Origin of the sequence: Brevibacillus laterosporus, assembly GCA_007833815.1 — a bacterium.
Taxonomy (GTDB): Bacteria; Bacillota; Bacilli; order Brevibacillales; family Brevibacillaceae; genus Brevibacillus_B; species Brevibacillus_B laterosporus_D.
This window is the reverse complement of the sequence record CP033464.1, coordinates 1,222,501-1,337,843: the sequence shown is the minus strand read 5'-3', so window position 1 is coordinate 1,337,843 and position 115,343 is coordinate 1,222,501. Positions and strand designations below refer to the sequence as shown.

At 39.6% G+C, this 115,343-nt stretch carries 74 protein-coding genes, 10 tRNA genes, 1 rRNA gene, 7 pseudogenes and 2 riboswitches (2 of these 94 only partly in view); of the genes and pseudogenes, 15 read left to right on the top strand and 77 right to left on the bottom strand.

Features of this window, described 5'->3' with window-relative positions; translation table 11 throughout:
* On the top strand, positions 1 to 210 hold the 3' portion of the coding sequence (gene tnpA / locus EEL30_07760) for an IS200/IS605 family transposase (GenBank protein QDX92259.1). 147 nt of this gene lie to the left of the window's left edge; the window shows 210 of its 357 coding nt (coding positions 148-357); the start codon falls outside the window, past its left edge; it ends in the stop codon at positions 208 to 210.
* A 4-nt stretch (positions 211 to 214) separates the two neighbouring features.
* Positions 215 to 1,270 (top strand): transposase, encoded by a 1,056-nt coding sequence (locus tag EEL30_07755; protein ID QDX92258.1) that lies wholly within the window; start codon positions 215 to 217, stop codon positions 1,268 to 1,270.
* Positions 1,271 to 1,424: 154 nt separating this feature from the next.
* Here the strand turns inward: EEL30_07755 and EEL30_07750 are convergent, their stop codons facing one another.
* Complete coding sequence (locus tag EEL30_07750; GenBank protein ID QDX92257.1) at positions 1,425 to 3,449, bottom strand: molybdopterin oxidoreductase family protein; 2,025 nt, start codon at positions 3,447 to 3,449, stop codon at positions 1,425 to 1,427.
* An 8-nt stretch (positions 3,450 to 3,457) separates the two neighbouring features.
* Between EEL30_07750 and EEL30_07745 the strand changes: the two are divergent.
* The 4 genes and pseudogenes from EEL30_07745 to EEL30_07730 all read left to right on the top strand — a co-directional run bounded on the left by EEL30_07745 (position 3,458) and on the right by EEL30_07730 (position 7,786).
* Positions 3,458 to 3,701: pseudogene (locus EEL30_07745) on the top strand (cytoplasmic protein).
* Between the two features lie 292 nt (positions 3,702 to 3,993).
* Positions 3,994 to 6,252, top strand: a complete 2,259-nt coding sequence (locus EEL30_07740; protein ID QDX92256.1) for an anaerobic ribonucleoside triphosphate reductase — start codon at positions 3,994 to 3,996, stop codon at positions 6,250 to 6,252.
* An 8-nt stretch (positions 6,253 to 6,260) separates the two neighbouring features.
* Complete coding sequence (nrdG, locus tag EEL30_07735) at positions 6,261 to 6,758, top strand: anaerobic ribonucleoside-triphosphate reductase activating protein (protein QDX95700.1); 498 nt, start codon at positions 6,261 to 6,263, stop codon at positions 6,756 to 6,758.
* 89 nt (positions 6,759 to 6,847) lie between these two features.
* Positions 6,848 to 7,786 (top strand): acetamidase, encoded by a 939-nt coding sequence (locus tag EEL30_07730; protein ID QDX92255.1) that lies wholly within the window; start codon positions 6,848 to 6,850, stop codon positions 7,784 to 7,786.
* A 104-nt stretch (positions 7,787 to 7,890) separates the two neighbouring features.
* Here EEL30_07730 and EEL30_07725 read toward each other — a convergent pair whose 3' ends face one another.
* From EEL30_07725 to loaP, 14 genes are all read right to left on the bottom strand, one after another.
* The gene (locus EEL30_07725; protein QDX92254.1) at positions 7,891 to 8,100 is read right to left on the bottom strand and encodes a hypothetical protein; all 210 of its coding nucleotides are present in this window, start codon (positions 8,098 to 8,100) and stop codon (positions 7,891 to 7,893) included.
* Positions 8,101 to 8,182: 82 nt separating this feature from the next.
* Positions 8,183 to 9,811 (bottom strand): HEAT repeat domain-containing protein, encoded by a 1,629-nt coding sequence (locus EEL30_07720; GenBank protein ID QDX92253.1) that lies wholly within the window; start codon positions 9,809 to 9,811, stop codon positions 8,183 to 8,185.
* A gap of 202 nt (positions 9,812 to 10,013) precedes the next feature.
* Positions 10,014 to 11,162, bottom strand: coding sequence for a cation:proton antiporter (locus EEL30_07715; GenBank protein ID QDX92252.1), 1,149 nt, complete (start codon positions 11,160 to 11,162; stop codon positions 10,014 to 10,016).
* A 446-nt stretch (positions 11,163 to 11,608) separates the two neighbouring features.
* On the bottom strand, positions 11,609 to 12,259 hold the full coding sequence (locus EEL30_07710) for a DsbA family oxidoreductase (GenBank protein QDX92251.1): 651 nt from the start codon (positions 12,257 to 12,259) through the stop codon (positions 11,609 to 11,611).
* A gap of 206 nt (positions 12,260 to 12,465) precedes the next feature.
* The gene (gene sbnA / locus EEL30_07705; GenBank protein QDX92250.1) at positions 12,466 to 13,440 is read right to left on the bottom strand and encodes a 2,3-diaminopropionate biosynthesis protein SbnA; all 975 of its coding nucleotides are present in this window, start codon (positions 13,438 to 13,440) and stop codon (positions 12,466 to 12,468) included.
* 59 nt (positions 13,441 to 13,499) lie between these two features.
* Positions 13,500 to 14,273: a transcriptional regulator gene (locus EEL30_07700; protein QDX92249.1), complete on the bottom strand. Its 774-nt coding sequence runs from the start codon at positions 14,271 to 14,273 to the stop codon at positions 13,500 to 13,502.
* A gap of 91 nt (positions 14,274 to 14,364) precedes the next feature.
* Positions 14,365 to 15,378: a fatty acid desaturase gene (locus tag EEL30_07695; protein QDX92248.1), complete on the bottom strand. Its 1,014-nt coding sequence runs from the start codon at positions 15,376 to 15,378 to the stop codon at positions 14,365 to 14,367.
* A gap of 105 nt (positions 15,379 to 15,483) precedes the next feature.
* A complete protein-coding gene (locus EEL30_07690) occupies positions 15,484 to 16,917 on the bottom strand; it encodes a hypothetical protein (protein ID QDX92247.1) in 1,434 nt (477 codons plus the stop codon).
* Positions 16,918 to 16,964: 47 nt separating this feature from the next.
* A complete protein-coding gene (locus EEL30_07685) occupies positions 16,965 to 22,886 on the bottom strand; it encodes an amino acid adenylation domain-containing protein (GenBank protein QDX92246.1) in 5,922 nt (1,973 codons plus the stop codon).
* A gap of 176 nt (positions 22,887 to 23,062) precedes the next feature.
* A complete protein-coding gene (locus tag EEL30_07680) occupies positions 23,063 to 33,784 on the bottom strand; it encodes an amino acid adenylation domain-containing protein (protein QDX92245.1) in 10,722 nt (3,573 codons plus the stop codon).
* A gap of 32 nt (positions 33,785 to 33,816) precedes the next feature.
* Positions 33,817 to 34,782 (bottom strand): 2,3-diaminopropionate biosynthesis protein SbnB, encoded by a 966-nt coding sequence (sbnB, locus tag EEL30_07675; protein ID QDX92244.1) that lies wholly within the window; start codon positions 34,780 to 34,782, stop codon positions 33,817 to 33,819.
* Between the two features lie 79 nt (positions 34,783 to 34,861).
* Positions 34,862 to 37,945, bottom strand: coding sequence for a cyclic peptide export ABC transporter (locus EEL30_07670; protein ID QDX92243.1), 3,084 nt, complete (start codon positions 37,943 to 37,945; stop codon positions 34,862 to 34,864).
* 52 nt (positions 37,946 to 37,997) lie between these two features.
* Positions 37,998 to 42,467, bottom strand: coding sequence for an amino acid adenylation domain-containing protein (locus EEL30_07665; protein ID QDX92242.1), 4,470 nt, complete (start codon positions 42,465 to 42,467; stop codon positions 37,998 to 38,000).
* Positions 42,468 to 42,711: 244 nt separating this feature from the next.
* Positions 42,712 to 43,269: an antiterminator LoaP gene (loaP, locus tag EEL30_07660; protein QDX92241.1), complete on the bottom strand. Its 558-nt coding sequence runs from the start codon at positions 43,267 to 43,269 to the stop codon at positions 42,712 to 42,714.
* A gap of 633 nt (positions 43,270 to 43,902) precedes the next feature.
* On the opposite strand from loaP, the gene EEL30_07655 reads away from it, so the two are divergent.
* Positions 43,903 to 45,621 (top strand): methyl-accepting chemotaxis protein, encoded by a 1,719-nt coding sequence (locus EEL30_07655; protein QDX92240.1) that lies wholly within the window; start codon positions 43,903 to 43,905, stop codon positions 45,619 to 45,621.
* Positions 45,622 to 45,919: 298 nt separating this feature from the next.
* On the opposite strand, the pseudogene EEL30_07650 reads toward EEL30_07655, so the two are convergent.
* From EEL30_07650 to nikA, 16 genes and pseudogenes are all read right to left on the bottom strand, one after another.
* A pseudogene (locus EEL30_07650) lies at positions 45,920 to 46,150 on the bottom strand (CBS domain-containing protein).
* Between the two features lie 146 nt (positions 46,151 to 46,296).
* Positions 46,297 to 47,205: a methylisocitrate lyase gene (prpB, locus tag EEL30_07645; GenBank protein ID QDX92239.1), complete on the bottom strand. Its 909-nt coding sequence runs from the start codon at positions 47,203 to 47,205 to the stop codon at positions 46,297 to 46,299.
* Between the two features lie 13 nt (positions 47,206 to 47,218).
* Positions 47,219 to 48,655: a 2-methylcitrate dehydratase gene (gene prpD, locus EEL30_07640; GenBank protein ID QDX92238.1), complete on the bottom strand. Its 1,437-nt coding sequence runs from the start codon at positions 48,653 to 48,655 to the stop codon at positions 47,219 to 47,221.
* A 102-nt stretch (positions 48,656 to 48,757) separates the two neighbouring features.
* On the bottom strand, positions 48,758 to 49,870 hold the full coding sequence (gene mmgD, locus EEL30_07635; GenBank protein QDX92237.1) for a citrate synthase: 1,113 nt from the start codon (positions 49,868 to 49,870) through the stop codon (positions 48,758 to 48,760).
* Entirely contained in the window at positions 49,870 to 50,091 is a 222-nt protein-coding gene (locus tag EEL30_07630) for a hypothetical protein (protein QDX92236.1), read from the bottom strand. Before EEL30_07630 ends, mmgD begins: the two co-directional genes overlap by 1 nt.
* A 156-nt stretch (positions 50,092 to 50,247) precedes the next feature.
* Positions 50,248 to 50,444: riboswitch (cobalamin riboswitch) on the bottom strand.
* Between the two features lie 366 nt (positions 50,445 to 50,810).
* Entirely contained in the window at positions 50,811 to 50,960 is a 150-nt protein-coding gene (gene rpmG / locus EEL30_07625) for a 50S ribosomal protein L33 (protein ID QDX92235.1), read from the bottom strand.
* 43 nt (positions 50,961 to 51,003) lie between these two features.
* Positions 51,004 to 52,215, bottom strand: coding sequence for a GTP-binding protein (locus tag EEL30_07620; GenBank protein ID QDX92234.1), 1,212 nt, complete (start codon positions 52,213 to 52,215; stop codon positions 51,004 to 51,006).
* 410 nt (positions 52,216 to 52,625) lie between these two features.
* Positions 52,626 to 53,099, bottom strand: a complete 474-nt coding sequence (ybaK, locus tag EEL30_07615) for a Cys-tRNA(Pro) deacylase (GenBank protein QDX92233.1) — start codon at positions 53,097 to 53,099, stop codon at positions 52,626 to 52,628.
* Between the two features lie 124 nt (positions 53,100 to 53,223).
* Positions 53,224 to 54,058, bottom strand: a pseudogene (locus EEL30_07610) (MFS transporter).
* A gap of 157 nt (positions 54,059 to 54,215) precedes the next feature.
* A pseudogene (locus EEL30_07605) lies at positions 54,216 to 57,661 on the bottom strand (scaffolding protein).
* 157 nt (positions 57,662 to 57,818) lie between these two features.
* Entirely contained in the window at positions 57,819 to 58,352 is a 534-nt protein-coding gene (locus EEL30_07600; GenBank protein QDX92232.1) for a DoxX family membrane protein, read from the bottom strand.
* 560 nt (positions 58,353 to 58,912) lie between these two features.
* Positions 58,913 to 59,713 (bottom strand): nickel import ATP-binding protein NikE, encoded by an 801-nt coding sequence (nikE, locus tag EEL30_07595; GenBank protein ID QDX92231.1) that lies wholly within the window; start codon positions 59,711 to 59,713, stop codon positions 58,913 to 58,915.
* 25 nt (positions 59,714 to 59,738) lie between these two features.
* Positions 59,739 to 60,704, bottom strand: coding sequence for an ABC transporter ATP-binding protein (locus EEL30_07590; protein ID QDX92230.1), 966 nt, complete (start codon positions 60,702 to 60,704; stop codon positions 59,739 to 59,741).
* Positions 60,705 to 60,726: 22 nt separating this feature from the next.
* Positions 60,727 to 61,557: an ABC transporter permease subunit gene (locus EEL30_07585; protein QDX92229.1), complete on the bottom strand. Its 831-nt coding sequence runs from the start codon at positions 61,555 to 61,557 to the stop codon at positions 60,727 to 60,729.
* Positions 61,558 to 61,559: 2 nt separating this feature from the next.
* On the bottom strand, positions 61,560 to 62,498 hold the full coding sequence (locus tag EEL30_07580) for an ABC transporter permease subunit (GenBank protein ID QDX92228.1): 939 nt from the start codon (positions 62,496 to 62,498) through the stop codon (positions 61,560 to 61,562).
* Between the two features lie 36 nt (positions 62,499 to 62,534).
* The gene (nikA, locus tag EEL30_07575) at positions 62,535 to 64,163 is read right to left on the bottom strand and encodes a nickel ABC transporter, nickel/metallophore periplasmic binding protein (protein QDX92227.1); all 1,629 of its coding nucleotides are present in this window, start codon (positions 64,161 to 64,163) and stop codon (positions 62,535 to 62,537) included.
* A gap of 156 nt (positions 64,164 to 64,319) precedes the next feature.
* Positions 64,320 to 64,510: riboswitch (cobalamin riboswitch) on the bottom strand.
* Positions 64,511 to 64,890: 380 nt separating this feature from the next.
* Between nikA and EEL30_07570 the strand changes: the two genes are divergently transcribed.
* From EEL30_07570 to EEL30_07560, 3 genes are all read left to right on the top strand, one after another.
* Entirely contained in the window at positions 64,891 to 65,721 is an 831-nt protein-coding gene (locus EEL30_07570; protein ID QDX92226.1) for a polysaccharide deacetylase family protein, read from the top strand.
* Positions 65,722 to 65,971: 250 nt separating this feature from the next.
* Positions 65,972 to 66,565 (top strand): hypothetical protein, encoded by a 594-nt coding sequence (locus tag EEL30_07565; protein ID QDX92225.1) that lies wholly within the window; start codon positions 65,972 to 65,974, stop codon positions 66,563 to 66,565.
* A gap of 579 nt (positions 66,566 to 67,144) precedes the next feature.
* Complete coding sequence (locus tag EEL30_07560) at positions 67,145 to 68,167, top strand: FUSC family protein (protein QDX92224.1); 1,023 nt, start codon at positions 67,145 to 67,147, stop codon at positions 68,165 to 68,167.
* Here the strand turns inward: EEL30_07560 and EEL30_07555 are convergent.
* From EEL30_07555 to EEL30_07510, 10 genes and pseudogenes are all read right to left on the bottom strand, one after another.
* On the bottom strand, positions 68,134 to 68,754 hold the full coding sequence (locus tag EEL30_07555; protein QDX92223.1) for a nucleotidyltransferase family protein: 621 nt from the start codon (positions 68,752 to 68,754) through the stop codon (positions 68,134 to 68,136). The genes EEL30_07560 and EEL30_07555 overlap by 34 nt on opposite strands.
* Entirely contained in the window at positions 68,741 to 69,796 is a 1,056-nt protein-coding gene (locus EEL30_07550) for an XdhC/CoxI family protein (GenBank protein ID QDX92222.1), read from the bottom strand. Before EEL30_07550 ends, EEL30_07555 begins: the two co-directional genes overlap by 14 nt.
* 44 nt (positions 69,797 to 69,840) lie before the next feature.
* On the bottom strand, positions 69,841 to 70,314 hold the full coding sequence (locus EEL30_07545; protein QDX92221.1) for a (2Fe-2S)-binding protein: 474 nt from the start codon (positions 70,312 to 70,314) through the stop codon (positions 69,841 to 69,843).
* Between the two features lie 3 nt (positions 70,315 to 70,317).
* The gene (locus EEL30_07540) at positions 70,318 to 71,151 is read right to left on the bottom strand and encodes a xanthine dehydrogenase (protein QDX92220.1); all 834 of its coding nucleotides are present in this window, start codon (positions 71,149 to 71,151) and stop codon (positions 70,318 to 70,320) included.
* Positions 71,138 to 73,462 (bottom strand): xanthine dehydrogenase family protein molybdopterin-binding subunit, encoded by a 2,325-nt coding sequence (locus tag EEL30_07535; GenBank protein ID QDX92219.1) that lies wholly within the window; start codon positions 73,460 to 73,462, stop codon positions 71,138 to 71,140. Before EEL30_07535 ends, EEL30_07540 begins: the two co-directional genes overlap by 14 nt.
* A gap of 329 nt (positions 73,463 to 73,791) precedes the next feature.
* Positions 73,792 to 74,052, bottom strand: coding sequence for an XRE family transcriptional regulator (locus EEL30_07530; GenBank protein QDX95699.1), 261 nt, complete (start codon positions 74,050 to 74,052; stop codon positions 73,792 to 73,794).
* Between the two features lie 177 nt (positions 74,053 to 74,229).
* Positions 74,230 to 74,316: pseudogene (locus tag EEL30_07525) on the bottom strand (VOC family protein).
* Between the two features lie 417 nt (positions 74,317 to 74,733).
* Positions 74,734 to 75,141 (bottom strand): hypothetical protein, encoded by a 408-nt coding sequence (locus tag EEL30_07520; protein ID QDX92218.1) that lies wholly within the window; start codon positions 75,139 to 75,141, stop codon positions 74,734 to 74,736.
* Between the two features lie 14 nt (positions 75,142 to 75,155).
* Positions 75,156 to 76,256, bottom strand: a complete 1,101-nt coding sequence (locus tag EEL30_07515; GenBank protein ID QDX92217.1) for a hypothetical protein — start codon at positions 76,254 to 76,256, stop codon at positions 75,156 to 75,158.
* Positions 76,257 to 76,697: 441 nt separating this feature from the next.
* A complete protein-coding gene (locus EEL30_07510; protein ID QDX92216.1) occupies positions 76,698 to 78,041 on the bottom strand; it encodes a transposase in 1,344 nt (447 codons plus the stop codon).
* 166 nt (positions 78,042 to 78,207) lie between these two features.
* Here EEL30_07510 and EEL30_07505 point away from each other — a divergent pair.
* Positions 78,208 to 78,582: pseudogene (locus EEL30_07505) on the top strand (hypothetical protein).
* Between the two features lie 94 nt (positions 78,583 to 78,676).
* Here the strand turns inward: EEL30_07505 and EEL30_07500 are convergent.
* Positions 78,677 to 80,098, bottom strand: coding sequence for an XRE family transcriptional regulator (locus tag EEL30_07500; protein QDX92215.1), 1,422 nt, complete (start codon positions 80,096 to 80,098; stop codon positions 78,677 to 78,679).
* A 177-nt stretch (positions 80,099 to 80,275) separates the two neighbouring features.
* Positions 80,276 to 81,040, bottom strand: coding sequence for a M23 family metallopeptidase (locus tag EEL30_07495; GenBank protein ID QDX92214.1), 765 nt, complete (start codon positions 81,038 to 81,040; stop codon positions 80,276 to 80,278).
* Positions 81,041 to 81,109: 69 nt separating this feature from the next.
* Between EEL30_07495 and EEL30_07490 the strand changes: the two genes are divergently transcribed.
* On the top strand, positions 81,110 to 81,772 hold the full coding sequence (locus EEL30_07490; protein ID QDX92213.1) for a hypothetical protein: 663 nt from the start codon (positions 81,110 to 81,112) through the stop codon (positions 81,770 to 81,772).
* Between the two features lie 96 nt (positions 81,773 to 81,868).
* Here EEL30_07490 and EEL30_07485 read toward each other — a convergent pair whose 3' ends face one another.
* Positions 81,869 to 82,063, bottom strand: a complete 195-nt coding sequence (locus EEL30_07485) for a hypothetical protein (protein ID QDX92212.1) — start codon at positions 82,061 to 82,063, stop codon at positions 81,869 to 81,871.
* A gap of 112 nt (positions 82,064 to 82,175) precedes the next feature.
* The gene (locus EEL30_07480; protein ID QDX95698.1) at positions 82,176 to 82,439 is read right to left on the bottom strand and encodes an aspartyl-phosphate phosphatase Spo0E family protein; all 264 of its coding nucleotides are present in this window, start codon (positions 82,437 to 82,439) and stop codon (positions 82,176 to 82,178) included.
* A 464-nt stretch (positions 82,440 to 82,903) separates the two neighbouring features.
* On the opposite strand from EEL30_07480, the pseudogene EEL30_07475 reads away from it, so the two are divergent.
* Positions 82,904 to 83,236: pseudogene (locus tag EEL30_07475) on the top strand (IS1182 family transposase).
* Between the two features lie 192 nt (positions 83,237 to 83,428).
* Here EEL30_07475 and EEL30_07470 read toward each other — a convergent pair.
* The gene (locus tag EEL30_07470; GenBank protein ID QDX92211.1) at positions 83,429 to 84,823 is read right to left on the bottom strand and encodes a DNA-binding protein; all 1,395 of its coding nucleotides are present in this window, start codon (positions 84,821 to 84,823) and stop codon (positions 83,429 to 83,431) included.
* 150 nt (positions 84,824 to 84,973) lie between these two features.
* Here EEL30_07470 and EEL30_07465 point away from each other — a divergent pair, with 150 nt between their 5' ends.
* Positions 84,974 to 86,272 carry an MFS transporter gene (locus EEL30_07465; protein QDX92210.1) on the top strand — a complete coding sequence of 433 codons (1,299 nt, stop codon included), beginning with the start codon at positions 84,974 to 84,976 and terminating at the stop codon, positions 86,270 to 86,272.
* Positions 86,273 to 86,607: 335 nt separating this feature from the next.
* Here EEL30_07465 and EEL30_07460 read toward each other — a convergent pair whose 3' ends face one another.
* The 19 genes from EEL30_07460 to sigW all read right to left on the bottom strand — a co-directional run bounded on the left by EEL30_07460 (position 86,608) and on the right by sigW (position 110,105).
* Positions 86,608 to 87,519 carry a restriction endonuclease gene (locus tag EEL30_07460; protein ID QDX92209.1) on the bottom strand — a complete coding sequence of 304 codons (912 nt, stop codon included), beginning with the start codon at positions 87,517 to 87,519 and terminating at the stop codon, positions 86,608 to 86,610.
* Between the two features lie 324 nt (positions 87,520 to 87,843).
* Positions 87,844 to 91,005 (bottom strand): type I restriction endonuclease subunit R, encoded by a 3,162-nt coding sequence (locus tag EEL30_07455; GenBank protein QDX92208.1) that lies wholly within the window; start codon positions 91,003 to 91,005, stop codon positions 87,844 to 87,846.
* A gap of 22 nt (positions 91,006 to 91,027) precedes the next feature.
* Positions 91,028 to 92,260: a restriction endonuclease subunit S gene (locus EEL30_07450; GenBank protein QDX92207.1), complete on the bottom strand. Its 1,233-nt coding sequence runs from the start codon at positions 92,258 to 92,260 to the stop codon at positions 91,028 to 91,030.
* Positions 92,250 to 93,842, bottom strand: coding sequence for a type I restriction-modification system subunit M (locus EEL30_07445; protein ID QDX92206.1), 1,593 nt, complete (start codon positions 93,840 to 93,842; stop codon positions 92,250 to 92,252). The genes EEL30_07450 and EEL30_07445 overlap by 11 nt, the downstream gene beginning before the upstream one ends.
* A gap of 19 nt (positions 93,843 to 93,861) precedes the next feature.
* Complete coding sequence (locus tag EEL30_07440) at positions 93,862 to 94,431, bottom strand: restriction endonuclease subunit S (protein QDX92205.1); 570 nt, start codon at positions 94,429 to 94,431, stop codon at positions 93,862 to 93,864.
* A gap of 493 nt (positions 94,432 to 94,924) precedes the next feature.
* Positions 94,925 to 95,179, bottom strand: a complete 255-nt coding sequence (locus tag EEL30_07435; GenBank protein QDX92204.1) for a hypothetical protein — start codon at positions 95,177 to 95,179, stop codon at positions 94,925 to 94,927.
* Positions 95,180 to 95,460: 281 nt separating this feature from the next.
* Entirely contained in the window at positions 95,461 to 95,967 is a 507-nt protein-coding gene (locus EEL30_07430) for a DUF4358 domain-containing protein (protein ID QDX92203.1), read from the bottom strand.
* Between the two features lies 1 nt (position 95,968).
* Positions 95,969 to 97,063, bottom strand: coding sequence for a hypothetical protein (locus EEL30_07425; protein ID QDX95697.1), 1,095 nt, complete (start codon positions 97,061 to 97,063; stop codon positions 95,969 to 95,971).
* Between the two features lie 80 nt (positions 97,064 to 97,143).
* A complete protein-coding gene (locus EEL30_07420) occupies positions 97,144 to 98,550 on the bottom strand; it encodes an MBOAT family protein (GenBank protein QDX92202.1) in 1,407 nt (468 codons plus the stop codon).
* A 45-nt stretch (positions 98,551 to 98,595) separates the two neighbouring features.
* A complete protein-coding gene (locus tag EEL30_07415; protein QDX92201.1) occupies positions 98,596 to 99,261 on the bottom strand; it encodes a lysophospholipase in 666 nt (221 codons plus the stop codon).
* Between the two features lies 1 nt (position 99,262).
* A complete protein-coding gene (locus EEL30_07410) occupies positions 99,263 to 99,952 on the bottom strand; it encodes an N-acetylmuramoyl-L-alanine amidase (GenBank protein ID QDX92200.1) in 690 nt (229 codons plus the stop codon).
* A gap of 187 nt (positions 99,953 to 100,139) precedes the next feature.
* Positions 100,140 to 101,936 (bottom strand): HAMP domain-containing protein, encoded by a 1,797-nt coding sequence (locus EEL30_07405; GenBank protein QDX92199.1) that lies wholly within the window; start codon positions 101,934 to 101,936, stop codon positions 100,140 to 100,142.
* The gene (locus EEL30_07400) at positions 101,933 to 102,610 is read right to left on the bottom strand and encodes a DNA-binding response regulator (GenBank protein QDX92198.1); all 678 of its coding nucleotides are present in this window, start codon (positions 102,608 to 102,610) and stop codon (positions 101,933 to 101,935) included. Before EEL30_07400 ends, EEL30_07405 begins: the two co-directional genes overlap by 4 nt.
* A 329-nt stretch (positions 102,611 to 102,939) precedes the next feature.
* On the bottom strand, positions 102,940 to 104,775 hold the full coding sequence (glmS, locus tag EEL30_07395; protein ID QDX92197.1) for a glutamine--fructose-6-phosphate transaminase (isomerizing): 1,836 nt from the start codon (positions 104,773 to 104,775) through the stop codon (positions 102,940 to 102,942).
* A 573-nt stretch (positions 104,776 to 105,348) separates the two neighbouring features.
* The gene (locus tag EEL30_07390) at positions 105,349 to 106,695 is read right to left on the bottom strand and encodes a phosphoglucosamine mutase (protein ID QDX92196.1); all 1,347 of its coding nucleotides are present in this window, start codon (positions 106,693 to 106,695) and stop codon (positions 105,349 to 105,351) included.
* A gap of 48 nt (positions 106,696 to 106,743) precedes the next feature.
* Positions 106,744 to 107,976 (bottom strand): hypothetical protein, encoded by a 1,233-nt coding sequence (locus EEL30_07385; protein QDX92195.1) that lies wholly within the window; start codon positions 107,974 to 107,976, stop codon positions 106,744 to 106,746.
* Positions 107,969 to 108,787: a TIGR00159 family protein gene (locus EEL30_07380; GenBank protein QDX92194.1), complete on the bottom strand. Its 819-nt coding sequence runs from the start codon at positions 108,785 to 108,787 to the stop codon at positions 107,969 to 107,971. The genes EEL30_07385 and EEL30_07380 overlap by 8 nt, the downstream gene beginning before the upstream one ends.
* A 111-nt stretch (positions 108,788 to 108,898) precedes the next feature.
* Positions 108,899 to 109,522, bottom strand: coding sequence for an anti-sigma factor (locus EEL30_07375; protein ID QDX92193.1), 624 nt, complete (start codon positions 109,520 to 109,522; stop codon positions 108,899 to 108,901).
* Positions 109,523 to 109,541: 19 nt separating this feature from the next.
* Positions 109,542 to 110,105, bottom strand: coding sequence for an RNA polymerase sigma factor SigW (gene sigW / locus EEL30_07370; protein QDX92192.1), 564 nt, complete (start codon positions 110,103 to 110,105; stop codon positions 109,542 to 109,544).
* A 280-nt stretch (positions 110,106 to 110,385) separates the two neighbouring features.
* Between sigW and EEL30_07365 the strand changes: the two genes are divergently transcribed.
* A complete protein-coding gene (locus EEL30_07365) occupies positions 110,386 to 110,586 on the top strand; it encodes an aspartyl-phosphate phosphatase Spo0E family protein (protein QDX92191.1) in 201 nt (66 codons plus the stop codon).
* Positions 110,587 to 110,679: 93 nt separating this feature from the next.
* On the opposite strand, the gene rocF is transcribed toward EEL30_07365, so the two are convergent.
* From rocF to EEL30_07305, 12 genes are all read right to left on the bottom strand, one after another.
* Complete coding sequence (rocF, locus tag EEL30_07360; protein QDX92190.1) at positions 110,680 to 111,576, bottom strand: arginase; 897 nt, start codon at positions 111,574 to 111,576, stop codon at positions 110,680 to 110,682.
* Between the two features lie 177 nt (positions 111,577 to 111,753).
* A tRNA-Gly gene (locus tag EEL30_07355) sits at positions 111,754 to 111,827 on the bottom strand.
* A gap of 8 nt (positions 111,828 to 111,835) precedes the next feature.
* Positions 111,836 to 111,912, bottom strand: a tRNA-Pro gene (locus EEL30_07350).
* Positions 111,913 to 111,918: 6 nt separating this feature from the next.
* Positions 111,919 to 111,995 (bottom strand) — tRNA-Arg (locus EEL30_07345).
* Between the two features lie 5 nt (positions 111,996 to 112,000).
* Positions 112,001 to 112,076 (bottom strand) — tRNA-Gly (locus EEL30_07340).
* A 10-nt stretch (positions 112,077 to 112,086) separates the two neighbouring features.
* Positions 112,087 to 112,162, bottom strand: a tRNA-Lys gene (locus EEL30_07335).
* Positions 112,163 to 112,166: 4 nt separating this feature from the next.
* Positions 112,167 to 112,241, bottom strand: a tRNA-Gln gene (locus EEL30_07330).
* Positions 112,242 to 112,248: 7 nt separating this feature from the next.
* Positions 112,249 to 112,333, bottom strand: a tRNA-Tyr gene (locus EEL30_07325).
* Between the two features lie 34 nt (positions 112,334 to 112,367).
* A tRNA-Val gene (locus EEL30_07320) sits at positions 112,368 to 112,443 on the bottom strand.
* A gap of 7 nt (positions 112,444 to 112,450) precedes the next feature.
* A tRNA-Glu gene (locus EEL30_07315) sits at positions 112,451 to 112,527 on the bottom strand.
* A gap of 7 nt (positions 112,528 to 112,534) precedes the next feature.
* A tRNA-Asn gene (locus EEL30_07310) sits at positions 112,535 to 112,609 on the bottom strand.
* 59 nt (positions 112,610 to 112,668) lie between these two features.
* Positions 112,669 to 115,343, bottom strand: a 23S ribosomal RNA gene (locus EEL30_07305) (it continues 257 nt past the right edge of the window).

Sequence of the window (115,343 nt, the reverse complement as noted above, 5' to 3'; positions counted from 1 at the left end):
CATCTGTTCCTGAACTGTCTTCCCACCGATTCTCCATCAGACGTAATGGCAAAAGTGAAGGGAGTGACCTCTCGAATAGTAAGGCAGGAGTTTAAGCATCTTGCTCATTTGCCTAGTCTGTGGACACGTTCTTTTTTCGTTAGTACAGCAGGAAACGTATCAAGCGAAACAGTAAAGCGTTATGTTGAAGAACAAAAGAAAAGGGGGTGAACACATGCAAGCTTTAACCGTTAAGATACGCATATTTCCTGATCAACCAGCCATTCTACGTCAATTAGGAAATGAGTACATTCGGGTAGTCAATCAACTAACCAAACGGGCTGAACAACGAGGGGCATTTCCGAAAATGACTACAAAAGATGTAGAAACAATTCTTCCGTCTGCCGTTTGTAATCAAGCGATTCGTGATGCCAAAATTGTTTTCAGTAAAATCAAGAAACTTGGTGTTCGTCCAATTCTTAAAAAATCTGTATATTTCGTTAACAATCAAAACTACACGGTATCCGAAAATACAGTTGCTTTCCCTATCGTTGTAGATAAAAAGACGAAGAAAACAGCGTTTCGTGCTACAGCGACTAGCAGAGATATGGAACTGTTAAGAAAAGCCAAACTTGGATTGATGCGCATCGTCGAAAAGTCAGGGAAATGGTACGCTCAAATTTCGGTAGAAGTACCTACAAGCGTAACAAACAACGAAAACATCATGGGTATTGATCTTGGTTTGAAAGTTCCTGCTGTTTCTGTAACTTCTATAGGTAGAACCCGATTCTTTGGAAACGGCAGACAAAACAAGTACATACGAAGAAAGCACCAACAACGTAGACGTACATTAGGTAAACTCAAAAAATTGTCTGCCATTCGTAAGCTAGGTAATAAAGAGCAACGTTGGATGAAAGATCAAAACCATAAGATTAGTCGGCAAATTGTAGATACAGCCATTCAGGAAGGTGTGTCAATAATCAAGCTTGAACGACTAGAGAATATTCGCAAGACGGCAAGAACAAGCCGCAAAAACGCAAAGAATCTGCATAGTTGGACTTTTTATCAGCTTCAACAATTCATCTCCTACAAAGCAAACCTTGTCGGCATAAAGGTTGTGGAGGTAAATCCTGCCTACACTTCTCAATCTTGTCCTGCCTGTGCGGAGAAGAACAAAGTGAAAGATAGAAGGTACGAATGTTCATGCGGATTCAACGCTCATCGTGATCGGGTTGGAGCGATCAATATCATGAATCAACCTGTGGCAGATGGTAACAGTCTGTCAGCCTAAGATGCTATATGCACTGTCTTAGGACGGGCTGATGAGACAGCCCTGAACTTGGGGGAACTACGGTTAGCAGAAATGCACGACCGTCTACCACCCAAGAATCCCAATAATACCGAAGGTGTCAGCTTGCGGCTTTAGCCGTGGGAGTCTCAACCCTCTATCCTAATTTGACTGCTTCTACAAAATTGGTGTAATACGTTGCCCCACCACCTAAATCTGTTAACGCTTCTGAGGTTGTCACATTAACATTCTTTTTCCACAGATTAATAGGAGTAATTAACACACCGACTCCCACTTTTTCGCTGATTTTAGCTGGGAGGACTATCTCTCCACGATCGTTATATACCTTCACCTGATCTCCCTCTTCGATCCCTCGTGAAAGTGCATCTTGGGGATTCATATAGAGGACCGGTTCTTTTTCTCGCTTCTTTAATGTCTCTACATTGCCAAAGCTGGAATTTAAGAAATGCTTTGATTTCACCGTCAAAAAATGTAGCGGATATTGCCCAGGATTTTCTTCTTTTTGCTCAAGCGGTGTGTAGTTAACCAATGGCTCCAAGCCTAGCTCTTTCATTTGTGGGGCAAGCGCCTCGATCTTCTTGCTTGGGGTCAGGAAGCCTTGCTGAAAAGGAAAGAAGTGTTCTCCTTCAAACGATATTTTCTGATATTTCTTCTCTTTCAACGTCTCATACGTAATTCCTTTCAGAAACGGGTGGGGAGAATTCAAAGCCTGCCTAATCAAATCCTCATCACTATCCCTAAAGCAGTCTTCCGTATATCCCATCGCCTTGGCTAACAAACGAAATGTCTCCGTATTTGGTTTAGCTTCCCCCAAAGGCTCAATAGAAGGTTCATTTACCTGTACATACAAATGCCAGTAGGACGTATGAATATCTACATGCTCCAAGGTTGTTGTAGCAGGCAATATAATATCAGCATAGCGACAAGTTTCTGTCATATGCTGCTCATGGACAATGGTAAACAAATCTTCTCGCATTAATCCTTCCGTAACCTTGTTAGCGTCAGGGGTAACTAAAGCTGGATTACTGTTGTAGACATAAAGGGCTTTTACTGGTTTTTCGCGTTGCAACAAGGCAGAGCCTAATTGTGCACAGTTTATTTCTCGAGGATTTCCCTCATAAACATCGGGCCGATACAGATTCTCATAATTAATTCCTACATCCATATTTGCGAGTAAAAAACCGCCGCCTAGCTCTTTCCAAGCTCCTGTTAAGGCTGGAAGTACCGCCAACGTACGAATGATTTCTCCCCCAGTTGTATGGCGTTGTGGACCGAATCCACAGCGAATAAGGGAAGCCTTAGTGGTCGCATATAATTGTGTAAACTCGATTATTTCTTGCTCCGTTAGCCCAGTAATATCGGCAACATGTGCTGGAGTATATGGTTTTACTCGCTCTTTTAGTTCTTCAAAGCCTTGTAGATAGTTGGTAATGTAGGCATGGTCCAGCTGATCATTATTGATTAATAAATGCATCATGCCCAATGCAAGAGCGCTATCTGTACCCGGTCTAATTTGCAGATGAATATCAGCTTTTTCCGCCGTTTCATGCTTATAAGGATCAATGACCACCAATACTGCACCATTCTTTCTTGCCTCTTCCATAATCGGGAACTGATGGACGTTAGTATGAATGGTATTGGTACCCCAGGCGATAATCAAGCGTGAGTGTACCATGTCTTCTGGATCAACACCGAGTCGTGTTCCGTATACAGAGTGTAGAGCTGCTGATGCTGCTGATGCACATAAAGTACGGGCCAGACGAGAAGCACCCATTTTCCCAAAAAAGCGCCGATCCATACTGCCGTAGTTTATCAGCCCCATGGTACCAGCATAGCTATAAGGTAATACAGCTTCAGGTCCATATTGACGTATAGTCTCCTTGAAGGCATCTGTAATTTGTTGAATTGCTTCCTCCCACGAGATTTGTTCAAATGCTCCTTCCCCTTTTTTACCGATTCTCTTCATTGGATACAAGATTCGCTCTGGGTGATAAACCCGCTCCAAATAATTATTTACCTTGATGCACAGAAAGCCCTTGGTTACAGGGTGTTCTTTGTTACCGCGAATTTTCACAGCCTTTCCAGCTTCATCTACGGTCACTGTCATACTACAGGTGTCCCAACAATCATGGGGGCAAACATTGATGTGCTCTTTTGTCATCGTTTCTCATTCCCTTACTTGATCGTAATCAATTAACCGTCATTGATCTTGGAGATGAAGCAGAATTTGAGCAAATCTTCTGGAATCTCCTTCAATCCAAAACCCCTCTCTTTGCAACAGACAAGGATGATCTAAGTTTTCTTTATACAAGAATATCAGGTTTTGGATAAGCTTGTGCAGTTAGATATTCCGTTAAAAGAAATTATTGCGCTGGTAGTAGGTTTACTATTCACATCTAGTAAGCTGTCCCCTGCGCGGTGTGACGCCATATGACACTGAAAAGATCATGTCTGACTATTTGTAGCATATGTATCTAACTGCTATAGTCACAGTACCGTCATTTGACACATACGATATATTGATGTAATTTGTAATTCGTAGACTATATATTGTGCGTAAATCACATTTACGGAAGCATTTTCCCTTTTTAAAAATTGGGGGAAATGCTTCTTACATTTTAATCGGATTATTACCACTTTATTCCATATCGTCGTATTTCTTTACTCAAATATCAGGCTTTTACAATTACAGGAGGCTTTTTTTCATGCTTATAATGAAACGCGATGGTCGTCAGGAAATTTTTCAGGTAGAAAAGATTAACACAGCAATTACCCAAGCATGCTTGGCTGTAACAGGAACTGCAAATTCGGCACTTTGTGAAGAGATTGCCCTTTGGATTCAAGAGCAGCTTGAACAGCAACTACTTACCTCGGAGCAAAAACAAAATAACAAAGTGAAGCCACTTTTCACACAAACAGTCCATGAGTTACTTATCGCACATTTATGTGAAAAATATCACAATGACATCGCTCATTCTTTTACTTCTTACCGTCAACAACGGGATCGCAATCGCCTAAAACAAAGCGAACTATACAACATTAGTGAAGCCGTAATCGGTCTACAGGATATGGATTTACTCCGAGAAAACGCCAATGTGAACGGAGAATCATTCAGCGGAAAAATGAGTAAAATGGGCTCCGAATACGCCAAATGGCATGTGAAACAATATGTTCTACCTACCGAGCTACGTGAAGCCATCGATCAACATTATGTTTATGTCCATGATTTGGATCAGTATGCAATTGGAACAACCAACTGTATTTTCATTCCTTTTGATCGCCTACTAGCAGATGGATTTAATACAGGAAACGGATCAGTTCGCACCCCACAGAGTATTATGACTGCAATGGCTCTGGTTGCAATTATCTTTCAATCTCAGCAAAACAGCCAATTCGGTGGTGTTTCCGCTAACAAAATTGACTGGGACCTCGCTCCATATGTCCGAAAATCCTTCGTCAAACATGTTAAAAAGGGAATTCATTATTTTAACGAAGGTTTCGATCTTACTTTGTCCGACTTAAATGATGACCAGCTTTATATGGATAACGAAAAACTAAAGCAGGATTTTCCACAGAGCTATGCCTATGCCTTAGAAGAAACAGTATCAGAAACCCATCAGGCAGCTGAATCTCTCATCCACAATCTGAATACGATGAGCAGCCGAGCCGGGGGACAAATTCCTTTTACTTCCCTTAATTATGGCATGTGTACCTCTACGGAAGGACGCTTGGTCTCGCATGCGCTATTGAATGCAACAATTAAAGGATTAGGAAATGGCGAAACACCGATCTTCCCACAGCATATCTTTCAATGCAAAACAGGGGTTAATCAGGCAGAGAGCGATCCGAACTATGACCTGTTCCAAAAAGCGATTGAATGCTCCAGCAAGCGTCTCTACCCTAATTTTGTCAATGTAGATGCTACCTTCAATCTCATTTACTATCGTGAGGATGATCCTAATACTATTATCGCTACGATGGGATGCCGGACAAGATCTATCTCAGACCGTTTTGGACGAAATTATAGTAGCGGAAAGGGAAATCTCTCGTTTAACACGATCAATCTTGTAAAATTGGGGATTGAATACGGCATTTGTCGAGAACAACGCGATCAAGCAAACATAGCTGGCTTTTACAAAGCGCTACAAACTTATATGGATACAGCTATCAATGGGTTAATTCACCGCTTTGGTATTCAAGCCAAACAACCAGCGAAAGCATCGGATTTCATGATGCGCGAAGGTGTCTGGGAGGGCGGTAAAGATTTACATCCTGATCAAGAGGTAGCTGAGTTAATTAAACACGGTAGCCTTGCTGTAGGTTTTATTGGATTAGCAGAATGTATGTATGCCCTTTATGGAAAACACCACGGGGAAGATACTGAGGTATACAAACGCGCTCTCTCTGTTATTTCATTCATGCGACAATACTGCGATGATATGAGCGAAAAACACAACTTGAACATTACTTTATTCGCTACTCCTGCTGAAGGCTTGTCAGGTAAATTTACGAAAGCTGATCAAAAAACACATGGTAAGCTCACAGGAATTACGGATCGTGAATACTATACCAATTCCTTTCACATTCCAGTCTACTATTCCCTACCAGCTTTCCAAAAAATTAAGCTAGAAGCACCTTTCCATGAGCTATGCAACGCGGGGGCCATTACCTATATTGAGCTAGATGGAAATGCCAGACAAAATACGGTAGCTTTTCAGCAGATTGTTCAGCACGCATTAAAAAGCAACGTAGGATATTTCTCCATTAATCATCCACTGGATCGCTGTCCACATTGTGGCTTTGAAGGGATTATCGGCATGAGTTGTCCAAGTTGTGGGAGCGATGAGAATTCTGTTCATTTTCAACGACTGCGCCGTGTGACTGGCTACATTACAGGCGATTATACAGAACGTTTTAACTCTGCAAAACAAGCTGAGGTGCTGGATCGGGTGAAACACCAGTGAATCAACTCATGCATATCTGCGACTATCGAAGCGAAAGCATCAATGAAGGCATTGGATTGCGAGCAGTCGTTTTTGTGAGCGGCTGCCGTCATGCTTGCCCAGGTTGCTTTAATCCTGAATCGTGGGACTTCAACTACGGTCAAGCTTTTACGCCTTCACGCCAACAAGAAGTGATTCAGGAGATTTCAACTAATCCATTATTACATGGCATGACCCTCTGTGGAGGAGATCCTTTTTTCTCAGCAGATGCTTGTATCTCCTTTGTCACCAGCTTTCGCAACGCTTGTCCAGATAAGACAGTCTGGGCCTACACTGGATTTACTTTTGAAGCGTTGCTCCATCAAGACAAACACCGTCAGCTATTAGAGCTATGTGATGTCATCATTGATGGAAAATTTAAAAGCGAAGAAAAGGATACCTCCTTGCGCTTTCGTGGTAGTCGTAATCAGCGGATCATTGATGTGAAAAAAAGTCTTTCATTAGGTGCTGCTATAGAATGGGCGTAAATAGAAATAAATAAACCTGTACCTTTTACCTCCTCGGTATTATCCTGATATAAAGTTATTGTAATAATCTACCAAGGAGGCAATTAGTTATGGCTACACATACAATCCGCCCTGAACGATCGACTCTGCATGGTTCTTACAGCAGAGAATCTGCCCCTATTCTGACAATCCATTCTGGTGATACTGTTCGATTTGAGACGCTTGATGCAGATTGGAACGCTGGTCCTGAACAGGTAGACGGTAGAAGAATAGAGTTTTGTACTCGTGAACATCCCCAAGATAGTGGGCATGCCCTCATTGGCCCCTTATACATTTCCGAAGCCAAGGCTGGTCAAAGCTTGGCCATACATATTAATGAATTACGCGTAGGTACATGGGGCTGGAGTGGAGGTGGTGGATTTACTAGTGACGTAAACAATCGTTTAGGGATGCATGAAGGAAGACAGTATGGTTTAGTCTGGAAACTGGATGCGACTAGCATGATAGGAACTAGCGATAGAGGACATAAAATTCGCCTTCACCCATTTATGGGGGTGTTGGGTATGCCCCCAGATGAACCAGGTATTCATTCCACTACTCCTCCTCGCTACTGTGGCGGTAACATAGATTGCAAAGAGCTAGTGCCCGGAAGCACCTTATATTTACCTATTCCTGTTGATGGTGGGCTTTTTTCCGTAGGGGACGGACATGCAGCCCAAGGTGATGGGGAAGTATCTGGCCTTGCAATAGAGTGCCCTATGGAGTTGGTTGACCTGACTCTTACAGTGGTAGATCAAGTACTTTCTTACCCAAGAGCACAAACACCGTCTAGTAAAATCACTTTTGGTTTCCATAAAGATTTACATGAAGCCTCCATGATTGCACTGGAGGGCATGATTGATTGGATGCAGGAGCTATACGGCTATGAGCGAAAAGAAGCCTTAAATCTAGCCAGCCTCGTCGTCGATTTGCGCATCACTCAGTTGGTGAACGATGTTGTAGGTGTACACGCGGTGTTAGAGAACGATAGATTAGTTGATACAAAATAATAAGTCGAAATGATTACAAACTAGATAGAATCACTTCTGCCTATGAAAAAAAGGGTGCCTACTTTAATTGTCTGCGCCCTTTTTACCTAACTCACCGTTAGACTTTAGAAATAATTCTTCATTAACTCATTCATCCACAGTGGTATACGAACATTTTCTCTTGAATCAAACTCACTAATGTATGGTTTGATGTCTAAGACAAACGTCTTATCGTTTGCATCTATGTATGAAATCATCTCCCCCCAGCCTTCATATACTTTGTCAGTCACTGAAGACGTAACTTGTCCAATAGGTATTATGTTGATCTGACTCAAAGTTATCACTCCTTCTATTCCTTGAAATGGAAAGCTTCGATGTAGGTGACCGCCCCTTCACTATTCTTCTTGATCCTACTTCCTAATACTTGTTTCTCTCAATAAGATTTGTCATTTCATCCACTGTATTTTGAGACAAATAGTTATTCACTTGCTGTAAAAGTAGTTGTAGCACATTCCACTTTTCTTTAGATAAGGAGATATAAAATATAGTACCGTATCCTCTAATCCAAGTTATTACATACCGCTCTGCCTGCACTCTAACTTCTTCCTTTGAAACTATACAAGCACGTAATAAATAAAAAATACTGTCTCGCTTTCCCACTAGCTTGAACAAATTTAAAATATTTTTCTGTACATGTATACGATCATCTTCTTGATAAATGTCCCAAAGTCTTTCAGCATGAGAGACTGTAACCAATTGCGAAAGAGCTTGTCTTGCTTCACGGGATACACCACGTTTATCAGCTTGCAGAGACGTAATAAACACTTCCTCATAATTGTCTGCATCAAGGTTGGACAATGCCTTAACAGCAGCACTACTAATTCGGGCTTTTTCATGATTTATAAATGCCAATATCCAAGAAGCATCCGTTTTTGAACCCGTTTCACCTAATCCTGTAATCGCTACCTGTATCACTTGCTGTTCTGAATGGCTCAATTTTTCTCTGTAGTATGCTGCATAATCGATTGGTTTCTCTCTTAGATAATATCTCGCTGTCTCCCGAATCGTTTTATTTCTATCTAGAAGTGCCTTTATCAACTCTTCAGGAGCCTGTTCTGGGAAAATGTCGACAATCATCTTAAGCGCACATTGCCTTACAGGTGGAGAAACATCTGTTCTGGCACATTTTAGCCAGTTCATCAATTCGTTTTTAGACAAATTAGTAGACACTTGCTGAAGCGTATAAAGACGAATAAACATATCCTTTTGAGCAAAAGCCTGGCTACAAATATCATTATGATTCATATCTGGAAGGTTACATGCCATCAGAAAACAAAAACGTCGGACATCAAGATCATAGGAATGAAAACCGCTCACAAGCTCAGTTCGACAATCATCCATTTTCAACAAACGATAAATCTCTTCTACTAAATCGGTAAATTTTTCACGATTATAGTATATTTCTAAATGTTTAACTAACGAAATAGACAACAGAAAGTTTCTAGCAAATTTAGTCTGTATTCTTTGTTTCAAAGCTTTGAATGCTAGGAAACGAATGGTAGGAATAAAATCATTTAAACGTAGGAGAAGAAACGGAATTTCTAGTCCAGAAAACTGGCTACCTAACTTTTTGACAGCAGCTTCTCTAACGTATCCATTTGAATGAAATGTACATACACCAATAAATGTAACACTCTGCTCACTTTCCAATAAGACAGAGGTAACATCGGTTGGCTGTAGTTCATACCATGGTTTGAAAATAGGGCTATAATTATATAAATTTATTCTACGTACATGTTGATCTAGACTAATCATTTTTCTATAGGAGTGCCTTTTCATTATTATATGTATCGTTTCTATTGCACTCTCTTTTCTTGCAACAGCTAGAGGCAATAGATGAAGAAGAGTGACCATGCTACCGGATTTAGCTAGGTAAGAGAAGATTTCTTGCTCCATATCATTCGATTTATCTAATAACGCAAAATTAGAAGTAGGTTTATATAGTTCATGTAATAGACGCTCTTCATCTCTTGATAATCCTTTCATGGCGTACTCCTTTTTTCTCATAATGTGTTTTTAAGGATTGTCATTTTTCTCATATAATAAATTATACCTAATTCCCTTGATGCTTTTTCGAAATTTTCCCCATAAAAAAATTCCCTCCAGCAGTCAATGAAAGTTTCTAATCATCTCAAATATAGATGCTAAGAAACCCTCACTGTCCACACAAAGGAAATTCGTTTACCTACTAAGCATTTTGTTTTTTCCCACTAGGTTTACTCAGAAACATCTTCATCATAGGCGGTGTCACAATCGTCGTAATCAAGACCACAACTACAATAACCGCAAACATATCACCGCTTAGCAAATTAGCTTCTAGACCCATGGCTGCGATTATGAGTGCTACTTCCCCACGAGATACCATGGCTGCACCAACACCTAGAGAGCTTCTCCACTCAAATCCTGCTAATCTAGCCCCTATCGCAGAGCCAATGAGCTTTGTTAGTATCGCTATAACACTTAGTCCAAGAATTAACCAGATGTTCTGAGTAATTCCCATGAATTGAGCCGTTACTCCAATTGACGTAAAGAACACAGGGACAAAAATGGAGTAGCTTATCGTTTCAACCTTCTCAAACACTTCATGCTTATGCTTTGTTAAACTAATGGCAACACCTGCAATATAAGCACCAATGATACCAGCAACACCTGCATACTCAGCTAAATAAGCATACATAAAACAAATGATCAACCCTGCTGAAATCACTGCTTCTGATACACGAAGCGGGGCAAATCTGTTTAAGACCCATGGAACCACTTTCCATGCTAGAAGGATAGCTATTGCGAAGAATGCTACCTTTTTCAAGACCACCATTCCAAGATTAACGTCCCCACCTGCAAAGCTCATGACAAAAGCCAAGGCAACAATGACAAGAATGTCATCAATAACAGCGGCTCCTAGAATTGTAGTTCCTTCACGTGATTTCAATTTCCCCATTTCTTTCAGCGTTTGAACGGAAATACTTACGCTGGTTGCAGAAAGTAACAAACCGAGGAAAACAGATTCGATCATAGGAAGTTGGAGGAAAAATCCAGCTAGATAACCGAATGCAAACGGGAAAATAATTCCTGCAATACCAACATAGGTCGAGGCCTTACCAGTACGTTTGAATTCCTCTGTATCTGTTTCTAGACCTGCAATGAACATCAGTAAGATAACACCGATCTGACTCAATTCCTGAAGAATGTCTGTATTGGTTACTACCCCAAGAACAGTAGGCCCCAAAACGATACCAATAAGGAGCTTTCCTAATACAGAAGGCTGACCTAATTTAACACTGATATCTCCAGCAATTTTTGAAGCTAGCAAAATTATTGCTAATTGAAAAACAAGCATAGTTACTCCACCTCTTTTATGTTTATATTTTGAGCACACGAAGGGAAAAAAATACAAAAAGAGCCCATCAACCGTAGCTAAAAAAAGACATAGCAAAGCTGCGGTGGCAGGCTCCTCCAAAAAAACAGTTATTCTGTTAATAAAACACACTTTTTCATCCCATTGACTTATACGGACTAGAAACAAAAAGGTTTCAAAATTAACTACATTTCTTTTATGTTACATATGTTTTATTTTTGATATCAATATCAGAAATAGAACCATTATATGATATAAAAAAGAACCTAGCGGACACAGGATTCAAACCTGCGTTCTGCTCGGTTCTTGGATACATCGATACTTTGACTTTGACTAGAAAAAATTCTACTGTCAGAAGAAACTTAGATGCTTCATAATTTCCTATTTTTACATGATGTTACTCTCGCTTCGATTGTTCATGTCTGACATTAACAGCTTCCATTACTATCGCATTGCATACCATTAGGAGAAGGCGCACGAACCTTTCCTAATTCCTGAGCTAAAACCTTCTCAAACATTTCTTTACTTACTGCCCCTTGTAATCGCTCTTCACCTATCACAAATGTTGGGACAGCCATGATTTGAGCCTCTTCGTCTGCGTGCTGACGTGCCTTTTCCTGCACCTCTTTATACTTTCTTGTTACCAATGCCTCTTTAAATCCTTCCTCATCCAAACCAATTTCACCTGCAAGCTTAACTAGAACTTCAATTTCACCGATGTTTTGTTCCTCTTGGAAAAATGCTTTAAACACTCTATTGTTGTATTCCGTCCCCATACCTTGCTCCTTAGCAAAATGGTATCCTTCAAACGCTACGTGTGTATAAGGATGAGGTGACATGTGGGGTAATTTCATGTTGACTCCCCATTTTTCAGCTGTTGGAGCAATGAATGAATTCCAACCAGAAAGTTTGGAGGGATCATTCCAAGGATCTAATTGTAAGGATGGACTTGGTCTCAATTCAAAAGGCATCCATTCCACTTCAACATCCTTTCCTTCAATTGCTTCCTCAAATGGAGCTTTCGCTAAAAAACAAAATGGACATACATAATCTGAATACACTTTAATTTTCACTGTCATGTTACGCTCATCACCTTATCTGTAAAATGGTACGTTATAGTTGCAACCATTATAGTTACAAATAAAATGTATTGTCAAACTTTTTTCTACCTATTTATCAAGGCTTTCCATAATCCGCAAGATAGGGACAAAAAAAGCCTCCCTTAAAATGCTATTACAGCATGAAAGAGAGGCCCTTTTTTAACATAATGGATTTGAATATGGTGTTATTTCCTAGTCGTTACTAATTCATTTGTTGATTGGTGAAGTTGATCAGCCCACTGTTTATCATAGACAGTGTTGACGTATGCCATGCCATTATCGGGAACTAGAAACACAACATTAGGTGATTTCTCAAAAAGCTTATCTTTGAAATAGTGGGTAATCGCATAATAGGAAGTTCCAGAAGATCCTCCACCAAAAATCGCGTGGTTTTCAAACAATTGATAGCATCCTTCGATGGTCTTTTCTTCTGGAACATGAATCACTTCATCAATAACCGCTTCTTTTAATAGATCTGGCACCATACTGGAGCCGATCCCCGGAATATAACGCTTCTTCGGCTGGTCTCCAAAAATAACAGAACCCTCGCTATCCACGGCAATGATTTTTATCTGTGGAAACTTTTCTTTTAATCGTCTGGACACGCCTGAAATCGTACCTCCAGAACTCACACCAATAAAAGCATAATCAAGTTCATCGAAATGGGCGGCAATCTCTTCACCAAGTCCATGATAATGCGCCCAGAAACAATCAATGTTTCCATACTGATTCGTCCAAAACGAGTTCTTTGTTGACTGGCAAAGTTCTTTAATCTTTTGGATTCTGGTTAATAAAAAACCGCCCGTTTCATCACGTTCAGTTACCTTGACCACCTGATACGAAAAAGCATGCAGAAGATTCTCGTAAATAGGGCTAATATTGGGATCAACAACCGGAATAAATGTAATTCCAAGTCTTTTGCATAAGGTAGCAAGCGCAACTCCAAAATTGCCAGATGTAGATTCAATCACAGTCGTATTTTCTGTGATATCGCCTCTCTCAATGGCTTGTTTCAAAATATAGTATGCCGCTCTCATTTTAACGCTGCCCATCAAATTATTATATTCTAATTTGGCAAATAAATTGATAGCCTCATGATCCAATGTAACAAGAGGTGTATTTCCTACAAGATGACTGATAGATAGAAGGCGATTGATCATACTAATCCCTCATTTATTTAAATTTCAGTCTTCAACATGCACCTACACGGGAAAATATGTTATACCTCACATAGATAAACGGCTTCTGAATAAAGTCTCAATGACTTTTTCCAACGGCTCAGTAACTCATTCCATTCATCCTGCTGAAAGACTTGGCTCGTTAAAAATTCAAGAGGTATTCTTAAATTCAAAAGTCGTCCCTCAACCATGCAACGTGTAACACCTGCTGGCATAATGTGACCGGCTAACGCAATTTCCTCCAACTGCTGCAAGCTATAACACGGAAAACGGAGTAGCACCTCCCCTAACAGAGGAAGCTGTAAGCCATTATCTTGTGGCAAACGTTTTACAGGAAAAGAGTTATTATAGGAATCTACTATGCTATGCCAGTCTTTCAATCGAGTGAGCTTTTCATCTCCCGCTTTTGAATATACAAAGCTTGTATTTCCATCATGCTCAATAAACTCAGCTAAGGGAGCTCCATATTGATTTTCGCTTTCCTTCGACCAATATAGAGCAGCATGATTCTTCAACTGGCTCATCCACTCTCCCACTGGCAACAGATGATTCCATGCTCCCAAATGACAGTTATCCAGATGTACCATTTGAACAACAGCCCGACTGCATTGTAATTTTTTCAGTGCAAGAGTCCGATGAGCACCGTCCAGAATCAGATAGCGACCATCGCTCAATTGTGAAGCAAGAGGTGTATGTCTAAGTACCCCTTCATCCTGTATTAATTGGCAAGTATGTAGAAGACGCGCTTCTTCATGAGCTTCATGAAAGCAAATCTGGTCGATATCAACTACTCGCAGGGAAGCTAATACATCCATAGCGTAGACCTCCCTTCTTGTTTTTATGGACTACTAACATAGATGAACATTGAACAAGAACTCTCATTACTCTAGAACGCATCCTTTTTTGTTATTTGTGATTTAATTTAGTGACAATATCGTCGATGACAGATCGAAACCCTGGTAAAAAAGTTTTGAAAAATCCAGTACAATGATGTGCCTTTGCATAATCAGAATGGCTCATCAGCACAAGATGAGCTTTTTTCAAGTTATAGTGCGGGATGTAAGGAAAAAGATGGTGCACAATATGGTAAGTATCATGGTGTGGATACAAAATCAATCGCTCCAGCCAATTGCCGTAAGAGTTTCTGCTCGAATACAGCGGGTCTGACGTTTCTAAACCAGAATGGTCGGCTAAATCAGACCAAAAACGAATGACTGGAAAAATCGTGACAAGCGGTACAAACCAGTACAGAATTAACTCCCACCAAAAATGATAGATAATAGATAGAGCAATCACAGAGGACCACATACACAATTTAATGATGTACTCTACAGTCGTTTGATCTTGTTTAGAAAAAAGCCTAATAACCGCATTCAAAACATTCCGAAAAACATGTTTGATGAAAATAGAACCAAAAATGTATCGGAAAATAAAATACTTTTTACTGATTACGGCATGGTTTAAACCCATTGCTTTTAATTCCGATGTATCTGGATCTTTATCTGTCCATAAATATTTATGGTGCTTATAATGCGAATCACAATATGGTTTGTAATTCGTAATAACAGGAAAAGCAATGAAAATAGACCCCACCCACTTATTTAGCCACCGACTCTTAAACAGCATATTGTGACTTGCTTCATGCATGAGATTGTCCAACCCTCTCATTCTACCCCCGATCACAATGATAGCTCCTAGATACGTCCATATATTTTGATAGACATGCGCTAACACAATGACGAGAGCAATCAATGACCAATCAAGTCCTAACGCGAAAAAGTTGTACCAATTATTTTTCTTCTGCAAGCCCTTTAATTGATTCATGATATCTTTCGAAAATAAGATTCCCTTATTCGATGTTGCACTTTGCGGGGTTACATCCTGTTGTGCCCATGGTTGTCCTACAACCGCTTCTTTCATTATAATCCCTCCCATATTTTACTACTTTTTGCTATCTTACACAAAAAAATAAGCACTCAATGAAGTGCTTATTCTCTCGGAACAATACATAATGCAGACATACCCTTATGTTTCATTACTACTCAAATCTTTTATCGTTCGTTTTGTTTTTTCATTTTCCGGGTTCAACTCTAGTGATTTACGATAGCTCTCAATTGCTAGTTGGTCCTCTCCACTTCGTACATACATTTTCCCTAGGCTATCATATAGGACAGATGAATCGGGAAAGGCAATAATCGAGGCTGTAAGCATTTCAATCGCTTCGCCAAATCTTTTTTCCTTAGACCACTCATGAGCAATAGAATTGCATTCTCCCGCGTCCACAAAAAACTCCTCTATAGCGTTTTTATTGCAGGAACAATACTCTGATGCTATATCGACATCCGTATGAATCACTTTTCTTGCCAAGTGATGGGCTAATGATTTTTTTATCAGGATAGCTTCCTGCCCTAAGACGATATCTAAAATAGTTGTGCATAGCGGCTGTGTACTCACATAATCGGAGTTGGTCATAATAACAACAGCAATACCTTCCTCTGGTAAAACCATGAACTCACTACGAAATCCCGTATCTCCACCTACATGAGATTTCACTTTATGCCCTTTGTACTCGCCTAGGAACCAAGATAGGCCCATTTCTGTCATGAAGCCATCCCATCCCGTGTGCACTTGGCTTTTCCAGAGCTCAGCATGACTATCAGGATGTAAGAGGATTTGTCCGTTCAAGCTTCCCTCACTCATATTAGCAATCGCATAATGGCACATTTCGATCGCGCTTGAACATAGCGTAGAGCTTGGAGCATGGGTCCGATTATAGGGGAAAATCTCACTTACCTTTGCCGTGTAATCATTCTTTACATACAAGATATGCGGAGAAGTTAATAAATCAGCTGAAAGAGCTGGCTTATAAAAATGACTTTCTTTCATCCCTAGAACCTCTAACACATTTTCTTTCATATATTGTTCAAAAGAAATCCCTGAAACTTTTGAAATCACATCCCCCAAGATTTCAAAAGCCGTATCACTGTAACCAAACCTTTCTCCTGGCTTCCACATCAAGTCCATGTAGGTAATGCCTTTCACATATCTCTCTAAAGCCTCTTCATCATACTGGGGCTTATCCCATTCATAATTCGAATCATTTGGTATTCCAGAGGTATGGCTTAATAACTGTCTAATGGTAATGCTTCTGTATTGCTCATCCCTTAGTTCGAAATAGGGCAAATATTCGGTTACATAGGAATCTAAATTTACTCTTCCTTCCTCAACCAATTGCATAATGGCAGTTGCTACAAATGTCTTCGAAATGGATGCCATATGAAATAGCGAGTGTTCGTTAACTGGTTCTTTCGTATCGACATTTTTTACTCCATAGCCTTTTGCATAAACGATTTTTTTACCCTTTACAATACCTACAGCCAACCCTGGAATAGACTCTTTGTCCATATATTCCGCTATGATCCTATCTAATCGTTCAATGAAATCATTTTCAATCCTCATAATTACCTCCTACAATATGCAACTTGGTTGAACATTGGTTTGTGTGATTAATTATTTGATCTTTTCTTTAAATATGCCTTTATAATCTCAGCCACTTTATCTACATGCGGATGATACAGCACAGAATCATGATCCCCGGGTACCTCATAGAATTCCAGTGGACCTTTCACCATTTTTCGCCAAAGCTCTTCTTTTAACAAATGATGATGATTATCTTCGCCCTTGATTACCAATGTAGGGCTACTGATAAAGCCTAAACTAACATAATTAGATTTTACTACAAGCTCTCTACCAAAATAATTTCGTAAATCTTCAACGTTCTGTAAAAGCGAAAGCTGTCTTTCCTTTGAAATGGGCTTTGCTTTCCTCATCCATTTTGAGTATTTTTCCAGAGTGTACGCCTTATCTTTTTTACTAATTTTACGCCATGCTTCAATCGCTCCTATGATCATGCTGTTCACGTGTACAAATGACCTGTACATTCCCTTCCGTATATATGCTTCATGATCCAATTCAAGCAATGCTGTAACTTTATCACCCTGTAGCTCCAAGATATTTACCAAGTCATAGGATACAATTCCTCCTGTGCAATAACCAGCGATGATATAGGGTCCCTCACTCTGAATGGTTCTTATTTCGTTGATATAATCATGCATCATTTCATAATAGCTACTTGAGAATGGCTCCTCTCCATTTAAACCCTTTGGCTGTATGCCATACACGTTGTACTCATCTTCCAATAATTTGGCTAAATCTCGATAAAGGAAAATGTCCCCACCAGCACCATGCACAATGAAAATATTCTTATCACTTGTACCCTTATTCATTTTAAATACATTCTTAAACTGGCTTCCGTTGTTTTCCTTTTGGGCTATATACTCAGATAATTCTAGGACGGTTTTATACACCATTAAATCAGCAAACGTGACTTCCGCCCCCAGCTCCTGCTTGATTCGGTTGGCAACCTGTATCATATTGATGGAGCTTCCACCTATTTCAAAGAAATCATCTTGAATATATATTTCCTCTAGTTTTAATACATCCTTCCAAATCTGTACAATTGTATTGTCATAAAAATTTCGTGGTGGAATTTTCTTTGAATCTTCTCTAGTGCCCTCCATATTCAGAAGAGCTTGGCGATCTACTTTGCCATTGGAAGTGAGCGGCATCTTTTCAAGAAGTACATAGGAGGCTGGCATCATATACTCAGGAAGCTTGTCCTTCAAGCTATTTTTAATCACCTGAATATCAACATCCTGTACCACCATATATGCGCAAAGGTACTGTCTTTCAATATCGTCACCATGAACTAAAACGACTGCTTCCTTAACAGCGTCCTGTTGATTAATGATGCTTTCTATCTCACCCAATTCGATCCGATGTCCCCTGATTTTCACCTGATAATCAAGACGTCCCAAATATTCGATAGTCCCATCAGGAAGCCATTTACCGAGATCACCTGTTTTGTACAATCTTTCATTCTCTTCTCTTGAATAAGGATTGATTGTAAATGCTTTTTTGGTTTTTTCCTCATCATTTATATATCCTCTACCTACACCAATACCGGAGACAACAATCTCTCCCTTGACTCCCATTGGACATAGTTTCAAATAGTCATCCACAATATAGATAGCCAAATTTTGCACCGTTTTCCCAATTGGGATTTTACCGATATGAGGAAATTCTGACATCACATAATGAGTGATATCGTCGGAGGCTTCCGTTGGTCCATAAGCATTCACCAATTTGATTCCTTGATACATGTCAAACCATCTTTTAACTAATTTTGGCTTTAGCTCTTCCCCTGTTACAAGCAAAAACTCAAGGTCTGTAAATGCCTTTTCACTTTCTGCTAAATGGTTAAGCATAGCATGTAAGAAGGAAGGGACTACCTCAAGGATTGTTACTTTATCTTGAATCACTCTATTCACGAGTTCTTCAGGGTTCATCACTGTCTCATTAGAGTAGATGATAGTGGTTCCTCCACACATTAACGCTGCAAAAAACTGCCACACTGATATGTCAAAACAGTGGGACGCATTTTGAGCAATGATGCTAGCTGCTGAAAGATTCAAATCATTTATTTTTGCATATAAGTGATTGACCATCCCCTGATGTTCCACCATAGCTCCCTTAGGTTTACCCGAAGAACCTGAGGTGTAAATAATATAACTAAGATTGGTAGGATTACTCCTATTTTCAACATCTTCTGTCGAGCAAGAGGCTACATAATCCACATCACAAACAGATGCACCTACTATATAGTGTTCGTTAAGCTGCGATTCTCCTGTCTTTGATAGATATTCAGCTAATTTGATTGTTCTAAAAATTTCATGATCTGCATTAGCATCCTCAATCGAATCTAAATAGATAATGTGCTCGATTGCCGTGTTAGACGCCAGTTCCGTGTAGAATTCCATCCGATTTACATAGGGTGATTTTGTCATGATAAAGGTAGCCCGAGAATCCGATAGCATGGTCTTCATCCTACTGACTGGAAAATTGACATCAATCGGAATATAAGCTCCTCCAGCTTTCATGATTCCAATGATGGAAGCAAGCATATCAATCGATCTTTCAAAGTAAATCGCGACTAATCCTTCGTTTGTGATACCTTTTTCTCTCAAAGCATGAGCAATTTGGTTCGATTTTTCATCTAATTCCTTATAAGTTACTTGTTGCTCTCCATACATGACGGCAACTTTGTGTGGAGTCTTCTTGACTTGTTCCGTCCATAACTCTTGTAATGTTTTATCTCTTGGATAATCTACATACGTATCATTAAAAGCATATAACAAGTCATTCTTTTCTTCTTGAGAAAGGACTTCTATCTCACATATTTTACATGTTACATTTGTCCCAATGGCTGAAATGATCTGTAAGAACTGGGTAATCATCCGCTCCATAGTTTCTTTTTTGAATAGCTTGCTACTATATTCTACAAGGAAAGCTATCTCTTCATTCCCTTCATTCGCTGAAAAGGCTACATCAAATTTGGCTACCTTACTTTCCTGTTTATATTCTGTAAATGTTAGTTCCTCAAATGAAAAGCTCTCTACATCCGCATTCTGCAACGTGAACATGACATCGAATATAGGGTTTCTGCCCAAATCCCTTTGTACATGTAATTTATCTACTAATTCTTCAAATTGATAATCCTGATGAGCATACGCTGCCAATGCATTTTCTTTTACTTCTTGTAGAAAATCCTCATATACCTTGCTACCCACAGGCTGATTTCGCATGGCTAGTGTATTAACAAACATGCCGATCATGTTATCTAAATCAGCATGTGTTCTTCCAGCGATCGGACTACCTACTGTGATATCCTCTTGTCTGCTGTATTTAGCAAGTAATATAGTGATAGCAGATAATAACACCATATACATCGTACTACGTGTTTGTTGAGCAACTTCCCTTAGATTTCGAGTTATTTCTTTGTCTACAGTAAAACTTATATAATCCCCTTCAAAACTCTTGATGTTTGGTCTTGGGTAGTCTGTCGGCAAGTCTAATACTGGTATCTCATCTGAAAAACGATTCATCCAGTACTCTTCCTGCACTTTCATTTCATCCGATGCAAGCAACTGGTATTGCCATTCTGTATAATCCTTATATTGTATCCGTAATTCATCTACATCCCTTTGCTCATAAAGAGTAGCAAATTCGTACATCATTCTTCCAATCGAAGTTGCATCTGAAATGATATGATGCATATCTGAGAGTAATACGTGTTTATCATCCGCTAGTCTTACTAAGGCAACACGTAGTAATGGAGCTTTTCCTAAATCAAAAGGTCTAATAAATTCTCTAACGATCTCTTCTACTTCTGCCTCTCTTTTCTCCATGTATTCAATACTGAATTCTACTTCCTGGTTTACTCTCTGAAGTATCTTTTCCTCTTTTGATTCAAAGGAAGTTCGTAGGGTCTCGTGTCTTTGAATTAGTTCTCTAAAAGCCTTCTCTAGTCTGTTCCTATCCACTTTACCTTCTATCATCCGTATATTTGGTAAGTGGTAAGCAGTACTCTCACTATCAAATTGTTGTAGCATGTACATTCGTTTCTGTGCGGACGATGCCTCATAATAATCCTTTTCCTCTATTTGCGGTATCTTTTCATACGTACTTTTTTGTGCTTTTACAATATAGTCAGCTTGTGCACGTATCGTGGTTTTTTCAAATAGTTCCGCAAGAGAAATTTCCACATGGCACTCTTTATAGATTTCCGCCATAAGTTTTGCTGCACGTAGGGAATGCCCACCTATGTCAAAAAAATTGCTATCGATACTAATCTTTTCTACCTTAAAAATATCTACCCACATATCCGCCACCTTTTGTTCCATTTCATTTGTTGGCGGTACGTATTCTACTTCGGTCGTCATGATCTCAAGCGATTCTAATTTCTTACGATCGGTCTTTCCATTTTGATTCAAGGGAATGCGATCTATCTGTAAAAAATAAGATGGTACCATATTATCTGGTAATTCATTTGCGAGGTACTGTCTTAATACTGATGTGTCTACCTGTTCATCTGAGATGATAAAGGCACATAAATATTTGGTGTGACTTTCATCTGCCTTAGCAATCACCACAGCTTCCTTGATTTCATGATGCTTTAGTAATTTGTTTTCAATTTCGCTTAGCTCAATTCGCATGCCCCTGATCTTCACTTGATTGTCTGCGCGACCAATTACCTCGATATTGTCATCAATAAGCCTTCTCCCTAAGTCACCAGTACGGTAGATGATATCATTTGGATTATCTGTAAAAGGATTCTTCATAAAAACTTGATGGGTTAGCTCCCTATCATTTATATAGCCTGATGAAATAAATGGTGTTCGAATATAGATATCCCCAACTATGCCCTTCCCGCACTTTTGGGCATCCTCATTTAAAATATATACCTGCGTATTAGAAATGGGCTTGCCAACCGGTATAATAGCTTTGTTTCCATCTTCTTCGCTTACCTTATAGAACACTTTGGCCAATGTTGTCTCTGTAGGGCCATATAAATTGACGATTTGTACTCTGGTTCCAATAACATCCATAAATCTTTTGACATCATTCCCTCTCAAGAGCTCTCCGGCTAAGAGAATGTGGGTAAGATTCGGCAAAGCATCTGAGCTTTCCAAGTGATTAGAGATGACCTTAAATAGAGACGGCACAGTATGAACCAGTGTTACCTGTTTATCCTCCAACCAGTTTATTAATCTTGTAGGATGTAAAATAATATCTTGGTTCATAGGGATACATAAAGTCCCACCTGCACACAGCGGTACAAAAACGTCTCGTAAAAACGGATCAAATGAGATAGGGGTAAGTTGGCTGACCCTTGAGCTCGTGTCCACTCCCATCTCTCTAATTTCCCACTCAATAAAGTGCAAAAGACTCTCATGTCTTCCTAAAATGCACTTAGGTTTACCTGTAGAGCCTGAGGTAAAATAGATATAACAGTGTTTATTGTCGGAATACGAATGGATTTCCCTGGATATAGCTGTATCATTTCCAATGAAAAATAGTGGAAGGTCAAACACATCTTGGATTTCATTAGAATCATTTACGTCCTGAACCATAACATTCTGACAGGTTTGTGCTTTCAACCTGCTACCATTCCATTTATCCAATAAGTCAGACGTCGTAATCACCCAATCTGCTTCTACTTCTCCCAACATAAGAGCGATTCTATCTTCCGAAGCAGAAGGATCAATGGGGACAAAAATTCCTCCTGATTTCATAACTCCAATTAATGTCTCAATTAATGCAATCCCCTTGTTCATAAAGACAAATACATTCTTGCTTTCCTTGTACTGATCCATGAGAAAATGACATATGCGATTAGAGTTTTCTTCAAGCTCCTTATAGGTTCGTTTATTATCAGCACATTCTATCGCAATCTTTTCAGGAGCATGTAGCGCGAATTCTCTTATCCTTTTATCAATGGTATTTCTATCAACTTGTATGAAACTCATAACCTCATCTCCAAATACCTTATTTAATCTGCCTACCTTTTAGCGAAAATCCTGTTTTCCAGATACAACAAAAAGAGAGGCATCATTCTCTTCCTGTGCTAAATGGAGTGAGTACCTTTTTGCACAGGAAAAACAATGTATGCCTCATCTGCATCTTTTACCTAACCAAGTTGTTTCTAATTCCTTACAAAGAAGTCTTCATTGTTAAAGTACATATCCATCTCTTCCTCTTCTTCATCCATAATGCTACTGTAATCAATTTCTTTGATCACAACTGCATGATTCTCCATAACCGCATTTGAGATGTAGAGGAATGATTTACTGATCCGCTCCATCATGTAAGCTTCAAACAAAGAATTTTTATAAACCATATTCATGACGATATCTTCTTTATTTTCATTTACATAGAATGTTACATCGTACTTTGGAGTAATTTTTTCGGTGCTATATTCGTTGAATGTAACCCCTTCAAGAGACTGATTGATTCCCTCATTCTCATTACCTTGATAAGGCATGTAATTTAGAAGAATGGAGAATAAGGAGCCTTGGTTAACACCGTATTTATCTGTTACCAGATCATATAGTTCCTCATACGGATACTCCTGATGATCCATAGCTTCGATCAGAGTTTCATTTACTAGCTGTACATATTCTTTGAATATTTTATTTTTATCAATATGTGAGCGAAGAAGTAAAACATTTAAAAACATACCGATAACATCTTGTAGTTGGTCATGATTTCTGCCCACTACTGGTGTTCCCACTACGATATCCTCCTTGCCTATCTCGTTCATCAAGATAATGTTTAAAATGGCACTGAAGTAAGCAAAAGTAGTGATAGAGTTTTCCTTACAGAATTGATCAATTTTGGCGCGTTCATTGGTATCAAAATATACTTCAAGAGTTGATCCTTGTAGCTCTTCTCTTTTTGCATCATGCTTTTTGGGTAGCTCTGTATAACTGAAATCCTGCGTTTTTTCCATCCAATACTCCTCAAGCTTTTTCATATAGCTTGAATTCAAATACTCATGTTGCCATACACAATAATCCTTGTACTGAATATCAAGTGCTTGTAGCGTATGTCCACCATACAACTCGATCAATTCTTGGATAAATATATCCATGGAAATCCCATCTGAGATGATATGATGCATATCAATCATCAGAATCTGTGTGCCTTGCTCTACTTGTATATAGTTCACTCGCAGCAAAGGAGATTGACTCAAATCAAACGGTTGAATAAGCTCACCTACGATAGCTTCTACATCTCTCTGATCCGTATATACGGTATGTAGTGCAAATTCACCATGTTGCTTTACCTTTTGAACAGGCTCTCCATTTACAATGTCAAACGTGGTCCTAAACACCTCATGGCGCTCCCCCAGCCTTTGTAACGCATTCTCCAACCTATCTGTATCAAGTGCACCCTCAACAGTTACAACGGATGGCATATTATAGCTCACATCTTCTTTATTTAGTTGATGTAAGATAAATAGTCTCTTTTGGGCTCTCGATAACGGATAGTATTCTTGCTCTGCCGCTTTGGGTATAACGCTGTACATTCTTTTTTCTGCTTGAGCAATATACATGCTAAGCTCTTTTATCGTCGGCAATTTAAATATTTCTACGAGTGGGACTACCACTTCAAAAGCCTTATGAATTTTAGAGGTTATAATTGTTGCCTTAAGTGACTGTCCTCCCAGCTCAAAGAAATTCTGGTTAATTCCTACTGTTTCAACGCCCAATACTTCCTGCCAAATGATTGCTAGCTTCTGCTGAGCTTCATCGGTAGGAGCTTCAATTTCTAATTCAGACATAAGTACTTCCACTGGTTCTGGCAGTGCCTTTCTGTCTACTTTTCCATTTGAAGTAAGCGGTAACTTGTCTAGCTGAACAAAAGAAGCTGGAACCATATATTCTGGCAGCTTTTCCAATAGGCGCCCTCTCAACTCTTCTACTGGTATTTCTTGATCTACCTTTACATACGCACATAAATATTTTTCACCATGCTTATTTTTCTTATCAAGAACATAGGCTTCTGTAATAAACGGGTGCTCTATCAGTTGGCGCTCAATTTCTCCTAATTCGATCCTGATTCCGCGGATTTTCACTTGGTTATCTATTCGACCTAAAAACTCCAAATCTCCATCAGAAGACCATCTTCCTAAATCACCTGTTTTATAAATCCTACCGCCAGGAATAAAGGGGTTATCGATGAATTTTTCATCTGTTAGCTCTGGTCTATTAAAATACCCTCTTGCTACTCCATCGCCACCAATATAGATTTCTCCTGGTATACCCATAGGCTGTAAATGACCTGACTGACTCATGATATATACCTGAGAATTTTCAACTGGCTTGCCAATAACATCTTTTAAAGAACATGGGGTAGTAATTGTATCCACGGTTGTCTCTGTAGGCCCATAATGGTTGAACAATTCATATCCCATTGAAATAACTGTATTTTTTAACGTATTTTCCAGGATATCACCGCCGGATACAAGCAGAGTTAAGCTGTCCATCTTTTCATTACCTAAAACCAATTGACTTAATGTTTGCGGTACAAACTGCACGGAATTTATTTGGTGTTTATTTACATATTCTCTGAATTGATCTTGATCAAAAATAATTTCTTTCTTTGGAATGTAGATGGTACCACTATTTAGGATAACAACTATGGTCTCCAGCACCGCAACGTCAAAAGCCAAATTAGTAATCTGCAACGTATTTTTATGAGCTTTTACATCATAGAGGTTATCGTACCAGTTACATACATGCAGGACATTTCGATGTTCAATCATGACACCTTTAGGATTACCTGTTGAGCCTGACGTATAGATCACATATGCCAGATCATGTGCTTGATTTATATGATTTAGATTCGTGGCATCCTGTGCATATGCAGCTTCATTCTCAACATCAATGATTTCACCATCATAAGAAACCTTCCCAATAAATTTGTTCTGTATTAACAGTACGTTCATCTGACTATCGTTACTGATATAATTCATTCTTTCTTCTGGTACATCAGGGTCTATTGGTAGGTAAGCTCCTCCTGATTTTAGAACTGCCATCAGAGCCACCATCATCTCCAGTGATCTTTCTACCAAAATACCCACTAGTGTTTCCTGCTTTACTCCTTTTTCACGCAGCGTCCTTGCTAATCGGTTAGCCTTTTCATTCAATTCCCTGTATGTTAGATAGTTATCCTCGAACACGACAGCAATCTCATCAGGCATCTTTTCCACTTGTTCTTCAAATCGTTCTTGGATAATCTTGTCTCTTGGATAATCGCTATAGGTATTGTTGTATTCGTTCACAAGCGTATGCTTCTCCCTGTCTGTAAGCATGTCTATTTCTTTTAGCGAAATCCTTCTATTTTTACTTACTACTTCAAGAATCCTTTTATAATGCTCCAACATTCTGACTATTGTTTTCTCTTTATAAAGCTTTGTGCAGTATTCAACATGCAATTCAAGTCCTTCGTCTACTTCCTTTGCAGAGAAGGTTAGATCAAATTTTGCTACTTTGGACTCGATTTTGTACTCTTTGATAAGTAAATCATTCATCTTTACCTTTTTGATATCCATGTTATCCATCGTAAACATAACATCAAACAATGGATTCCTGCTGATATCTCTTCTTACATTTATCTTGTTGATAAGAGCCTCAAATGGATAATCTTGATTGTCGTATGCTTGTAGAGCATTTTCTTTTACTTCCTGTAAAAATACCTCATAGGATTTCGCTCCCACTGGATGATTTCTCATGGCTAACGTATTTACGAACATCCCAATGATATTCTGAAGATCCGCGTGTGGACGACCGGCAATCGGACTTCCTATTATAATATCTTCTTGCTCACTATACTTAGAAAGTAAAATGCTTACCCCTGATAACAGCACCATATACAAGGTGCTGCCTACTTCTGTAGCAAGATTTTTTAAGCCTTCTGTCACTTCTTTATCTAATGTAGAACGCAAAACATTTCCTTCAAAACTTTGAATGCTTGGTCGTACAAAATCTATTGGCATATTTAGTACAGGTAATTCATCAGAAAAGGCTTGCGTCCAGTATTCTTCTTGCTTTTTTACTTTTTCCGAGTGCAACAAATTATTTTGCCACTCCGTATAATCCTTATATTGAACTTGTAGGTCTCCTAGCTCTTCTCCTTCATAAAGTTGCATGAATTCTTTCACTACGATCCCCATTGAGACACCATCTGAAATGATATGGTGCATATCAAACAATAGTACATGCTTGTCCTCTTTTATTTTTAGGAGACTAACTCTGAGTAAAGGTGCCTCATGTAAATCAAATGGTCTCACAAACTTGCTAATCATTTCATTCTTATCAATATCTACCTCCATTTCGTTTGTTATCATTTCAATCCTAAAATCCACTTCTTTATTTACTCTTTGTACGATTTGTTCATCGATAGAAGCAAATGATGTTCGTAAGGTTTCATGCCTTCTGATTAATTGTCTACATACATTTTCAACCCTTTCAACATCAAGCTTTCCTTCCATTTCTAAAACCACCGGCATATTATAACCGGTATTATGCAGTTCAAATTGTTGCAACATATACATCCTCTTCTGTGCCGAGGATGCTTCATAGTAGTCGTTTTCCTTTACCAGTTCTATTGCCTCATACCCGCGCTCTTCCGTTTTACCAATGTACTGACTTATACCCTTAATCGTTGGTATTTGGAAGAATTCCTTTAAAGGCATTTCTACTTGGAAGTGTTTATGGATTTTTGAGATCAAATAAGCAGCTTTAAGAGAATGTCCACCCAACTCAAAGAAATTATCATTGATTCCCATGCTTTCAACAGAAAGAAGCTCGCTCCAGATACCTACGAGGATCTCTTCTACTGCATTTCTGGGTGCCTCGTACTCTGCACCTGTCATTAGGTTTCCCTCTGGTTCTGGTAGAGCTTTTCTGTCTATTTTTCCATTTTGGGTTAATGGCATCCTGTCTAGCTGCACGAAGTGGGATGGAATCATGTAGTCTGGTACGTTTGCAGATAAAAACTCTCTTATTTCCTTTATGGTTACCCCTTCACGTAGCACAATGTATGCGCATAGGTAGGTAGCTCCACTGGAATCTTCTTTATCTACTACCATGGTCTCCCGTACTGCTTCATGTGCTAATAACTGGTTTTCTACTTCTCCCAGTTCAATTCTGAAACCCCGTATCTTAACTTGATGATCAATCCTACCTATAAAATCAATGGTCCCGTCTTCCAGCCATCTCGCTGTATCCCCCGTTTTATACATGCTGTCACCTGGGACGAATGGATTCTCTATGAACTTTTGATCTGTTAATTCTGGGTTATTTACATACCCTCTTGCTAAACCGTCACCAGCTATGCACAGTTCACCTGGTACGCCTATTGGCTGTAGATTATTATGCTTATCAACAATATAAACGGTTGTATTATTGATCGGCTTTCCAATAGGTATCGTAACGGAATACTCTTTATCTATTAAAAAGCATGTGGTAAACGTTGTATTTTCAGTTGGGCCATACCCATTGATGATCTTCAAAGCTTTTGAGTCTTGCATCACTCTGTTGATATGTTTCGTAGATAAAGTCGCCCCACCTACTAGTAGGTAGTCTACATTTTTAAACATAGAGGGGATTTCTTGAGCCATTACATTGAACAATGATGAAGTGAGCCAAAGGATATTTATATGATTCTCGTTGATATACATCTCCAATTTCATTGGGTCTAAGATCGTATATTTTCGTACCAAATGCAATTGCAATCCATTCAAGAGAGCTCCCCAAATTTCAAAAGTGGAAGCATCAAAGGAGAGCGTACCTGTTTGTAATAATTTATCTCCCTCTTGGAAAGCCAGATAGTTTGTGTTTTTAACCAATCTGACTACGCTTTTATTTTCAATCATGACTCCTTTGGGATTTCCCGTTGAACCCGATGTATACATGACATAGGCTAAACTGTCAGACGTACCTGTATGACACAGGTTATCTGCATCATTTGTATATATCTGCTCATCTGTTACATCTAGTATCTCTTTAGAAAAGAAGTGTTTTCCTGAATAGGCACGTTGCGTTACTAGCAAATTTACTCTGCTATCTTCCAGCATGTACTCTATTCTTTCTTCGGGATATTCTGGATCAATTGGTAAATATGCTCCGCCTGCTTTTAGTATTCCGAGCAATCCCACAATCATTTCCAATGAGTGTTCTGTCATGATTCCAACAATATCGTCTTCTTTTACTCCCTTTTCCCTTAACGTTCTAGCCAACATGTTGGATCTTTCATTTAATTCTTGATAGGTATAGTGCTTATTTTCAAATACAACGGCTGTGTGGGTAGGTGTCTTTTTCACCTGTTCTTCAAATAATTCACTTATGGTTTGTGTGTGTGGATAATCGACAATTGTATCATTGAAATCAGTCAGAATCGTGTGCCGCTCTTCTGGTGTTAGGATATCTAAATCGGCTAAGGTCACCTGTCTATTCTCGCATATCCCTTTTAGGATCATTTGAAAATGTGCTAACATTTTCTGCATAGAACTGCTTCTAAATAGCTTTGTCCGGTATTGTAACCCAATAGTAATTTCATTTTCATCTGCATTTTCATAGGCATAGAACGTTACATCAAATTTGGATGCACTACGCTCTTGCTTACATTCTTTGCAGGTAAAATCATGCAATTCAATAGTAGGCATATCCATGTTCTGCATAGTAAACATGACATCAAACAAGGGATTTCTACTCATATCTCTGCGTATATGTAATTTTTCGACCAGCTCCTCGAATTGATAATCCTGATTTTCATAGGCAAGTAGTGCATTTTCCTTCACTTCTGTTAAGAAGTCCTCGTATACTTTGTTGCCTAGAGGCTGGTTCCTCATTGCTAAAGTATTTACAAACATCCCCATTATGTTGTCTACATCTGCATGCTGTCTCCCCGCAATTGTACTTCCGATGATAATATCCTCTTGTCCAGAATATTTCGAAAGCAAAATATGTAGGGCGGACAATAAAATCATGTACATGGTACTTCCCGTTTCTCTAGCAATGTCCCCCAGCATTTTCGTTAGTTCTTTATCCAGACTAATGTGCAATGTGTTTCCTTCAAAGCTTTGGACGGACGGTCTTACAAAATCAGTGGGCAAATTCAGAACAGGAATTTCATCATAAAATTTGTTGAGCCAATATGTTTCCTGATTCATCATTTTTTCTGATCGCAGCAAATCATTTTGCCATGCTGAGAAATCCTTATACTGTAATCTGAGAGGCTCCAACGCTTTTCCTGAATATAGATCAGTAAATTCACGGATCAAAATCCCCATAGATACACCATCTGAAATAATATGGTGCATGTCGACCAACAAGACATATTGATCCTCGTTTACCTTTGCGATTTTTACTCGTAGGAGTGGGCCCATGCTTACATCAAATGGTTTCACAAATTCCTCTACCCATTCATTCTCATCTTTACTTATGTGATGTGCTTGTTCTACATAATCCACCTTAAAAGCTACTTCCTGATGTATACGTTGTACGATTTGTCCGTCTATGGAATGGAACGTAGTACGCAGGGATTCATGTCTTTCTATTAACTGATTGAAGCATTGTTCTATCTTGTTTATATCTGGCCTACCTTCTATTTTCATTGCTCCTGATACATTGTAACCTGTGCTTTGAATGTCCATCTGCTGTAACAAAAACAGCCTTTTTTGTGCGGAAGACACTTCATAATAATCTCTTCTTTCTACAGGCACTATCCTTTCAAAATAATGCTCGTTTGCCTTGCTGATATACTCACTCATCCCTTTAATGGTGGGTGATTTAAATACTGCTTGCAGAGGCAGCTCTACCTCAAATTGCTTGTGGATTTTGGATACTAGCCTCGTTGCCTTAAGGGAATGTCCCCCTAATTCAAAAAAGTTATCCGCAATTCCTACTTTATCTACTTCTAAAACTTCTCTCCAAATACGTACAAGTTTTTCTTCTCGTTCATTTCTAGCCGCTTCGTATCCTACTCCTGTATTCATGACTCCTTCTGGCTCCGGTAACGCTTTATTATCAATTTTTCCATTTTGGGTAAGTGGCATTTTTTCAAGCTGTACAAATCGCGAAGGAACCATATATTCCGGTAACTCACGAGATAAATGATCCCTTATCTCAGAAGAAAACAATTCTTTTGTGGATACAAGATAGGCACATAGATATGGATTTTTATCATTATCTTCCTTAACCACTACTAAAGCTTCTTTTATAAGATCATGTAGCAACAGCTTGCTCTCAATCTCTCCTAACTCAATTCGATATCCTCTTACTTTTACTTGTTGATCGATCCTACCTATATACTCGATCTTTCCGTCTTCAAGAAACCGGGCAGAATCCCCTGTTTTGTACATAAATGTTCCGGGGACAAATGGATTTGAAATGAATTTTTCTGACGTGAGCTCCGGTTTTGCAAGATAGCCTTTTGCTACTCCATCACCTGATATATATATTTCACCTACACTGCCTAGAGGAACCGGCTTCAGCTTATTGTTCAACACATAGATTTGGACATTATCTGCTGGAACACCTATTGGAACAGAACCTCTTGTATCCTTGCTACCATTATATTGATGGATCATACATCCTACTGTTGTTTCAGTAGGTCCGTACTCATTATAAATTTCGATATTTCCTCCGAATTTTTCAGTTATGCTCTTTGCCAAATCACTTTTTAGGCTTTCCCCACCTACAATGAGCTTTCGTAATTTTGATTCCTTCAAATCCATTTCTTCCAAGAGCTTCAAATGCGTTGGAGTCAACTTCATTACTGCTGTCTTGTTGTCTTTCACAATTTGCTCCACTAAAAAAACTTTTTCTTCTCCTTTATAAATAACGAGCTTAGCTCCGGTAAGTAAAGGAGTGTAGATTGATGTCACAGTCAAATCAAAAGAGATGGAGGAATACAATGAGAAATCAAGAATCTCCCCTTGAAGATATACCTTTTTTGCCCACCAAATGTAATTAACAAGTCCCTGATGAGTGACCTTCACTCCCTTGGGCTTGCCAGTTGACCCGGATGTATAAATGACATAGGCGATATCATCATGCGTAGTGATTTTATCTAGTTGTTCTTCTGATTGTTCATACACGTTTTTATTTTGCACATTTATGATTTCACCATCAAAGCTAATTTGCTTTTCCCAGTCCTTATCTGTCAACAATAACTGGGTTTTGCTGTCTTGAAGCATATATTCAATTCTTTCATTTGGGTAAGCTGGATCGATTGGGAGATAGGCTCCACCCGCTTTTAAAACGGCTAGCATACTAATCACTACATCTGGGCTATTATCCATCAACAAACCCACGACCTGCCCTATTCCAACACCATATTCTCGCAATGTTCTTGCCAGTCGATTTGCTGTTTCATTTAATTCTCTATACGTTAGCTTCCTATTTTCGAACACGATTGCTACTTGCTCAGGAATGTTTTTCGCTTGATCTTCAAACAACTCATAGATTGATTTATCTTTCGGATAATCGGCATGCGTCTGGTTACCTTCATATAAAGTTTGATAGATTTCCTTTTCCGTTAACATACTCATATCCTGAATACGAATCTCTTGTTTATTTGACATAACATCCAAGATATTTTGAAAATAAAGCGCTAATTTAGCTACCATTTCATCCCTAATCACATGACTGTTGTAAGTAAAATCTAGCTTCAAATCGTCATGATTCAGGATGGACAACGTCAAATTATAATTCGTTTCTTCAATCATTGAGTAATTTTCTACATGCACCACACTGTCATGCTCTGCATGTAGCTTTATCGGATAATTTTCGACAACCACAATGGAATGAAAAATGTTTTCGTTTCCTTTAAAATGCCCGCTCTGTTTTATTTCTGTTAGCGGAGTATTTTCGTATTCCGTTCTCTCCTTTAATGTATGATCTACCTTTTTAATGAAATCTACGATACGTTCCTGCTCATCTATTTGCAATCGTAATGGAATCGTATTGATGAATAGTCCTACCATGCTGTCGATATTTTCAATCTGAACATTTCTACCTGATACAACTGTTCCGAAGATAATATCAGTTGAATTGTTAAGCATTTGCAGGATAAACGACCAAGCTGTATATAAGATAGACGCCTGTGAAACCTTGTTATCTTTTGCAAAAAGCTTCATCCTATCGTTGAGATGACTTGGAACAATATAGCTATATTTGTTAAGCTTTTTATTTTTATTGATGCTACTAAAATAATCGTTGCTTGCTTCATAGCCGGATAGACATTGGTTCCAAAACTGTCTTCGTTCCTGCTGATCTACTTTATTCATTTCTGCTATGAATGTTTTAAATTTTGTTTTTTTACGTTGTGTAGGAGTGTCTCCCTTGTAGTAACAATTGTACGCACTCAACAATTCTTCCAAAATAATAGCGTTACTCCAGCCATCATATAAAATATGATGATTGCTGATCATCATCTCAAATTTTTGATCTGCTACTTTGCATAAAGTAATCCTGATGGTTTCTTTTGTTACATCAATTCTATTTTGCAAATCAGATTCTTTGATTTTGCTCCATTCTTGTTCTTTCTTAGCATCCTCTAGTAATGTAACATCTACATAGTTGATATTCACTTTATGGTTTTTCAAAACGATCTGTACGGGATTCTCAATGTTTTTCCACCTATAAATCGTTCGTAACATCTCATTTGTCTCTATAACAAAATCCCAGGATTTTTGTAATATCTCTACTTGAATATCGCCTACCAATGTTAAGCTTAGCTGTTCATGGTATTCTCTACTATTCAAGTCATTGCGGTAGTGAAATAACATTCCCTCTTGGGTACTAGTCAAACCCATAATTTCTTCAATATTTTTCTTATCTAATTTATTATCCATCAGATTTCACCTCACATTTTTGTGACGAAGGGTTATAGTTTTGTGCCTACTTGCAATGACTTGGCCTTGTCATAGTAGTAACTACCTACAGCAATATCAAAAATTGCCATTCCCATTGGATTAAACATGATTACTTGATCTTTATCGAATTTTTGCATGCCATTCTTGCAGATAACGTCCACAATAGATTGAGTAGCTTCCTTTTTTAAGCCCTTTTCCAAAGCCATCATTTCTATGCCAGTATTTTCTCTACATACCTCTTCCCAGTCATCTACAATGATCCCATTCTGGACATACTCAAAAATATCCGTCTTGTAATCTCTAAGAGAAACATTAAGCTGTAAAGACCCTTTCTTCGGCTCTTGGTCAATATATGCTTCTTTAGATACCGTGCATGTAATGAAGATATCTGCATCCTTGTAGGCTTCCTCCCAGCTTGCACACACGTGTATGTGATCTTTATGTTCATATTCAATTTCATCCTTATTAATGGGGCGTAAATCATATAAAGCAATGCTGTCTATTTTGTCTTTCAACAGCTCTGTTACCATTTTAAAGTGATGCTGACCAATCGGTCCCCAGCCGATGATACCTACTTTAAGCCGATCCAGTTCTCTACCTTTGCTATAAGCCTTTATGATAGAGCCAGTGACACCTGCCGTACGCAGAATACTTAGTAATGCTGTATTGATAATGGCATGGGGCTCACCTGTAGCAGCATCGTTTAAAATAACAACACTATGCGCCCTTGGAATATTTTTCTCGATATTTTTTGGAAAACTAGCAATCCATTTAATTCCGGCTTGATTAATTTCTCCCCCTACATACGCAGGCATTGCAATGATTCTGTTTTGCGGCTCACCATATCGTAAGTACGGTTTGATGGGTTGGGCATAATCATTTTCTGCTAGACAGTGAACTGCATTTTCAATTACTTGAACGATTTCATTCCACTGAAACCCAATAGATTTTATATCACTTTCATTCATATACAACATATACATATCTCCTTTTTTTCAGTAAATGGTTGCTAATGCTATCCTTTATCCCATTCAAACATGTGCTTCTACATAATCATTACACTGGTAAAAATTCATTACTCTTACATTGTCCAAACTCCATACGCAGCGTTTTATCTGCCAGGCCAAAATAATAATCATCGTGAGTAATGGCGATGACACATTTCCCTCTGCCCTTTAAGTCCGGCAAAAGAACGTTGTAAAAGAATTTTCTGAACTCTGGATCCTGATCTGCTGCCCACTCATCAAATAAGTAAATGGGCTTATCCTCCAAATAACTAATAAGCAGTGCCAGCCTCTTTTTCTGACCAGTTGATACATTTATTGTTGTGAATTTTCCGTCTTCTATTTGTACCTTGCTATCCATTTGCAAGATTTTTAAGTACTCTTGTATCTCTGCTTCCTTACATTCACAATCAATTCCATACAGCTTTTCAAACAAATGAAAATCACTGAATATGGCACTGTAGTATTGGCTTAATTCCCTTGCTTCAATCATCCTTCCATTCAATGTGATGTGTCCGTTAGTTGGGGAATACAAGCCGGTAATTAGCTTTGCCAAGGTTGATTTCCCGCTACCATTTCCACCTGTGATAAAAATGACTTCACCTGACTTGAATTGATAGTTGATTGGGCCTACTTTAAAGACACTATCCTGAGAATTGGTATACTCATACTCTACGCCTTTCAGGAAAACTTCCACATTATTGTGCGAGCTTATTTGTGAAGGATCAACCTCTCTAAGCTCCAATGAAGACAACTGGCTTATTAAATGATTAATTCGTTTCCAACTGATTTTGACATCTATCAGGTTGGGCACTGTATCTAGTATTCCATGAACTGGTCCTGTCATATATAGAAGAACAAAAATGTAGCTTGTTAAAGTAGCAGTACCAATCTCTTTAAATACAAGAGGGAACAGGAAAGCAACTGCTCCAATCGCTAACGTAAATAATAGTTCGCCAACGACAAACATATTTGCAAAAGCCATTGTAGCTTTGCCACGCATGATTCTGTAATCATTACAACTATGCTGCATGGCTGATACAAAATGTTCTTTCTTCTTTTCATGTAAAGATAACTCTTTGAATCCTCCTGTTAAATCGTCAATAAATGAAAAGAATGTATTTTGAATATCGCGAGAGCGTTCTCCTATTCGATTGGCATAAATACCGACTAAATAATAAATAGAAGCTATCGCTGTAATGATCGCGATAGATAGCAGTAGCCCATAGAAACTGATAAAACCTAAATAAATAAAACAGCACAGCAGAGTAGCAGAGCTAGTGATAGCTGTAATGACTAAATTGACTAACCTGCTAACCGTTTCTGTATCATTATTTAAGGTTGCTTGAATTCTTCCGCTCTCAATATTCTCAAAATCCTGATAGGAGGTTTTTAGTATTTTCCTAACTATCTCCATTCTTTTGAGATAAACCATATTATTGGTTAGCTCTATTAATTTTTTCCTCACAATCCTCTGACCGCCTACGTACAGAACGATTCCCAGCATAAAGTATAGAAGGATATTTAAATCATTCTGTTTAGCTATAGCCATATTAATGGAAAAAATAATAATAGCATTACCCAATCCACTAATAATGCTTACTAATCCTAGTAATACGAACTGTTTATTATCTTTCTTTTTGAACAAAAAAGTAAAAGAAAAGTAAGCATACACGACCCACAACGTGGCAAGTGTTACTTGATAGGCTAGCTTTATTGAGTTTGGTAGCCATACATAAATAAACTCCCAGGACAGCCCGTCATACAAAATGGTAGGTATCTGCTTGATAGAGTAAGTAACGCCTATCATTAGAACCAGGGAAGCAAGGAGAACAAGCCAGTCTTTTCGTGTTTTCTTTTCAAAAGTTCTCTGTTTCTTACTTACTTCATACACAGCTTTACTACCAAAAAATGCGGTGAGAATGGATAGGAAGCCGAATACGGAAATAAGAAAAATAGCCATCTTATCTGCCTTTTTATTCAAATCACTTCCTGTTACAACTGGCTCATTCCCATGGAGAATCCTCTCTACACCTCGACCTATTGATTCGGTGTACTCGGAGTTCGTATTGGTTAATATAGCAATACCAAGCTTCTCATCGGGTTTGAGCAGGAAGTAGGAAGAGTAATTAGGATTATTTCCCCCGTGGGAAATTTTCCCTCCATCCTTCTTAGATATAAACCAACCATTTGAATAGGCTGATCCGTCTGACAATGGCTCGGCCATACTATGAGCTATATGTGACTCTTGAATCAACTGTTTATCAAATGCACCGGTACTGCTGGTTTCAAGTTGAATCTTGAACCATTTCGCCACATCTTCCGCATTTGTTATGAAATAAGCAGCTGGTGTATTTCCTCTATAGGGAGGAGAATCATATTTTACAGGAGATAAAAAATGGAGCTTGTAGCCATCTGCCATTTGATTGCTGGCATTGGTATTTTTAAATAAGTACGTATTGTTTAGCTCCAGTGGCTGTAAAACATTTTCCTTCATATATGTTTCAAATGACTTTTGAGTTACCTTCTCAATAATTAAGCCCAACACATCATAATTAATGGTAGCGTACTGAAAATGGTCACCTGGTTTTGAATCTAGTGTGATCCCTTTTAAATTTCCAACCGTTTTTTCTAGCGCGTCTTCCCTATCTGAAACTGGAATGGTATCTATGGTGCGAAAGGGAACCCCGCTGGTCTGGTTGAGAAATTGCTGGATAGTAGGAGATACTTCTTCTTCTCTAAAGTTCATTTGTAACCATGGTATATATTTTGATACAGGATCATTTAGCGCAATAAGCCCATCCTGTTGAAGCTTTAGTATGCCAAGAGCGGTGAATGCTTTGCTATTGGAACCAATTTCAAACAAGGTGTTGGAAGTAATCTCTTTTTTCTCCTCAACGTTTGCATAGCCGAAGCCCTTTTGGTACACGGTCTTATCATCTTTTACAATAACAACCGATGCTCCTGGAATTTTGCCCTCTTTCATTTGATTCTCAATATATTGTTCCATCTTCCCTATTTCGTCATTTGAAAGCGACGTTGTCTTGCTATCTGATAAAGCTACGACATTCATCGGTATACTAAATAATGAAACAATGAGAAATGCCAATATTATTGCTCTGTTTACGCTTTTCATCAGTTCCCCCTACTTAAACGGTGATAGTATAAAAAAGCTGTTTCTTTGACGGCTAGATAAATAAACCGTCCAAATCATCTTGAGATATATCAGCAGTTTCAAAATCTGATGGAGTAAATTCTTTATCATTTTTTTGCAAGCAGTAATTACGGATTTCGTTAAGGCTGTCCAAATATTCGTTCAAAAATTGCTGGATCGTTTCTTCTCTGAATCTGTTGGTGCTATACGTAACATTTATTTGTAGCTGTCCATTGGCGATCCATACATTTATATCTAGTAGAGCGGTCAGATGATTATTGCTTCCGATATCTGCTCCACAATCAAGGTCTGCCATAGTAAAATCGCCTTGTAAAACATTATCGAAATGACCCAAGTAATTAAACCTGATTCCTTTTCCTATTTCCTCCTGTAGTTCTTTCGTCAGATATTTTAGAACTCCATAGGTAAAACCTTTGTGCGGGATTGCCCTTATCTGTTCTTTTACGTGTTTTATAATGTGTTCCAATCCCATATCTGTGATCGAGAAATGTGCAGGATACATGCTAGTAAACCAACCCACTGTCCTGGAGATATCTATTTCGTCATGTATGGTTTCCCTTCCGTGCCCCTCTAATTCAATCACAATATCTTGTTCCTTCGCTGATTGATGCACGGTTACTAATAATCCAATCAGCAATCCTTCATACAGCTCTAGTCCATATACATCATTAATTAACACGGAAAAATCCTTGATCCATGCTCCATCTAGATAGGCTTGCATAGTCGATGAGGATTTCACATCATCTATTCCCCTATCAAAATCTGTAAGGAATTGGAAACTTTGTATAGTGGTATCCTTCCAATAACGAAGAGCCTGATCCGTTTGCGTTACATGGAGACTATACGTAGCTAGTTGTCTTGCCCATTCACCAAAAGAATGTGTCTTTAATGGAAGTGAAATTTCTTGATGATGCTGTAGCTGTTCTACTCCAGAAGTGAAATCCTCTATTAGGATCCTCCATGAAACACCATCTACCACTATATGATGTGCTGTAAACAAAAGGTATTGCTCTTCTTCTCCCAACTGGAAAATACACGCTTTGAATAAGGGGGTTTCTTCCAGATGAAAGCTTGATTTTGTTATAGAACCAAGCTCTTTCATTTTTTCAAATTTCATCTCTTCAGGTTCATGGGTTAAATCGTAATAAACGAAATAATTTGTTTCATGTATATGATCGTTTTGATAAAACAATTCTTTGGTATTGCGGTCGCAACGTACTCGTAACATATCATGATGCTCTACAAGCTTTTTGATAGCAGTCGCAATGATTTGCTTATCAATTGATTTTTTACAGGCTAGCAGAACCGATTGATTAAAATGGTTTTCTTGCTCAAATTGTTGTGAGAAAAACCATTGAATGATTGGTGTCTGATTGATTGTCCCTGTACTGACACCTTGGTCAATGATCTTCTGTGTATGATTCTCTTTGATAGTAGCTGCTATTTCTTCTACTAATTCTTTTTCCAAAATATCCTTTATATGAAGCTCCATATTCATATTTTTAAGCTTGGAAGAAATCTGAATGGCTTTAATTGAATCTCCACCTATTTGGTAGAAATTATCATTCATACTTATTTCAGCAATGCCAAGCACTTCTCCCATTACCTTAACAAGCTGTTCTTCACGTTCATTCCTAGGGCTGATCATTTCTAGCTCACTCTCATCATCAAATGGCAATTCATGCATGTTTAATTTCCCATTGATGGTAAGTGGCAATTGTTCCAATTTAATCATTCGATTGGGGATCATAAAGGATGGAACGTAGGTGGAAAGCCATTTTTTAAGTTCAGCGACATCAATCTCCTCATCACTTACAAAATAGGCATAAAGCAGCTTATCACCTTTTGCATTTTCTCTATCTATGACAATCACATTTTTAATCATAGAATGCTCTAGTAAGTATCGCTCAATCTCTCCAAGCTCAATCCTATGACCTCTAATCTTCACCTGATTATCGGATCTACCTACATATTCAATGATTGAGTCCGAAAGGTATTTAGCTACATCGCCTGTTTTGTACATTTTCTTTCCAGATAAAAAGGGATGATCAATAAAGCGCTCATTCGTTAGCTCTTCTCGATTTAGGTAGCCTTTAGCCACTCCATCCCCTGAAATATAAATTTCTCCCTTTATTCCAGTGGGTACTGGTTGTAAATATTTATCTAAGATATAGATCTGAGTATTATCTATGGCTGATCCAATTGGAACTGAGACTCCCGTATCTTTATCACTTGCATATTTATAGATCATACAGCCTACCGTTGCTTCGGTAGGTCCATACTCATTATAAATTTCGATCTGTCCATTAAAGCTCTCCTCCACTTGTTTAGCAATCGCTACTTTTAAATTTTCTCCGCCGACGATAAACTTTTGGATAGACGAATTTTTATTATCTAAATCCTTGATCAACGTTAAATGCGCAGGAGTTACTTTAACAATGGTTGCTTTATTATCGTTAAAAACCTTGTGTAAAATAAAATCCTCGCCGTTATCCTGATATATAGCTATTTGATGCCCTGAGAGTAGAGGGGTAAAAATAGATGTGACGGTAAGATCAAAGGATATGGAGGAATAGAGAGCAAATATCTCATTTTCTTCTACATATGTTTTTCGTGCCCACCAAATATAATTTACAAGACTATTATGTTCAATCATGACCCCCTTAGGCTGCCCTGTGGAACCAGAGGTGTATATCATATAAGCCAGATCATGAGGTGAGCTCTTATCACTAGTATTATTTTGAGGATCGAGGTATATTTCATCATGAACGAAATGATAAATCTCTCCTGAGAAATCTATTTCATCAGCAAGCTCATGGTTCGTAAGCATGATGAAAGCACCAGAATCCTTCAGCATATAATTGATTCGTTCCGATGGGTAATTAGGCTCAATAGGCAGATACGCCGCTCCTGTTTTGAGAACCCCTAAAATACCAACTATAAGCTCAATAGAATGGGTTGCTTGAATGGCAACAATCCTTTGCTGTTGAACTCCCTTCCCACGTAAAAAAGCTGCTAATTGACTTGCTTTTTCATCTAATTGTCGGTAGGTAACTTGTTGTTCTCCAAACACCAACGCTACTTTGTCAGGAGTCAATTCTGCCTGTTCCTCAAATAAGCCATGTATTGTTTTATCTTTTGGATAGTTGGTCCTGGTAGAATTGAAGGTATATACCTTTTCATGTAACTCTTCTGTCGTACACACATGCAAATCCTTAATTCTCATCTCCATGTTCTTAATCATTTGCTCAGCTACATTCGTAGTGTGTTTGAACATGGAAGAGATATCCTCATCGTTATACTCATCTACCTTGAAATCAAAACAAAGCGAAATGGTATCATCTCGCCACTCTTTTACAATCACTTGCATGGAATAACTTTGATTTCCACTGTTGTATTCATCTACTTCTAACATTACTCCCTCTACGTCTTTGAGGTACTCGGTATTGTAATAGTTAATACATAGCTTGAACAAACTATCGTACCCTTTTTTGTTTAACCCCAAATCGGAAACTAGCAGATCATAAGGATATTTTTGATTGATTAAACACCGCTTTAATTCATATACGACTTCTTTTATAAACTCTTTCACAGACAGCTCGGGGTTTATTTTCTTTCGGAAAGGCATCGTGCTCGTATACATTCCCACTGTATTCTTGTCTCTCTTATCTGTTCGATTCAGAACGGGCGTACCTAGAACGATATCATCGTGATCTGTTATTTTATTGATATAAATAAGCATAACCGCCATAAAAAATGTATGTAACGAAATGCTGTACTCCTGTAAGAAACTTCTAATTTGATCCGTCATGTCAGCTGTCATTTCATAAGATTTACGACGGCTTTCCAAATGAGAAAAGCTTTTATAGAGAAATGCTTCAGGTACATCACTAAAGGTTTCGTTCCAAAAAATCTTATTCTTCTGAAAACGTTCCGAATGAAAATACGCTTTTTCCTTCTCAATATAATCGACATAGGAATAGGCCACACCTGCATCCACTTGCTCATTATGCTGGAGCAAGCTGTACATCTCACACAGTTGTTTTTGAATCAGACAAGTTGACCAACCATCAGATATTATGTGGTGAACCTTCAATAGAATTCCATACTCAGCTTCGTGTAATTTATAGACGGCAAAGTAACATAGATCATGATTTTCTATAGTAAAGGATTTTTTGAAAACAGCTTCAACCCATTCTTCAAAAACAAGAGAGGGGTTTTCCTCTCTACTAAAGTCTAGATAATCTATCTTTTTTTCCGTATATTCATTCACATATTGATATGGTTGTCCTTCTCTTTCGCAAAATCTCAACCGGAGCCCTTCATTTCTTTCAATGACCGTTTGTATCGCCTTTTCCAGTAAGTCTACATTGGCGTGACCTTTTATTTTTAAACACCCACCAATATTATGCAACGGAGAATTAGAATGGATTTTTTCGATGTACCATATTCTTTTCTGAGGATGAGTCAAATGTAAAAACATATCGTTCCCCCTTTTAACCTCGGCTTTTTAGCTTTCGTCTAATGTATACTGGACAATCTGTGTAATGCTCTTTATAAAAGGACATGCTATCGCCCTTTCGTCCAAGAGCGGTTGCACTACGCCTTCATATATGATCCTCCATCTTAGATAACGTGCCGAAACAACGATTATCTCCTGAATTAGATTCTTGTCAGAAACTTTTATTACATAATTCACTGATTATTACAAATATTAAAAATAAAGATTATCTACTCAAAATGTTTATTCCAACATCTAGTGTTTTTATTTCGCCTAATAATTCAATTTCAATTTTTGCTCGTTTCTTTCTCTTATCAATTTTCTTAATGAATGCTTCCATCCCTTGTAAGGGGCCAGTGATCACCTGAACCTGCCTATCCTCAATGATGACATCACTATAAGAAAGTAGCCCTTCTTTATCAGTGATTTGTAAAATCCAATTCATATCCTCTTCTGGTATTTCAGAGTAATACGTTTGGCAGTTATCATTCTTATATTTACCACAATTCACCATATAATAAGTCATGGGAATGCTCATTAAATCATAATAAATCGTAGAAATAATGTTTGTCTGAATAAAAATATAGCCGGGGAACAAGGTCTTTATAGAATCATAACTCACTCCGTTTTTCTTTTCAGATACAATTTTTTTAGGAACCAGACATCTGAAAACGTGCTGATCGAAATGATTTGTAAGAATTTTTTCGACTACATTTTCTTTTCCGGTTTCAACAAAAAGAGCGTACCAACTCACAATAAATCCCCTTTTACTCTTTTTTATCACTCCAAGTGAAAGCTATATCATTTATTTATCTCTCAAACTACCTTTCTGGAATGACAGTAACCGTCACTATGTTTTTGTTACTTATATTTAAAAAACTATGTCTATTTGTGTCGATTGATGTGTTATTTTACCATATTTAGTATTTTTTATTTTACTTCACAAATTACAAACCGGTCAAGTCATTAATTATCTCCTCCAAAAATTTGAGAATATAGTAACATGTTTTTAAAAGTAAATATTCTATACAGACTTGGAGTTAGTATCGTTTCATGGACACATCTTAATCAGTTCCATAAGAAAGAAGTCTCCCCTCGTGAAAGTGAAAACAAACGGATTACGAAAAGAATCATTCAAATGTGATTTTGTTACTATTAAATAACTTTTTTGATAATAGACAAACATTTTTTAAATAAACAAAAAAAAAGAAAAAGTATTGATAAAAAATAAAGTCTTATATATTATTCTAAATAAATCTATTTCGTAATAAGCCCGTGTTTTATTCTTCTGGGACCAAACATTAAAATAATGTCAGGAGGCTCCATTTTGTCAGCTAACATAGTAAGGTTTCGTTAATGGTTTCAAAACACATCAGAGCCATAAATGAAATCTAGTCCATCAAAGAGGTGTATCTGAATGATTGAGAAACTGAGAAATGTCTCAGTAGGAAAAAAGTTATCTTTATTGATTGGCTCATTAATCCTTTTTGTTGCTATTGCTAATGCAATGAGCATCAACGTATTAAACACGATCACCAAAAACACGGATCAAATATTAGAGGATCGATTAGTGCCTTCCATTATATTAGGCAGCTACGCGTCTTTGAATCAGTACTTACATGTCAAAATTTTGGAAGACATGCTCGAAAGCGATCTTCAAAAAAGCCGAAATATAGAAAAAGAAGCTCTGGAGACATTGGAAAAAAATAAACAACATCTAGCCGCATACAAAGAAACTCGTTTATCTCCGGAAGAAGAAGTCCTAATTAACTCCATGCTCAGTATATATCCTAAATATACGGATGCTGTTACACATACCCTGGAATTAACAAGTGATAATAAAAACCAAGAAGCCTATGAATTTTTCAAAACAAAAGGTCTAACTATCTTAGAGGAAATGGATAAATTAGTAGATGATCTTTACGAATTGAACATCCAATTAGCCGAGCAAGTAAGCGAAGAAAGTTCGAAAGAGGCTAGCAATACAAGAAGCCTGCTTATTTTTATTACTATCCTGCTTATGGCGATTGGAGCTTTCTTGGGCATTGCATTTGCTAGAATGATTATCAGGCCACTCAAAAAAGTGAGTGAAGTGATGAAAAAGACAGAAGAAGGAGATTTTACACAGAAGGTTGATTATGCTTATGCAGATGAAATCGGTCAAACTGCACAAGCAATCGACCGCATGCTCCACACATTGAATGGATTTACGAAGCAAATTGCAGAAGCAACACAACAGATAACCGTATCTTCTGAACAACTCAATGTAAGCACCTCTCAGACGAGTACGGCAAGTGAACACATTGCAGCAAATGCGCAAGAGGTAGCTGAAGGAACGGAATACCAGGTACAGCTCGTTGAGGAGGCTACTGAAAGCCTAAATAAGATGGCACAAAAAACGAATGTTGTCATCACCTCTCAAGTTGCTTCCGTTGGCGAAGCCGTAGGTTACGCATCTCAAAAATCAATGGAAGGAAATCAGGCTATCGAGGCTGCAGTTTGCCAGATGCAATCGATACATCGCGTTATCTCAAACCTCGAACATGCCATTCAAGGTTTGAATAAACGCTCTTCTGAGATTGAACAAATTGTAGATGTCATATCAGAAATTGGAAAACAAACGAATCTGCTGGCTTTAAACGCAACAATCGAGGCTGCTCGGGCAGGAGAACATGGACGCGGCTTTATTGTCGTTGCAGATGAAGTGCGTAAGCTTGCTGAACAATCCGCTAATTCAGCCAAAAGGATAGGCGAGTTGATTAACGCTATCCAGGATGAAACAGCCCATGCGGTACATTCCATGCAAAGAACGACAAATGAGGTCACAAATGGGGCGACCGCCGTCGGTGAAGTAGGTAAATTGTTTGAGGAAATACAGACATCGGTAGACGAAGTAGCCAATCAAATCAAAAACGTGACATCTTCGGTACATAGCATGACACTTGACGCCGAGAAGATACAGTCTGCTGTTCAATCTATTAATGATGCAGCATTACATTCTTCATCTGGGTCCCAAAATATATCAGCTGCGACACAAGAGCAGCTCGTTTCCATGGAAGAAATATCTGCATCAACCGGAATCTTGTCTCAGATAGTGGCTGATCTTCGAACACAACTTAACAAATTCAAAGTCTAAGAGGAGCTTCATTATGGAGCAGCCGTTCATGTTAATCTGTACAATTGGTGTCTGTTGACATAAATATTCAATCTGGACTGTAAACCTTAATTAGACAGTTTTAAAAAACTTGAAGTATAGGAAAAAATTAGTTATTACTATAGTTACGTAAGCGTCAAATACTGCCCACCTATACTTAACACAATTTCGATGAGATAATCTTCCTCAGAACTGAAGTGAGGAGGATTTTTTTATGAATTAGCCGAGAACACTCGTGATTTTAATCATGAGTGTTCTCGGCTAATTCATAAAAACTGTTCGATAACAAAGGAGTGATCAAGCCATCTAAACCTATTCCTTGTTCCAATCCCTTAACACAATCCTGTAATTTTATGACTCCCAGTAAACACCCTTCTTCAATAACAGGAAGCTCAGTGCTCTCAAATTGGACCATTCTCCTCATCACTTCTCTAATGGAACTCTCTTTCCTTACCATCCACCTATCTTTTTTCATCCAATTTAGGACGGAATAGCGGTCTGCATCATTCATAGCCACCTTACTCCTTCCCCATATTTTCTTATTGCACACTTGTTCGTACTAGCTCATGGTGAAGAAAAAAGCGATTGGTTAGGCAACTGCACGTTATATTATGTGCTAAGATACCCCTCATCGCTTTTTACTTTTTAACTCTTGTTCTATTGTTCTTTTGTTAAAATCGTTTTCGCTATTTCCTTATCTAACTCTTCAAACTCATTATAGGAAATAGCTGTATACAATTCACTTCTGGTCTGCATGTTAGCAATTTCATTTTTTTGTGTACCCTGTTTTTTAATTACTTGAAAAACACGTTCGTATGCTTTTGCTGCCACTCTCAGAGACGTTACCGGATAAATGACCATTTGATAGCCCATCTTAGTAAATTCCTCTGTCGTATAATACGGTGTTTTTCCAAATTCAGTCATGTTTGCTAACAAAGGTACGGAAATGCGTTGGGAAAATGCACGAAACTCCTCTTCTGATTCTAGCGCTTCAGGGAATATTGCATCCGCTCCTGCTTCAACATAAGCAAGTGCCCTTTCAATTGCTGACTCCAAGCCTTCTACTGATCGAGCATCTGTACGAGCTACAATGACCATAGATGGCGCTGATTTCTTGATCGCTATAATCTTCTGTATCATTTCTTCTGTAGTCACAAGTTTTTTTCCATTTAAGTGTCCGCATTTTTTAGGAAGCTGCTGGTCCTCTAATTGAACAGCAGCAACATTAGCCTCCAGCATTTCTCTAGCAGTGCGGGAAACATTAAGGATACCGCCAAATCCTGTATCTATATCTACCAATACTGGTAAATCTGTAGCACGTATTAATTCCCTTGCTCTTTGAGCCACCTCTGTAGATGTGACGATTCCTAGGTCTGGTAAACCACAACTGGCTGTATAGGCTGCACCCGATAAATACAGAGCCGAAAATCCAGCCTGTTTTGCAATTAGAGCAGCCATCGCATCGTGTGCACCCGGGATTTGCAAAAGTTCAGGTGCACTCATCAGCTCTTTGAACTTATTTGCCAGTTCAGCTTGAGACGACGGATGATCCACAATCCAAGCCATTTCTCATCCCCTCCTAGATTAAAAATAATTCTACAAATTGGGTAACAGACATATTGGTCAATCTATTTGAATTCATGCAAACCTCTTTCATTTTATTTACCTGGTTATGTGAATAATGAGTACTCACATTCTCAACAAATTTTTCAATAATTTTTGGGATAGCTTCTACTCTGCGAAAGCGGTGACCTAATGGATATTCGCACTCCACCTTTTCTGAAGAAGAACCATCTTTATAATGCAACTGAACTGCATTCGGGATCGAGCGCTTGCTCGGGTCGAGGTAGTCAACACTGTATTGTTTATTTTCAACAACAATCATCTTGTCTCTTAGCAAATCTATTCTTGGATCAGCTGCTACTGCATTTTCATAGTGATCAGCTCTAATATCACCATAAATCAAGCCAATGGCAGTAATATATTGTAAGCAGTGATCACGATCAGCAGGATTATTCAAAGGCCCTACCTTATCAATAATCCGAACAGCTGATTCATGCGTTGTAATTTGAATGCTATCAATCATATCAAAACGATCTATTACTTCTGGATGTAGCTGGATCGCGCATTCTGCTGCTGTTTGTGCATGGAATTCGGCTGGATATGAGACCTTAAATAGCACATTCTCCATTACATAGGAATCCAGCGCTCGGGCCAGCTTTATCTGCTGTTTATTGAATAATACATCTTGGAATCCCCAGCCTGATGCAGTAAGTGCTGTTGGATAGCCCATCTCTCCCTTGAGAGCCATCATCGCTAACTGAACCCCTCTGCTGGTCGCATCGCCAGCAGCCCACGATTTGCGTGATCCAGTATTCGGGGCGTGTCTATATGTCCGTAAACTACTGTTATCAAGCCAAGCATTTGATAATGCATTGTTAATTTCTTCGCGCGTCCCTCCAAGCATCTGTGACACCACTGCTGTTGTAGCGATTTTTACAAACAATACATGATCGAGCCCAACACGATTTAAGCTATTTTCTAGTGCTAGCACACCCTGAATTTCATGGGCTTTAATCATCGCTTCCAGCACGTTATGCATGGTTAGCGGCTCTTTCCCTTCCGAGATACGAACCCGACTTATATAATCGGCAACAGCTAAAATTCCTCCAAGGTTATCTGATGGATGTCCCCACTCTGCCGCTAGCCATGTGTCATTATAATCAAGCCAACGAACCATGCAACCGATATTAAAAGCTCCTCTTACTGGATCAAGAACAAATGGTGTGCCAGGTACCCTGCAACCATGGGGAACAACTGTCCCAGCAACAATGGGTCCCATCAGCTTTGTGCATTCCGGATAGTTTAATGCTAAAATTCCACACCCTAGTGTATCCAATAAGACATATCTGGCAGTCTCATAGGCTTCGGAACTGGTAATCTCTTTATGTAATACATAATCTGTAATTTGCTCAATCAACTCATCTGTTTTGTTTAACTCCATATTTTTTTGCAAAGTATCCTTCCCTTTCTATTCTAAATTATTTATCATGGTAAATGATGTTGGTCAGAACATCATGTAGGCGATGCCGGCTCACACAGCTTTCCCTCGTTTACCTCAAAGAACATGCCGCTCGCCTATATATTTTACACGTGGTCGAAATAGACGATTTTGTGCGTGCTGTTCAAGAACATGTGTGCAAATTCCTACGGTTCGCGCAGCGAAAAAAATGGGAGTATACAATGGAATCGGAATACCAAGCATCCAATACACAGGGGCTGCATAATAATCCAGATTCGGATACAGGCCTTTTTCCCTTTCCATGATTCTTTCTCCCGCTTCACACATGCGGTACAGAAGATAGTCCTGTTTTATATCACTTAGGTGCTTTAATGCCTCTTTCATCATTGTCGCTCTAGGGTCCATTTTTTTCATATATACCCGGTGACCAAATCCCATTATCTTTTCTTTTCTCGACAGCTTTATTTTCAGTAACTCCTCGAAATTTGGAATTGTTCCCGCTTCCAGCAGCAAATGCATGACAGCTTCATTAGCCCCTCCATGAAGGTTCCCCTTTAAGGAAGCAACAGCTCCCGTCAATGCTCCGTACAAATCCGATTGTGTGGAAGCAATGACCCTTGCCGTAAACGTAGAGTTTGGCATTTCATGCTCACTGTACAATAGGAGAGAAAGATCAAATATTTTTTCTTCCATCGGGGACGGCTTTTTCCCAGTAATCATATAGAAAAAGTTAGCACTATAGGGTAGATTCTTATCTGGATGTATGGGGGCATTCTTTGTAAGAATCCGGTGACTATTTGCCACGATACTAGGAATCTGCCCCAACAATTGATACGCACGCTCTTTATTAACAAGCAATGAGCGATCATCAATCGCATCATCATATCCTCCAAGAACAGAGAGGCCTGTTCGTAGAGCATCCATAGCATGAGTTTGCTCAGGTAAAAGCTTTAAAACCTCAAATACCGTAGCGGGTAGTTCATATCGTTGATTCATGCTATTTTCGAGAGCTTTTTTTTCTTCCTCATCTGGAAGCCTGCCCTCAAGTAAAAGATGAATAATATCCACATAACTATAGGTTTTGGATAGCTCAATAAGATCGTAACCCCGAATAACGATTTCCCCTTGTATGGTATCAAGAAAGGAAATACTTGTTTCTGTAGCCACAACACCGTCCAGTCCAGGAGAAAATTTATCAAGATCGTTCATTATTCTTCCTCCATTCCGAATACATGTTCTTTTATTAGCTTGTAGGCCTTTTCAAGGTTGCGATAATAATTTGTTTTTACTTCTTCTGTAACTTTTTGTTTTTTTATTTCATTTCCTAAACGAACTTGAACGACTCCTAGCGAATGAGGACTTTCTAGACTTACATTGTTCATGATTGTTGTTTTGAAATAATTTGTAAAATAACCTACTGTTCCAAACAAAAAATCCCTCCTTGTAACCCAAAACGTTCCACACGCAAAAAAACAACTTCCTGAAAGAAAGTTGTTAATGTGCGAAAAACTCAAATAAACATGTTAAAAATGAAAAATACTACATGTTTAATCTCTCGCACTTAACACCCCCTATCCTCGTAGGAACTGATGTGTGCTAAAACAGGCAGGTCTCCTGGCTCATGATCATCGCGATTCGAACCTTCCCATTTTCATTAAGCTGAAAACAGTGGTTTTTTCGAATAGCTCCCAATTACAGTTGCGGGACAGCGTCGGATTCTAACCGATCTTCCCTATTAAGCAGATAAAAAAATCTTATCTACACCTGTTCTACACATATTTGATTTTCAGCTTAAACATAACAAATAGTCGGAAAAATTACAATTATTACTTTTATATCACCACTTACTTTATTGCTTTGATATCGTTACGTTGAACTTTTAGTACATATATATACTGTCTGTAAACAAAAAATAACCTAATAACAGCAAGTGAATGAGCTGTTTAAAAAACTAGTGCTGATCCTCATTTCGGTAGAGACAACTATGATCTGGAAACGTTCGCTATGTTTCGCTCTATAGTCCCTAATAGCTATTTGCTTTTCCAGCTACCTTTTCTTCTAGTAAAAATGCGATAAAAACGATGTCCAGTAAAAATAAGACACTCTTTTCCCTTACATGCGAAAAGAGTGTCTATGATTTGTGTTCCGGCTATTTTGTTTCACGATGAAGGGTGTATTTCTTTAGACGTGGAGAATATTTCATTAGCTCTAGACGTTCGGGGTTGTTTCTTTTATTTTTTGTCGTAATGTAGGTACGGTCGCCAGATTCCGTGCATTGCAATGTAATAGTAACTCTCATTTGTAAAATTCTCCTTATCAACTATTTTATTGCTAGTTAGTTACTAAGTTACTAGTGTTTCAACAATAACATCACTTGTTGGTAACGGGTCTGTGAAGGAATTCCAATCTGCATTCATCTCTTCGTTCGTTAAAAGACAAGCATCTAAAGAACGGATAATATCACCTTGATCTAACCCAATCCCGATACATACAATTTCATTTACACGATCCCCGAATTGAGGGTCCCAAGTTTCTACCCATTCAGGGTCTTCCGCTAGTGTTAGCTGCTTCTCTTCTTCTGGTAGAGCAGACACCCAATAACCTGCTGACTCCAATTGAATAGACGGACCTGCTTGACTAATGGTTAAAGCTATATCGTTACGTGTAGCAACCCATAGGAAGCCTTTTGCTCTCACCACATCCTCAGGCCAATTTTCTAGCCATTTATATAATCTCTCAGGATGAAACGGAATTCTTCGGCGATACACAAAAGAGGATATCCCGTATTCTTCTGTCTCTGGAGTATGACTTGGCTTTTGCAATTCTTGTAACCAACCAGCAGACTGACTAGCTTTTTCAAAATCAAAGAGCCCTGTATGAAGAATCTCTTTCGGATCAATCCTCCCGTAAGAACTACGAATGAATTTTGCCGTTGGCTGAAGCTTACGAAGAACCTGCTCCAATTGCAGTAAATCTTCTTCATTGACCATGTCATATTTATTTAGAATTAAAACATCACAAAACTCAATTTGGTCAATCAACAAATCAACGATCTCACGCGTGTCTTCTCCATCCACTGCATGACCACGCTCCAAAAGACTTTCTCCTGAAGAAAAGTCATGCCAAAAACGGTTAGCATCTACTACCGTAACCATTGTATCTAACCGACAAATAGCAGAAAGATCTATGTCATTCTCTTCGTCTACATAAGTAAAGGTTTGCGCTACTGGTAGCGGCTCACCTATTCCGGTTGACTCAATCAGGATATAATCATAACGCTCTTCGTTCACTAACCGCTCTACTTCTACTAACAGATCTTCACGCAAGGTACAGCAAATACAGCCATTAGACATCTCAACAACCTTCTCATCAGTTCTAGAAATACCTCCCCCATTCTTGATTAGATCTGCATCGATATTAACCTCGCTCAGATCATTTACAATGACTGCTACTCGAAGACCATCTCTATTGTTTAAGACGTGATTCAAGATGGAAGTCTTTCCAGCTCCAAGATAACCACTTAAAACAGTCACAGGAACTCGTTTTTCACTCATATGTAATTATCCTCCCTTCCTAACAAGTCTATATAAAGATAGATATCATACTTAACACAAATCGTAATCATTACGATTTAATATGTATATATTACTGTACTTATACGGACGAGTCAACACAAATAATAATCATTACGATTTATACAAAATCTTTATTTCTCTATATTGCCTGCTGATCTGGTTGGTTACTTGATCGGAGTCTCTCAGATTATTAATGCTAGGCGTATATCCCTAAGCGGTCTTGTGTCTTAATCTATCTTGGTCCTCAAATAAAAAAACCTGTAACAACAAGACTTTGCTGTTACAGGCACACAGGAAGGGCAACTATTGATTTTGAACTAGCAGACGAACCTAGACTTCCTTACAATCAGACATTATGGAGGTGTACTCAACAAGTGAGAGAGGCTGTTCTACATAGTTAAGCACACAGGAATAGCATTACTTACATTAATTAATTCAGCGCCATTCATAAAAATTTGTAATCCTCTTTTACCCGCACTAATACTAATGAGACTAAATGTAAGTGCTGATTCATCGATATAGAGTGGGTAATTTTTTTTCGTACCTAGAGGTGAGCAACCGCCTCTTATATATCCGGTTAATTCTAGTATCTCTTTCATTGGAACCATTTCTACCTTTTTATTCTTGCTAGCAGCTGCCAATAGTTTCAAATGAAGCTCCTTATGGGCAGGGATACAAGCCATAATAACTCCCGTCTTATCACCACGGAGAACCAGCGTTTTAAACACCTGTTCTATTTGTAGATCAATCTGCTCAGCAACATGTTTAGCGTTTAAGTTCTCCTCATCCCACTCATACTCATGCACAGTATAGGGAACTTTATGTTTATCAAGCAAACGACAAGCATTTGTTTTACTGCTCATACATGACACTTCCTTATAAAGGTTAAGCTTATTATAACTCAGATCAGCAATACTTCAGCCCCTATTATGTTTTATAAATGAAATATTATTTTTGCTTTTTTTAAAATCGAATCATGTCAATTCATCACTTTCTTGCTATCAAAATAAACTGTAAGCCCATCGCAATCACCAATATACCACCTGTAAGGTATGGCAAAGTCAAAGAATTCATTCCTTGTTCTAACAATATCCCATTTGTCATCGTCCCAATTGAACCAGCAAGATAATTGATAGAGCTAAGCAAGGCAATTGAAATAGTAGCATGCTCCGGGCTGATTTCGACTAGTGTTTTTTGTTGTGTTGCTAATGGTGCCCAGCCACTAGCGCCCCAAAGCATCAAGACTATAGCTAATAGAATTGCCATGAAATGAACGATCCCCATGAGTACGAAAGATAAAAGCCATGATAATTAATAAGTACATTAATATAACTTTAGGTCTCTTATAGAAATCCATCATATAACCAATGGCAAAGCTTCCCGCAATACCACCTATTCCCCACATCCAAATAAAAATGATAGATTTCTCAAATCCATAGGCAACGATAATGATATCTACATAAGTGTATAAGCCTAAACTACAAAAGCTCAATATCATCGTTATGATCATGACAAGTGAAATGTCTTTATTTTTGAACATAACCAATCTTTCTTTGAGTGTCGGTAAACTATTCGATTTTATCACTGGGAATTTTGAAAATAGAGCCACTATTCCTAATGCACCGATCACTACAATAAACCACATCGTCATTCGCCAGTCATAAATGGAGGAAATATATATACCTAAAGGAACACCTATTACGGTTCCTGCACTCATTCCCAGCAAGATTGTACTTAAAGCCCTGCCTCTTTGGTTTGCATCAACTAATGTAACAGCCGCTGATGACGCTAATGGCGAGTATAGACCCGCACCTATACCTGCAAACGTTAAGGTGCATGTCCATTTAACATTACGAAGATGGTTTTTTCTTTATTATAACAATCTATCAACCTTACTTCATTAAGGTGGAAATGCCACTCTGTGGGCATCCGCAAGATGGCCTTAGAGAGTGGCACAATTTCATCGCTTCACCATTTGCTTATTTATTCAAAGGAATTTTATGAAATACTTGTTCAAGTAGCACTGCAATTTCCGCTCTTGAAGCATGAGCAGTTGGATTTAGCTTTCTACCGTCTCCTTTTACAATTCCTTCTGCAATTAGTGCGCTTATTGCATCCTTCGCATTACTCTTCACCTTATTGGAATCCTAAAACGATTCAACTCAACAGGTTCACCTTTTTTCAACTCAATACCAGACTTGATCAATGCATTGTACAAGATAACCATCAAATCTTGTCTTGTAATTGGCACTTCTGGATTGAAAGTTTCGCCCTCGAAGCTTTGAATGATCCCTTGGGCATTCAGGATTGTTACCGCCTCAGAATAATAGCTGGTTTGCGGAACATCAGAAGCATTACCTGCCACATCTGACTTCAAATCAAACATTCTCATCAAGATGAGTGCAAAATCTCCACCCTTCATTGCCGCTCTTGGAGTAAATGTGTGATCCGAGGTTCCTAAAATAATTCCCTTGGAGTTCAAAAACTCAATCGAGTTTTGGGCCCACTTATGGTTTTGCAGGTCAGCAAACGTTTTTGTTGTCTGACTTCCTTCGTTTTGACCTTTATTAAGGTTTTGAGTTCCTTCATTTTTTGTGGTGGTGTCTTTATCTTTGCCTTTATCTCTGTCTCTGTCTCTGTCTCTGTCTTTATCCTTGCCTTTATCCTTGTCTTTGTCTTTATCCTTGTCTTTGTCTTTGTCTTTATCCTTATCTTTGTCTTTATCTTTATCCCTATCTGTTTCTTTATCTTTGTCTTTATCCTTATCTGTTTCTTTGTCCTTGTCTTTATCCTTATCTGTTTCTTTGTCTTTGTCATCGCCACCTGTGCCCACATCAGGCTTGCTTCCTTTGTCGGTAGCTGTTTTCACTGAAACCTTCAAATCTTTTGGGCCTTCTTGAAGTGACTCGAATGTAATCGTGCTTCCATCCGCTTTCAAAGTATATGCATGAGCTATTCCGTAGTCTTGTGCTAGACGATTCGTTACCTTCTGAGCAACAGCAGCGGTATCGTCATTCACCTCTACTGGCACGGCGATTTGCTTATCGATTATGCCATCAGCAATATGGACGACAAGATTGCCTGTTGTGTTTGCGCCATTCTGTACTTGGATGCTGAACTTACTGTTTTCCCCAACAAAGCCAAAGCTTCCTTCCGTTCTCGTCTCCAAATCGCCCCATGTCAGACCTTCGACCGCCGAACCGTTCCCATTCTCTATCACATTGAAAATGATAGATGCACTGTTGCCTGTTCCTAACTTCTGCTTAATGATAATTCCCTCTGGTGAAGAAGAGGTGATAACTTCATAATTTCTACCCTCGGGATGATGCAATAAGGCAGCTTTCAACACATTTTCTACTTCAGCTAAAACATCTTCATTTTTCCAGCCCACATATAGCTTGTTGTTCAATGATAAATGGCGCCCCAAATAATCAACTGTTTTTACTTCCTCGTTGTTGATATACATTTGTAGCACCAAGAGAGCCGTTCCAGGTCCATTGATTGGTTGTCCATTCGAGCCTGTAACATCCCCAGATAAGGGCAAGAAATATTCCCCTAGTACTTCGGTCGTATTCCGTCCTTGCTTCTCAACGGATACATCACTCATGGTAACTCCCACATTTACCGTCGGTTCAATCTTCGCATCAACCTTGACGTTAACTTTTGCCTCGACATTGTTGCCTTTTACTCCAACAGGAAGATTAATCAACGTTCCCGTTACCGTAAAAGCCTGTGCCTTTGCATTGCCTTTCTCATAGCTAATGTTATGGAGATTCCATTGCACATCTGAGCTGATGCTACTTCCATCAGATAATGCCACGGTTACTTTCCTTGGCAGGTGTAGCGCTTCTGGTGAAGCATTCGTGCCGTTAACAATTCCGGTAATGTCCGCTACAGGATTCAGCGACTCCACACTACGCATTGCGTTTACCGAGATTTTGGCTGTTACCTTTTGACTTGGTGCAGCCACACCGGCAGGCAAGTGAACTAGCGTTCCTCTTACTTCCACTGCTTGTTGTTGTTCATTGGCTGGGTCGTAAATCGAATCTGCCAGCTCCCATGTCACATCCACTTTTTCCATGCGACCATCACTTAGCCTTACATTTGCTTGCTTCGGCAGATAAAAGGCAAGTGCTGTTTTACTAATGCCGTTCGGTACTTTCCCTACCTGTATAGGTTCAATACTTGCAACCTGAAGTGCAGCAACGACTTTAACTGTCGCTTTCGTTGTTACTCCCTTAGAATTCTGTAATCCGGCTGGAATGTCTTGCAATGTACCAATAATTTCGAAAATTTGTTCTCCACGATTACTAGGATCATAGGTACTGCTGTCTACATCCCATTCAACTGGCACCTGAACCTTCTGACTGTCATTCAATTCTGCCTCTACCTGTTCAGGCAAACCCAAAGCTGTTTTTGTTTTTTTTGTTCCACTCAACACATTGTTGATTTCCACAGATTTAAGATTGATAATTGTACGTGCATCTTTAAAGGAAACCTTTACCTTTGCCTCTACACCATTGCTATTAGCAATTCCAATAGGCAAACCATAACGATCTCCTAATCTTCCCGTGAATTCGACTATATGAGCACTTGGGTTGTTTACGTCATAATTATCCTGGCTCCATGTAACCCCAACCGATTCCGTCGTACCATCATCTAAGGCCACATCTACATTATTTGGCAGACCCAAGCTATAAAAGCTTGTACCATTCTCTTTATCGAGGATATCAACCAGCGGACTCACACTCGTAACCTGCTTCGCTGGCAAAATTGTAATTTTAGCTGTCGCCTTTACATTTTTACTATTACTTATACCTTCTGGAAGTCCTGAGCCCCATGAATTTTCTTGTAACGTCCCCTCAGCTGTAAATGTTTGTCCCTTAACATCATCGGGATTGTACTGGTCAAAATTCCAGCGTACGTTTAGCTCTGTTTCACTGCCGTTGCTTAATCGGACCGTAACACGACTTGGCAGATTAAAATTCGATGCAAACGTACGATGTGGATATGTTGAATCCAGAATTGCTTGCACCGATTCAATGTCAATCGTGGTAGCTTTTTGCGTCTGATCTACACTTTCTGGATTTGGCTGAGGTGTCGGGTTGCCCACCTGGCTTGTGCCTTCTTCCGTTTTAGATTCGGGGGTGTCGACCTTGTCTGTTCCTTCTTCAGTCTTAGGTTCCGAACCGTCGACCGTACTTGCGCCTTCTCCACTCTGAGATCCTGAGTCGCCCACTGTGCCTGCATTTTCTGCATCTGGATTAGATCTATCCTTTTCAGCCTCTGCGATCGGATTTCCGTCTACTTGTTCGCTTTGTACCGGTTGGTTTTCTACTGCCGCAGACACATAAGACGGTAATCCCAACGATGTCAAAAGACTCGTAGAAACCAGAACATGAAAGATTGCCTTTTTCTGTATCATTTTGTTTGCCCCCCTGCTTAATATAAATAGAGTATAATTATGATAATGATTATTATTATCAATATATTTCAGAACAAATTATTGAATAAATTTTATTATCTGTCAATCTATTTTTAAAAAACGAAACCTACACTTAAAAAGAACTCATCGATACATGTCAGTTCACGAAGGATCTGTTATTCAGAGTAAGATTATCAGAAGGAGATTTCGGCTTCTGTGCAAATGAAGGCACTCGTTTAAACAATCCGTCTAGACTAAGCGAATATGTATGCGATCCGCAGAGCAATAATCCAAAGGCGCTTGTATAAAGAACGAGACTGAGTAGATTCATATTGCCTGACAGAATGAAGTTGATATGCATAAATAAACAAATGAAAATGCTCGGCAACGTAAACAAACCTACGATCAACAGAATCCCAATCACAATCTGGACGCAAGGAATGACATAATTATACAAATCAACATAAGGAAGACATAAGTGCTTAATAAAGTCCTTGTAGAACTCCGGTACATTCGGCTTCGTTACGGCCGTTTCTAAGTAATCTTGTAGAAAAACACTAGGTTGCCGAAACCATCCTTTGTCAGTAATTTTGGTAATCCCGGCCAACAGCCACCCTCCACCGAAGGAAATTCGCATAAGTACAACAAGAAAAGGAAAAATGTGATGCTTGGAAGAATGGAAAAAATTCATTCGGTAAGACTCCTCGCTTTTATAATTGAAAACGATTATTATTATCAATAATGTAAGGATTGTTGTCAAGCTCTCTTTTCTTTACCAAATGAGCTTCTCATCGAAATTTATTAGGCTTTAAAACAAAAAAACCGGAATCATGTTGCCCAATAATACGAGGACAAGTTTGATTCGGATTTGGTATTGAACATATTTTTTGTACTTATCTAAAACAGCTTATTTGTGCAGTTTCCATATAAAATCTAGCAACGTCTTTATTTGGGAATATTCAATATTCAATCATATTTCTGAATTTATATACGATTTCATTCGATTCATCGAAACATCACATTCTCAATTCAATAAAACTCACTGAGAAAAGAACCTCATCCTGTCGTAGTTGTTGAGGCGTAATTTCGGAAAAAAAGAGCCCCGATGATAATATCAACCATCGGGGCAATCGGTTCCAGACTTTTTTATCAGAGAACAAATTGAAAGGACTACATGTAGTTTGTAACTAAGATTCTTTATTCTATATAGCAATTCCAGTTCCAAGACCTTGGGCACCACACATCTATGCTTTACGCGTCACAAAATCCCGGATATGGATGTAACACGGAAGATACTAATTTTTTAGAAACAGGATGTTCTAATCGTTCAAGCTGTTCCATATCATCTAACCATTCAACAATCTCACCCTTATACATTACCCCTATACGGTCTGCGATGTAATTTATCGCCTGTAAATCATGGGAAATAAAGAGATACGAAAGCTGAAACTCCTCTTTTAATTCTGCCAAAAGATGTAATATTTGTACTTGTACAAGAGCGTCTAAAGCACTTACAGCCTCATCAAGTATGATTAACTTTGGTCTTAATGCAATAGCTCTAGCGATATTTATTCTCTGTAATTGCCCTCCACTGAACTGGTGAGGGTATTTATACATATCTTCCGAATATAACCCAACGGTCTCCAAAAGACCCTGTACTTTCTTTATCTCTTGGGTCGCCGTGAGCCTTTCGAAATTTCTTAACGGCTCAGCGATAATCTCTCCTATCGTTAGTCTTGGGTTTACAGCGCTATAACAATCCTGAAAGACAACTTGCAAATCTCGCCGTAACTCCTTTAATTCTTTTGCTTTTAAACGATACAGATTCTTCCCCTGAAACCATACTTCTCCCTGATCGGGTTTTTCAAGTCCCAGAATAATTTTACCAAGAGTACTCTTGCCTGACCCGCTTTCTCCAACAAGTCCTAAACATACCCCTTCTTCCAGAGTTAGAGAGACACTTTTAACAGCCTCAACCGTTTTACGCTTCCTCCAAACAGAGTTTCCAAGCAAGTATGTTTTCTTTATATCTTTCAACTCAAGCAGACTCACTCTTCATTCACCCAACTCTTTATCGTCATTTTACACATCGTACTAGATGATCTTTTTCATACTCCTTCAATTCAGGTTTGTTATTTGCACAAGTGTGATCTGCATCCTCGCATCGTTCTAAAAATGGACAAGTATTTTCTCTATTTAGTAGATTGGGAGGGGAAAAGCTGACACGTTTTACACTCTTTATCTTTCTTCTCGTTAATCCAAGTCTGGATTGTAACAAGGCTCGGGTATACGGATGCATCGGGCGATTGAATAACTTCAACACTGGTGCCTTCTCAACGATATACCCGCCATACATTACAGCCACTTCGTCAGCCAACTGAGCAATTACCCCTAGATCGTGTGAAACTAATAAAATACCTGTATCGTATTCTTTTCTTACCCTATCCAACTGTTTCAAAATCTGGAGTTGATTTGTCGCATCGAGTGCAGTCGTGGGCTCATCGGCAATAAGGATAGATGGATGTAAAGACATCGTGATCGCAATCATTACTCGCTGCAGCATCCCGCCGCTTAGCTGAAATGGATATTGTTTCAATAGATTCTCTGGATTAGGCAAATCCATTTTTTCCAAATACGCCACAGCCATTTTCCGCGCTTGTTGCTTCGTGATAGGCAGATGAGTTCTAATCGTTTCAATAAAATGCCGCCCAATTGTCCTTACAGGATTAAAGGCGGTCATAGGGTTTTGCATTATGAAAGCGATTTCGCTACCTCTCACTTTTCTCATGTCTTCTACTGAACAAGTTAAAATGTTTGTATTTCTAAACTTGATGCTCCCTTCTACCACCTTTGCCTTATCGGGGAAAAGATTTAACAAAGACATACACGTCATCGTTTTCCCTGATCCGCTCTCTCCGACGAGACCTAACACTTTCCCAGCCTCTATTTCAAAGCTTACATCATTGACAGTCTGAGTCACCCCATGCGGTGTTGCTACAACTATATTCAAATTGTTTACAGCTAAAATGGGGCGTTGTCCCATCTTCCATCTTCCATCCTCCCTTCTACTCTCTTCTTAGGTCTAAAGCATCCCTCAAGGCTTCTCCGAACAAGTTGAAAGAGATCACGAAGATTAAGATCATCATACCTGGGTACAGCATCAATGAAGGGTTATTTCTAAAAAACGGTTTACTGTCATTGATCATCATTCCCCACTCTGCCCCTGGCGGCTGTATGCCAAGACCTAGAAATGAGAGACCAGAAATGGCTAAAACAATTCCTCCGATGTCCATAAAGGCTAATACGACAACCTGAGATATAATGGTAGGTAAAATATGTTTTATGACAATGACTAGCTTTGGTGTCCCGCATACTTTGGCTGCTAAGACAAAGTGTTGCCCCTTTACACTAAGAACCATTCCTCGTATGACGCGAGCATAAAAAACCCATTGGACTAGTACCATCGCCAAAATCAGATTTCCAAGACCAGGCCCCAAGATTCCGATCAAAGCTAAGGACAAAAGCAAGCTTGGAAATGCCATGAGAATATCACAAATTCGCATGAAGAGATAGTCAACCCAACCACCTCTAAAGCCTGCATAAATACCGATCGGGATACTAATAATCATGGTCAATCCCATGACAAGGAAAGCTGTTCCCAACGAGGTCCGTGTCCCATAGATTAATCGAGACCATATACATCTCCCTAAATGATCAGTCCCCAACGGAAACTCGAAGGAAGGACCTAGCAGTTTATGAGTGATATCAACCAGATACGGATCATTAGGAGACCAAAAGGGGGCAAAAAGAGCTAATATTATCAGGAAGAAAATAATTATGCTGCTAATGATCATAAGCTTATGTGACAACAGCCTTCGCTTCACATTTTTCAACACTCTTATTGCCCTCCTTCCCATTGTATACGGGGGTCGAGGAAAGCATATGCAATATCCACGAGGAGATTGCATACTACAAAGATCACACCCATAAACAATAAACAACCCTGAATCATCGGATAATCTCGATGTAAAATAGAAGTAACAAATAAGGATCCCATACCCGGCCAAGCAAAGACGGTTTCAACAATCACGGCTCCGCTTAACATGTTTCCAAGACTCATACCAAGTCCAGTTAACACGGGTAATAAGGACTTTTTTAAGACATGCCTACTAACGATTAGTCTTTCGCGCAGCCCTCTCGCTCTAGCATACACTACAAATGGTTCATTCAAATTTTCTAGCGTACTAGTGCGAAGCAATCGCATATATGTACCTATATAAGGAAAAGCCAATGTCAAGGAGGGAAGCACTAGATGGACAAAAGTTCCTCTTCCCAATACGGGAAATAAATCTAACTTTACCGATAAAAAATAAATTAATAGAAATCCGAACCAAAAAGCAGGCATCGAAACACTAACAAAGGCAATTATTCTGCTAAACTGATCAACCAATTTTCCCTTGTAAAAAGCAGAAATCATTCCTATAGGTAAACTACTAACAATAATAAGGATGCATGAAGCAAATGCTAGTTGAACTGTTGGGAAGAAATGTAGCATGATTTCGTCCCATATAGATTTCTTCGACACATAAGATATCCCTAAATCCAATTGCACCACTTTTCCCAACCAATTTACATACTGGATATAAAGGGGTTTGTCCAGTCCCAGCTCTGCGCGAAGAAAAGCCACTGCCTCATCTGTTGGAGGAATATGTGACGCCCTTAAGTAAGCTACGGCCGGATCCCCAGGAGTTAGGTGGAGCAGAATAAAAGTGATAAGAGAAATTCCAAATAATATTGGCAGTAAACTTGTGAGACGTTTAACAATAAACCAACCCATTTAGTACTCCTTCAGTCATTTTTACATATCCCCACTTCACTTAACATCAATGGAAGTGAAAGGTACCTCGTAATCTTGAGGCAAGAAATTAACTCCGCTAATATTTTTATGATAAACCGCTACATTAGACTGATAAGATATTGGTAAGTAAGCAGCTTGTTCGTGCAATGTAGTTAAAATATCTTTATATAACATTTTTCTATTTGCTTCGTCTGTACTTACTAATACTTCCTTGATTTTTCCATCTAATTCTTTCTTTACTGGTAGCCCTAATAGAGCTTTGTAATCCGGACTTCCACCTTCCGAAGTTGTCGTTATTGCAGATAAATAGGAATGTGGATCAAACGGGACACCCCAGCTTGCCGTAAATAATAAATCAAAACTTCCTTGATTCGCCGTTGCCCAAAAATTCTCTTCTTCCTTACTAGTCAACTTAATATCTATCCCCAGTTTTCTAAAATCACCTTGAGCATATTCCGCGATCGCCTTTTGGATGTTGTCTGAACTAATAAACATCAATTCTAGTTGTAATGTTTTTCCATCCTTCTCTCGGAATGGTTTTCCGTTTACTTGTTTCCAACCTGCTTCATCCAATAACTGTTTCGCTTCTTCTGCATTGTATTCATACGGCTTTACATTAATCTTTGTGTAAGGAAGAGTAGGTGCAAACAAAGTGTCAGCCTTTTTTTCCGTCCCGTAAAAGATATGATCGATTACAGCCTGTTTATTAAAAGCATGTTGGATAGCTAACCGTAATTTGAGGTCTTTGAGCGCTTTGTTCGTATTAAAAAGCAGCGCCCTTGTAGCAGTAGGTTCTGATAATTTGGTTTCATATTTTCCTGATTCCTTTAGAAACTGGAATGAATCTTGGCTAATGACCCCGTTACCAAAAATAAGATCGATTTCCTTTTTCTCAAAAGCTAAGACTCTAGACTCACCGTCAGGAATGACTTTAACAACCACCTTGTCTACTTTCGGTTTCGTTCCCCAATACTTTTCGTTTCTTGTAAATACAGCCTCTTCATTTTTCTTATATTTGCTTAGTACCCACGGACCTGTGCCAATCGGAGACTTGAGTCCGTCACCAAATGTGTTTTGACTGTCAGGAAAAGCAGCTTCCCCTACGAATCTTAAAGGTCTGATGTAAGTGAGTTCTTGAAGAGTTGGGTAATATGGCTTGTGCAAAGTCAGTTTAAATGTAAATTCATCCACTGCCTCTGTGTTTTTAATTTGGTTTATTAATGCCATCCATTCATGTTGTGGGGCATTAGCTAAAACGGTATCAAAGTTTTTCTTGACGATTGAAGCATTAAATGGTGAACCATCTGAAAATGTAACATCTTCCCTCAGATGGAACACATATTCTTTTCCATCTTTCGATACATCCCAACTTTTGGCCAACCAGGGTTTAAGTTCTCCGCCTTCACCGTAGTAAACAAGAGATTCATATACCATAGCCTGCGAAAACCATTGATTCGGAAAATATGTATGAGGATTTAAGTCGCCAATATCTCCGGACCAGGAAAACGTAAGAACTTTTGATTTATCTTTATTTGATATATTTTCTTGATCTTTTGCTGTGGTGCTACAACCAGTGATAACGAATGTTAGAATCACTAGCAGTCCAACAAAAAAAGGGACTAATTTAGACCGTTTTATAAACATATTTTCTCACCTTTCCTATATAATTTTAACCATTCGAAAAATGTTGAAATACAAAAAAAAGGATTTCCAACCAGATTAAAAAGGTCAGAAATGCCTATAGTCTAAGAACAAATTGGTCTTATAGCAATCTAACACCTCCCTATCTCCCGTAGGTCTAACAGCATTTTTAGAACGGGCAGGTCTTCTGACTTAGGTTCATCGTCTCCATGCGTCTTCCCAGATACTATCCAGTGACTTTTTTGCATAGGACTCACCCTTACAGCGGCGGGACCATGCCGGATTTGCACCGGCTTCCCTTTTTACGTATTCGTTATTAAAACAAATACACCCATTCCAATACCATATGAAGTTTTTCCTTATGTAAATATTTACTTTATGTCGTTTTTTGAAATCAGGAAAAAAAGTTTACCTAGAACAAATTATATTCGTTATTGCAAGTTTACGCTATATCAAATTAAGGTCCTCCCTTTGGATCTGGTGCAAAAACATTCACTAGAAACATAGAAGGGATCTGTGTAGTAGTGGAACCAAATTACGTGATAAGCATTATGGTTCACACTTCCAAAGACGGACAATGGCCTCGCATTAAAGGGCCGCCTTCCTGCGCCCATATCCTTCATTTTTATGAACCAATTCAAAAATGGTTCCAAGCCTACGTATATCCCTCAAAAAGACGGGGAGTCTAAATGTTGGATTTCAAATAAAACCAACAAGGAGTCTTTACGTGATGAAAGCAAATTGGATAATCCCTTTATTCGTATTGATAATATGCTCCAGCTGTACTCAATATAAAAACAACTCACTACCGCCTAAGTCGGAAGGAATAAAAAACAGCACTATACAATCCTCCCGTACGCCAAATTTAATGGACGGTGGAGAAGGGATCATACGTAATCCCCATCCATTAACGCTAGCGGATTTACGTGAAAAATACAAAAGCACCTTTTTGCTTAGGGGATCAGCGTCGAAACGCGAAGTCGCCTTAACCTTCGACGACGCACCAGATGACTGTTTTACCCCTCAGATTCTCGATATTTTGAAACAAGAGGGCGTAAGAGCGACGTTTTTCGTGGTGGGAAATCGGGTCGAAGCCCACCCCGAAATCATGCAAAGAATGGTCAAGGAAGGCCATGTCCTGGGGAACCATTCATACAACCATCCGAATTTCCCCACATTAAGCGATGCAGATTTCCGGGATCAAGTCATCAAAACGGATGAATTGATTCGTTCCTTTACAGGATATAAGCCAACGTTCATCAGACCTCCGTATGGAAGTATAAGCGAAGACCAAATTCTATGGTTGGCAAGCGAGCACAAAAAAATAATAAACTGGGATGTCGATTCGTTGGATTGGAAGGGATTAAGTGCTGAGCAGGTCAAAACCAATATTCTAGCACAGGTACAACCGGGGTCTATTGTCCTGCAACACTCGGGTGGAGGGATCGGAGAAGATTTATCCGGCACGGTCCATGCACTACCCGAAATAATCAAGAAACTTAGAAATGACGGCGTTAAGCTAGTCACGATCCCCGAGTTATTGGATCTCCCGGCTGGGTAAATAACAATTCTTGACCCGAGTGATACTCCACACTTCGATTCATCTTGGTACTGAAAAACGTACCAATTATGTGTGGAGATTTTTTACTTTCATCAAGAAAATTGGATATCTATGTTACATTTTAGAAGAGATTGTGAAAAAATATACTTAAAGTAACGTGGCAGAATAGCGACATAAGCTCCCTGTACCTTTCCAAGCCAGGTCTGCTTGACAGTCAGCTGTTCGAAAAATTGAAGAGGAGTGTTCCTTGATGACAAATAGTAAAATGAATCCTAAGGTTGATGAATTTTTAAGTAAAGCTAAAAAGTGGAAGGAAGAGTATGAGAAATTGAGAAATATCGTTCTTGACTGTGAGCTGACCGAAGAATTTAAGTGGATGCATCCTTGTTACACGTTTGAGAAAAAAAACATAGTTTTAATACATGGTTTTAAAGAATATTGTGCGCTTCTGTTTCACAAAGGTGCCTTGTTAAAGGATGCCCATGGGATTCTAATCCAACAAACGGAGAATGTACAGGCGGCGCGCCAGATTCGGTTCACCAATGTTCAAGAAATAGTCGAGATGGAACCCATCTTGAAAGCCTATATTTATGAAGCCACTGAAGTTGAAAAAGCCGGTTTGGAAGTGAATTTTAAAAAGAATACAGAATTCATAATTCCTGAAGAACTTCAAAATAAATTCGATGAAATTCCTGCCTTGAAAACTGCTTTTGACGCATTGACGCCGGGACGGCAAAGAGCATACATTCTTTATTTTTCTCAACCCAAACAATCCAAAACTCGAGAGTCAAGGGTTGAAAAATGTATGCAGCAAATTCTCAATGGAAAGGGATTAAATGATTAGTAGATTCTCCTTGAACGGGTGCATTAGTTCAACAAGCTATGAGCGATTTTAGGACTTATTTTCGTTATTCCATTAAATGGCGCGATGCGATTGCGATATTTCCCGCAATAAAAATAAGCATTGGATACAATAACACTTTTTTCCTTTCAAACTTTGCAGTTAGCATACAGTACAAGTGCCTCAAATGCAGCCTGCTCTCCCCTACACGTTCTAACACCAAAATCGACAACGAGAAATTGAATCTCTCATGAATACGAGACCCGTATTTGATAATCCTAACTATAAGGGCAATGGAAAACTAAAGGATAGAGTATCGATCATTACCAGCAGAGACAGTAGGCAAGTGTTTGCTTGCTATTGCTGTCGCGTATTCCCGAAAACCATCTGGACTCCGCTCATCCCCACTTCTTTCCCTACGGAACAAGTGGCCAATTGGGGAGTAAGGCTCCCATGAAGTGGGTAGGACTGACTTATGAAACCGCACTCACTTATGTGTATTTGGCTTCAACGATTCCTGGCAATTCATTCATTTCTCCGGCAGTGTCATTATGAATGGATATATAAGAAGGAGCGAACAAAATGAAGAATAAAATGATGGATTTTATCAAATACAAAGGGGTTGTATGGAAAATCCCGCTAGCTTCAGCTCTGTCATGGGAACTTGCGGAATGGGCTGGGTCCAAGCACCCGTATCTTGCTCCTCTAACGGTCATTTTATCAATTCAATTATCTGTCGAAAAATCCATACAATTTGCATGGCAGCGTGTTTTGGGAACCATTGCCGGTGTCCTTTTTACTGCGTTGATAGCGCCTATTATCGGCATAAATGGTTGGAGTATAGGCCTCCTCCTGTTTGTTGGGGCTCTCTTCGTAACGTGGTTGAAATTGGATCATGCCATCTTGGTGCAAGTTGCTCTCAGCATTTTATTGGTCATGTACTTTCAAAGCAAAATGCCGAGCTATCCCCTGGATCGGATACGCGATACGATTATTGGAGCAGTCGTCGCCATAGTGATCCATATTATGTTATTCCCTCCCGACTCCGTTAACAAAGCCCGAAAAAAGATGGTCCTTTTCTCTGATCATCTATCCAATCATTTTACAAATACTGCGCTTTGGATTAAAGAAGGCTGTCCCTCCAATCAAGCTCATGCTTTGCAAACAAAATTGCAATCGTTATTTCAGGAGCTTCATCAGGCGACAACCGAGCTGGATAAAGCGGAGCAAGGCTTGCGTTACAATCCATTAGGCACAAAAAAACGCACTGCCTTGAAACAACTGACTCGGCAAATGCATCCGCTTCGGTCTGGATATGCCAATCTTGCCGACATGATACGAGTTTTTGTCAAATGGTCCGAAAGCGGCAATTTAGCAAAAGAGAATCAACGAATATGGACCGATCATTTAAACGAGTTAGCGAAGCTTGTTAAGCAATGGAAAAAAGGGTTGGATGAACCCGGAACTTTTAGCTCCATTTCCACGGAATCCGTTCTGCAAATAAAAGTCCCCGTCCATATGAGAAACGATCTATACCCGCTTGCGTTATATATGAATGCTGAACAAGTGATTCAAGATTTCCAAAGTTCCAATAAACCCCTGTAATCTTCAGCAGTATCCACATCCATGAATAGGTCCGGCATTGTGAAATCGATGTAAAATCCCGATGTTTCTTTGCGAATAAGCTGCCTCGCACCTTGGTCGTTCTGCAATCGCAGGAGGTCGGGAAACATTCGCTGAGCAAAAATAACCGGCGGTCTTGCCAAACCGACATACCTCGAGGCCACGAAACCAATGTTGGTGATAGCTTGATAATGAAATAGTAGCTCATTGATCATCACTTTTGTAATAAAAGGTTGATCCGCCAGTAAAATCATTACGGCTGCCGCGTCCATAGCTTGTGCAGCCCGTACACCGTACCGTAGGGAATGCGCTTGCCCCAAGTATGCTTCAGAGCAGTGATATACGGACCATTTCCGATGAATCGGCTCCTGGTAAAATGTGCTGTCTATCCAATCTACCGTAGCGTCATTCGATACTATCGCAACATAATCCAACTCGGAGCTTAGGGCCGCTGCCAACGCATAATTTCCCAAATTCATAGGCCCCAATGGAAGTCGAAGTTTATCCGAACCCATTCGGGTACTTTGTCCTGCCGCCAAATAAATGCCAACGATATTATTCCGCTTCATGGAGAATAATTCCCTGCCCTCTGTTTTTTCTACGTACAGTTATTAGTTCTGCTAGAATGCTCACAGCAATTTCCTCCGGCCCCTCTGCTCCTATGGCGAGTCCAACAGGAAAGTGAACTTTCATCGGAATCGGCAAGCCTGATAGCAAACGTTCCGTTCTGCTTTTCGATCCCAAAATTCCCAGATAACGAAGCTTCCGCGCAGAAAGAAGGCGAACCAACTGCTGATCCCTCTTAAAATTATGAGTCATTACAACTGCATAATCGTAGGGTGTAAAATGAATCACACGTATCGTTTCCTCTGGAAATCCCAAAATAAGTGATTTAGCATCCGGAAAATAACGTTGGTCGCATAAAGCAGGTCTCCAATCGGAGACGATCACGGAAAAGCCGGTGGCTGCCGCCAATGCGGCAAGCGGTCTCGCGTCAGGTCCCGCACCAAATATGATCAGGCGCGGTTGTGGATAATACATATGAACGAAAACACCAGATTGAATGGATGAGACAAATCTCATTCCACTCTTACAGTAAGGCTCTGACTTGGACGACATCAAATCTACGAGTGACTGCGGAAAGTCTCCTCTCCATTCCCCGAACAGGTGAAGATCTTTGGTTAAGAAACCATAATCGGTAACAGAGCCATCCGAATCAAATCTTTTAACGAGCATGACCTCGATTTGCTGATCCAAATAATGCTTCAATGTACATAAATGATCCACAAAAGTATCATGTACCGGCTCCATCGTTACATGAACTACACCTCCGCACCCTTGTTCTTCCCCCCAGGACAAAATTTCCGATGATTGCATATCGAACAAGAAGCTGCGAGAAACGCCTGTTTCCAAAATATTCGGTACGCAGGACGCAAGATGAGCCTCCAAACAGCCCGCGCTTAATACCCCAATTTGTGAACCACCTTCCAGAAACAGCATGGAGACTCCTTCTTTACGATATGCGCTCCCTTCCACTTGGGTAATCGTCGCAAGCACGCTTCTTAGGTCGGTACGTTGAACGGTTTCTAAAATACGATGTATTTCTTCCAACCTCTCCCCTCCTTAGGCTTTCAGAAAGGCAGCGGGCCCTATCATTATTTTTTCGGCGTAAAAACGTTCTTCACTGCATTGTGAATTTTTTCATAGGACATACATCTGCAAATGTTGGATTCTAGCCAAACTCTGATGGTTTCTTCATCTGCATGCGGGTGAGCATTCCGTAACCCTTCACAGTTCACAATAAAACCGGGAGTACAGTAACCGCATTGGAATGCCTGATTTTGAACAAAAGCATTTTGTACCGGTGAGTTCGTCAAACCCTCGATCGTAGTAATTTGCTTCCCATTAGCTTCCACGGTGAGCATAAGGCACGATTTCATGGATAGGCCCTCTACCAATATCGTACACGTGCCGCAGTCGCCGTTATCGCAACCGGATTTACTTCCCGTGAGTCCAAGGTTGTCTCGAAGTGTATATAAGAGTATATCTGCAGCTCTTACACGAATGGTTCGTTTCTCACCGTTCACTTCGAATTCAATTGGATATATAGCAGTATCGTGCGATGACATGCTTCACCCTCTTTCTAATGTATGTACTGCGTCAGCCATCGTTTGTTTAAGCACAAATTTCCGATAAGGTGCGGAGCCTTCCACATTATTTAGCAATGGAGCGGGTAATTTACCGATCGCCTGCTCAATTCTTGCTGCCAATGGGATCGAGGATTCGTTCAACGCCTGATCGATTTCAACGGATCGAAACGGGAAAGGACAAACGCCGCTGTACGCAGTATGAATCCGATTATTTACCTTGAGAGCAGCTAGCGTTACGAGAGGGTAGCCGACGTTGCCAATCTGCCTTTTTTTGTAATGAACGAAAGGCAATGATAAATAGCGTCGATCTGTTAAGGTCTGTACAAGAAAATCACCATGCCCTAAACTCAATTGTTGGGTGAAAACCTGGTGAATGGAAGTCTCTTTTAGCCCTCGAATTCCTGCTATAATCACTTTGCTGTTTGCCAATAAAAGCGGCAGTACGGCCTCCCGATAATAAATTTTGCCGCAAATGTTTCCTCCAAGCGTGATTTTATTCCGGGCTGTTTGATCGGCAACTTTCTGTGCCGTTTCACTAAGCAGTGGAAACAGGTTCGCTGCGGATAATGCCGATAACGTGACGCAAGCTCCGATAATCAGCTTATCGTTCTGCATTTCCATTACATTGCACTCCGGAATGGATTTCAAATCAATTACAGCACCCGGATGAATAGAATTTGTTCGAGCCCATGTGATGATTTCCGTACCTCCGGCGTAATACATCGGATTCTTCCCCAGTTTTTGCAGGAACCGAAACCATTCCACAGCTATCTGAATGGAAGATGGTTGGTAGTAGTCAAAGTCAAACGGAATCATGGATCGTCCTCCAAATCATCTCGGGTGTGAGAGGCAAATGATTAAACTCTACTCCAGCGGCGATAGTCAGACTATTCGCCAATGCTGCGGGCATGCCAATCAAGCCATGTTCCCCGATGCCGCGCAAACCGTAAGGCGCTTCCAAATGAGGCGTCTCTACGAAATCAACGAAGTACTGTGGCTGCTCTCCAAAACGAATCAATTTGTAGGTTCGAAATTGCGGATTTAATATGGCGCCTTTCACATTGAAAAAAAAAGCTTCGCGGCTAGCAAGACTTATACCCATGCTCATAGCGCCTGTGATTTGACTGCGTGCTAATTCTGGATTGATCACCTTGCCGGCATCGATAACCGTTGCTGCTTTAACAATTCTGTACGTGTATTCTTTCGTATTCAATTCTACTTCTACCGCCTGAGCGCCGACCGTCCATTCCGGGCCAGGATTTCCCTTTCCTGTTTCCGGGTCCAATAAAGTTAAATTCCGCATTGCATAGCTTCCACGACCGATGATTTGACCGCCGATTGTATTCCCATTTGGGAATTTATAGCCGTTAGCGATTTTCTCAATTGATATCCCTATATCGGGATGATCCTTAAAGAAAACCCTACCCTCTCCTACATCCAAGTCTTTCGGCAAGCATTGCAATACGATTGCAGCTATGTTTTTTAACTGGACGATGGCATCGTTGGCTGCATGTAGAATCGCATTGCCAACTAAAAAGGTGCTACGGCTCGCCACTGTTTTCCAATGATGGGGATCGACCTCGGTGTTAACTTCTGCAGAGATATGTATCATCCGCTCATTCATCCGCAAACGCTCTGCCAACAGCTGAGTCAGTGCCGTCCTCGTTCCTTGGCCGATTTCTACTGCACCGCAAAGCAGATTAATGCTTCCATCCTCATTAAACACAATAACAGCTCCCGCACCAGCATCGGTCGGCGTATTTGAATTTTTCCAGAAGCAACACACCCCTTTTGCCTTGATGAGGTGGCCGTTGGATGCCCACAGCGGTTGGTCGTCCCAATCGATCAATGTTTTTAATTTTGCAATGCACATGGACAAATCGCCCAAATTACTTCTATCCAGCAAGGTTTGCGTTGGAGATGTATCTCCGGGTCCTATCGCATTATAAAATCGAAATTCCAAAGGATCCATACTCACCCGATTCGCCAATAAATCCATCGCCCTTTCTATGGCGAATGTTAGTTCTGGATGGCCGAAGCCGCGAAATGAAGTGGAGTAAGGATGGTTCGTATACATACATAAAGAGTCGCAATGAACGTTGTCGATGCGATAAGGCCCCGTACAATCGACGGCTCCCGCCCGGCTCATGACCGCACCCCGATCCGAATACGCTCCGCCATCATACAAATGCAAAATTTTGGCGGCCATCAGTTTTCCATCACGGGTACAGCCTAGCTTGATTTTAGCATCCAATCCGATATGGACTGGAGAAGAGATCATGTCCACCTCCCGGGAGTTTACCAATTTTACAGCTCTTCCGCCAACCGCACGGGAAGCCAAATAAGCAAGAAATTCCGTCTGAATTGCGGCTTTTCCGCCAAAACTGCCTCCGACCAGGGGCGTATGAACGATCACTTTATGAAGCGGAATATGAAACGATTGGCTGATTGCTCTTCGGATGACATAAGGCGATTGTGAAGCGGAATGGATGATCACTTTGCCGTCGGGCATAATCCGTGCCATACTGCATCTCATTTCCATTGCAGCGTGATCCGACTGTGGTAAAGTGACCTCGACTTCTACGGTATGGTGGCATTTTCTCCAACCTTCCGCCATATTTCCCTTGCGGATTTTTGTTCGGTTCGCGATGTTGGTTCCAGGCTCAGGGTAAACCCCTTCGTGGCGCTTGTACTCGGCGAGACGCTCATGTACAAGCGGAGCATTTTTCTGAAAAGCTTCCCTTGGAGAAAGGACGGCCGGTAAAAGTTCATAATCCACTTTGATTCGGAGAGCCGCCATCTCTGCAATATATTCTTGATCCGCGACAACAAGGGCTACGGGCTCGCCAAAATATCTTACTTTGTCTATTGCGATTGGCGGACGGTCTGCCAGTGGCGATCCAGTCAGTATCGGATAATATTGTCCTGTTATGATCGTTTCTACACCTGATATTTTCATGGCTTCTGTCAAATCGATCGATTTTATGATAGCGTGAGCATGCGGACTGATAGCAATTTTGGCATGTAGTAGCCCTGGTGTCGAATGATCATTAATATATTTGGCTGTCCCTGTAACCTTTTCCCATGTCTCCTTTCTAGGAATACTTTTCCCAACCGATCGTCGGATGTAGACCCCCTCCTTTAATCGAATTCAGTTTGTAACGCTCAAGTTATTCATAGCCTATATATATACATGACTTGTTGTCCGTATGTTTAAATTCATGAATGAACTCCAGCACAAGGGCAGCATACATTTTATCGTGAAAAGAAGGGTTTGAAGATGAATTTTGGATGCTATACTGCAAATACCTGTTCAAGATCGTTTGTATCTTCCGATCGAACTCATTGTCGATGGCAACAAATGTTGAACAAAAAACCATTAACCAAATTTTAAAAATTAACTAAAACAACTCCGCTGTATGCCAAAATAAAAACCCTCTCAATTGGAGAGGGCCTTCAAAGTAGTACTCCTAATATGAATATTGAGCAGTAAAGCACAGAAATAAAATACTGTACTCTAGATAAAATATTTAATCCGAACGCTTTATCCTCAGATCCTTTTTCACCAACAAGAAACCATTCAAGATCAACGACGAACTCTGAAACAATCGAAAGTATAGTTTCAACCGAAGGTTTATACTTATCCTGTTCCAGCTCGCTTAACGTAGCTTGAGATATCTCAATTCGATTTAGAAAAATTAACTTGATTGATTTTATTTAGCTTTCTAATTGTTCGGATTCGCTTTCCAATTGTTTGAATATTAATCACCCTTATGTATAGTAAAGTCCCGATGACTTAATAAATCACCGGGACTGAACAAGCGGTTCATAACTTTTTCTTCTGGTTCATGACTTTCTTTAATGGTTCATGACTTTATTATCACCAGACAATCCTGTAGCTTTAAAATAAAGTTTGATCAAAAATACCCTACAAGTTAGCATTTTACGATAAATAAAAAGAATCCATTTTGAAAAAAAGATTGATTAAAATGGATTCTTTTCCAGCAGATTTAAGTTTCGGTTTTATAAAAAAGTTTGATTATTTTCTATCTGTGCTACTGTACAATCGCGCCCTATTTTTGGAAAACATCCATCTTTTTTATAAATGATCAGACTCTGTTATAAATTATCAAACTTTATTTCAAATCAATAGCTGAAAAAGACGAACGACTTTGGAACCAAGCTTTTGGCCAACTTGCCAAAAAGCGTAAAAGCCGGAAGTACCATTAGCATGGTGAAAACCGGCTTTTTTTGTGCCCATATCTCCCATTAACATTGTAAATTGGTGTATTTTGTATGCTAAGTCCTATCTGAACGAATGTAGCCAATAGAAGGGACTTAGGATGTCTACAAAATGTGGGCTAGATCAGAATAGATAAGGGAGTCTCTCTATTTTTTCTATTGATCTCTAGTTACCTTTGTAATTAACCATTCTTCGTTTTGTTTTGTAATAGTTAAGTTTTCGGTGTAATTTGTTGGCTGCTCATTTTCTTTTGGAGATGAGCTAACGGTTACAACCAAATTGTATTCAGTATCGGAAACTTTTTCTATTTTTGTATCTACGATATGATCTAGATGTTGATCTTTAAAAATAGAGAGTTGATCTTCTTCAACAGCTTTTTTTGCTTCTTCCCCGGTTACTTTCATGAGTAACTCTTTATCACCTTTATACTCTGCTTCAATGTATTGAACAGCTAAATTCTTCAGATTCGATTCAACATTTTGGCTCATAGTAGATTGATTTCCACATGCTGTAAGCAACAAAAAAGAAAGTAATACTTGGGTAATAAATGGAATTAGCTTCATTTCAAATTCCTCCCTTAATCAAACCACCAGTCTTTTACTCCTCTGTAAATCTTATTAGCAATCTCATCCTGTCCTGAACTTGACTTCAAATACTTCAAATCAGAACTATTGGATATAAAACCAGTTTCAGTCAAAATCGCGGGCATTTTAGTTCCACGTAGAACTGCCAGATTACGGTTATCTTCGTATGGAGATTTATAATCACGTAGGACATCTATAACTCTATTGTGGACAAAGTCCGCAGCCTCTCTACTTAAATTAATATGGTGATTGTTAGGATATAGTACAGTGGCTCCTTTAACACTGGAAGTTGAGCTTGAATTGATATGTACACTAATGAAAATATCTGCCTTTTTTTCATTAGCTAGTGCATACCTTTTATCAAGATCAACAAACTTATCTGTTGTGCGAGTCATATACACGGTGGCATCTAATTTATCTTCAAGATAATCCCTGAGTTTTTTTGCAATCTCAAGATTCAAATCAGCCTCTTCCGTTCCGTCGCTTCCTATTGATCCTGGGTCTTTTCCACCATGACCGGGATCAATAACTATGACTGGATCTGCATCTGGCTCATTTTTCATAGGAGACACTTTTTGTTTCTTACTTTTTTCTTTAGCCTCAGGATTTGGACGCTCAAAAGGAACTGAGAAATCGTACATATCAAGATATCCTATTGGTGCACCATCAATTAAAAATTCTACTTCTTTGATATCGTCAAACTGATAAGCAGTTCCCAATAATGAGTCCAGAATAAACCCTACATTGTGGTTGTTTGTCAAATTATCCTGAAACTCTTGATTCAGATCAATCGTAAGCTTTTCTCCATCAAAGTCTAGGTTATTTATATCGGTTCCCTTTGGAATCTCGCTAAATACCTCATCGTTTTCATAATTGCTTGATAATAATTCATGCAAAGCAAATGAAACCTTTTCTTTAGTACTGTTTGCGTCATTAGGAATATCAATTTTTATAGTCCGATCTAAACCGTTCAAATTTTTTAATACGATTGTACCTTTTTGTTCTTGTTTTAGAGCAAATGCACTTTGACCTACAACTCCAAGAAGTAATAAGCATGTAAGAGTGGAGGCAAGAATTTTACGCAATACAAACAACTCCCTAAATGAATTTTGATAAATTGTTACACTACTGTAGGGCTTGTACCAAAATCGAGAAAAATAATTTCCTCCTTTCGAAATTTTTCCTAGTTTGTTTTTATCTTTCGGAATAAATCCAGCACATTCCTTTTTATGTATTATATTACTAATTATTACTATATACGATTCTTACAATAATCTCATTTTGAAAAAATGAGTAAAAAAAGTAACTCTTATTTCTATAAAAGTGTCCAGGCTTTATTAACTTGCTTACTTACCCCACTATTTATAAAGCGAATAGTACCGTACCTGTTTCCAATAAACTCAAATTATAATAGTATTCGATTTTCCGAGTTTTCTTTATAGGTTGAATCAATTTCATAAAGGCTTTTTCCAAAAATAATTAGACTATCCCTACGGGATTAATGCTGTTTTTTTGAAAAAATTAAGCTGCTACTTTCATCCTACTTGCCAGTTCCTACGAATTCGATCCACTGCTAACTTGGATGCATTATAAACAAGAGTAACCAAGTCAAAATGGACTTTTGCCCTCTTTCCTGTGCGATATCGGACATTGTTTAGCTGAAAGAACTCCTTCAAATAAGCATGTACTCGCTCTACGGCTGTTCTCTGGTCATATAGTTCTTCCCACGTTTTTGTTCCTCTGGCTGGCGCGGTGTACTTTCGAAGATCGGTTTCAGCCTTAATTTTATAGACTTTTTGACAGAGAGAATCCTGATTCAATGGACAGTCTTTACATTCTTTTGGCCGTACAAATTTCAACGTTTTGTACTTCTTATCATAACTGTCGTAACGATAAGAGCATTCTCGGACACAAGTTGGCGCAAAATGTGAATCGAATCCAACCATTTCTCCTTCATTCCGCTTGTTGTAAGCAATAATCGCTTGTGCGTTCATTCGTCCGATTTGTTGATAGATCGGGACATAGTCATATCCCGCATCCATGATTGCATATCGCATGTGATTGGGCAGGACAGTTTGAATTCCTTTCAACAAAGGAATCGCTGCTTTCCCATCGTTCATACTTCCAGAGGACATGAGGGAGCAAAGAATATATTGACTTTTCGTACTGACTGCAAGATGAGCTTTGTATCCAAACCAAAACATGTTCTTTCCATCACTATTTTTCTTTATTCCCCAAGCAGGTTTGATAGGAACTTGGTACCGTAGGTCCTCCAACGTCACATCCAGTTGAGCTGCAATGGTTTTTTCATATAAGGACTTCTGGGCTTCCTTTTCTTGCTTTTGCTTGTCGTAGATATCTTTTTCTGCTTTTGATTTACGTCCACGTTTTTTCAATTCTGGTTTCGTCTTTTTTTCTTTTGCCACACCTCGATCACGGGATTCAAAATGGGTTGCATCGATGGCAATTGCTTCATCGCCTATGAACCCTTCCTGTATCGCTTGCAACAGTAACTTGTCTTGGACTTTATTGAGGTGTGCTGTTTCAGAAAGCTTCTGAACGAGACGAGAGTACGATGCCTCGGAAGGAAGATTGTCAGAAAACAGAAAACCGCATTCCATTCGAAAGATAAAGTCATGTTTTAGTCGTTTTCGTAAATCTTTCACAGTGGGAATTCGTTCTACGATTCGAGCGACCAGAGAATATAGCATGGCAGCATAATTCAACTCGGTAGGAGCACCATAGATCGACTTTTTGGAAATAGAGAAAAGAAGCGGTTCAATGTCAAGAGTGGAGAAAATAGCCTCAAAACGTTTGGGAGGTTCTAAGTCGAATAATTCCTGTATATCAAATAGGCTTCCTTGTTTTATAATAGACATTGGGAGTCACCACCACCTCTTAAGTTTGGGTCGCACTTAACTTATTAGAGATTTGGGGAGGTACTCCTTTTTCTATGCTCAAAAACTCTTGGGCCCGTAGGGCTCTGATTTATGAAATTGATTCGGTTATATATTTGTTCTATTTAAAATTACAAAAAAGGTGAAAATATAAAAAATAGGAATTAGCACCTTGCTAGTCTGTTTATACTGTTTTCCATTTGTCTATTTTTCAATGCACCAAGACTTTGCTGATCGTTTAATGCTTGACTATTTAATAATGATTGTAGCGACTTCGCTTCTTGCTTTCTTCGGCAAATTCTTTAGTAACTCAATTCCTCTAATTATTGGCAATATAGTATCTGGAATAATTTCATACTATTTCATTAGCAAGATGATGGGAAACGAACAATGGGTGGATATTTTAAGCCACTAACTCGATATCAAATATTAATGTTGGTTAGTTTTTTGAATTTGATTCTTTCAGTTCCTCGCTATGAAGTTAGCAAGTAGATATAAAAATAAGGATAAAGATAAAAATTAATTTAATTGAGGAGAGTAACTTCTTTGAATTAGAAGTTACTCATTTCGTTAAACATATCAAAAATATTCATTAACATAGCCTATTTATTAGGGGCTTAGTCCAACGTTATCAAACCCAAACAATGCCCCTCGAAGGCAAACAAACTTTTGTCATTCTTTACCTCCTCCATTATTTTTTTAAACCATTTAATTTGTTGATCTTTGGCGTGATATCTATGTGCTTCAAAAAGTATTACACATTGGATAAACTTCTTTTGGTTATTCATAACTATGGACAAATCTAGACATCGGAGAGTATCTTTTATTCCACTTTCAAAACGTTCATTTTGAAAATGATAGGTAGCTAAATAATAGCGAAAACGTAGATGCTGATTTACGTTAATTGGATCATGAGAGTCATCAAAAGAACGAATTTCTTCTGAAAATCTCTTCAATAGGTCATCTATTAGAAAATCATGCTTATTGGCTGCTTTCATGATGGTGACTAAGCCAGGTACTAATTCTGAAGGGTGAAGTTTAAGAAACGTGATGTAGTCATCAAGAACACAAATGTCCCCAATGAGGAGATTTAGCCTATACAAGTTTGCTGTAGCCGAAATCTTGTATTTATGGACTTCTGCTTGTACTGATTTGTTTAATGGATCGATCCAGCTTAGATTTAAATAGTCAGAAACAAATTTTCTTGCTTCTCCATATAATTTTTGTTTCTCTAATGATGCTGCTTTTAACAGATAGCCTTGTCCATAATAAACAACCAGATGACGCTCTGTTTTAAGAGGCTCATCATTCCGTGCCCTTTTCCGTTTACCTAGTTCATCTTGATGGATCAAGGTAGCCATTTTTCTTAACTCGTCTGCAAAATCCTCTACTTCTTTCCATTTCCGTAATTTAAAACATTCATGAGCTAGGTGTAATAAGGCATCCAATTGATGATTCTCAGGGAGTCTTTTTTGGTAAGCTTCGAATCTTATTATAGCGTTCCAATTTTCCTCCACATTTGTACCCAGTGATGCTCTAAACAAACGATATTGACTCATAATAAAACTCTCTGACCATTGATTTTTCTCCGTTTCAATGACTAACTTATAAAAGTAGATGGATTCTTTCTGCTTGCTTTTCTGAAATAACTGTTCTGCGACATCAAAAAGAACATCTATATTATTACGCATATCTAACAACCTAGAGACTACCTCGTAAATACAATCATATCTGCCTATCTCAACACATCTTATCAAAAAAGGACACACTCTTCTTTTGTATACTCTTCCACGTGAAAAACATTCTTCTAGATAGGTTTCATATAACCATCCGGGCGACTCATTAAAAGCAATTGCAATAGCATCTAATTGCTCTATCCTTATTGTTCGTGCATTAACTCCTTTTAAAAAAATGCTCAAAGTAGGATTATTGATGTTAGCTAATTCACTCAGCTTACTGATCGTGTATTCATGTGCTTTCAAACGCGCTGTGATTTCATACCTCAGTGATCGTCTTAGAGCATGATTTGTAATAATCATGTGAACGTACACTCCTTCTTATGAATAAATGGCTGCCATTGTCCTTTTTTTCATTAAATAAAAAACTCGATTTCGTTGTAATTTCAAGAAATCGAGTTCTCTATTTGGATGATTTATTTGTGACGTGTTGACTATACTGACAGTCTGCTTGTTTATCGATTCCAATTATTGTGACTATTAGTCCTCTATAGCCTTGTCTTTCAACGACTTCTCTAAATCATCTGAAATGTTGAAAGCCTGCTTGAAGTTATTAAGTGTTTTTTCATCTTCTGGCTGATGTGAAAGCCACTTTAAGAACGATTCTTCCCCTACATATTCAACAAGGGTATCTTCAAAATACAATTCGGGATTGTCATAGTCAGGTTCATTTAGATGACTAGAATCGTCAGCATGATCCTTTGATAACAAGGTTGGTCCGTCAAAAATGCGTGGCCAAAAGAATCTAGGATCAATAGTGTTTGATCTGGTAAATTTCTTTCCATCAAATGTTTCAGCATCATTTACATCGATGTGAAGGTGATAGCCATCCGTATCTTCTCCTGAATTTCCTGAAACAGCAATTTTTTGTCCTCTGTTTACCTTTTCGCCCGTTTTTACTTTTTTGGATTCCAGATGCAAATTTCTAATCACCAGTTTCTTATCGTTATCAGGCGATCGGTCAGTAGTCGTGATGGCTATGTAGTTTCCGCCATCCTTAAAAAATCCAGCACTGAGCACCTTACCATCTTGTGGACTGTATACAGGGTCCTTATACGCTAAAATATCCAGACCTCTATGATTTGAAGAGTATCCTCTACTATAATCAGTTACGTCGGTGACGTAATACCAGTTAAAGTCGCCATATGGGTTTTCACCTTTAGCGTATACTTGTTGATTGCTATTCATAAATGGAGAAGCTAGTAAGGATAATCCCAAAACGCTTGCTAATATTTTTTTCCTCATCTTTCCATTTACCTCCTAAAATTATATAATTTACCACGAAGTTAAAACGACTATAAGGGTGGTTAGACAATGAAAAAAATAATATTCTTTTCTTTTGTATTTGTGACCCTTCTTGCAATCTCAGCTTGTGGTAATTCAAATGAAGTCTCTTCTCAAAAAGAAAGGAAGAATTATCAAAAGAAAATTGAAATTTTAGAAAGAGTCGAGAATACAGACAGTACATTGAGCAGAATGACCAATTTACTTATTAACGAATGGCCTGTTCTTTTCAAACAGTCCAGCGAAGCAGAGTTGTGGAAATCCTATTGTCGGTTGACCTGGCATGTTGAGAAAGATGAACAAGAACAACTCAAAAAGAATTTAACCCATCATCCTGAATATCTAAGCTATGTTGATCTCCTAAAGAAAGGGATACTACCGGCAAAATCGGTCACTGTGAAAGAAGTAAATACACAACGTAATACAGAAAACCTTGGGCATTTGGTGAAAGTTACTTATGATCTATTACTGAAAGATGGAACGACAAAAGAATTACAAGTGACATTGAATGCTGATGACAATATGGAAACTTTTAATGATCGTTTCGTGCCAATGGTGGCTGGAGCAGATAATGTAATCCCTGAGCCAAAAAATGAGCAGGAAGAATTATACCGTAGGTTCCTGTTGAAATTACTCGATTACAACGTTTCCAAGAAGATGACTCATGAGGAATTCATTGAGATTTTAAACTGATAGTCAGCTAGGGTATTTCTTATATATAAGAAATACCCTTTTTCCTTTACCCACTAGATCCATAACCTAAGCCTCTAATGATACCTTGGAACCTGTTTAGATCATCAACGTTTTACTTGCCAATTGCACATCTCTTTTTTTCAAACCAGTACTGTCTTTCAATGACTGGTAAACAACCTTGTGAGTTAATTTTTGGTTGTATGCAATTTCTGTTTTATTCTCTTTTGGCTGGGCTGTTTGATAACTTGTACAATCAATCAAGGGATTTGAATCGCCCCAAATTAGAGCCATAACGTTGTACCTCCTCCATACATACACAATGTTAATCAGAGACCTATATAAGTAAGGATGAGAAACGGCTGCTGTTATCCAAAGGTATTCCGGTGTACAGCGCTTGTAACTTCTATAACCGACAACCAGTGTAGTTTTCCGTAAGCTTTGATCTTTTTTGAATGGCTACAATGTACTCATCTAGTTGCCGGCTCATTTGTAAGACTTCTGGACTTGAGAATGAACCTTCTCGGCAAAATAATTTCACTAACTTATGGCGTAAAGCTTCTAAAGTTTCTGTAGCTTGCTGTAAATCGCAATCATTCTGTGATAAAGTGGTGGTAGCATAATGTAATGATTTGGAAGAGGGCGTTCCTTTACTATGGGGTTGAGGAATGTCCTTTTCTATTTCGTGATTATCATTTTTGATATCAACCTCCTCCTCTTTGAACCAAAATTTACTAATTAAACTATATACTAACCTACAGCAAACCACCGACTGAGAAAAACATATAAAATGTTAAAAAGGGGCTGTCCCAAAAGGTTATAGACCTAAGGGACAGCTTTTTGTCTTGTGAAGATCAAAAAGAAACCGTCCTTTGGTAAAATGGAGGTACCACCCCACCATATACGAAAGGAACGGTTTCTTTGTACATTCAATATACAATGGACCAACTTTGCCTGCCAATGGACTTGGAAGAAGACATTCCTCCTCATCATTTGGTTCGCGTCGTCAACGAAGCCATTAACCGGCTAGACGACGCTATTTTTGAGTCAGCATATCCCCGTGGTGGGCGAGACAGCTATCACCCCAAGATGCTCGCCAAGGTCATATCTACGCCTACACACAGCGGATCTATTCATAGAAATGAGAGCTGTGAAGGATGCCCACTCAAGGCATCTTGCACGAAAGCGAAAGGAAATCGGGAAATCAGCGTCAGTTTGAGGTACTTGCGTTACAAGCAGCATGCACGAGAAAGACTCCGCAGCGAGGAAGGTTATGCCCTGTCCGTTCGGCGGATGATTGAGCCGGAGAGCGTGTTTGGGCAAATGAAGAATAACCGGGGATTCCGGCGTTTTCTGCTTCGCGGCTTGCCGAAGGTAAGCCTTGAGGTCGGATGGCTTTCGCTTGCCCATAATTTGCTCAAAAAGGCGGCAGTAGATCAAAAACAAGCAATGACGGCGCAGGGATAGCACCCCTAACACCGCCATTTTTCATTTTTTTCTCAAGAGAGCTGTTCTCAAAGTGAGCTAGAACTTACTTTTGGGACAGCCTCTTTTTATATTGTTTCTTTAATCATTTACCCGCCTACACCATGAGTATATGCTCCTACACTATGATTAGATTTTGCCAATACTGTAATTGAGCTTTCATCTTGAGCAAGACTATAAGTTAATCCAATTACCATAACTAAAGAAAGTAGGAATCTTATCATCTTTATGACCTCCCTTCATAATAATGGTTTCAAAGTATTCTTTTTGCTGTTTAGATGCGTATTTTCGATATTTCCAAAGCAACTCTACGCATCGTTTATATTCTTGGTGGTGATTTACTATATCAGATAAACTAAGACATCGTAAAGTATCATCTATCCCTCTTGAAATCCGCTCATTTCGATATTCATACAAAGCTTTTTGATACCGAAAGTGTAAATGCCTACTTATATTTATGGGGTCTCTAAAGGCATCGAAACCTCTAATTTCGATTGAAAAACGTTCTAAGATATCATCCACCGAAAAATTATGTATATTAGCTGACTTCATAATCGTCAAAAATCCTGCTGTTTGTTCATTTGGGTATTGGATTAAGAAATCTATGTACTCAGATAGTACTCCTATATTTCCAAGTAACAAATCTAGGGTATACATATTTGCTTTACCCCAAATGCGAAATTTTTCTATCTCTTCTTGTCCAAGATCGTCTGAAAATTCAAACCATCCTAAATCAGCATAAATATGCACATATTTTTTTGCTTCTTCATATAACCCTTGCATTTCTAAAGATACACCTTTTAATAAGTAACCCTGTCCGTAATAAACAACAAGGTGTCGTTCTGTTTTAAGGGGATCAACGATATTACTTTTACTCTTTCTCAGCTCATCATGGTAAACAATCTTTGTCAGTCTTATTAATTCATCAGCATATCTTTCTACTTCTTTCCATCTATGCAACGTAAAACAAACCGTGGTTAATTGAAGCAAAGCGTCTAACTGAAAATTTTCTGGTACTCGATTTCGATAAGATTCAAATCGTATTACAGCCTTCCAATTTTCCTCTGCATCTTCCCCCTGTAGTATCCGAAATAATTTGTACTGGATAATAGCTAATCGCTCAGAATGGCTTTCTTTTTCATTTTCAATTACGAGCTGATAAAAATATCCTGCCTTTTCTCCATTGCCATTCTCAAATAATGCTTCTGCAACAGAGAAAATAATACCAATATTTTTCTGATCTTCAAGTAGCTTTTGTAAGACCAAATCAATGCAATCAAATTTATTGATTTCTGAACATCTTATTAAGAACGAAATCATTTTATGACGTACCACTTTTCCATTTGAAAAACAGTCATCCACATATAATGGATAAAACCATCCTTCAGCATACCCAAACGCTTTAGTAATTCGATCAAGTTGCGGTAAGGTTATAGGTCGATCTTTTTTTAGTATGTAACTAAGATTTCCTGATTGGATTTCTGTTAACTTACTAAATTGTGTAAGCCTAAAACCGAATAACATCATGCTCCTTTCAATTTCAGAGCGTAACGTTTTTATTGAACCCATTTTAAAAATCCCCACCTATTTTCAAAACTGTAAGATTTTTTATTTTAACTTATAATACCATTTATTAGTAATATATGTTATAAAAAAGGTGGAAAGATTATAAAGAATAAATATTAAAATGATTAAATATTATGTATGAAAGGAAAAAATATGATTACACGATCTTTTTATTACTTATGGGGGACTCAGACTCTTTCAAACATGGCTGACATTATTTATTTGATGGGCCTGATATCCTTGGTATTAAATAGCACTGATTCGCTAATGATAACCATTTTTGTTCCTTTATTCCGTTTTTTCTCTAAAACGTTGAGTGGTTTATTGGCACCACTGGTACTTTCACGGTACAGACTTCCTACGATACTACTTGTTTCGCAATTCGGACAGTTCGTTCTGTTTGCGATGCTGTTATTTTATCTTTGGATGGTTCCAGAAGAGCGATCATATCCCATTGTTTTCCTTATTGTATTTGGAATGTCCTTTCTGGATGGGTGGACCAATCCAGTTCGTAATGCCCTTGTGCCCCGCTTAGCATTGGGTGAAGGATTGATGAAAGCAAATGGTTTAATTTCCGTAAGTGATCATATTGTAAAATGCGCTGGATGGGCTCTAAGTGGGGTAATTGTTGTTTTGATTGGTTCCCAATCTACGCTCACGTTGGCGTTGGTCTGTTACTTTATAGCGATGGTGTTTACAGCTTTTATTAAAGATCCTCTGGACATGAGTATAGAGAAGAAAAAACAGCTTGATAAAGAGGAGAATTTAAAAGGAACGGACAAGACTACTGAGGGAAAGGAGTCATTTTGGAGTGATTTTTCAGAAGGTTGGAAAATCATTGGTCATAACCGACGTATTCGGACACTAACCATCATTGATACATTGGACACCATTGGGGGAACAGCCTGGATTGGCGTGTTTGTATTGGCTTTCGTCAAGCAGGTCCTGAATCGTGATGAAAGCTGGCTAGGCCTCATGAATGGCTCCTTTTTTACCGGGTCAATTGTAGGGGGTCTTCTTGTAGTGGCCTTGGTAAAACGGCTACAAAAGCGCAGTTTTATCTTCATGTTACTTGGATTTACCGTATATATCCTACTAGCTGTGTTTTTTGCATTTAATACACACCCTTTACTTGCCCTCGTTCTCATGACGTTAACTGGACCGCCTATAGAAATAGCTGCTGTTATAAGAAGAACTCTTTTTCAGCAGAGCATAAATGCTATCCAGTTGCCTAAAGTATTGGCTGCGTTGGATGTTATGGTCAATCTTACATTTAGTGTTTCTTTACTAATGCTGGGATGGTTCGCCGATCGATTCGGTATGGCCAATTTATACCTTTTGGCTGCGCTTTTGACGACAGTAGCTGTTATTGTTGGTCTTTTTAACCGTAATACGTTTAGTAAAACAGAAGTATTAAAAGAGTCTAAGGAAGATAAATCCATAACCACTTAAATATACTTATACCTGGGGGTATCACCTTAAATAATGGATGGTATCCAAAATGAATGGGTATTTTATTACAAAAAAATTCTCAATAAGGAGTTCACTTTTTGTAAAACTAAAATTAAGACCACATGAACTATTGATAAGCTCCCCTTAGAGCAACAGGTTTTTATTATTTCACCTGTCTACTTTAAGGGGAGCTTATCATGATATATTGCGGGCTTTATTAAATGAATTATTCCACACTCCTTTTATACAACTAACTTTTTAGAACAGTTGCCTTGTATTACAGCACATACCGTTACTTATGATACGGTTCTCCGTAATATATCCAAATAAGGTTTTTACTCTTCAAAGAAGTCCAAATCAATCTTCTTAGTAGTATAAACTTCTTCATCAGATACCCCTACATTATACTTAAACATCAAATTAGTTAGTTCTTGTCCATCAATTAGAATTACTCTTTTATCAATTGACTCAGCATAGATCCTAGCTTCTTTAGAAAATTTAGCTGTCGTAATGAAGATTCCTTTCGAAGCTTTCTTTCCAACTAAACTACCTACAAATCCTTGAATAGCAGGTCTTGATACAGTTGAATCAACTTTCCAGCGTTTCGCTTGTAAATAGATCATATCTAAACCTAATACATCCTCTTTAATGATTCCATCTATTCCTTCATCGCCTGTTTTACCAATTGCTCTTCCAGCATCATTTACTGACCCACCATAGCCCATAGCTACAATCAAATCGACAATCAAACGTTCAAAAAAGGCTGGAGAACATTCTAGAATTTTTTCTAATATCAATTCTTGAAGCTCATTTTTCAATACATTATAGTTGTAATCAATTAATTCGAGCGGAGTTTGTTCCCCATCGATTGATACTTCAGGTGTTTTCTTATCAGATGATGTATTTTTAATAAACTCATTGAAGCTCTCATACTTAGTCAAAAACTTTCTATCAATTCGTGTCAAAGCTGGATCTTTAATTATTTTTAACCCTTCTTCAGTAATTTTAAATACTGCTCTTCTCACTATCTTAATTAACCCTGCTTTATTTAAATAAGTTCTAGCCCATCCAATTCGATTAACTAATAGAGTTTGCTTACCACTTGGGAGTTTCTCTGCAATATCTTCGTCTGTTAAATTAAAATGATTTGCTAGCAACACATATAAATCCTGTAATCTATACTCTTTACCATCTTCTAACTGCTTAAGAAATGGATACATAAAATCTTGATAACCCGGAACAGCCATACTGTTTCCCCCATTCTATTTTCTATAATCAATATAACAAAAAATTAGTAATTATATTGCCACCAAAACAGAAAAGGGAACAGAAGATTAGTCCGTAGACAAGTCTCCTGTTCCTAATTGTAATTCTTCAAGTATTTCATTATTTAGCTTTAGTTGAATGCTTTCTATTTTACGATCTTCATCAATTGTAATTTGGTGTATTAGCAAATGCAGTAATCGCTTTCGTTGTTCCCTTGTAAGTGTAGTTCAGATCGTTGGCGGCCAAGTCAAGCATTCCTGCGAGTATGACCCCTTTTAAAGAAAAACATTAATTGCAAGACGATTTTATCTCAACTCATCCTTCAAAGGTACAATGACTTCATCTAACGTCTTTCTCCACTGACGCTTCATTTCTGGTCCATATTTTAACGGTTTTGCATCTGGATGTACGGCTTTAAACTTATCAAATTGCTTACTGTCAATAATTCCCCCGATATTTGGAATAGGCTCTGATCCTATTACATATTGAACAGCAGATGAATGCAGCTCTCCTTCATCCACAAACCAAGCTTTCGCAAATTCTCCAATCGCTTTATTATAGGACTCGGTGAAGAAACGTCGTTTCACTACAAAAGTATCTTCCTCTGAATTTATTTCTTTGGCATCAATGGCGTTTAAAATCGCACGGTATACCTCTTTAACAATTTCTGATTTTTTCAGTTTTTGAAGTACTTTTTCGATCTCGTCACGGATATTCTGATTATTTGCTGAGTACGTTTCTAATAATCGGTCAATATAGGTTGAGTCAATATCATAGATCTTAATCGCATTTTCTCCATAGAATTCAATGTCTGAGAAATCTGGTCCTCCTGGTCTATCACCGTCCCTTTCATCGACTAGCGATCCCTTAACCGTGTTGTACACGCCAATATATTCTTCTAAGGTCTTTACCTGTTCTTGGAGTGCTTTTGATTTATCCATTTCATCGTTATAATCATCATACGTAACTAAAGCTTCGTAGGCATTATTTAACTCCTGAAAAGCTTTCACAAATTCAATCCGAGTTTCAAGTGGAGAGTGCTCGTCAATGTCGGTTGAATTTGGTACCAGTTTTTTCAATGTTTTGTGAGCCTTTTGGAAGCGTTTCCTCGATTCATCATAAGTTGGATAAACAAGATTAGATTCCTCTTGTGCTTGAGAATATAACTTCGTCGCATCTTCTACATTCTGTTCCATTGTCGAAGGTTTTCGGAATGTTACAATTAATCCTTTTGTCTTTCCAGGATAGGTACGATTGGTCCGAGAAAAAGCTTGGATCAAATTGGCATAAGTTAAATTTCGATCCACAAATAACGTTTGAATCGTGGGTGCATCGAATCCAGTTAATAAGCGATCCACAACAATAACAAGGTCAATTTGTTTCCCAAATTCTTTGAATTCTGCTTTCTTACGAGCTAAACGATTGTTAATATCACCATTATATCGTTCAATATCTTCTATCGACCAAGCTGTATTATAATAATCGTTATAGTCCTTAATAATTTCTTTCATTTCATCTTGAATTTTTTTGGAATTATCTTCGTTTTCTTGTATCGAATAGGTGACGGCAATCCGAGGGAAGTCCGGATCTTCAATCGTACGCCCTGTTCGGATTGGATGTCCAGCAAATTCTTTCGTCAACCATTCTGGATCTTTGGTCATTTCCTTGATTGCCTGATAGTAGCGTTTCGCCATATCAATGGAACTTGTTGTTAAGATGGCAGACTTTTGCGGGCGACCGTTTTGGAAGTCAAATTTGATATAGGCATTATCTGGTCGAAAAATCTTATGAATGACTTTTTGAATATGATCATCACTTTCGAAAGTAGATGGTTCAAGATATGCTTCCTTCTCTATTCCATCCATTTGATCGATCATATCGTTAATTTCATCATTACTAAAATTGGCGTATTTTTCATTTAGACGAAGTTGATTAAAAATATAATTATTTAATGATGTGGGTTCAATCGTATCTTCATGCTCTACTTGGAACCCTAAAACAGCCCCATCATCCAATGCATTTTTAATAGTATAAGTGTGCAAAACTTCTCCATATTGATCACGAGTGGTGCGAGCTAATTGGCCTTTAGCTTGTTTTTTATTTTCATTAAATATCGGCGTACCTGTAAAACCAAACCATGTAGAATTTTGAAAAAAACCCTTAATCTCTTTCATTCCTTCTGCACTTAACGCACGATGGCATTCATCTACGACAAAGACAATATGTTGCCCTAGTAGTTTCTTAAAACGTTGGGTGCCTTTTTGTTCTTCTTGTCTTTGAGCATAACGCAAGGCAGCTTCTAATTTTTGGCGAGTGGTAATAATCACTGTATTGGAATTGGTATCAGATAGTAGAGTATTACTCAGCTCTTTCGCACTTTCGGTTCCGACAATCAAGCTATTAGACTTGGCATTATCAGAAGAAATACCGGTATTAAACTCGGAAGCAAATTTGGTGAATTCTTTCGTCGTTTGATTATCCAAGTCTTTTCGGTCAATAAGCATAATGGTACGATCTACACCTGGTTTGCGAGCTAATAATTTCGTAGAGACAAAACTTGTCAACGTTTTTCCTGAACCGGTCGCATGCCACACATGTCCAGATTCATGTTTCATGGCAGATGTAAACAAGGCTTCAATCGCATGAATTTGATAAGGGTGCAATACCATTAAGGTTTTGTTGTCTTGATCCTCGCTAACGATCGTATAATTGGCAATCAAGCGATGTGCATCTGGAATATTTAAGACCTGTTTCACAAATTCATAGAGATTTTCTACTTTTCGATTGTCCGTTGTCCGCCAACTAAAGACAAATTTCTTATGTATGTCTTTTGGCAACGCATTGGCAAAATAGCGAGTCGTTTGTTCGTTGGAAATGACAAATATTTGAAGAGTAGAAAAGATATTATTTCTAAACAACCCTTCTTCTGCGTATTTCTTAATTTGATTATAGGCTTGGAATACGCCATCTTTGGCACTGACTTGCTTCAATTCAATTTGAACAATTGGCAACCCATTGATTAAGAGTGTCACGTCAAATCGGCGATCACGATCATCAACTTTTGCCTTTTGTTTCGCAATCTGATGAACGACTTCATATGTAGAGATTCCGCCACCAATGTCTTGATTGGAATACAACACTAAAGACATCGAACCTAAAGATACATCTTCACGTTCAATCGTAATACGAGCAATTCCATTCTCCCCTTTGAGCCATCTAGCCGCATCAAAGGGTGTCTTTGTTTTTGATAGTAATTCTGTTTTAATGGTGTCAAATTCTTTATCAGAAATTGGATGATCTCCAATTTCTGATAAGTTATTTTGTGTAATTTTTTGACGCAAATTCTTCCATAGGTCTTCTTCTGATTTTAAATCTGGACGATAATTCCATTGATTATGTCCTTCTCCTAGCACTTCAATCAGTCGACGTTCTACTTCAGCTTCATCATTATGCGGTATTTTTGTCATGTTTCTCCCTCACTTCTATTGCTTAGACAAACATCTTTTGTAGGAATGCTTTTTTCGTTTCTTTTAAGGCATCTAATTCACGTTGATGGAGAGCGATAATGCCGTCTAGTTGTTTAAAAAAACTGCCGATTTTGACTTGCTCATCTTTTTTTGGAAAAAATAAATTCACTTCTTTTAAATCTGAATTATACAGGTGAACAACAGATTTACCTTGTGCTCGTCTACTTAATTCTTTCTGCTGTTTACCATTTGAGATGGTAACCGCTAGGAACACCGGGTCAATATCAATAATTGGATGTACGATATTTAAATCACCACCTAAAATAATTCCAGGTCTACTAACAACTGATGCTCTTGAAATATCTTCAGAAGTCTCTCCAGAAGATGGAATGATCACTTCATTGCCCTTGCTTAATACGGATTTCTCTTTCTCTATAGTAAATGTATCAACAGAATCTATAACGGTTTCATATTTTGTATATAATCGCCCATACAAAATTATTGGTTTACCTTTATCAGTCAAATCACTTTTTGAGTATCCATTACCTTTTGAGAAATCTGCTAACTCCCCCAACTTACGCTGTTCCCAATCTCCGGTAAATCCTAGGAATCGAACCTCCGGCACGGACTCCCCTTCTTTTGGAAACATTTTTTGCAAGAATCCCTGTTTTGTTTGTTTGAAGGTGGTTAGTTCTTGCTGATGAAGAGCGATAGTCTCATCGAGCTTCTTAAAGAAATTACCGATTTTAGTTTGTTCTTCTTTTTTCGGAAAAAGCAGATTAACTTCTTTTAAATCTGAATTATGCAGGTGAACAACAGATTTCCCTTGAGCTCGCTTGCTTAATTCTTTTTGCTGTTTACCATTCGAGATAGTCAGGGCTAAGAATACTGGGTCAATCTCATTACTTGGTCGTACAATATTTAAATCTCCACCCAAAATTATTCCTGGTTTACTAACAGCTGATGCTCTTGAAATGTCTTCAGAAGTTTCTCCTGAAGCTGGAACGATTACTTCATTGCCTTTACTTATTACAGATTTTTCTTTTTCTATAGTAAATGTATCTATAGATTCAATAACGGTTTCATACTTTGTATATAATCGCCCATACAAAATTACTGGTTTACCTTCATCAGTCAAATCACTTTTTGAATATCCATTACCTTTAGAGAAATCTGCTAAATCTCCCAACTTACGCTGTTCCCAATCTCCAGTATATCCAGGAAATCGAATTTCTGGTTTATGGTTATTTTTCACGATTAAACACCTCTAATGCACCCTTGATCCATTCTGCGTTTTCTTCATCAAAGTGTAGCGAAGAAATCATGTCAAATAGACTAGATTCTAGTTCTGCTTTTTCTTTTCGAATGTCTTTAATAGTTGAGCCAACTGATGCCATATCAACAGGCGCTTCTTCTTCAAAGGTATCTACGTATCGAGGGATGTTCAGATTGAAATCATTCTCTTTGATTTCATCAAAGGAAGCTACATGGGCATATTTCTCCACATTTTCGCGCTTCTTATATGTTTCGACAATCTTATCAATATTATCTTTGGAAAGTTTATTTTGGTTCTTTTCTTTAATAAACTCCTTACTTGCATCAATAAATAACACATCACGAGTGCTACGATTTTTCTTCAAGATGATGACTGTTGTTGGAATCGATGTCCCAAAGAATAAGTTTGCTGGCATACCAATGACGGCGTCAATACTGCCATCTTCTAATAATTTCTTCCGAATCACACCTTCTGCAGCTCCACGGAACAGTACCCCATGCGGTAAGACGATAGCCATTGTTCCCAAATCTTTCAAATGATAGAACCCATGTAAAAGAAAAGCAAAGTCTGCTTTTGATTGTGGCGCTAACTTCCCGTAACGATTGAAGCGCGAATCATCTAAGAATGTATCATCTGCGGACCATTTTGCAGAGTAGGGTGGATTCATAAGGACAGCATCAAAGGTATAAGGCTCATCTGTCGGCCAATCTTTGTTCAATGTATCCCCATTGCGTAAACGCATATCTTCTTTATTAACATCATGCAAAATCAAGTTCATCTTTGCTAGATTATAGGTCGTAGTATTTAGTTCTTGCCCATGATACTTTACACTATCTGGATGCTTAATATAGTTTCGGATATTCAACATTAAGGAACCTGAGCCCATCGTTGGGTCAAATACGCTAAACAATTTTTTGTCTTCTTGACCGATTGCAGCAATACGAGCCATCATGTCAGAAACTTCATGAGGTGTATAAAATTCTCCAGCCTTCTTACCAGCTTCTGAGGCAAATTGACCAATTAGGAATTCATAGGCATCCCCAATGACATCGCCGTTATGTCCAATTACATCGATATCATTTAGTTTCTTCAGGACTTCTGTAATGGTAATATTCCGCTGTTGATCATCTGATCCCAATTTTTTTGATTTCAAATCCACATCATCAAACAATCCGTTAAATTGATCATATTTGGTAGACAAATCGATAAAGGCTTTATTTAAGTCATTCAACTGAAACGTGTTTTGTTTGGCTTGATTGGCTAATATATTAAATAAATACTCTGGTTCAATATCATAATTTAATGTATCCACTAAAGTTTCAATCAAGTCATTTTTTATCTCTTTATCTGCTAATAAATTTCTATACAATTGAGTTTGTTTCTCTTGTGTGTTGTATTCTTCTAATGATTCATCTGCTATTTCAACTACTTTTTCTAATAACTTATCAGATAAATACTTGTAAAAGATCAATCCTAATAAGTAGTTTTTGTATTCTGATGCATCCATTTTGCTTCGTAAGTTGTCTGCGGCACTAAATAATTTTGCGTTTAATTCAGCCATGTTGCGTTCCTCACTTTTTCTATTGTTGGTCTAATTGCTTCAATACTTCTAAATAAAGTTGCCTTTCAAGTTCTGCTTGTTTCTTTGCCAAAGCTTGACGCTTTCTCAAAAAGAAATAAGCTTTTCCAATCGTCCGTTGTTTCTCAATACTTGGTAACTTGATTTCCAACTCTTTTAGTATCGCTGGGGTTAATTTTGGCACAGTACTTCCTTGCATGGAAATTGCCATTTGCTTTTTCATTGAATATGATTCATTCAATGCATAGCATAAATAGCTGCTATCCAATTGATCATGCTCAATAATGAGTTTAGCAAAGTTTTGGCTAATGATCTTTCCTTGGTTTGAGTCACTTACTATTCCGGCTTTGGAACTAACAAAGCTGAAAACAACGTCTCCAGCACTGCTTAAATAGCCTTCTTTATGATTTGGATTTCCAGTATAAGAGCTAGCTTGTGAGTCTAAAAATGAGCCATCTAAATCATTTATTAAGTCCTCGTATGAATAAGCAACTAAAGATAGATCATTTTTCTCGCTTCCTCTAGACAAGTTTCTTCCTATCTTAACTGTTACAATATCTTCAAGCTTCATATCCCGCCCTCTTCAAAAAAGTATTTCTTTAAAATTACTTATTTTCTATTACAATTAAATCATATCAGTCTGGAAATACTCAATCAATAATTTTATGTATTTTTTATGAATTACATATAATGATTATTATGTCCCATCAATTCTAGGGTGTGTACGCAAACCTACTTGAGCCAGACTCGATAGGTATAATGTATTAATTATTCACGAAATTCACACTTGTTTTCCCTTGCCCTTATATACATTCTGTATTACAAATAAACTCACAGAATCTTATTTACGCATCGTTCCGACCGGAGTGTGACCTACCCTGCTCCTATGGTTCGCATGATTTAATTGGGATTGATACTTTCTTTGCATCTATCTGTTTGATTAAAATAATGTACTAGACTGGAAACCCTCACGTAGTACTAATTTTCAGAGGGAGCAACTGATCAAGTTTTGATTAATTAGATTTAGACTGATCAAATACAAAAAGGCAACGGCAGCCACGAACTTAAAAATAATGTCTTAGACTGCCACTGCCCCGGCGAATAGTATTTGACAGTTTTTCTATGTTTATTATGTTTAAAGGGCAAAAATCCAACAAGGTGATATCGTCATACTGAGCGTAATGATTTCGTTCAGTTTTCAAGAAATTCCAAAAGGATAAGAAGTTAATTCCGTTTGCTTTCGAGATACGTCTTAAATAACTCGAAAGGGATTCACCTTCAAATGGACATAAGCGTACCGTAAAAATATTGTTTTCCATCGAATCTTCTCCAAAAAGGATTTATTCTCATCATTTTCCTTTTGTGAAAAAGATATACCCTTACATGTAATAACACCTTTCAATGCCAGCTCAATATATGGTCCTGACGTTATCCTGCTTATTAGTTGAGAAAAGGCAGCCGATCAACGTATGCCGGCTGCCTTTGTATATTCTTATTGAACTATCGAACCCGTTAACCGGACGGAATTTCAAATAAAACCAGATTAGATCTTACCCCGACCTTTAAGCCGAGGTATTTTTTTCATAAGGAGTAGCATTTGTTACTGAAGAGCCTCTTCAAATGCACGTTCAATTTGATCGGCTTCCTTGGAAACCACAAACAGAACAAATTGGCCCTTCGCCTTCCAAACATGTTTTTCAACGAGATGATATTCTTCCGGACGATAGTCTCTGAATTTAAGGGTTTGGGCCTCAATTCGTTTTTGCACATTTTCTTTGACGACATCCACCTGATTCAGGTCTTTCACTTTCAGTACCAAGAGTTCGTCTGCCTCCACATTAGATGAAGCGGTAAATAGGATGAAATCCTCGACCTCCTCAGGAGCAATGTGATAAAGCTTTTGTAGCTTGGCCATATCACCTTGCTTCATTTTTTCCAAATTCACGGCTTGCTTGATGTGTTCTCCGACCTCGATCGCTGTATGAATGGAGGTATCTTCTCCCTCACTAGAACAACCAGACATCCCACAAAACAGAATTGTGCAAGCAAGGAATAAAGACAACCATTTCCTGCAACCACAACCTATGCTCGAATAAATTCCTGCCATTCTACTCCCCTCTCTCCTCCGCCTGTTCTGTTAAGGCCTGGATAGACGGATCTTCAAAAAACGTCTGGACATTGTATAGCAACAGCATGTCGTGAATCTGCTGCTCCTGTATGAGCTTCTTGATATTCCCCTCATAATATCTGAGGTCGACGACATATATTTCTTGAAAATGCTGTGTTAAAAAGGGAAGAAAGCTGTTGGCATAGGAATCTTTGATAACCAGCAGTTTTTTGCCCTCCCGATTGCTCGTCGCTATTTTAATCAGGCCGTGGTTCCCGTTGAGAAAAACTGTGTACTTGTCCTTCTTCTTCAGATTATCCATCACATACAGGGAGTCCGACCGTTGCTGTTCGTCAACATATTCTACGCTGTATCTATCGTTATCCTTTGGTAAATATAGCTCAATGCTGTCGGGCTTCATGTGTCTGTAACCGCTCTTGGAATACAGGGAACCGTAGAAGCCATTCGTCACTGTTTCAATACGGAAATCTTCTTTTTTTTTCGGCTCAAACCCCATCTGCTTGCCCAACGCCTGATAGGCATAGTAAGCGCCATTGGTAGTCCAATGGTGATCCGTTTTATAAAAAATGGATTGCTCACGATTGGCAAAAAGCGCTGGATACACATCAACAATATGAATATTTTCACGAAGAGATCGTTGGACCTTGCCTCTGGACACGAGCTCGCCATTATCCGAGACATTGGAAGGGAGCTTGTCGGCCAACACACTCTGAGCCGTGGGAACAAGCATCACGTATTTTCGGAGATCGGGGGTGGCGTCATCGAAGGAATGGATTGCTGCTACCCTTTCCTTCAGATTCTCGTCTGTTGGCGGCGTAAATTTTTGCAGTAAAAATCCGTCCTTACCCAAATAAACCCCGTGGCTCTCCTTTTTCCCGATAACCCGTTCCGCATCCGTTTTCAAACCGATCCAAAAATCCCTTGCCGCAAATTGGTCAGCAATGTACTTCTCCACATTGGAAGCAAACTTGCCCGACATCAGATTGCGTGAGGAAAGGCTCTCTAGCTGCTCCAAGCTCCGGTTTTCCGATTCCGAAAAGAGCTTATCTGGAGTTAAAAGGTTCCATGCCAACATGCCACATAAAAAAATGATCAATAGGATCGCGAGCATGTGCGGATACCAATGATTAGGTCTGTTCAGAAAAACCACCTTCTTCAAAATCGAAAGTATAAGAAAGGATTGTACGTATCATTGACCAAGAAAGCAGTGGTCAGAAGCAGGAAAAGGAAATGCATAGTAAAAACAGCAATACCTCCTGCCCAATGGAATTTTTCTCTCACGTACAAAACAGCCTTTCTCGGAAATGGTGTTGCGCACAAGGCCAGCAAAAGCAAAAGAATCAAATTGCTGGACAGGTAGTAAAACGATTGATCATCAGATACGCCATGCGAACCGAAGCCGAACATCGTTTGGATGAATGTCCAGGCGTCAGAAACATGCTCCATTTCAAAGAATACCCATCCTACGATCACGATGATAAGCGTGTAGACATGCCCGACAAAGGCATGCGACTTTTGCACCCAGCTTAAAAGAATCCATTTTTCAATCATGATCAACACCCCGAAATACAAGCCCCAAATCACAAAATTCCAGCTGGCGCCATGCCATAGACCGGTTAAAAACCAGACTACAAACAAGTTGATGAACTGCCGCAGCATGCCTACCCGGTTCCCTCCAAGGGGTATATACACATATTCCCGAAACCAGGTGCCTAAAGAAATATGCCATCTGCGCCAGAACTCCGTTATGCTTTTCGAAATGTAAGGGTACTTGAAGTTTTCCATAAAATCGAAGCCGAACATTTTTCCTAGACCGCGCGCCATATCCGAATATCCGCTGAAGTCAAAATAAATCTGAAAACTAAAGGCAATGATTCCAAGCCAGGCGGAAATAACTGTGACTTCTTCTGCAGGCATCGCTTTCACATTCGCCCACAGAATACCGATGTTATTAGCAAGCAGCACTTTCTTGGCAAGTCCTCCGATAAACAATTCCGCTCCTTCGCCGAATCGTTCCAACGTCACTTTTCGAAAGGATAGTTGCTTGGCAATACCGCTGTATGTAACGATCGGTCCTGCCACCAACTGTGGAAACATCGTCACGTAAAGCCCAAAGGACAGGATATTTTTTTGTACAGGCACTCGATCACGGTACACATCCACGATATAAGACATCGTTTGAAACGTATAAAAGGAAATTCCCACCGGAAGTGGAAGGTCTGCAGCTTGTAAATTCAGGCTAAGCCAGTGATTAAGATTGTCCACGACAAATCCGCCATATTTGAAGAACCCGAGAATGCCCAGGCTTCCGGCAAGCGAACTGATAAAAATAGCTCTGCTAATCCCTTTGCGGTGCCTGAAGTTTTCTATCAATAGTCCGTTTGCATAATCAAAGACGGTTGAAAAGAGCATGAGGAATACGTATACAGGTTCTCCCCACGCATAAAACACCAAACTGGCGGCAAAGAGAATCACATTTTTCAGAGCTGTGGGCACTAAAAAATAGAGTAAAATCGTTATCGGCAGAAAATAGTAAAGAAAGATGAGACTGCTGAATACCAAAGCTCGTCACCTCCTGACCTGCAGTCAATCATAGATTTCAGCATGTCAGTTCACGTAGTCTTTTAATAAATCTAGCAAAAGCTTGTAGTATTTCTCGTTAAAATGGATGCCGTCCTTATCATAAAGATCGAGGTTGTTGGTAAAGATCGGAGACAAATCGACGAATGCTACTTTTTCCTCAGCAGCAAGCTCTTGTAATCCCTTGTTGTACTCTGCAATTTTTTGATAACGGGGTTCTTTCTTCTCCGCTTCCGCAGTAACTGGGGTCACCGATAAGATAGTTATTTTTGCTTTAGGAAGTCTTTCTTTGATACTGTCGATTAATTTTACATAATTTTTATACGAATATTTCAGGGGTTCATCTGTCGGCCACAGGATGTCATCCGATCCCAATTGAATAAAGACGTGCTTCGGATTTCTTTTTGCCAGATCGTTGACATCTTCCAGGGCAAATTCGGCTGTTTTCCCTGCACCTGCACTCACATTGGCTTCGTCCAAAACATCATGGAAGGATAGCCCTTCCATAATCGAATCCCCTAAAAATACACTTGTTTGAAACATGGTTTTATACGAAAGCTCTTTTGCATCGGAAACGGATTTGCTTTCTTGAGTCACTGAACCCATTGCTTGCTCATTTGCCTGATTTCCACACGCTGCCAAGGATAATGCGATGACCCCCGTCAGCATAATTGCAAAAGTTTTATTTCTCATGTCAGTCTTCCTCTCTTGTGTTTGATAGATAATCTTGAATTCCCTCGATAATCGAAGTGGCAATGCGATATTGAAAATCTTCTTTCAACAGTTTTTGCTCCTCCATCGGATTCGTTAAATACCCTACTTCAAGCAGTACTGCCGGCATTTCTGTGTCTTTGACAACGAAAAAATCCTCCTTTTTCACCCCTCTATCCCGAAATCCGGTCACTTCTATCACGTGCTTGTGTATGCTCTCAGCAAACGGAAGAGATTCGGGACGATAATAGTATGTTTCTGTACCCGAAACAGTGGAATCTGTATACGTATTCCCATGGATGGAAAGAAACAAATCTGCGCCCATCTGATTGGCAAATTCCGGTCTCTTTCGATCAATTGAGGATAAAAAGCTGTCATCGCTTCTGGTCAAGTACACCTTCATGCGCGAATCTTGCTCCAATAACTCCTTTACCTTTCGTGCCAGTTGCAGAGTAAAGTCCTTTTCAGCTTGACCACTGACGCTCTTTGCGCCATGATCTTTTCCACCGTGTCCCGGGTCAATGACAATCTTGTAGACTGGTGGATTAGCATAGCTCTTGTTTACATAACTGTCGCTTGCATCGCTGTTGTTAGGGTCGCTGTATAAGAACCCAACAATAAAGATGACAAATACGGGCAATACCATATAAATAAATTTCTTTTTGACGATCACTTCCTGCTCCTTTCCCCCTCTTTCTTACATCCGCAAGGCTCCGTTCTCTTGCTTACAATGAGATGATACTAGAAAGAGATAAAGATAAAGTGCAGAAGAAATCGAAATAGATTAAAGAATATGCCAAAACGGAAAGAAAACAAAAAAAGCGCAGAAGCCAGTTCTGCACTTGGGTGTTGACTTATACTTACTTAGGGAGATGGAAGTAAAACATGACGCCATCTTCCGTATTGAAAACGCCATAAGGTACATCATGAAGCTCCAAAATCTTTTTAGAGATAGCAAGACCGAGCCCGGTTCCACCTGTGGAGCGATGGCGGGAAGACTCCCCTCGATAAAATCGATCCCATATTTTCTCGAGGTGCTCTTCTTGTATATGAACTCCTTTGTTTTCGATACAAACTATTGCCATATCCTGCTCTTCGCTGATCGAAATCATGATGGTTTCCCCATCAGGCGTGTAACGAATAGCGTTGGTCAGGAAATTGACAAGAACTTGCTCGATGCGCAACTGGTTGGCCACTACCTTGATCGGAACAAGCTCGGTATGCAAATGCAACTGCTTGCTCTCGATTTCTGGCCGTACTTTCTCACAAATCTGCTTAATCACCACATCTAACGGAAACAACTCCATCTTCATCTTGTACGTTCCGGACTCGTATTTAGCAAGATCCAGCATATCCACAATGAGCATGTCCATCTTTTTTACTTCATTTTCCATCGCATCGAAATAATAATCCTTCTTATGGCTCGCCACTCCATCTTTTAGGATCGACAGACAGCTTTGGATCACACTAAGTGGAGTCTTCAACTCATGCGATACTCCTGAGATGAACTCCTTTCTCGTATTTTCCAATTGCTTCTCTTTCTCGATATCTTGCTGCAGTTGTTCAATGTAGGAATGTAGCCGATCAGAGAGCACATTAATATTGTGTGATAAGTCTCCGATCTCATCTTTGGACTCAACGTGAATTTTCTCTGAGAAATCTAGGGTTGCAATCTTTTTTGTCGTATGGTTGATCCGTAGCAAAGGTCTCGCGATCTGCTTCGAATAATAGAACGAACTTAACAAGATGAGGAGTAGTACAAATAAAATGAGATACACATAGTATTCTTTAATCATGCTGATTGCTTCATCAACAGGCTGTAGCGATGTCATAGCAAAAATATAGGCTGGCTTCCCGTCCTTGTTCTGGATGGGATGGACAAACAATTGGTACTTGATATCGTTTTCTTCTACAAGGTACGTCCAGGGGATAGTCAACTCCATCTTTTCCGGACTTAGTAAAAGGTTGGCTTGAAATTCTTTGATCCGGTCCATAAAGACAAGGTTTGTATATAATAGCCGGGGTGTTTCGTTCTTCACAGGAAGATGAGTCTTGGTGATGGTTCCAAAAAGGTAGATGGATGGGAAATCTTTCAGCGATTTTTTCTGGTCTTGAAATTTTGGAATCATCTCGTGCTCTTTTTTAGCGATTTGATTATTTTCAAAAGATACCTTCCCCCATTCCACCCCAAGTCGATAAGGAACAACCGCCGTATCTTTCTTGATTCCTTGAATGGTAACCATCGCTCCTGTATGAAGAAAGCTGTTTCCTTGATGAATTTCCTCAATATTTAGGAACCCATATAACGGAATAATAAGTGTCTGATTGGAAAAGGGGCTGTCCTTATCGGGCAACAGCTTTACTTCTATGGAAATATCATCGGCATGATTTATATTCCCCAGATAATCAACCGTGGTGATCCATGTATTGTGCTGGCGATAATATTCTTGCTCCAGCCTCTGGATCGCTTGCGCATCTCCGCTGTTCTTCCCATACTCTTGTGCGAATGTTTCCAGGTTCGCTTGGACATCCGCCACTTTTTTATTGATGTAAAATTGTTTGAAGAAAACGGTCTGTCCCACATAAATGGAAGCAAGAATGAACAAACATAAAGTGGTTGTCCAGATAAACAATTTCAATACAATGCTACTCTTCATACTTGCTCCTCAAATTTATAACCTGAACGCACGACTGTGGTAATGCATTTTGATTTCTCCCCTAGTTTGGAGCGCAGATTACGAATGTGACTATTCACGGTGCGATCATCGCCGGCAAAGTCATACCCCCATATTTTGGTGATCAATTGTTCCCTCGTGATGATCATCTCTTTATTCCTCATTAGATAAGCTAAAATTTCAAATTCGGTGTGCGTCAAATCGGTCTTAACACCTTCTACTATAACTGTTCGAGACGGGAAATGAATGATAATTCCGCTACTTGACAGTCCCTCACCCGCCATTCCGGAGACATCCCGACTCTCCAGAAGCCGTTTAGCTCGTGCCAATAAAATGGGAGGACTGTATGGCTTGGTCACGTAATCATCTGCCCCCAGTTCAAACCCAAAGATCGTATCATCCTCATCGACACGGGCTGTCAGCATGATGATAGGTACGTTGGATGTCTTACGAATACGTTGGCAAACAGTCCATCCGTCCAATTCAGGCAACATGATGTCCAAAATGATCAAGTGTACATCACTTGTCTGAAAAATCATGAGCGCTTCTTTTCCGTCTGCCGCTTCTAACACTTCATATCCTTCATTTATGAAATAATCCTTCATGATCTCCCGCAATATCGGTTCATCTTCTACTATCAAGATGGTTTTTTGCATATATGTTCTCCCTGAGCAATTTTATCTGATATACTATCACATTCGAAAAAGGATTTCTATCAGATGCCTAGGAATTAGAAGTTACAGGTTAGTATCCAAAAATGTTTTTGTTTTATAAACAAAAACACCTTGATACAGAAAGATGTTTACTGTATCAAGGTGTTAAATTTAGTGACATTTTTTTGTTCCAGTTGAAGACAAACTATATACTGACCACAACAGGGTTTTTGATTATGACATTCTTATATTCAATTTAAATGACATATGTTATTCAAATCTGTGACATATCATATTAAAATCCACAACATAATTAAACAACAACCCAATCCCTACTCCACCGTCACACTCTTAGCCAAGTTCCGTGGTTTATCCACATCCAAGCCACGAGCTGTAGACGCAAAGTAAGCAAGCAATTGCAATGGAATGACAGTTAATACGGGTGCCAAAATCGGCAGGGTGCGCGGCACATATACCACTTCATCCACCGTTTTCACCAATTCGGTATCTCCTTCAAATGCGAGACCTAATGTGTAGGCGCCGCGAGCTTTGACTTCAACGATGTTGGATACCGTCTTGTCAAATAGGTCTGGCTGAGTAGCCAGTGCAATCACAGGTACATTCTCTTCAATTAGAGCTAGGGTACCGTGCTTTAATTCACCCGCTGCGTATGCTTCAGAGTGAATATAAGAAATCTCTTTTAGTTTCAGGGAACCTTCCAACGTCACAGCATAGTCCAAACCACGTCCAATGAAGAACAGGTTTTGAACATCCTTCGTTACGGAAATAGCTACTTTACGCAGGCTTTCTTCCGTTTCTAGAATGTTAGCTGTTTGAGTTGGAATCTCTAACAGGTGATCGACAACCTCAGCGATTTGTGCATCTGTTTGTGTTCCTTTTATCTGTGCAAGATAGAGGGCAAACAAATATAGAGCCAGGCTTTGGCATGTATAAGCTTTCGTAGAAGCAACCGCGACTTCTGGTCCTGCCCATGTATAAATGACTTCGTCTGCTTCACGAGCTACAGAGCTACCTACAACGTTGCTTACTGCCATTACTTTGACGCCATGTTTCTTCGCTTCACGTAGAGCTGCCAACGTATCTGCTGTTTCCCCTGATTGACTGATGACAACCACTAACGTCTTATCTGTGAAGATCGGATCACGATATCTAAATTCAGAAGCGATCGCTACCTCTACAGGAATGCGTGTCAGCTTCTCAATTACATCTTTTCCAATTAAACCAGCATGCATGGAAGTACCACATGCTACAATGTACATTCGGTCAAAGGCAGCTAATTCTTCCGGAGTCATTTTCATCTCAGGAAGCTGTACACGCTTGTTTTCCAAATCAATACGGGAACCAATTGTATCTCGCATCGCTTTAGGCTGCTCATGAATCTCTTTTAACATAAAAGAGTCATAGCCGTCCTTCTCTGCCTGCACCAAGTCCCAATCTACATGGAAAATGTCACGCTCAACAGGCTCGCCTGTTTCTGCTACAGACAGTTGGATGCCATCACGAGTCAAAACTGCCATTTCACCTTCATTTAAAATGTACATGTCACGTGTATGTTCCAAAATGGCTGGAATGTCAGAGCCGATAAACGCTTCCCCTTCACCAATACCCACGATGAGTGGACTTGCCAAGCGTACAGCAATCAATTTATCTGGTTCGTGTTCTGTCATGATACCAAGAGCATAAGCACCGCGCATTTTTTGTATCGCCTTGCGAACCGTAGCTACGATATCGCCTTCATACAGGTCAGACAATAGATGAGCGATTACCTCTGTATCTGTTTCAGACAGGAACTCATATCCTTTAGCTATCAATTCTTCCTTGATAGTCAAGTAGTTTTCAATAATCCCATTATGCACAACCGCGAATTTATGCGTTTTGTCCAAATGAGGATGAGAATTTTCATCGGAAGGTTTTCCGTGTGTTGCCCAACGAGTATGGCCAATTCCAATCATTCCCGCCAGTGGTCTGTCTGCTAGACGCTCTTCTAACGTAGCAATCCGTCCCTTGGATTTTGCATGATCCAAACCTTGCTCCGTCATTACTGCTACGCCTGCAGAATCATACCCACGATACTCCAGTTTACGCAGACCTCCAATAACGATATCCTGCGCCTGTTTACTTCCAATATATCCAACGATTCCGCACATAGTGATAGAAACCCCTCTCTAGTGGACAGGGGTACGACCCAACTGCATTTGCTAACGGGGTGGTACCCCCGTCATTCCTTTGCAAATTTTTATCTATAAGGTAAATCTGAACGTATCATACCCAGACTTTGTCCAAAGGGTTACCCCTATGTTTTGTAACTGGGCTTACGGTCTTGATATATGACCGGGAGGCATCCGCCGAAATTTTCGATAAACCTCCACCTCGTCCACTGTGCTCCATGTCGGGCAGCTACAGTGCTGGCGCTTTTAAAAAATTCTGCTGAAGATATTTGTGGGAATAAAAATTCGGATCTTCTCTCCCCCTCCTTTTCATGATAATCAAATACTTTCTTACTTTAGCACAGCTTTGTGTAGGGGACAATATCTCTTTTCCGCTACTTTCCTCATAAATTGATGATAAATTGCTCAGATTTCCCCACCCTTTATGGTATGCAGAAGTAGAGAGAAATGTGTCAAACGAAAAATGACATTAGAAAACCTATTTATATCAAGGTTCTGGCACATAAAAAGAGGAGCAGACCTAAGCCGCTCCTCTTTTACCTATATCTAGCTTTACGCTAATTCTTGTTTAACAATCTCTACGATCTTCTGAACCATAATCTCAAGCTCAGCAGCATCTGGACCCTCTGCCATTACACGAACGATTGGCTCTGTACCAGATGGACGAACCAATACACGACCATTGCCATGCAAGCTTTCCTCTACCTCTTTAATCGCTTGTTCAATAGCTACGTTGCCGTTTAGCTTCGTCTTATCTTCCACGCGCACATTTACTAATAGCTGTGGGAATTTCGTCATCATCTGTTTTAGCTCAGACAATGGTTTGCCTGTTTCTTTGATGATGTTAAGTAGCTGCAGACCTGTTAACAAGCCATCTCCGGTTGTATTGTAATCTAGAAAAATAATATGTCCAGATTGCTCTCCACCCAGGTTATAGCCACCACGTACCATTTCTTCCATTACATAGCGATCACCAACCGCTGTACGCGTACTATTGATGCCTTGCTCTTCCATTGCTTTAAAGAAGCCCAGATTAGCCATTACGGTCGTCACTACTGTATTGTTGTTTAGTTTGCCCTTATGTTTAAGAGCACGCGCGCAGATAGCCATTACGTAATCGCCATCTACCAGTTCACCGTTCTCATCGACAGCTATGCAACGATCAGCATCTCCATCAAAGGAAAGACCCATAACAGCCTTATGCTTCAGAACCTCTTCCTGTAAACGCTCTGGATGAGTCGATCCGCATTTATCATTGATGTTAATACCATTCGGACTCGCGCCAATTGTAATCACATCTGCTTCCACATCTGCAAACAGTCTCGCAGCTAAAGAAGATACCGCTCCATTTGCGCAATCTAAGACGACTTTCATGTCTTCAAAGCGTTCATTTACAGAACTCTTCAGATGAGAAAGGTATTTCTGGCTACCTTCCAGATAATCGATTACAGTACCAATTTTGTCCCCAGTTGGACGCGGCAATGTATCCTCTGGTGTATCCAAATATCTTTCAATTTCATTCTCGTCTTCATCCGACAGTTTAAAACCATCGTTACCAAAGAATTTGATTCCGTTATCTTCAAATGGATTATGTGAAGCAGAAATCATGACACCGGCATCTGCCCCTAAAGCTTTGGTCAGATAAGCTACGCCAGACGTAGAAATTACTCCCAAACGAACTACTTCTGCACCTACAGAGAGAAGACCTGCGATTAAAGCACTCTCCAGCATTTGACCAGAGATACGCGTATCGCGACCAATAACTACCTTTGGTTTACCTTCCTCTTTGTGTCTTGTCAGTACGTATCCACCATCTCGACCAATTTTAAAAGCCAATTCAGGTGTAAGTTGCGCATTAGCAACCCCACGTACGCCGTCTGTTCCGAAATACTTTCCCATCCTTGTCCCTCATTTCTTTCCTAGTACACGTAATAGGCTATGTTCCTACTATTTTTTTGTGATTTCTACTGTGACCTGATTGAGTGCATTTGGTGCCACCTTAAGATAATCTGGCAAATTGTTATTGTAAACCAGCGGAATCTCATGCACACCTACAGGCAGCGAACTTACATCTGCTACAATTTGAATGTCATTAGCCGTAAGGTCTTTTAAGATGTTAGAAGCTCCAATCACATCGAAGCTTACTGTGTTTAATTCCTGTCCATCCGCTGTAAAGACTTTGGCAACCAAATCTTCAGCGAGTCCTGTTACCCTCAATGGTACGTTCTCCAATTTTTTGGTTTCTGATGGCACTACCTTTATAGTGACATCTAACGTATCTGGGTCCACCTTCACCACTTTTGGCGCCAACGGCATTTTTAATTGAAGTACCCGATCTGAAGTAATATTTTTTAGATCAATTGACGGACCCGAATAGGTATCCAAAGGTTTAATCACTTCATTTGGTCCGTATACCGTCACCTCTTGTGTGTTCATGGTAATACTAGCCAAACTATATCCATCTGGCAGCTCATTCGTCAAGTTTAATTTGAGCGGAGCCACCTTGGACGGACTTGTCACCGGTATATTTACTTCTACCACAAGCGGTGAGATTTCTGCTCCCGTCATCTGGTTTCCTTGCTTGTCATACACTTTCAATTGCGCATTACTAGAAACGGTATCTGTTGCTCCATCTACATTGACGGCAGCCTTTACTACACCAATCTTCTTAACCTGGCTTGCCGGAACAGTAACGAGTACACGGAATGGCTTAATAATAGGTTGTTTTAACTCATACCCATCCGCTGCCTTACCAATTTTCTCGACTTGGACGTCCACTTCCACCGTTTGTTTTTCTTCTAATGTTACATCAATGTAATCCGGTGTAATGGTTACTTTAGACCCTTCAGGGAATCCACGTGATTGCACCTGTAATCGATGTGCTCCACTTGCTAAGCCTCTTGCATCTATAAATACCTCGTAGTTATCAAAGATATTATATTTTAGAAAGGGATTGTTACTCTCCACTGCTACTTTGACAGATTGTAGCTTGTTGGTGATCTCAAAATTATCGGCGTCATAATAAGGTTTCACCTTTACGCTTTCAATAATTCGAGTAGGCTGTACTGCTTCACTGGAATTGCCCTGTTCTGGCTCTAGGTTTACAATCATCCACAACATAATGGCCAAAAGTAGGGCAATCCCACGGACAAACCAATGACTGTTTAACCATCTATCCATTTTTTCGCCCCCATTGCCAACGACTTGCCATGGATTTACTCTTCGCTTGCAGAGAGAGTCGGCTTAACATTTTTTGCGCTAGTAGCTCCTCAGTCAAGTTACGCGTTATTTCTCCATTGATCGTAATCGAAACGTTTCCTGTTTCCTCCGACACAATAATCGTAACGCCATCTGAGACTTCACTCATTCCAAGAGCAGCTCGATGTCGTGTTCCCAGTTCTTTGGAAATGGATGGATTTTCAGATAACGGTAGATAACAAGCTGCTGCTAGAACCGTATCCTTACGCAAAATGACGGCCCCGTCATGCAGAGGTGTATTCGGGATAAAGATGTTGATTAACAGCTCCGACGTTACTCGTCCATTTATGGCGATTCCCGTCTCTACATAATCATTTAGCCCTGTATCTCTCTCCACAACGATTAAAGCTCCTATGCGACGCTTCGCCATATAAGTGACAGCCTTACCCACTTCCTGGACCATTCGTTGCACGCCTTCCTCATCATCATTCGAGTAAGAGCGCGAGAATAATTTACCTCGCCCAATTTGCTCCAATGCACGACGAAGCTCAGGCTGAAAGATAATTACAATTGCTAAAACCCCAAACGTAAACGCTTGAGACATTAGCCAGTGCAGGGTACGGAAATCAAAGTACTTACTAAGCAACCAGGTAACGATAACCACCATGATTCCTCGCAATAGTTGTACAGCACGAGTTCCGCGGACCAGCATGATTAGTTTATAAATCAAGTACGTGACTAAAAGAATATCAATTCCGTCACGCAGTATGTTCACGTAGTTTAAATACCCCATACCGCCGCCTCACATTCCTACTCCAATACTATCCAAGAATTTTGATTGGATTGTTTGCGGAAAAAAGCACGGCTTTTCATGCCGTGCCACTTCTCTTCCTTCTATTTTCCCCTAATGAGCCAACGGAAGCAAGTCATTTCCGATATTTTTCATCTCATACCATACCCAATCGAAAATCATTTCAATGGATTCTGTATCACCTGCCACCTGAGCTGTTGAGGCTAAAAAGACCCTACCGTCAATAGCTACAACATTCCCCTTCACTTCACCTTCTACTTCTACGCTTCCATTGCGTACAATAAGGTCTCCAGTTAGGATGGTACCAGCTGGCACGACAACCACATTACGCTCTTTATCTATCTTTAGCTTATCCATATTGGCTGATGTAATTTGTAAGGTATTATCCCGATCAAACCAACTGGTAAACAAACTTCCCGTCATGAGAACAAAAAAGACTGCTGCCGCTGTTACAAACGGGTGTCTTCTCATCCAATTACCAAAACTCTTACGCTTCGCTACTGGAGGCAACTGAGCCATGACACGTGCAGTAAAATCACTTGGTGCATGAATATGGGAGGCACTCTCCACATAGGCAATCACTTTTTGCAATTGTTGTAGGTGTGTACGGCATTCTTCGCAGTTCAGCAGGTGCTGTTGAAGACGTTGATTCGATAGTTGGTCGATATCTTTATCCAATAAAACATGGTTGAGTTGCTTCGCTTCTCTGCAATCCATCTGAATACGTCTCCTTTCATTAAAATCGCAACTTATTTCGCAGTGCTTCTCGCCCACGATGAATTCTGGTTTTAATCGTTGTAATTGGCAACTGCAAGGCATCACTAATTTCTTGCAATGATAAATCCTCAATGTAACGAAGTACCATGATAGATCGATACTTCGGGTTTAGCTTGGTTAGTGCATCTTGAACCGTTTCTTGTAATTCTTGTACAACGACTTTTTCCTCAGGTGTCTTCTCGTCGGAAGCTAGTCTGGAGTACCAATCAAGCCCTTCTAAATCCCCACCCTGCTCTTCATCCAGAGAAAATTGTGGTTTCTTTTTTCTTCCCCGATCAATACACAGATTAGTGGCGATACGGTATATCCACGTTGAAAAACGATAATTTTCATCATAGGAATGCAGATTGGCATAAACGCGTAAAAAGGTTTCTTGTGCAATATCCTCAGCCTCTTGGCGATTGCCAACCATTCTGAAAGCTAGCTGAAAGATTTTATCTTTGTACATTTCCACCAGTTCCGCAAACGCTTCACGGTCATCCCGTTTCGCTCGCTCTACCAAGCGTCTCTCTACAAATTCCATGCCATCCTCCCTAGAATGTAACCCGTCTTCTAATACGAACTAAAGACGATTTAGTTTCATTTTTTCCTGTTAAGTTCTGCGGAATTTTATTTTCTTCTTAATTATATAGGTAGTTTTCCTTTTGTTCCTGATTAAAACTGCTTGAAACCTGATTTATAAGAAAAGAATTTTATAAAAAAGGGTATAAAAAGAGCATAAGTAAGCTGTTTCTAGCTATACATATAGTGTTAACAAAAAAGAAGCTACACAAATATTCTAAAAGGAGCGTGCATTTATTGTGATGACAACTCATGTACTGTATCATCAAATTGAAGTAGTACGGAAAAAATTAAATGAGAAGTACAAGCACTGCCCCTCCATGACTCCAGAGCTTTTGGAGCTCAGTGTAAAATTAGATGATTTATTAAATCAATGGCAAAACTCATCCTTTGACTCTACCCTCATCTTTTCAAAATGTAAAGCTTCATTAAAGGGCAACTAATAGGCTTATAGTAAGTATATAAGATATAAATCAAATAAACAAAAGACAGGAGGATGGAAGATACTTTTCCATTTATCCTGTCTTTTGTAGATCTTACAAAAGTTTATCTCCAAATAAGGAACTCATTAAGGCAACAGCTACACCCGCTGTTGCGTTTTTCTGATCAAGAATCGGATTCACTTCTACAAATTCTGCTGATGTTAAGATATCTGCCTCAGCCAAAATTTCCATAGCCAAATGTCCTTCTCGATAAGAAATACCTCCAATGACCGGTGTTCCCACTCCTGGAGCATATAATGGGTCTAGGCCATCTAAATCCAAGCTAAGATGGACTCCATCCGTTCCTTGTGTAACATATCCTATTGTCTCTTCCATAATACGTGTCATACCTAAACGATCAATTTCATGCATCGTATATACCTTTATACCAATTTCTTTGATTAATTCACGTTCACCTGGATCTAAGTCCCTAGCACCGATAATAACAACATGTTCTGGTTTTATTTTTGGACCATATCCCCCCAGTTTAACCAAGGCGTCATGTCCAATACCCAGAGAAGCAGCAAGTGGCATACCATGAATATTCCCAGTAGGGGAGGTCAGACCTGTATTTATATCTCCATGTGCATCAAACCAGATAACACCAAGGTTCTTTTTTGTCTGAGCAATTCCCGCAATCGTTCCTAGTGCTATACTGTGGTCGCCTCCTAAAACTAAAGGAAAACGTCCATCTTCTATCTCTAGTGCCACTTGTGTTGCAAGTCTTTCATTAGCTTCTAAAACTTGATGTAAATACTTATGGTTATCAGTCTCTTCGAAATTTTCGGGCCTTTTTACAGGAATATCTCCTAAATCTTTAACTGAATATCCCAAACCCTCTAAACGCTTCACTACCCCAGCATATCTAATAGCGCTAGGTCCCATATCTACACCGCGTCGATCGGCACCTAAATCGAGAGGTACACCAATCATTGATATCTTTTTATTCATATGTGAGACTCCTTCCTTGGGGTAACAAAGTCTTCTACTTACTCATCTATTGTAGACGCAGATGAGGTAATGACTCAACTCGACAAATTTTTGCATAGTTATGAATTTATTTTATATTTATTTAGCACACACAAAAAAGCAACCCAGATAATCTGAGTTGCTTTTCTTGTAATCTTATGGAGCGGGTGATGGGAATCGAACCCACGCGACCAGCTTGGAAGGCTGGAGTTCTACCATTGAACTACACCCGCAAAATGCATGGTCGGGAAGACAGGATTCGAACCTGCGACACCTTGGTCCCAAACCAAGTACTCTACCAAGCTGAGCTACTTCCCGACATTATGGCGTGCCCTGAGAGATTCGAACTCCCGACCTTTTGATTCGTAGTCAAACGCTCTATCCGGCTGAGCTAAGGGCACATATATGGAGCGGACGACGGGGCTCGAACCCGCGACCTTCGCCTTGGCAAGGCGACGCTCTACCAATTGAGCTACGTCCGCATAATAAAAATGGTGAGCCATGAAGGACTCGAACCTTCGACCCTCTGATTAAAAGTCAGATGCTCTACCAACTGAGCTAATGGCTCCCAATGGCTGGGGTACCAGGATTTGAACCTGGGAGTGACGGAGTCAAAGTCCGTTGCCTTACCGCTTGGCTATACCCCAATAGGTATGGTGGGGAGAGACGGATTCGAACCGCCGAACCCGGAGGGAGCAGATTTACAGTCTGCCGTGTTTAGCCACTTCACTATCTCCCCACATATAATAAAAAGCTACTTACAGCTAAAAAAATGGTGGAGGATGACGGGATCGAACCGCCGACCCTCTGCTTGTAAGGCAGATGCTCTCCCAGCTGAGCTAATCCTCCAGATAAATGGTGACCCGTAGGGGATTCGAACCCCTGTATGACAGCGTGAAAGGCTGCTGTGTTAAACCGCTTCACCAACGGGCCATAATAATGGCTCCTCAGGACGGACTCGAACCGCCAGCCTACCGGTTAACAGCCGGTTGCTCCACCATTGAGCTACTGAGGAACAGTATGAAAGAAACTTGTTCTTTCAAAACTAGATAATGAAAGTCAGCATACAGGCAATGTGGATAAGTCCTCGACCGATTAGTATTCGTCAGCTCCATGCATTACTGCACTTCCACACCGAACCTATCAACCTCATCGTCTATGAGGGGTCTTACTAGCTTGCGCTATGGGAAGTCTCATCTTGAAGGGGGCTTCACGCTTAGATGCTTTCAGCGCTTATCCCGTCCGCACATAGCTACCCAGCTGTGCCACTGGCGTGACAACTGGTGCACCAGGGGTGCGTCCATCCCGGTCCTCTCGTACTAAGGACAGCTCTCCTCAAACTTCCTACGCCCGCGACAGATAGGGACCGAACTGTCTCACGACGTTCTGAACCCAGCTCGCGTACCGCTTTAATGGGCGAACAGCCCAACCCTTGGGACCTACTTCAGCCCCAGGATGCGATGAGCCGACATCGAGGTGCCAAACCTCCCCGTCGATGTGGACTCTTGGGGGAGATAAGCCTGTTATCCCCAGGGTAGCTTTTATCCGTTGAGCGATGGCCCTTCCATGCGGAACCACCGGATCACTAAGCCCGACTTTCGTCCCTGCTCGACTTGTAGGTCTCGCAGTCAAGCTCCCTTGTGCCTTTACACTCTACGAATGATTTCCGACCATTCTGAGGGAACCTTTGGGCGCCTCCGTTACTCTTTAGGAGGCGACCGCCCCAGTCAAACTGCCCACCTGGCATGGTCCTTCCACCCGATAAGGGCGGCAAGTTAGAAACTCCGTACATCAAGGGTGGTATCCCAACGACAGCTCCACGAAGGCTGGCGCCCTCGCTTCACAGCTTCCCACCTATTCTGTACATGATGCACAAAGTTTCAATACCAGGCTACAGTAAAGCTCCATGGGGTCTTTCCGTCTTGTCGCGGGTAACCTGCATCTTCACAGGTATTATGATTTCACCGGGTCTCTTGCCGAGACAGCGCCCAAGTCGTTACGCCTTTCGTGCGGGTCGGAACTTACCCGACAAGGAATTTCGCTACCTTAGGACCGTTATAGTTACGGCCGCCGTTTACTGGGGCTTCGGTTCAAAGCTTCGCTTGCGCTAACCCATCCCCTTAACCTTCCAGCACCGGGCAGGCGTCAGCCCCTATACTTCGCCTTGCGGCTTCGCAGAGACCTGTGTTTTTGCTAAACAGTCGCTTGGGCCTTTTCACTGCGGCCTCCTCGGGCTATAAACCCTACCGAGGCGCCCCTTCTCCCGAAGTTACGGGGCCATTTTGCCGAGTTCCTTAGCAAGAGTTATCCCGCGCACCTTAGGATTCTCTCCTCGCCTACCTGTGTCGGTTTGCGGTACGGGCACCTTGTTCCTCGCTAGACGCTTTTCTTGGCAGTGTGAAATCAGGGACTTCGGTACTATAATTTCCCTCGCCATCACAGCTTGTGCTTACTGGTGTGCGGATTTGCCTACACACCACACTTACTGCTTAGACGGCCATCCAATAGGCCGCTCACCCTATCCTCCTGCGTCACGCCATTGCTCAAACGGAACAGAGGTGGTACTGGAATATCAACCAGTTGTCCATCGCCTACGCCTTTCGGCCTCAGCTTAGGTCCCGACTAACCCTGGGAGGACGAGCCTTCCCCAGGAAACCTTAGGCTTTCGGTGGACAAGATTCTCACTTGTCTTTTCGCTACTTACACCGGCATTCTCACTTCCAAGCGCTCCACCGCTCCTTACGATACGGCTTCACTGCTGCTTGGAACGCTCCCCTACCCAGTCCATAAGGACTGCCATAGCTTCGGCGGTATGTTTAGCCCCGTTACATTTTCCGCGCAGAGTCACTCGACCAGTGAGCTATTACGCACTCTTTAAATGGTGGCTGCTTCTAAGCCAACATCCTGGTTGTCTGGGCAACTCCACATCGTTTCCCACTTAACATACACTTGGGGGCCTTAGCTGATGGTCTGGGCTGTTTCCCTTTTGACGATGGATCTTAGCACTCACCGTCTGACTCCCGGATATAAGTACTTGGCATTCGGAGTTTGACTGAATTCGGTAACCCGATGAGGGCCCCTAGTCCAATCAGTGCTCTACCTCCAAGACTCTAAATCCGAGGCTAGCCCTAAAGCTATTTCGGGGAGAACCAGCTATCTCCGAGTTCGATTGGAATTTCACCGCTAGCCACACCTCATCCCCGCACTTTTCAACGTGCGTGGGTTCGGGCCTCCAGTAGGTGTTACCCTACCTTCACCCTGGACATGGCTAGATCACACGGTTTCGGGTCTACGACAACGTACTTTCGCCCTATTCAGACTCGCTTTCGCTGCGGCTCCGTCTCTTCGACTTAACCTCGCACGCTATCGTAACTCGCCGGTTCATTCTACAAAAGGCACGCCGTCACACATAGAAAGTGCTCCGACTATTTGTAAGCACACGGTTTCAGGTACTATTTCACTCCCCTCCCGGGGTGCTTTTCACCTTTCCCTCACGGTACTGGTTCACTATCGGTCGTTAGGTAGTATTTAGCCTTAGCAGATGGTCCTGCCAGATTCACACGGGATTTCTCGTGTCCCGCGCTACTCGGGGTTGGTCTCGGAGGGACAGATGTTTGGGTTACGCGACTATCACGCTCTTTGGTCAGTCTTCCCAAACTGTTCACCTACATCTGTCCTTTGTAACTCCTATATGAAACGCCCCACAACCCCGCAGGATAAATCCTACGGTTTAGGCTCTTCCGCGTTCG

Bases quoted from the DNA above. Each gene is read 5' to 3' on its own strand.
- EEL30_07755 (QDX92258.1), top strand. From the start codon at position 215: ATGCAAGCTTTAACCGTTAAGATACGCATATTTCCTGATCAACCAGCC.
- EEL30_07750 (QDX92257.1), bottom strand. From the start codon at position 3,449: ATGACAAAAGAGCACATCAATGTTTGCCCCCATGATTGTTGGGACACC.
- EEL30_07740 (QDX92256.1), top strand. From the start codon at position 3,994: ATGCTTATAATGAAACGCGATGGTCGTCAGGAAATTTTTCAGGTAGAA.
- nrdG (QDX95700.1), top strand. From the start codon at position 6,261: ATGCATATCTGCGACTATCGAAGCGAAAGCATCAATGAAGGCATTGGA.
- EEL30_07730 (QDX92255.1), top strand. From the start codon at position 6,848: ATGGCTACACATACAATCCGCCCTGAACGATCGACTCTGCATGGTTCT.
- EEL30_07720 (QDX92253.1), bottom strand. From the start codon at position 9,811: ATGAAAGGATTATCAAGAGATGAAGAGCGTCTATTACATGAACTATAT.
- EEL30_07715 (QDX92252.1), bottom strand. From the start codon at position 11,162: ATGCTTGTTTTTCAATTAGCAATAATTTTGCTAGCTTCAAAAATTGCT.
- EEL30_07710 (QDX92251.1), bottom strand. From the start codon at position 12,259: ATGACAGTGAAAATTAAAGTGTATTCAGATTATGTATGTCCATTTTGT.
- sbnA (QDX92250.1), bottom strand. From the start codon at position 13,440: ATGATCAATCGCCTTCTATCTATCAGTCATCTTGTAGGAAATACACCT.
- EEL30_07700 (QDX92249.1), bottom strand. From the start codon at position 14,273: ATGGATGTATTAGCTTCCCTGCGAGTAGTTGATATCGACCAGATTTGC.
- EEL30_07695 (QDX92248.1), bottom strand. From the start codon at position 15,378: ATGAAAGAAGCGGTTGTAGGACAACCATGGGCACAACAGGATGTAACC.
- EEL30_07690 (QDX92247.1), bottom strand. From the start codon at position 16,917: ATGAGGATTGAAAATGATTTCATTGAACGATTAGATAGGATCATAGCG.
- EEL30_07685 (QDX92246.1), bottom strand. From the start codon at position 22,886: ATGAGTTTCATACAAGTTGATAGAAATACCATTGATAAAAGGATAAGA.
- EEL30_07680 (QDX92245.1), bottom strand. From the start codon at position 33,784: ATGGATAATAAATTAGATAAGAAAAATATTGAAGAAATTATGGGTTTG.
- sbnB (QDX92244.1), bottom strand. From the start codon at position 34,782: ATGTTGTATATGAATGAAAGTGATATAAAATCTATTGGGTTTCAGTGG.
- EEL30_07670 (QDX92243.1), bottom strand. From the start codon at position 37,945: ATGAAAAGCGTAAACAGAGCAATAATATTGGCATTTCTCATTGTTTCA.
- EEL30_07665 (QDX92242.1), bottom strand. From the start codon at position 42,467: ATGTTTTTACATTTGACTCATCCTCAGAAAAGAATATGGTACATCGAA.
- EEL30_07655 (QDX92240.1), top strand. From the start codon at position 43,903: ATGATTGAGAAACTGAGAAATGTCTCAGTAGGAAAAAAGTTATCTTTA.
- prpB (QDX92239.1), bottom strand. From the start codon at position 47,205: ATGGCTTGGATTGTGGATCATCCGTCGTCTCAAGCTGAACTGGCAAAT.
- mmgD (QDX92237.1), bottom strand. From the start codon at position 49,870: ATGAACGATCTTGATAAATTTTCTCCTGGACTGGACGGTGTTGTGGCT.
- rpmG (QDX92235.1), bottom strand. From the start codon at position 50,960: ATGAGAGTTACTATTACATTGCAATGCACGGAATCTGGCGACCGTACC.
- EEL30_07620 (QDX92234.1), bottom strand. From the start codon at position 52,215: ATGAGTGAAAAACGAGTTCCTGTGACTGTTTTAAGTGGTTATCTTGGA.
- ybaK (QDX92233.1), bottom strand. From the start codon at position 53,099: ATGAGCAGTAAAACAAATGCTTGTCGTTTGCTTGATAAACATAAAGTT.
- EEL30_07600 (QDX92232.1), bottom strand. From the start codon at position 58,352: ATGAATTTTTTCCATTCTTCCAAGCATCACATTTTTCCTTTTCTTGTT.
- EEL30_07590 (QDX92230.1), bottom strand. From the start codon at position 60,704: ATGGGACAACGCCCCATTTTAGCTGTAAACAATTTGAATATAGTTGTA.
- EEL30_07580 (QDX92228.1), bottom strand. From the start codon at position 62,498: ATGGGTTGGTTTATTGTTAAACGTCTCACAAGTTTACTGCCAATATTA.
- nikA (QDX92227.1), bottom strand. From the start codon at position 64,163: ATGTTTATAAAACGGTCTAAATTAGTCCCTTTTTTTGTTGGACTGCTA.
- EEL30_07570 (QDX92226.1), top strand. From the start codon at position 64,891: ATGAAAGCAAATTGGATAATCCCTTTATTCGTATTGATAATATGCTCC.
- EEL30_07565 (QDX92225.1), top strand. From the start codon at position 65,972: ATGACAAATAGTAAAATGAATCCTAAGGTTGATGAATTTTTAAGTAAA.
- EEL30_07560 (QDX92224.1), top strand. From the start codon at position 67,145: ATGAAGAATAAAATGATGGATTTTATCAAATACAAAGGGGTTGTATGG.
- EEL30_07555 (QDX92223.1), bottom strand. From the start codon at position 68,754: ATGAAGCGGAATAATATCGTTGGCATTTATTTGGCGGCAGGACAAAGT.
- EEL30_07545 (QDX92221.1), bottom strand. From the start codon at position 70,314: ATGTCATCGCACGATACTGCTATATATCCAATTGAATTCGAAGTGAAC.
- EEL30_07540 (QDX92220.1), bottom strand. From the start codon at position 71,151: ATGATTCCGTTTGACTTTGACTACTACCAACCATCTTCCATTCAGATA.
- EEL30_07520 (QDX92218.1), bottom strand. From the start codon at position 75,141: ATGAAGCTAATTCCATTTATTACCCAAGTATTACTTTCTTTTTTGTTG.
- EEL30_07510 (QDX92216.1), bottom strand. From the start codon at position 78,041: ATGTCTATTATAAAACAAGGAAGCCTATTTGATATACAGGAATTATTC.
- EEL30_07500 (QDX92215.1), bottom strand. From the start codon at position 80,098: ATGATTATTACAAATCATGCTCTAAGACGATCACTGAGGTATGAAATC.
- EEL30_07495 (QDX92214.1), bottom strand. From the start codon at position 81,040: ATGAGGAAAAAAATATTAGCAAGCGTTTTGGGATTATCCTTACTAGCT.
- EEL30_07490 (QDX92213.1), top strand. From the start codon at position 81,110: ATGAAAAAAATAATATTCTTTTCTTTTGTATTTGTGACCCTTCTTGCA.
- EEL30_07485 (QDX92212.1), bottom strand. From the start codon at position 82,063: ATGGCTCTAATTTGGGGCGATTCAAATCCCTTGATTGATTGTACAAGT.
- EEL30_07470 (QDX92211.1), bottom strand. From the start codon at position 84,823: ATGGGTTCAATAAAAACGTTACGCTCTGAAATTGAAAGGAGCATGATG.
- EEL30_07465 (QDX92210.1), top strand. From the start codon at position 84,974: ATGATTACACGATCTTTTTATTACTTATGGGGGACTCAGACTCTTTCA.
- EEL30_07460 (QDX92209.1), bottom strand. From the start codon at position 87,519: ATGGCTGTTCCGGGTTATCAAGATTTTATGTATCCATTTCTTAAGCAG.
- EEL30_07455 (QDX92208.1), bottom strand. From the start codon at position 91,005: ATGACAAAAATACCGCATAATGATGAAGCTGAAGTAGAACGTCGACTG.
- EEL30_07445 (QDX92206.1), bottom strand. From the start codon at position 93,842: ATGGCTGAATTAAACGCAAAATTATTTAGTGCCGCAGACAACTTACGA.
- EEL30_07440 (QDX92205.1), bottom strand. From the start codon at position 94,431: ATGAAGCTTGAAGATATTGTAACAGTTAAGATAGGAAGAAACTTGTCT.
- EEL30_07435 (QDX92204.1), bottom strand. From the start codon at position 95,179: ATGGAAAACAATATTTTTACGGTACGCTTATGTCCATTTGAAGGTGAA.
- EEL30_07430 (QDX92203.1), bottom strand. From the start codon at position 95,967: ATGGCAGGAATTTATTCGAGCATAGGTTGTGGTTGCAGGAAATGGTTG.
- EEL30_07425 (QDX95697.1), bottom strand. From the start codon at position 97,063: ATGTTGGCATGGAACCTTTTAACTCCAGATAAGCTCTTTTCGGAATCG.
- EEL30_07415 (QDX92201.1), bottom strand. From the start codon at position 99,261: ATGAGAAATAAAACTTTTGCAATTATGCTGACGGGGGTCATCGCATTA.
- EEL30_07405 (QDX92199.1), bottom strand. From the start codon at position 101,936: ATGAAGAGTAGCATTGTATTGAAATTGTTTATCTGGACAACCACTTTA.
- EEL30_07400 (QDX92198.1), bottom strand. From the start codon at position 102,610: ATGCAAAAAACCATCTTGATAGTAGAAGATGAACCGATATTGCGGGAG.
- glmS (QDX92197.1), bottom strand. From the start codon at position 104,775: ATGTGCGGAATCGTTGGATATATTGGAAGTAAACAGGCGCAGGATATC.
- EEL30_07390 (QDX92196.1), bottom strand. From the start codon at position 106,695: ATGGGAAAGTATTTCGGAACAGACGGCGTACGTGGGGTTGCTAATGCG.
- EEL30_07385 (QDX92195.1), bottom strand. From the start codon at position 107,976: ATGGATAGATGGTTAAACAGTCATTGGTTTGTCCGTGGGATTGCCCTA.
- EEL30_07380 (QDX92194.1), bottom strand. From the start codon at position 108,787: ATGGGGTATTTAAACTACGTGAACATACTGCGTGACGGAATTGATATT.
- EEL30_07375 (QDX92193.1), bottom strand. From the start codon at position 109,522: ATGGATTGCAGAGAAGCGAAGCAACTCAACCATGTTTTATTGGATAAA.
- sigW (QDX92192.1), bottom strand. From the start codon at position 110,105: ATGGAATTTGTAGAGAGACGCTTGGTAGAGCGAGCGAAACGGGATGAC.
- EEL30_07365 (QDX92191.1), top strand. From the start codon at position 110,386: ATGACAACTCATGTACTGTATCATCAAATTGAAGTAGTACGGAAAAAA.
- rocF (QDX92190.1), bottom strand. From the start codon at position 111,576: ATGAATAAAAAGATATCAATGATTGGTGTACCTCTCGATTTAGGTGCC.